Raw genomic sequence first — 115,343 nt, forward strand, 5'->3', positions numbered from 1 at the left:
GATATTCAGAGGGCATCCCCTGGGACGCAACATTCTGGGCAATCCCGGGCAGCTGAAGCTGTTCCGCAGTGAGGATGCCGCTGCATTCACTTCCCGTTTCTACCATCCCGGCAATATGGTCTTTTTTGTTCTGGGCAATCTGGACTTCAGGCAGGTGGTGCGCTGGGCGGAAAAGCTCCTCGCGGATTTACCTGCCGTGGCAGTGGACAACCGCCGTACTCCGCCGCCCCTCTATGTGCCCGAGCATCTTGTAGTGCATAAGGATACCCATCAGGCACACGTCATGATTGGCAGCCGGGGATATAATGCGTACGATGACAAGCGCACCGCACTTTACCTGCTGAACAATATCCTGGGTGGCCCGGGCATGAACAGCCGCCTGAACGTTTCTCTCCGCGAGCGTCGCGGACTGGTCTATAACGTGGAATCCAACCTGACCTCCTATACCGATACGGGCACCTTCTGCATCTACTTCGGTTGCGACCCTGCAGATTTGGACTACTGCACCCGCCTGGTATATAAGGAATTGAAACGCCTGCGTGATGCCCGGATGACTTCCTCGCAGCTTGCGGCCGCCAAGAAGCAGCTTATCGGGCAAATCGGTGTAGCTTCGGACAACAATGAGAACAATGCGCTGGGCATGGGCAAGACTTTCCTGCATTATGATAAATGCGAAACTTCCGAAGCCGTGTTCCATCGCATTGAACAGCTCACTTCGGAAGTGCTGTTAGAGGTGGCGAACGAGATGTTTGCCGAGGACTATCTTTCGACGCTCATTTATCGGTGATTGATTCTTGCTTTGCATCCAGCCGTTGCATGCTGAATTGGCATCCGCAATACTGCTGGTTATAGAAATCGTACTCTTTCAGCAGTTGGTTGCGCCGGTCTTGAAGTCCGCCTTTCCGCCAATTCTGTTCCCAGAAGAGGGTGCCCGGATAGAGCGCGGCGGCACGGCGTCCGGCTTCATTGATTTGTTCCAGGCTTTTCCAGCGCGAAGAGGCGAGGGTAGTGGTGAATACGGAGAAACCGTGTTCGGAGGCGTAGCGGGCTGTCTCTGTCAGGCGCAGGGTGAAGCACTTCAGGCAACGGCTGCCGCGTTCCGGTTCGTGCTCCAGGCCTTGCATGGTGTGCAGCCAGTGTGCATAATCGTAGTCTGCATCGATGAAATCGATGTTTTTGGAGGTTACGAAACGGATAGCCTCGTTTTTCCTTATCTCATATTCCGCCTGCGGATAGATGTTGGGATTGCAGTAGAATACGGTGGGGCGTATGCCGTTCTCCAGCATGCACTCGATGATGGCAGAGGAGCAAGGTGCGCAGCACGAATGCAGCAGCACCTTGCGGTCACCGTTGGGTGTTTGGACTTTCAACATTATACTTTCAGTTTAATCTTGCCTTTCACCAGCAGGCCGGTCAGCCCCACAATGACAAGCGAGAAGACGAGGGACTTGAGCAGCCCCGGTACACCGCTTCCCAATGCTTCGGGATAGTGCAGATGCAGCAGTTGCTGGACAGCATACCAGATGTAAGGGATAATATAGCAGGTCAGCGTTGCCGTGCCTGCGGGTTTGATAATATCGAACCAGTTGGTCTTGCCTTTCACGTCCGTCAGCCAGTAGAAGAAGCCGAACAAGGGGAAGAACATGGCGAGGCAGTAGAACAGCCATGTCGGTGTGGCTTGTATTTTGGATATAATCCAGAACGGGTGTGAGACGAGGGCAAGGACAAGCATTCCTATGCCGAGGGCACAGAGCATGCCGATGAACCGTCCCGGCCGTTCCCGGTCGGCATAGCGCTGCATGAGCAGGGAGGTCAGTACGCCGGACATACCAAGGGCATGCAGCGTCCAGTCGCTCGGGATAAAGGGAAGCAGGACAATCCGGCTGCCGTACTCTCCCGGTATCAAGTCGGAATGGCTGACTACGGCAAGCAATACGACCACGAACCAGGCAATGGCATTCTTCCGCAGGTTCTCCCGAGTGAATAGATAGATGCCTGCACATACCGCATACGTCCAGCCGATAAGTCCGAGGATGCCCCACCAGCTTATCTGGAACGGTTTCCCGTTCATGTCCTTGTAGATGACGAGGAAGGCAAGCAGAAGCACGCCTGCTGTTTTCATTGCGGTGAAAAGGACCTTTTTCGTTCCTACCGCTTTGGGATATACCCCCCAGGTGAGGAAGAAACCGATGACCATCAGGATGGAGAACCATTGGTGCGATAGACCGCCTTCGATGCCTCCGCTGTTCAGTGAAAACAGTCCCATGGCAATCAGCGCCACTGTCCGCCAGAAGATATGGGCCACGACTTGCAGGGTATTGTCTCCTTTTTTGTACCGGTTTTGTATGGCAAAGGATACGGACATGCCCATACAGAAAAGGAAAGCGGGGAAGATGGTGTCGGAGAATCCCATCATGTCTTCGTCCATCCTGGCATGCATCAGCCAGTGGGGGACGTTTTTCAGTCCGGGAATGTCGTTGACAAAGAGCATGAGGAACATGGTGAGTGCGCGGAATACGTCTACCGCGGCAATCCGTTGGGGTGTTAAGCTTTTCATGATAGATAATTTGTTTGGGGGTTTAGAACGCAAATATAGGAAACTATTCTTTCTGATGCTACTGCTTTGCAGGATTTCTTGCTATATTTGCATGAACTTTATGGTCATGGAAAGGAGATTGTTCACTTTTTGTTTTCTTGCCGTCGTGGTATGGCAAAGTGTGGTTTTTGCTGCCGGCACGCCCTCTTTTACTGCGCTGACATCCTCTTTGGATGAGGCTATCGAGGCGCACCGGCACTATGTCGCCGTGCGTGAAGGACGCATTGCCCGGCTGAAGCGCCAAGTGCTGGATACCGATACCGCCAATATTTCTTTTTTTCGATGGAATGGGGAAATCTATAAGGAGTACAAGGCATATATCTGCGATTCGGCCATCCATTATCTTCGTGTCAATCTGGATTGGGCAGAGCGCTATGGCCGGCAGGATGCAGCACTCGAAACAAGGCTGGAGCTTGCCCACCTGATGGCTTCGGCAGGCATGTACGAGGAAGCTGCCGAACTCTTGAGGCAGACGGACAAAGCCTCCCTTCCCTCCCATCTGCTGCCGGACTATTACAATGCCTGTCATAAACTTTACACAGAACTGAGTTTCTATACGCTGGACGATTCTTTCAAGAAGCATTATCAGGCTTTGGCTACCCATTATGACGATTCTTTGATGCAGGTACTTCTGCCTTCATCCCCCCTCTACCTGGAACGAAGAGAGACGCGGGAGGCCGCTGCAGGCCATCCGGACGAAGCCTTGAGCATCAATGATACGCGTCTGGCACATGCCAAGCCCAATACTCCCGAATATGCGCTGGTGACCTATCAGCGCTCATTGCTCTACCGCCGGCTCGGGAACCGGGAGGAGGAGAAGCGCTATCTGGCTTTGTCTGCACTGACCGATATTCGCCTGAGCATCACAGACCATGCCTCACTCTGGAACCTGGCGGAACTTCTTTATGAGGAAGGGGATATGGAGCATGCCTACCGTTACATCCGTTTCTCGTGGGACGAAACCAACCGATACAACGCCCGTAGCCGCAGCCTCCAGACTGCCGGCATCCTTTCACTGATAGACCTCACTTATCAGGCCATGCGTGAGAAGCAGAATGACCGGCTCCGGCTGTACCTCTGGCTCATCAGCGCTTTGATTGTGCTGTTGGTGGTGGCAGTGGGCTTTATCTACCGGCAGATGCAGCGACTCTCTGCCGCACGGAACAAGCTGGAGCATGCCAACGAGCAACTGCAACTCTCAAACAACATCAAGGAGGAGTATGTGGGCCGTTTCATGAATCTCTGCTCCGTTTATATCAACCGGCTGGATACCTACCGGCGGATGGTCAACAAGAAAATCTCTGCCGGGCAGATGGAAGAGCTGCTGAAGATGGTGCGTTCCCGCGAGGTGCTGGACACCGGACTGAAGGAACTCTATGATAACTTTGATACTGCCTTCTTGCACCTTTTCCCCGATTTTGTCGATAAATTCAATGACTTGCTGCAGCCCGAAGAACGCATCGTGCTCCGTAAAGGCGAGTTGCTGAATACGGAACTCCGCATTTTCGCCTTGATTCGTCTGGGCATCGACGACAGTTCGCAGATTGCAGAATTCCTCCGTTATTCCGTAAACACCATCTATAATTACCGTGCCAAAGTGAAGAACAAGGCTCGCATTTCGCGCGAGGACTTTGAAATACGGCTGATGCAGATACGCTGACAATACGTCAAACCGGCTTTTTGAATCCACTTTCTGCCTTTCTCTTCTTTTGCTTATATTTCTGATTATTAGTTGTTTGTTTGTTCATGCTTCTTCACTCCTTCCACCTATTCCCGATTCGCCGGTACGAGGTGTTCTTATCTTTCCTAACTTTGGGGAAGCAAAAGCGAATATCGCAACTAATACTATAACCAAAATTATTGCCATGAAACATTTATTAGCGACAAGCATTACCATCGCCCTGCTCTCTTTGGGCCTTGCGGGATGCGGTGAGAAACAAGCGACAAAAGAAGTAACTTCGGATGCATTCGTAACCATTCAGGGTCAGGACTTGATAAAGCCCGACGGTACCAAACTCTTCATCATGGGTACCAACCTGGGCAACTGGCTGAATCCGGAAGGATACATGTTCAAGTTCAACAAGACCAATTCCGGCCGTTTCATCAATGAGATGTTCTGCCAGTTGGTGGGACCGGACTTTACGGCCGACTTCTGGAAAGCATTCAAGGACAATTATGTAACGCGCGAGGACATCCGCTTCATCAAGGAGCAGGGTGCCAACACCATCCGCCTGCCTTTCCACTACAAGCTGTTTACCGACGAGGACTATATGGGGCTGACCGCCGCCCAGGACGGATTTGCCCGCGTGGACAGCCTGGTAGAGTGGTGCCGCGAATCGGACTTGTACCTCATCCTCGACATGCACGACGCTCCCGGCGGACAGACAGGCGACAACATCGACGACAGCTACGGCTATCCCTGGCTGTTCGACAGCGAAGCTAGCCAGCAACTCTACTGTGACATCTGGCGCCGGATAGCCGACCGCTACAAGGACGAACCGGTCATCCTCGGCTACGAACTCTTCAACGAGCCCATTGCCCCTTACTTCGAGAACATGGAGGAACTCAACGGCAAGCTGGAAGATGTATATAAGAAAGGTGTAGCCGCCATCCGCGAGGTGGACAGCAACCACATCATTCTGCTGGGCGGTGCGCAATGGAACGGTAATTTCAAGCCTTTCAAGGACTCCAAGTTCGACGACAAGATAATGTACACTTGCCACCGTTACGGAGGCGAACCTACCCAAGCTGCCATCCAGACGATTATCAACTTCCGCGACAGTGTGAACCTGCCCATGTACATGGGTGAGATAGGCCACAATACGGACGAATGGCAGGCCGCTTTCTGCCAGACGATGCGCGAGAACAACATCGGCTATACCTTCTGGCCCTACAAGAAGATGGACGGTTCTTCTTTCGTCGGCATCACTCCGCCGGAGAACTGGGCAAACATCGTGTATTTCTCCGAAGCACCGCGTGCCACGTACAAGGAAATCCGTGAGGCACGTCCCGCGCAGGCCATGTCCCGCAAGGCGATGATGGACTTTATCGAGGCATGCAAACTGAAGAATTGTGTGGTTCAGGAGGGTTATATCCGGTCATTGGGAATGAAGTAGCGGGTGCTGCCTCGCTGCAAACAGTACGTATCAAGTCCCAGAGGATGAGATGCCGGGACTTAGTATGAAAGAGGTAGGGACTGAGCTGTACACACCATAGGACTGAGCATCCAAAACATCCGGATGTTTTAGGGCAAAACATGGGGATGTATTGGGATAAAACATCCGGGTGTTTTGGGGTAAAACATGGGGATGTTTTGGACAACAACATCCGGATGTTATGGGTACTCACTATACGGGTGTAAGGACTTCAGTTCCTATGTAGGTAGGGCTAAGTCATATTCCCTTGTATGTTGGGGATTATCAATGGTACGGACTGATTATGATTGCTTATTTATATAACAACTTAATTATACAACAATGAAAAAAGTATTATTCGGTTTGGTTCTGGCCGCTGTCGCGCTGCCTCTTTCGGCCCAGCAGAAGCCCGTCTATCTGGACGCAAGCAAACCTATTGAAGAAAGAGTGGAAGACGCCTTGAGCCGTCTGACCCTGGAAGAGAAAGTGAAGTTGACTCATGCGCAAAGCAAGTTCAGCAGTGCGGGTGTGCCCCGTCTGGGCATTCCCGATGTATGGACGGACGACGGCCCCCACGGCATACGTCCCGATGTGTTGTGGGACGAGTGGGAACAAGCCGGATGCACCAACGACTCCTGCGTGGCTTTCCCTGCCCTGACCTGTCTGGCGGCAACCTGGAACCCCGAAATGTCTCTCCTTTACGGACAGAGCATCGGTGAAGAGGCACGCTACCGCAACAAGTCCGTCCTGCTGGGCCCCGGTGTCAATATCTACCGCACACCGCTCAACGGACGCAACTTCGAGTATATGGGTGAGGACCCTTATCTGGCCGGAAAGATGGTGTCGCCCTATATCCGGGGCGTGCAGCAGAACGGCGTGGCTGCCTGCGTGAAACACTTCGCCTTGAACAACCACGAAGTGAACCGCCACACCACCAACGTCATCGTGGACGACCGTGCTCTTTATGAAATCTATCTGCCTGCTTTCAAGATGGCCGTGCAGGAAGGCGGAGCGTGGAGCATCATGGGTGCCTACAACCTATACAAAGGCCAACATCTTTGTCACAACCAATACACATTGAACGATATATTGAAGGGCGAATGGGGATTCGACGGCGTAGTCATTTCCGACTGGGGCGGCACGCACGATACCTGGCAAGCCATCACCAACGGGCTGGATATGGAATTTGGCAGTTGGACCAACGGGCTCTCGAACGGTGCCAGCAACGCATACGATAACTATTATCTGGCAAATCCCTATCTGAACCTCATCCGCGAAGGTAAGGTAGGTACCACGGAACTGGACGACAAGGTACGCCGCATTCTGCGCCTTATCTTCCGTACGGTGATGAACCCCGACCGTCCGTGGGGAAGCATGCTCTCTCCGGAACATTACGAGGCTGCCCGCCGCATCGGTGAGGAGGGCATCGTACTGTTGCAGAACAAGGGCAATGTGCTCCCGATAGACCTGAACCGGGCTAAAAAGATTCTTGTAGTGGGCGAGAATGCCATCAAGATGATGACCGTAGGCGGTGGTAGTTCTTCCCTGAAGGTACAGCGCGAACTCTCTCCGTTGGACGGCATCAAGCAGCGTGTGGCCGGCAAGGCCGAGGTGGTCTATGCCCGTGGCTACGTGGGCGATGCAAGCGGTGAATACAACGGGGTGGTGACCGGACAGAATCTGAAGGATGACCGTACTCCCGAAGAGCTGATAGCTGAAGCCGTGAAAGAGGCCCGGGATGCCGATTATGTCATCTTCATCGGCGGCCTGAACAAGAGCAACGGCCAGGACTGCGAGGACTCCGACCGTAAGGGTCTGGGCTTGTCCTACGGTCAGGATGCCGTTATCTCCGCACTGGCCGAGGCGAACAAGAATCTGATTGTCGTCAACATCTCCGGCAACGCCATTGCCATGCCGTGGGTGAACGAGGTGCCTGCCATCGTGCAGGACTGGTATCTGGGTTCCGAAGCCGGCAGTTCCCTTGCCGCCATCCTCATGGGTGATGTCAATCCCAGCGGCAAGCTTCCGTTCACCTTCCCCGTGAAGCTGGAGGACTGCCCGGCCCACAGCTTGGGCGAATATACCGGCAAACGGAGCAAGGACATCATCGACATCAAGTATAATGAAAGCATCTTCGTGGGCTACCGTTGGGCCGATAAGCAGAAGAAGGTGAAACCGTTGTTCCCCTTCGGCCACGGTTTGAGCTATACCACTTTCGAATATGGCAAGCCGACGGCCGACAGCAAGACCATGCAGGCCGACGGTACGCTGACCGTGAAGGTTTCTGTAAAGAATACCGGAGCGCGCGAAGGGCAGGAAGTTGTCCAACTGTACATCAGTGACAAGAAGTCCTCTCTGCCTCGTCCCGTCAAGGAACTGAAAGGTTTCCAAAAGGTGAAACTGGCTCCGGGCGAAACAAAGGAAGTCACATTTACCATTGATAAGGAGGCTCTTAGCTTCTTCGATGACACCCAGCACGCTTGGGTGACCGAGCCGGGCAAGTTCGAGGCTGTCATAGCAGCTTCGGCAGCCGATGTGAAGGGAACGGTTCCTTTTGAATTGAAATGATGTAGGAAAATAAAGTTTCCTTTTAGGTTATTATCAAAGATAGTGTAGATGGAGGGTGTGGCCGTGAGGTTGCACCCTTTCTTTGTACTCTTTACAAGCCAATATGTTTTCTTATATTTCTGAGTTTCTTCGGGTTGGCTAAGGAAGATGCAGATATGCTGGATGTTAGAGTCAAAGCAGTGATGTTTTGTAGTAATGGGTGAGTTTTTACCGCCGTGTTTGGGCAGATTTTCATCTTTTATATTTATTTTTACAGAAATGATCGGGACAATGGTTCTTGTCCTGATGGGATGTGGTAGTGCTGTCTTTGCCGGAAGTGCGGCGGGGGCGGTTAGTGCAGGTGTCGGAACGCTGGGAGTGGCTTTTGCTTTCGGCTTGTCCGTTGTGGCGATGGCATACGCTATCGGAGGAATCTCGGGCTGTCATATTAATCCTGCCATTACCCTGGGCGTTCTGTTGTCCGGCAGGATGAGCGGGAAAGATGCAGCCATGTATATGGTGTTTCAGGTTATCGGGGCGGTTATCGGTTCTGCCATTCTTTATGCATTGGTGTCTACGGGCGCTCATGGTGGTCCTACGGCTACCGGTTCCAATGGGTTTGCTGACGGAATGATGTTGCAGGCATTCATTGCAGAGGCTGTGTTCACGTTTATCTTTGTGCTGGTTGTCTTAGGTTCTACGGATTCCGAGAAGGGGGCGGGTAATCTTGCAGGATTGGCCATTGGTCTTACGTTGGTATTAGTGCACATTGTTTGTATTCCTGTTACGGGAACTTCTGTCAATCCTGCCCGTAGCATCGGTCCGGCACTGTTCCAGGGTGGCGAGGCTCTCTCTCAGTTGTGGCTGTTCATTGTAGCTCCGTTTGTGGGTGCTGCGCTGAGTGCCGTTGTATGGAAAGTGCTTGCTGCAAAAGAAGGTAAATAAATGTCGGCAGACAGTGCCTTAAGAAGAGGCGGCTGATGGCAGAAAACTTATAAAGGGAAGCCCTCCGTCCGAAACTTCAAAGTTTCGGACGGAGGGCTTCCTGTTCTTTCCTTATGCTTGCTATATCTTGTGCCTTATTCGTACAGCGATTTGGCTATACCCATTTCCAGTCCACGAAGCTCTGCCAGTCCGCGCAGACGGCCGATACAGGAATAGCCGGGATTGGTTTTCTTCTTCAAGTCGTCTACCATCTGGTGTCCGTGGTCGGGTCGCATCGGGATAGAGACACCACGGCGTTGTTGCAGTTCAAGGAAGGCTTTCATCACGTGATACATGTCCACGTCTCCTTCCAGGTGGTTGGCTTCGTAGAAATTGCCTTCGGCGTCGCGTTGTGTACTGCGCAGATGGACAAAGTTGATGCGGTCGGCAAATTGCTGCATGATGACTGCACAATCGTTGGCGCTGCTTACACCGAGCGAACCGGTGCAGAGGCAAAGACCGTTGCTCTTGTTGGGAACAGCGTCAATCAGTGCCTGGAAATCGGCAGCACAGCTCATGATGCGTGGCAGGCCGAGGATGGAGCACGGTGGGTCGTCCGGATGGATAACGAGCATGACACCTGCTTCGTCGGCTACCGGAGTGATTTCTTGCAGGAAATAGATCAGGTTGGCACGCAGGCGTTCCGGAGTGATGCCCTTGTAGCGGTCCAGTTCCTGTTGGAACTGTTCCAGGGTGAAGCTTTCTTCTGAGCCGGGAAGTCCGGCAATCATGTTGCGTACAAGCAGTTGTTTGTCTGCCTCTGTCATCTGTTCGAAGCGGGCACGGGCTTTGGCCTTTTCTTCATCGGTGTATTCGCCTTCTGCACCGGGACGACGTAGCAGGAAGAGGTCGAAGGCGATGAAAGCGGCACGTTCAAAGCGGAGGGCACGACTGCCGTCGGGTAGTTCGTAGGCGAGGTCGGTACGTGTCCAGTCCAGTACGGGCATAAAGTTGTAGGTGACAATGTGAATGCCGCATTTGCCCAGGTTACGCAAGCTCTCTTTATAGTTGTCGATATACTTCTGGAAGTCTCCGGTTTGGGTCTTGATATGTTCGTGTACGGGTACACTTTCTACTACAGACCAGCGCAGACCGACGGCTTCAATCATTTCTTTCCGTTTCTTGATTTCCTCTACTGTCCATATTTCCCCGTTTGGAATATGATGCAAGGCGTTTACAATGCCGGTAGCCCCGGCTTGTTTGATGTCCCAAAGGCTTACCGGGTCGTTGGGACCGTACCAGCGCCAGGTTTGTTCACAAAGAATCATGTTATTTATTGTTTGATGATTTGCAATTTACTATTTACATGGCGAATGCGTTGAACCCTCCGTCCACTACAGCCACCGTACCGGTGACAAAGCTGGAAGCATCGCTGATGAGGTATTGGATGGTTCCGCAAAGCTCTTCTGCACGGCCCATACGTCCGAAGGGAGTTTGGCGAATCACATCTTGCCCACGTTCCGTGTAGCTTCCATCCGGGTTCGTCAGCAGGGCACGGTTCTGCTCTGTGAGGAAAAATCCGGGTGCGATGGCATTTACACGAATACCTTCACCAAACTTCTTGGCAACTTCCGTAGCCATGAAGGCTGTGAAATTGGAGATACCGGCTTTTGCGGCAGCATATCCGGCTACACGCGTCATGGGGCGGAAAGCAGCCATGCTGGAGAAGTTGACAATAGCACCTGCCTTCTGCTCCACCATCGGTTTGAGGAAGACTTGTGTAGGCAGTACGGTACCGGTCAGGTTTAATTCCAGCACCCGTTGGAACTCTTCTATCTTCAAATCGAAGAAAGTGCCCGTGGGCGCGATGGTGGCACCCGGCATATTTCCGCCGGCTGCATTCAGCAGGGCATCTATGCGGCCATAGGCTTTCAGGATGTCAGCCAAGTTCTGTTCCAGCAGTTCACGGTTCATCACGTCGGTTGTCAGGAACATGGCTTCTCCACCGTTTGCCTTGATTTCTCCGGCAATGGCGTCCCCTATTTCTGCCTTGCGTCCCAAAATGACGACCTTTGCACCTTCTTCTGCCAGATGAAAGGCGATGGCTTTCCCCAATACTCCTGTTCCGCCGGTTATGACCACTACTTTGTCTTTAATGTTAAATAAGTTTTTCATGATTCGTTCATTTAAAAATTACGTTGTGTTTTATTTGATTAGCGTTGCAAAAATACGGAATAATCTGTTGCACTGACTAACAATCATACAAAAAAGATGCATTTGTTGTCCGGAAGAAAGTGCTATTTCCTTATCGGGTTGTCCAATGCCGTGGCTTGTATATACAGTAGATTGAAGTTGTCATGCGGTTTTAGGATACGGTGGGCATAATAAAGATTCAGGTAGTCTTTGCGTGCAGGATTCAGGTAGACGGCAGTACGGTAGAGGTCTTTGCAGAAATTCTGTATCGAGCTTTCCCAGCCGCTTATCTGCTGGTAGGGCCATTCACTGAGGCCCTTTCCGACGTAGGAAGCCAGGAAATCCATGGCTTTGTAGAAGTTACGTCCATCGGTAGAGGTGATGTCATCCAGCTTGATTCCAAGATTTTTTGCCATCAGCATGATGTCAATAAAGTGGGTCAGGTTGTACTGTGAGTAGTGGAAGGCAAGGGTACGTTGCAGTTCGTGCGGTTGTCGTCCGTCAGGAGCTATCTGGGGGAAGATACGTTTTTGGGGGAAGTCATTGATGATTTCCTGCGCCAGTTTCTTGTTACCGGTATAGAGGGCGAAAGCTATGATTTGGGCATCGTAGGCTACGCTGTGGTTGTTGGCACTGGCTGCTTCTTCCTTACCTTGCGGACTGGCGAGCATCCAGTCGGTCAGTTTGGAAAACCATTTCTTCAGTTGTTTGCTGTCCTGGGTAGTAAATGCTTTTGACTGTTCTAGCAGTGCCACAGCATCCAGCATTTCTATGAAGGAGTAGGTGTCTATCAGCCCATAGCAGCGACCTTTGTCGTTATTGTGTCCCGGCATCATTTGTGCATATTCCAGGTTGGGGTTCATTCGGGTGTCTTTGTTCAGAAACCATACGCGGATAAGTTCTGTGGCTTTCCGGGCATACTGCTCTTCTCCGCTGAAGTACCAGACCAGAGCCAGGGTAGTGATGCGGCCGGCTGTTGTTCCCAACCGATTACGGTCTAGTTTGTTCAGTTCAGGATTGGATACGCCGTCGCGGTTGATGTAAGGCAGGCCGTTTGGCTTTGTCGGGTCGGGCCAATAGTATCGGGCTTGGCTCATATAGTCATGCTTGTCACCGCTGGCAGGTGTTTTTTCTTTCATCATGACAGAAAGGGGCTGGGCGTCCAATAACCTGTCCGCTTCCGCTTTCAATATCTCGTAAGTTGTGGCATAGAAAGGCTCGTGAATAGAGTGTTTTACATTTGCGAGGTGTGCTGTGTTCCAAATGGATTGTGCTTGCATACAAGATGCCAGGAGCAGGAAGGCAAGCGTCCATTGTATTGTTGCTTTCGGTTTCATGTCTTATTTTAGAGTGATGGACTTCTGTAATACCAATAAGCTCTCCGGTCCCATATTGAACAGCAGGTCTATGATGCTCAAGTTGGGCAGAAACCCGAGTCTCTCTTGAAACACTTGATAATAAGGTTGTGGTGAGAATTCTGTATCTTCCAGAGAAAAATCCTTTTTCGGATGAATGCGTTCGCGGAAATCCGCTTCATTCGGAGTGAATTCAGTCCGGTATTCGGTGGTGCGTGCCATATCGGGCTGTATGTCTATCAGAGAACAGATAAGATGGCAAAGTTCTTCGTTGAAATCGACTAAAAACTCATACTTCTTTTCATAGAAAGGGCGGAAGTCGTCTTTATAATATTCAAAGAAAGGAGTGTGGTTGTAGGCAGATTCTATGGCATTCCAGTGCAGATGCCTCCAGTTCCCGTGGTCTGAAATGCGTATATCGCGCATCGGGCATTTTAGGGTATTCGGTTTGACGGTGGGGATGGAAAGGGCCAGTTCACCGTCCGGTACGGCAATGGTACAACGGTTCCGGTAAGTCTGCTTCATATAGTGGTCATGCTGTTCGATGAATACTTTATCGTATGCCAGCAATTTGGTATAATATTCTATGGGAGCCAAATAGGCGGAAGAAAGAAAAACTGTTTTCATCAGTATATTTACGATTAGATGATTTGCGATTTACGATTGAAGCTACTGTGCATTGTTTGTATTTTCATTTTTATTCTTTCATTTGTTTGTCATTCCACTCTTTTCCATATCCTGCCCCATCGGTAACCGCTGAAAGGTCCTGTTCCCTTTTCTTTGGAGAACCAGATGATAGATGCCTTGCCTATGATGTGGTCTTTGGGGACGAAACCGAAAAGACGGGAGTCCGAAAGATTGATGGCATTGTTGGCACCTACCCAGTAGTAGTCTTTGGTAAAATGGCAGTGTTGCACGGGTTTGCCTTCCACATAAAGGGTGTCGTTTTTGATTTCGGCTTGTTTCTTTTCGTGAAGTACCAGGGTATTTCGCAACAAAGTCTTGTTCCACGGATATACGCGCACGGCTTTGCCTTTGCTGGGGATTATCAGAGGTTTCAGTATCTCCATAGAATCTTCCTTGACAATAGGTTCTATCCAGCAGTTCCCGTTCATGGCTTGTTCCAGCAAGTAGTGTTCATAACGGCTGAAACTGCGTATATTCTTTGTTGAGTCCTGCCCCAATAGTTTGTTGGGAGCGATGGAAAGTATGGAAAGCAATGAATCCAACTGTCGTTCCCGTTGTCTGGGGTAAGAATAAAGAAACTTCTGGTCGGGCGCATTCTTTTCGGAAGGAATCACTGAAAAAAGCGAATCTATCAGCAAGGTATCTCCGGGAATACCGATGCAACGGCTGATGAAGACTTCCCGTCGGTCAATCACGGGTTCTGAAAGATTGGCAGGATTGTTGAATACAAGAATATCCTCTTTCTGCACCGGACTGTCCGCCCAGCGATGATACCCCCATAACTTCATGAAAGGAAGCCGCAGACCGTAGCTCCACTTGTTTACAAGAATACGCTCACTTTGGTACAGTGAATTTTCCATGCCGGAAGAGGGGATAAGATAGGAAGTTGCCACACAACCCCGAAGCAGCACCACGACGAGTGCCACTCCAACTATTGTGATTGCTATCTTACACCCTTTTTTCATTTAATGCCGTCCACCCACTTGAATATCCGGTTCCAGCGTATCTTACCGTCAAACCAGCCCCGGTCTTTGTCCAGTGACAACCATACTACGATAGGCTTTCCTACGACATGGTCTTCCGGCACAAAACCCCAGTATCGGGAGTCGGCGGACTTGTCGCGGTTGTCGCCCATCATCCAGTAGTAGTCCATATTGAAGGTATAAGAGTCGGTCTTTTCACCATTGATGTAGATGCCGTCTTCCTTGACTTCCAGTTTGTTGCCTTCATAGGCAACGATGCAGCGTTCGTAGATAGGCAGGTTGTCCTCGGTCAGCTTGATGGTGGCGCCTTTGGCAGGAATCCATATCGGGCCGTAGTTGTTGCGGTCCCATTTAGTGTAAAGGTTCAGCGGATACATCTGTCCCGAGAATTCTCCCGGTTCAATGATAATATTACTGATGAGTTTCTTGTTGCCCGAAAGGGTCTCGTACATCTTTTTGGTGAGCGGAAGATGATAGACCGGTGCCAGCCTGCCTTGGGCATCCCGGCGGTCCAATCCCATTTCAATCAGATTCTCTTCCCAGCCCAGACCGTCGGTCATCAGTGTCTGGTCTTCTTTGCTGATGCCCAGTTCACGGAACATATCATCGGTGATATAAGGACCTGTAGTCTGTACAAAGTAGTTGAACTGCATTTCTGTAGGGTTCTCGATGGCTTTACCGTCGATGTATACCTGTCCTTTCTTGATTTGCAACGTATCGCCGGGCAGGCCTACGCAACGTTTTACATAGTTTTCACGACGGTCAACGGGGCGTATGACAATGTCACCGTACATTCTCGGATTGGAACGGATAAGATTACGTCCGGCATTGTAGTACAGGTCGTAGACAGTACGTTGCTGCTTGCGTGTCAGGCTGTCCATATTCACCTTGTTGGGATACACGCGTTTTCCTTCTTCGTAAGCAAGGGTATAGAAGTCTGTCTGCTGGAAATTGGTGGCTACCGTGTCGCCTGCCGGGAAGTTGAACACCACAATGTCATTCAGTTTCACTTTGCCGAAGCCTGGTACACGCTTGTATTCCCATTGGGGCCATTCGATGTACGATTTGGTGTTGAATACCGGTAGTGTATGTTGTGCCAGCGGCATGGAAAGCGGCGTATTCGGTACGCGCGGACCATAACTCATCTTGCTGACGTAAAGGAAATCGCCTACCAACAAGGATTTCTCCAATGAGGAAGACGGTATCTGATAATTCTGGAACACATAGATATTTACGAAGTAGACGGCTACCAGCGCAAATACGATGGCATCCACCCAACTCATGATGCTGCGTACGGCAGGATTCTCCGATTTCTTCCAGAATCCCCAGGGTATCTTCTTACTGATGTAGATGTCAAAAATGAAGGGTAGTACAATCAGTCCCAGCCAGCTTTTTACCCAAACCAGAAAGGCAAGGTAGAGCAGGGTGACTATACTGAATTTAATCCATTGGGTGCGTGTTGCTTTTCTCATGATGTTTTAGTCTTTTAAAAATGGAAACAAGTCACTCATTCCCAAAGCACCTTCGTGCTTGGCGGTATATTCGGCAGCAAGGACAGCTCCCAAGGCAAATCCCCTGCGATTCTTGGCATCGTGGGTGATAGTGATACTGTCGGCTTCGGAGTCGTAGCGGATGCTGTGGATGCCCGGTACTTCTCCTTCGCGGATAGAACTTATGGATAGCTCATTGGCTGCACATTCCGTAGAGCCCGAAACGGTTCCGTCGGGAGCTTGGAAAGTCCCTTCTACCCATTTGTCCTTACGGTCGAGATTCTCCAGAATACCTTCGGCAAGCGTGATGGCCGTTCCGCTCGGAGCGTCCATCTTGTGGATGTGGTGCGTTTCGCTCATTGTCACATCATAGGCAGGGAATTGGTTCATTATCTTTGCGAGGTACTTGTTGACGGCAGAGAAGATGCTTACTCCCAAGCTGAAGTTGGAAGACCAGAACAGTGTCTTGCCGCCTTCGGTACAAAGTCTCTTTACTTCGTCTCCATGTTCTGCCATCCATCCCGTACTGCCGGATACCAGTTTGACCCCGGCGCGGAATGCCTTCATATAGTTATTGTATGCAACCATGGGGTTGGTGAACTCTATGGCAACGTCGGCGCTCTTGAAGGCTGCCGATTCAAAGTCTTCCTGATTGTCGACATCGATGATGCTTACAATTTCGTGTCCGCGGCCAAGGGCTATTTTCTCGATTTCCTTGCCCATTTTTCCGTAGCCGATTAATGCGATTTTCATTGTTTCTATCTGTTTTTATTTAGTTTATCAACAAACTATAGGTCGCAAAGATAATCTTTTTCTTACATTTGTGCTCAACATTAACGTCTTGTTAACATGGAACAACTACTGCATTATGTTTGGAAGCACAAAATATTTCCTTTGTCATTGCTCCAGACAACCTCCGGCCGGCCGGTAGAAGTGATAGATCCCGGTTTGCCGAACATGAATGCAGGCCCCGATTTTTTTAATGCCAAACTGAAAATAGACGGTACGCTCTGGGTGGGCAACGTCGAAGTGCATACGCAGGCATCAGACTGGCTGCTCCATAGGCACGACCGTGACAAGGCGTATGATACCGTCATCCTGCACGTGGTGGGCGAATCGAATTGTGATGTGTACCGCACGAACGGTGAGCTGGTTCCCCAGATGGTGCTCACTTGCCCCGACACTGTCCGCTTGCGCTATGAAGAGCTTCGGCAGACAGAGATTTATCCTCCCTGCTATTCCATCCTTGCCTCCCTCCCAAAGCTGACCGTCCATTCCTGGCTGTCCGCTTTGCAGGTAGAGCGTTTTGAGCAGAAAGCATGCGTCATATCCCAGCGGCTCGAACGCTGCAATCATCATTGGGAAGATGTTTTCTTCATTACTCTTGCTCGTAACTTCGGCTTCGGGCTGAATGGGGATGCTTTCGAGGCATGGGCAAACCGCCTTCCATTCCGCGCCGTAGACAAGCATCGGGACAGTCTGTTTCAAGTGGAGGCTTTCTTCCTGGGGCAGGCAGGCCTGCTGGAGGAGGTCTCGGCAGAGGCAGATGATTATTATTTGATACTTCAGAAAGAGTTCCGCTACCTGCAACACAAGTTCGAGCTGCCAGCTCCCATGTCTGTTGAGCAGTGGCGGTTTCTGCGTCTTCGTCCCGATAACTTTCCACATGTACGCCTCGCCCAGCTTGCCTGTCTGTATCACAAGGAGCAGTCGCTCTTCTCGCGTGTTATGGAGGCTGAAACGCTGGAGGCGGTGAAGAAGATACTGGCTGCCAAGACTTCCGCGTATTGGGAGGAGCACTTCAATTTCAGAAAGGTTTCACCCCGGAGGGAAAAGCGGGTAGGGGACGGTGCCTTGAATCTGATTGCCATCAATACGGTCATCCCGTTTCTTTATGCTTATGGCCTGCACAAGGCCGATGACGTTTTGTGTGACCGTGCCACCCGTTTCCTTGAATCCTTGAAGGCCGAAAACAATCACGTAACCCGACTTTGGGATGGTGCCGGTTTGCCGGTATCTACCGCTGCCGATTCGCAGGCTCTGCTTCAACTTCAAAAGGAATATTGTGACAAGAAAGACTGCTTGCGTTGCCGGTTTGGTTACGAGTATCTGAAACATAGATGATAATAATTATCGCCCCATAGCCTTAGCATTTTATTACTTTTATATTATCTTTGCGCATTGAAAAATAATCCGAGTATATGAAGGCTATCCGCTTTGTTTTTTGTCTGTTTGCGGCACTCATGCTGACGACTCTCAATGGTCTGGCTGCCGAAGAGGAGGATTTCAAGACATTTCTCCAGAAATTCACGTCCAGTGCTTCATTCCAGTATTCCCGAATCAAGTTTCCTTTGAAGTCTCCCATCGCCCTCTTGAAGGATGACGGTGAGACGGAACAGACTTTTCCCTTCACCCGCGAGAAGTGGGCATTGCTAGACGAAGAAACGCTGAAGGAAGGACGTACTACCGAAGAGGAGGGAGGTACCTATATTTCTCACTTCACTGTCAATGAGCCTGCCCATAAAGAGTTCGAAGCAGGCTATGATGAATCAGAACCTTCCCTTCGTGTGGTCTTTGAACTGACGGATGGCAAGTGGTATGTCACCGACTGCTATAACGACTGGTACAACTTCGATCTCCCTATCAATGAACTGGAAGAAACTATTCAGGCGGTACAAGAGGAAAACAAGGCTTTCGAAGAACTTCATCCTTGATGAAGTGGGGGCAGAAATCCGCCTCAATCATTATTTTATCCTTCTTCTGTACGATTTATGCCCCTCTTTTTCCAAAAAGAGGGGTTTCTTTGTACCGTACTAATACATTGAAATATGCGGTTACAACTTCTTTTGATGCAACTTCTCTTATGTGTCCTCCCCGGTATGGAGATGGGCGCTTCCTGCCGGCTTACCGCCTGGGTCGTGGAGGATTCTTCCGGAAAAGTGGAAATTACATGTATCGGCGATACGATGGATATTGTATCTCCGGACGGGCTGTCCCTTTGGTATAAGGAACGGTTGACGGGAAACTATGAGATTACCTACCGGGTACAAGTGGTGGTTGAGAATGGTAGCTACGACCGTCTCAGTGACTTGAATTGTTTTTGGGGGGCCGATGACCCCCGGCATCCGGATGACTTCTTTGCCCGCAGTGCATGGCGCAACGGCGAGTTCAAGAATTACAATACGCTGGACCTTTACTATGTGGGCTACGGCGGTAATGATAATGGAACTACGCGTTTCCGTGAATACCATGGAGAGTATTATGGAGTGGACGATGCAAAGATTAAACCCATCTTGAAAGAGTATACCGATGCCGCCCACCTTTTGAAGCCCAACCATTGGTATGAAGTTAAAATCCGTGTGGAGAATGGAGCCACCACTTATGCCATGGATGGTGAAGAGCTTTTCAGCTTACCGGTTGCCGATGGCAAAGGAGACGGCTATTTCGCCTTACGGTTGTGGCAGAACCACGTACGTTTTGCAGATTTCCAAGTAGCAAATATCGATAACCTTAAATAAACAGACATGATGCAATTCAGTAAATGGAAAATAGGAGCGGTAGCGCTCGTTTGCATGTTGCTGCCGGGCAGTGTACACGCACAAATCGTGAAGAATGAGCGCTTGCTTTCTTTTGAGGAGAAGCAGGTTCCGGCGTTTGTCACTACGGCAGCCGGTTCGCAGTTGGGCATTAGCGACGAACATTATAGGGACGGCGACCACAGTTTGAGCTGGACTTTCGAGCCGGGTGCCGCACTGTCTATCAAAAAAGACTTGAAATTTGAGAAGAAAGACCCGACGGGGAAAGACACCTATCTTTCGGCTTTCATCGTATGGGTGTACAATGAGCAGGCCCAGGACAAGCAGATTCTGTTTGAGTTCCTGAAGGATGGCAAGGTATGCACCTCTTTTCCTTTTGGCATCAACTTTACCGGTTGGCGCGGAGCATGGGTATGTTATGAACGCGATATGCAAGGTACCCCGGAAGAAGGGATGGACGAAATCCGAATTGTAGCCCCCGACGTGAAGGGGAAACTCTTTTTCGACCATCTGATTACTGCCAGCAAGGTGGATGCCCGCCAGCAGACTGCCGACTTGCAGGTACCGTTTGTAAATAAGGGAACCACCAACCACTGGCTGGTTATCTACGAACACTCCTTGTGGAAACCGGACATCCCTCTGACAGACGTGACCGAGGCGCAGAAGCAGGATATACGGATTATGGAGAAGCGTTTCCGCGGCATGCTCTACACACCTTCCGCGCTTTCGGACAAGGAGATGCAGTCCATCCGTGAGAAGTATGATTTTTATCGGATTACCTACAAGAACGGCAAGGTAGCAGGACGTCCTATCTATTTCGTACGTCACTCCGAGGCATACGAACGTATGGTACCCGATTGGGACAAAGATATGTTCTCCAGACTGGGGATAGAGATAAGCGACTATTTCAACCTGATGAAACGCGTCGCCATCGCCTACAACAATGCGGAAGATGCGGCGCTGAAACACGAGTTGAAGCAGAAATTCATCGCCATGTACGATAACGCCACCGACCAGGGTATTGCCTACGGCAGTTGCTGGGGGAATATCCACCATTACGGATATAGTATGCGCGGTCTGTTTGTGGCTTATTTCTTGATGAAGGACGTGTTGCGTGAGGTAGGTAAGCTGGAAGAGGCGGTACGTACGCTCAACTGGTATGCCATCACCAATGAGGTATATCCCGAACCTGCCGTCAACGGTATTGATATAGATACGTTCAACACCAAGTTGCAAGGCCGCATAGCCAGCATTCTGATTATGGAGGATACACCGGAGAAACTGCAATACCTGCGTTCCTTCTCCCGTTGGCTGGACAAAGGCTGTCTTCCTGCGCCGGGATTGGCCGGTTCTTTCAAGCCGGACGGTGCCTGCTTCCATCATTGCAACAATTATCCTGCTTATGCAGTGGGCGGTCTGGACGGTGCCACTAATATGATTTACTTGCTGAGTGGTACCGAGTTCCGCCTGTCCGAGCAGGCACACGAGACGGTGAAGAAAGTGCTTCTCACCATGCGTTTCTATTGCAACCTGAAGCAATGGTCTCTCTCCATGTCCGGACGCCATCCCAACGGGGGAGGAAGTCTGATACCTATCCAATATGCCACGATGGCCATTGCCGGTACGCCGGATGGCAAGCAGAAGTATGACCCCGAAATGGCCGCTGCCTATTTGCGCCTGGTTGCCTATACAGAAGCTCCGGACAAGAATGCGCCCGACTATCTGCCGAAGGCTTCCACTCGCCACGAATTGGAGATGAAGAAGTTGCTTGAAGCCCAAGGCTTCCGTCCGGAACCCGACCCGCAAGGCAATCTGGCTTTGGGTTACGGTTGTGTATCCGTACAGCGTCGCAGCAACTGGGCTGCCGTAGTACGCGGACATTCCCGTTACCTCTGGGCTGCCGAGCACTATCTCCCCGCCAATTTCTATGGCCGTTATCTGGCACATGGCAGCATGCAGATTCTTACCGGAAAAACCGATGAAATGGTTACTTTTGCCACCAGTGGCTGGCAGGAGGCCGGTTTCGACTGGAATCGTATTCCGGGTGTCACGAGCATTCATTTGCCTTTCGACCAGCTGCGTGCCCGGGTATTGAATGTCGATACCTTCTCCGGCATGGAGGAGATGCTCTATTCCGACGAAGCTTTTGCCGGCGGTTTGTCCCAAGCACATCTGAACGGTAACTTCGGTATGGTGCTGCATGAACATGATAAGTATAACGGTTCTCACCGTGCCCGCAAGTCGTTCCATTTCTTCGACGGCACCATTGTATGCCTCGGTACGGACATCGAAAACCTAAATACCGAATATCCAACGGAAACCACCGTGTTCCAGCTTGCCGCCACCACTCCCGAAACCCGCCGGTACTGGGAGTCCTGTCAGAGTGACGGGCAGACTTATATAGATCCCAACGGCGTAGGTTATTACATTTCCAAAGCCTCCCGCCCTGATGCCCGCTACGAGAAGAACTTCCCGCAAGTGACCGTGGGCGAGCGTAGCACCAAGCCCACTTCCGGCGACTGGGTGTCCTTGACATTACAGCATGGCAAAGCCCCGAAAGGCGCTTCCTACGAATATGCCGTGCTACCCCACACGGATGCCGCCGCTTTGGAGGCATTCGCCAAGAAACCCACTTACAAGATTCTCCAACAAGACCGCAACGCCCACATTGTGCGTTCTCCGGCAGACGGTCTTACTTCTTACGTCTTGTTTGAGACTCCGCAAGCTCTGCCCGACGGCGGATTGTTGCAGAAAGCCGATACATCGTGCCTTGTCATGATACGCGAATATAAGGACAAGCTTCTGCTGACTGTTTCCCAGCCCGACTTGGCCTTGTATCGTGGTCCGAGTGACGAGGCTTTCGATAAAGACGGAAAACGTATTGAGCGCAGTATCTATTCACGCCCGTGGACTGACAATGAGAGTCAGGAGATTCCCGTAACCGTTACTTTGAAGGGACAGTGGAAGGTTGCCGAGACGCCCTATTGCAAGGTGTTGTCGGCAGACAAGAATCAGACTGTGCTGCGCTTTACTTGCCGGGATGCTGCAAGCTTAGAGGTAGAGCTAAAGAGGTAGGGAGAGTATAGGTTAGACATTGATACTGAATACCCACAACACCCGGATGTTTTACCCCATAACATCCGGGTGTTGTGCTATAAAACATGGGGATGTTTTGGGGTAATACATCCCCATGTTTTGGGTGAATACATCCGGGTGTTGTGGGTATTCGGTATAGGAGTCTTAGCCTTTCTCTCCTATAGAGAAAGATACTGGAAACGGTTGTTTAATATGTTCCGAGCAGATTGCTTACTGCTGACTGATAGTTTGCCAGTTTGCTGGTCTTATGAATGGTCTTTCTCGCTTTGCGGTCTCCGTCCGGCAATAGGTACTCCCAGAAACTTTTCATTTTCATTAATAGCTGTGCCTCACCGCCTTGCAGTAGCTCTTGATAGGCGTTGAAGACCTCGGTGTGTAGTTGTCCCACTTTTTTCGCCATTTCATCGGAAGAAATCGGGGTTCCTTGCTTGTATTCCAGCGCCAGGGCAGGATTGGCGAGTAGCCCGCGGCCGATGACGATACCTGCCAATCGGGGGAACCGTGTGGTGATAGAACGGATATCATTCGCGGTATGCAGGTCTCCGTTGTAGAACAGAGGGTGGGTGCACTCTTTGTAGAAAGCTTCAAATCCCTCCAGGTCTACCTCTCCTTTGTATTGCTGCTTGCCCAGACGCGGGTGCAGGATGATGTGTGCGAGGGGGAGTTCGTTGAACAGCGGTAGCAGGGCAAGACACTCCTCTGCCTGCTCCCAGCCCAGACGCAGCTTCACGGAGAAACGGATGTCGGGATGTCGGTCGATGGCTTCGGAGAGCAGCGCCTTCACTTCTTCGGGATAGGGCAGCATGCCGCAGCCATTGTGGCGCCGGGCCAGCATCGGAAAAGGACAACCCAGATTGATGTCCGCTTCCTGGTATCCTTTTTCGATGAAAAGGGACATTATGTGCTCCAGCTTGTCCGCATCCGGAGCAATGAGCTGGGGGATGAGGTGCAGGTCCGGGTTGTTGTCCGGCTCAATGTCACGGGCATCTTTCCGCCGGATTTCTCCGTGCTCCATGCGTACGAAAGGAGAGTAATAGGTCTCTATGCCGCCGAATATGCGTGCATGCGCCCGCCGGTAGACGGCATCGGTGTAGCCTTGCAGCGGGGCGAAGTGGATGGGTAATATGTTCTCGTTCATGGCTGCAAAGATACACATTTTTACTTCCGATCTTTGATGGGAATCACCATATTCCAAGAACGGGATGCATTTTCGAATCCTCCGGGCCCGTCCATCGTGGCAAAGAAGATGTAGGCAGGCTTTCCGTCCTCGAAGAGGATGAAGGGGCGTTCCAGTTGTCCTTGCTTCTCCACGCTGCCGTCTTCCCACTCCACAGTGAGCGAGTAGGCTTTCGGGTCTTTGTCCACCGTCCATTGGATGCCGTCTTTGGAATGTGCCATGACGCCTCCGCCCCGTTCGCCAGTAAACTTGGCTACATGGTCTTTGAAGATGGCATGATAACCGTTTGCATCTTTCCAGAGGAAAGGGTCTTCCGCTTCGCCCTGACCGTCTACTTCAAAGATGGGACAGTCATTGTTCAGCACTCGATAAGGGCCTTCTATGGTAGGAGCATAAGCCATTCCGAGGCTCATGGCCGAGTGCAGGTAACCGTTCGTGTAATGTCGCCCCTTGAATATCATCATCACCGAACCGTCTTCTTGAATGATAGGCGAGGGATTTGAGGTCAGAAAACTGTAGAAAGTATTGGGCTTGGTCTTCAAGATGGGCTCGTCCAAGCGTTTCCACGGACCGTAGGGCGAGTCGGCAACGGCCAGTCCCACGCGTTTGTTGGCGCGGGCAACGGTACACCAGGGGCTTTTCAGGGTGAGTTGTTCGTAAGTAGGGTCGGCAAAGGGGTGGGTGGAACCCATATAGATAAGGTAGTATTTCCCGTTCTGCCTCAAAATGCGTGGATTGTGTGTGGAGCGTCCGTCCCAGTATTGCGCACCACGGGCAGGGAGGGCCACTTCGCTGAACCGATAAGGTCCCTGCGGTATCTCGGATACGGCATGTACAATCTCCGAGGCTACCATCCATCCCGGATGGAACGGCAAGCTTTTGGGAAAGCGGGAAACGAACATATGGTACTTGCCGTCATCTCCTTTCACTACCGAACTTCCCCAGGCCCAATAGCCTTCGCACTCGAAAGCTGGTGTACGTGGAGCTTTGTCCAAGTGATGAAACAGTGGGTTTTCCGACTTCTGTTTCAGTTCTACCAGATTGTCCAGCTTCTGGGCAGAAGACGTTATAGCTATGAAAGCGGCAAAGAGAAAAAGCAGATGATGTCTTTTCATGGGGAGTGTTGTTAATAAGGTTATTATGATGAAACAAAGATAGCCAATCTTTTTATGCCTGTTGCCGCACTCAGCCAGTTCCGTACGAAAACTGCATCTGTTTTGTATGATTGCCGTCATTTCTTCCCTCTGCCTTTCATTATATTTGCTGAAAATATAATCGGACATTATACAATAACCAATACGATTCTAATATGCAGAGAAACCTTATTCTGACCATTCTCGGCCTTTGCTTGGCCGCAACCGCTTTTCCGCAGGAGAAGGAAACGCAGTTTGCTTTCAATAATTATCACCGTTACTACAACGAAGCCCGGCAGCGGGGGGATGCAGAGAAGGAGAAGTCCATCAAGGCTTTCCGCGCTTCCTTTGCGCAGCATCCTTACCGTTATCATTCCCTGGACACCCGGTTGAGTGCGCAGGAGTGTCTGGCACAACTCACTGCCGACGGTATCTTTTCTGGTTTAAGGGAGCAGGAAGAGCAATTCCGCAAAGAGAATGCCTTTCAGAAGCCTTACTCCAACCCGCAGGCCGAAATAGGCTTGTTCGTGGCGGATGCCTTCAACCGTATCTGGAAAGTAGCGGATGCCTATCGTAAAGGTGAACTGACAGAAGAGCAGGCCTTGTCCGGTAAAGTGCTGAAGGCAATCTTGCATTACGGCGGTATCGAGGCAGGACGCCCCAATGACGGTCCCCGTTTCCATGCATCTTGCTTTGCCATACCTACGGCAGCGGTCAATACTTATTTCTGCTATCTGAAACAGATGGACGATGCTGAAGGTGGGAAAGGCGGCACATTGCTGCAAGAGGCGTGCGATATGTTGAAAACCATTGCCTTACAAGCTTGGACCCAACCTCTCCGCCACGACGAAACCGATGAGAATGTAGTTTCCATTTCCCGTTTCCGCAACCATGTGTGGTGGGTGGGCGGCAATGCATTGGCCTATCGTTCCCTATTGCCCGTGGCCGCCATGTACCGTTCCATTCCTATGATAGACTTGCTGGCGGAAGTTTGCCAGCGCGGTATCAGTATGACCTCCCAAACTACGTATTCCGATGCTTTCTGGACTGAGGGATTCACTGCCGACGGGGCAGGTTGGGGACATGGAAAGCAATGCCTGATTTGGGGCTATCCCATTGACGGGACTTCCAATGCACTTAAAATGCTGAATATGCTGAAAGGCTCTCCCTGGGCCAAGAATCTGGGCCGGGATAATGTGCAGGCACTTCTTAATTTCCTGCGTGGTGGTGCCTGGTATTATTATAAGGGATATCGCCTTCCTTGCCTGGACCGTGGCTCGTATGTATATAATCCCACAGAGCTTTCCATCCCTTATGCCGGAATGCTGGATAACCTTATCGGCAACTGGATGGACTCTTTCACCCCCGAAGAGCAGCGGGAACTGTTGCAATTGCAGCAAGAGGTGAAGAAGAATCGCATCACGATGGAGACGTATGCTCCGGGCGTCTATTCCGGTACCCGTTGGTTCTTCAACAACGACGACTTGATAAAGAAGACTCCCGACTATCATATCACGATTAATATGGCCTCTGTCCGCTGTGACGGACTGGAGAGTGCAGCCAGCTTTGCTGATGCCTACAATTTCTATCCGACGGATGGAATGACGTTGTTCCAGCGCAGCGGCGATGAGTATTTCCGGATTATGGGCGGTTGGGATGTCACCGCTTCCCCAGGTGTGACTGCACGCGAAGGCATGGACAAACTGGTTCCCGTAGAGAATTGGCGTGGTTATTGCAGCAGGAGTAATTTTGCTGCCGGTGCTACGGATGGCGGGAGTAATGCCGTTGCAGGATATATCTTCGAAAAGATGAACGCTTCTGCGAAAGAGGGTGTGAACGACAAGGGGAACAGTGAGGGTTTGAACGAGGTTCTTTATGGCTTCAAGGCATATAAGTCTTATTTCATTCTGGGAGATTACATGGTAGCTTTGGGTGCGGGCGTAACCAATAAGCGTCTTGAACTGGATGGGGAGATTCGCACCACTATCGACCAGACGGCTTGGACGGATGAAGTTTTCTCGATGAAAAGGGAAAAAATGGAGCTTGTCGCTTCCGGCACTCACTCGCTTTTGTCGGCAGATGGTACTCCCCTCTGGCTGGTGCAGAAAGGTAAGTTTGCCTATCGGATACTTCCTGAGTATACCCGTGAAGCATTTGTTACTTGCGAGACTCGTCCCACAGATTGGGTGAAGCGGAACAAGGTGAATGAAAAGAAACAAGGCTTGCCCTCAGAAGTCAGAATCCTCCGTCTGTGGGCAAATCATGGACAGCGTCCGGTTGATGATACCTATGGCTATGTGGTTTATGCAGGCCGGCAGATACCATCGGATGAACTGCCGTTCCGGGTATTGCAGAACGATACCCTGGTGCAGGCGGTCTGCTCTATGGATGGAAAGGTGGTGGAAGCTGTCTTGTATCCCGGCAATAAAGGTTTGCAGGCAGAAGGTTTGTCTCTTTCCGCTTCTGCCCCATGTGCGGTGCTGATAAGGGAAGAAGCAGGGGAGATTGTGGTTTCTGTCACCGATGCTTGCATGAATGCGGCTCTGAAAGGGATTCGGATTGTTCTCAATGGAAGGGAAATCAAAGTACCTATGCCGCAGGGGATGCTTTGTGGAAAACCGGCGGTAATACGTGTGGATAGAATGACAAATCAATGATATAGATTATGAAAAAGATTCTTTTATTAATTATTTTCTGGGCTTGCATCGGTGTACTGCAAGCACAAGAACACTTTTCTGCTGCCAGTTTTTATCCGGTGCCCAATTCCGGCCGCGAGGTATTGGACTTTAATCCCGGATGGCGTTTTCATCGGGGGGATATTCCTTTAAAAGCTGATCCTTTGCAACTGGATGACAGCAAGTGGGAGCTGGTAAACCTACCGCATACCGTACAGCTGGTTCCTTCCGAGGCGAGCGGTTCTCGCAATTATCAGGGGCCGGCCTGGTATTCCAAGCGTTTCACTGTCGATACTCGGTATCAAGGTAAGCGGTTGTCCCTCTATTTTGAGGCGGTTATGGGTAAAAGCAGCTTTTATATCAATGGTTACAAGGTAAAGGAGCACTTCGGTGGTTTTCTCCCGGTGAGTATAGATTTGACTGCTGTTGGTGTGCGTCCAGGTGATGAGGTAACCGTTGCCGTATGTGCTGATAACAGTGATGACCCTTCTTTCCCGCCGGGGCGCAAACAGTATACGATGGATTTTTGTGTATTTGGTGGCATCTACCGTGATTGTTATCTTATCTGTACCGGTGACGTGCATGTAAGCGATGCCAATGAGGCTGGCCAGGTGGCTGGGGGAGGCGTGTTTGTCAGCTATGAGGATGTGTCGGACCAAAAGGCTCGGGTGAATGTCAAGACTCATATCGTCAATGATAGAGAGAGTGGTTGCCGGGTGGTAGTGGAGTCAACCCTGCTGGATGCTGTTGGCAAGCAGGTGGCCAGTACAAGGAAAAGTCTCAGCTTGTCTGCCGGAAGTGATGGACACGTCATGCAGCAGCTCACTGTCAGAAATCCGTCTTTGTGGCATCCCGATACTCCGAATCTGTATCGGCTCCGCACCTCTGTCTATCTTAACGGCAAGCTGTGCGACGCTGTTGTTTCCCGTATCGGTATCCGAAGCATTGAGTTTCGCGGTGCCGACGGTCTCTATATCAACGGTAAGCCGTTCGGAGACAAGCTGATGGGGGTAAACCGCCATCAGGACTATGCTTATATCGGGAATGCCGTACCCAACAACCTGCATTGGCTGGACGTGAAGAAAATGCGTGATGCTGGTTTCCGGATTATACGCTCGGCACACTATCCCCAAGACCCTGCATTTATGGATGCCTGCGATGAACTGGGCATGTTCATTATTGTAGCCACTCCCGGCTGGCAGTACTGGAATCCGGAACCGGTGTTTGAAGAACGTATCCTTTCCGACATCCGTAATATGGTCCGTCGAGACCGTAATCATCCGTCTGTCCTTCTGTGGGAACCGGTACTTAATGAGACGGCTTTTCCGGAGTCTTTTGCACAGAATGCCTATCGGGCTACTCATGAAGAGTATCCGGCTCCGGGTTGCTATGCTGCCATTGATGACAAGAGCAAAGGAGCAATGGGATATGATGTAGTTTATACAGCCCCCAAGAACGAGGCGTTTTACCGGAATGCAGGCAAATCCTGCTTTACCCGGGAGTATGGTGACTGTGTGGATGACTGGAATTCCCACAATTCTTACAGCCGTGTGGCACGTGAATGGGGTGAAGAGCCACAGATTCGCCAGGCCCAGCACTATGCCCGCAAGGATTATGGCGGCTCTCTTACGGTTGATCAGTTCTACAAATCTCCTCGGGGGCATATAGGAGGTGCCTTGTGGCATTCGTTTGACCACCAGCGTGGTTATCATCCTGACCCTTTCTGGGGAGGACTGATGGATATGTTCCGTCAGCCAAAGTATTCCTATTACATGATGATGAGCCAGCGTGATCCGCACCTGCACTTGGAGCAGGCTGATAGTGGGCCGATGGTGTATATAGCTAATGCCATGACTCCTTTTTCCCCCGAGGATATAGTGGTTTATACCAACTGTGATAGTGTACGTGTCATTGTGAACGAAAAAGACACCCTTGTGCAAGTGCCGTTGCTGGAGGAGAAGGGGATTCGTCATCCTCCCGTTGTTTTTAAGGGTGCTTATAGCTTTGTGGATGTCCGGGCACTTCATCGGGCCGGGAAACCGGAACAATGTAGTATTGTGGCTGAGGGATTCCTGGATGGCAAGATTGTTGCTAGGACCAAGAATATGCCTTCCAAACGTAATGAACAGCTTGTACTGACTGTTGATTCTGGACTGCCCCTGCGTGCCAATGGTTCGGATATGGTCACGGTGATTGCTTCCATTACCGATAAGGATGGCTATGTAAAGCGCCTTTCTCAAGAAACCGTTATTTTTGAGGTGGAAGGAGAAGGAGAGTTGGTCGGTGGAAGAGAGGTAGAAGCCAATCCCCGTGTCAGTCGTTGGGGGACTGCACCTGCACTGATCCGTACAACAACGAAAGCAGGTACTATCAAAATAAAAGCACGTCTTTTGCATCCAGGTATACAGTTCCATCCCCAGGCAGTGATTGAAATAGCTACTTTGCCTGCGGAACGTGTAGCCTTGTATAGAGAGCTTCCGGTTCCGCAAAAGACGGAAATCTTTGGAAAAACTGAAGTCGGAGAGATTGACTTCAATGAAATAGAGCGCCTTGCCAGGGAAGAGCAGGAACGTATCAATGAAATGAAGCAGGTGGAACAGCAGCAACGCCACTTTGAAAGTACGGAAAAGAAATAGCATTTACTGGTATTTTTGTTTCTACACAAAAAAATAAAAACATCTGTCACGCTATCACGCAAAGGAGTATATATGTGATTATAAATTTATTAGGGTGTGATAGGTGTTTTTTCATACCTATCTATCACGCTCTAATGAGAGTATTGGAAATAGAGTGATATCGTTGTTTTATCTATTAGGGATAGTCTTATATTGTTAGTTTTCAGCATGAAGCTTTTAGTTTCCAGCTGGATGTCTTTTCCCTGATTTAGTTGGATGTTGTTTGGGTAGTATTACATTGTATTGATAAATAAAAGGGAGGAACCTCACGGCCCCTCCCTTTCGTACATATCAAATTGATTAAGGTCTATTTGATTTCTTGATAAATAAGGTTAGAAGTTTTGTGTTATTACGTTTTTATCAGTATTAGTAGCCTGCATTATTAGTCCACTGTGTCAGACGGATTTGCTGATAAGGTATGGGGAAGTAATAATGGTTGTTGCTTTGGAAAAGCGAACCATTCCAAGTCTCGGCTCTAACTTCACTTACCTTTTCCAGACGAACAAGTTCGAACCAACGTTTCATTTCTGCAAAGAATTCCCAACCGCGTTCGTTGAATACAGCTGTTGTGAAAGCTGTAGGATCAGTAGTTGTGGTCAGCTGGTCTTGTGCATAACCGGCACGTTTCTGTACTTTCTGAATGGCATCCAAAGCTTGTGCGTTTACACTGTTTGTGGCACGGGTGGAAGCTTCTGCGTACATCAGCAGGACATCGGCGTAACGGTAGATACAAGTGATACCATTAGCTTGGGCACTCTTACCGGGTGCGCCGTTGTCATAGTCATAATACTTGGAAATGGCGGGAAGCTTATCGGCACTTTCTTTATAAGTGACATGACCGTTTTTAGTTTCCCATTCTGTCATATAATTCCACTCTTTACGTGCATCATCCGGATAATTTAGAAAGAAGCTTTCGTTTGCATAGTAGTCAGACCAACCGGCATTGGGGGCAAAATCGCTGGGGTAGTAAGACTTTCCATAGTTACTTGCCGTCTTCATCTTCGCATTATGGTGGATGGCAAACATTACTTCATTGGGTTGTGCTTTATTGGCTTCTTTCCACAATTCTGCATATTCTTCGGTCAGGTACAAACCAGAGTTGTCTATGATGTCTTTAGCTGCAGCCGCTGCCAGTGAGTAATACTCTTGTCCTCTTTTCAAAGGCCAACCGGCCATTGTCATGTAAGCGTCTGCCAGACAAGCTTCGGCTGCCCATTTGGAAGGAGTAGAGCTGAAGCCGCTGCGACTTTTTGCCGGTAATATTTCTACTGCTTTTTTCAAGCTAGGAATAATCGCTTGATCATAGATTTCTGCAACAGCAGTTCTCGGCATGTACGTTGAAGCGTCTGTTTCTGCTAGAATTAGGGGTACATCACCATACATGCGTACCAAATAAAAATAAGAAAGTCCACGGAGGAAGTAAGCTTCTCCTAATACTTCTTCAAACTTCTTGGCTTGGTCTGCATTTTCCGGTAATACCGTCTTATTAATAAGTGTATTGGAGTGGTTGATAACGGCAAAAAATAGTGACCAAGTAGTATCGAAATCTGCAGTGTTGGCTGTGATATTGGGAGATAGTCTATAGTAATTGGCCAATTCATTATTTGCTTTTGCCGCACGATAAGTAATATCATCTGCACATACATTTATGCGTTGTAAACGGCAGTTAAAACCATAGTTCCCATTCCATAAATCGTTATAAAGTCCTGTTGCAGCTTGTTGAAGACCTGTTAGGTCCATGCTGGCAATGTAATCTTCATCAGTAATGAAAGACTGTGGCTCTTGGGTCAGGTCTACACAAGAAGTTGTCAGGAACATACTGCAGGCTATTGTTGCTATATATGCTAATTTTTTCATATTATTCTTGTTTAAAAGGTAAATCATTAGAATGCAAAATTTAAACCAATCAGATAATTACGGCTGTTAGGATATGAGCCCCAATCAACACCTTGTATCAGTGGGCTTCCCATTGTTGCTTCAGGATCCAGACCGGAATAGTTGGTGATATGGAACGGATTCTGGATGGAAACATAAAGTCGGAGATTGCTGATACCAAGTGATTTGCAGGCTAATTCGGGCAAAGTGTAACCCAAGGTGATACTTTTCATCTTGATAAAGCTTCCATTTTCTACAAAACGACTGCTGAATACTTTGTTTTCTGTGCCTCCTTGTACGAAACCCGGTACATCTGTATTTGTATTGGTTGGCGTCCAACGGTTCAAGAAGTCACGCATTGGAGTTACTGCAGCCATGTTCTGACCGGAAACTGTATTGAATCCCATTTGATGAGTTGCATTGTATATATCAAAGCCATGGAAACCTACCATAAAGAATGAGAAATCAAAATTCTTGTAATTGAAGCTATTGTTCCAACCCCAGTTAAATGTCGGTTGACCACAGCCGATGATACCTTGGTCTGCATCATTCAGTACTCCGTCTTTATTGGTATCTACATATTTAGAGTTACCAGCTACGACTTTATAGACTTCACCGTTTGTTTTGCCATTTGTTTGACCGTTGGCGTCTACGAATGGAGCGTTCACTTCATCTTCCTGCCAGATACCTCCGAAAGTATATCCCCAGAATGTACCTAATTTTTCACCTTCAATCATCTGGAATAATTGATTTTGGAAACTTCCGGCTTGCTGTTGGCGATGGTTAGCTGTAGGTATGCTGTTGAAAGTTCCTTTATTATGCGATAAAGTAACGTCGGTATGCCAGCTGAAGCCTTTACCGGTAAATGGGTCTGCACTGATTGTGAACTCTATACCAGTATTCTTGATTTCGCCAGAGTTCATCAACAATGAGGGAAATCCCATGTGTGTTGGTTGTGCCAGATCCAACAAAATATCTTTGGATAATTTGCTATACCAATCGGCAGTCAAGCGTATGCGACCGTTGAGTATACCAAAATCAACACCTGCATTGAACTGGTCGTTACGTTCCCATTTTAGGTAAGGAGCAGCAGGGCGGTCTACTTTATAAGAGGTGGAGCCATCACTATTTCTTATTGGAGTACGTTTGGAATAGGGGCGGTAAGCTTCTACAGCTTGGTTACCTACAGAACCATAACCGAGGCGAAGTTTCAATTGGTCGATAAAGCTGTTGTCTTTCAAAAAACTTTCTTGTTTCAAGTCCCAAGCCAAAGCTGCAGATGGGAAATAGCTCCATTTATCAACAAGACGTGAAGAACCATCTGCGCGAATAGATGCAGTAACCATGTAACGGTTCATAAATACGTAGTTTACACGTAACATACCTGACATTAATGTATTGATAACACGGTCGGAGCTATTGGTAGCAAGCTCTGCATTTGACCATGCCAAGTTGTTTATACCGATCCTATCAATATAATCCAAACCATAAGCAGTACCGGTATGATTGAAATTATTATCATAAGACTGTTCGAAAACAGCAGTTGCGTTGACACGATGATTAGCATTAAATTCTTTTACATAACTTAATGTGTTGGTGTTTAACCAGGAAGTGTTCCAGTAACTACGTGCTTGACCTTGCGATAAATTGCTATTCTTGAAAGCATAGTAACTTTTGTCATTTTGTACGGAAGTGTTTAGTCTATTGTCAAGCAGAACTCCCAGTTGTGAGCGGAAGCTCAAACCGTCCATGATGTCAAACTGGACATAACCTTGTATACGATTATTTATTGTCTTGTTGGCATTGTCTGCTTCCCAAATATGCCCCATTGGATTGTAAGTTGAACTACCCTCAAAAAATGAATTATTGTAGTTTCCATCTTCATCTTGCGGTTCAATAGTACTGGGAAAGTACATTGCTTGTTGGATTAAACCATCATATTCATTGACACGTGGAGTACTTGTTTCTCTGTAGTGACCATAGATGTTCATACCAGCTTTCAGCCACTTCTTGATTTTGGTATCTACTTTCAAACGCCAGCTGTAGATTTGGCTACTTGACTCCTTGATGATACCTTCATCGTTTTGATAGCGGAGAGATGCCAGGAAAGTAGTCTTTTCGCCACCACCTGCAATAGACATTTCATAGTTCTGTGTAACGGCAGGGCTGCGGAAGATTTCTCTTGAGTAATCATAACCTGCTTTGCCAGACTTGAAGGCTGCTAATTGCTCTGCACTATAATAGTGATTGTCGCCGTATCCAAAATATTCCTTACCATAGTCATTAACCAGGTTGGCATATTCATAGGTAGAAAGATTATCAGCATACTTGGCTACAGTCTTGATGTTGGCAAATGCATTAAAAGATACGGTCAATTTGTCTTGGGATGGGTTTTTGGTAGTAACCAAGATTACACCGTTTGCACCGCGAGAACCGTAAACAGCTGTTGCAGATGCGTCTTTCAATACTTCGATAGATTGAATATCGGAAGGATTCAACGACTGAAGGGAACCACCGATGAAACCGTCGATAACAACCAAAGGACCGGTTTCTGCTGTGATAGAGTTGATACCACGTACACGGATGGTATTGTCTTCAGTAGGATTACCGGAACCAGAGAGAACTGATACACCGGCCATACGTCCCTGCAATGCATCGGATACATTACCGGTCGGGGTATTCTTCAATGCATCTGCTGCTTTTACAGAAGCAACTGCACCGGTCAGGTCACTCTTACGTTGAACGCCGTAACCCACTACGACAACTTCCTGCAGCAATTGGCTGTCTTCTGCCAGTTTTACGTCGATTTTGGTCTTTCCGCCTACGGCAATCTTTTGTGTCTGATATCCGATATAGGAGAATACGAGAGTTGCGTTTGCCGGAACATTGGGAAGGGTGTAGTTTCCGTCAATGTCTGTGATACATCCGTTACTTGTTCCTTCCACCTGGATAGAAGCACCAATCACCGGACCTAAGTTGTCAGTCACTGTACCTGTTACTGTGAGATTCTGTGCATTGGCCTGCGTGGCAAATAGGACAGAAAGCAACATAATACCTAATGCTTTAAAGAAGCTGGATTTCTGTTTCATAAATATTAATTTAATTAGTTATTAATAAAGGTTGTTTCTTTGTTTTGTACTCACTTCAGAGTTGAATCACATCGCAAATGTAGGGGATGGAATATACAAATGCATTAGTTAATAGTTCGCAAAAAGTACGAATTCGTACAAAACTTGCGAACTATACCACTCTTGTACTTTTATTCCCTTTCACTTTGGTTCTTTGCTTCCTTCACCTCTTCCAGTAGGGCAGAGAGCGTTTTTACCTTGTCCGGATGGGCTTCTGCCACATTGTCTTTTTCGGACGGATCAATGGAAAGATTGTACAGTTGGGGCTGCGGGGCGTTGCCCATTTCTATTTTCGTCCAATACTCCAGTGCCGGCTTGTCGCTGGGCTCTATGTATTTCCAGTCTCCTTGGATAATGGAGAGTGTATTGTCCAGATTCTGTTGTACAATATAGTCACATCCGGCAGTGTCGGTTCCCAGAAAGTTGTTGAGCTGGTCGCGGCTGTCGGGAGCGATGCCTGCTTCCAGCGGATGGTCCAGCAGGGCGGCGAGTGAAGCGTATACATCAATCATGGAGAAGGGGGCTTGTTGTTTGCCGGGCTTGATGCCATTGGGCCAGCGTACAATGAAGGGAATGCGGGTACCGGCATCGAAAGCGCTGTACTTCCCGCCGCGGTAGTGCTTCATGGGAGTATGGCCGTTCAGCAGTTCGCGTGCCTGGTCCTGATAGCCGTCGTCTATGACGGGACCGTTGTCACTGCAGAATACAAAAATGGTGTTGTCGGCAATGCCGAGGCTGTCCAAAGTGTGCATGATTTCACCCACGGTCCAGTCCAGCTGGAGGATGACGTCGCCACGTACGCCCAAACCACTCTTGCCGGCGAAACGCGGATGTGGCACGCGGGGAACATGTACATCTTGCGTACCCATATAAAGGAAGAAAGGTTCGTCTTTATGGGCTGTGATGAAGTTCTTAGCTTTGTCTGTAATCACGTCGGCAATGTCTTCGTCTGTCCAAAGGGCGGATTTGCCGCCGGTCATCCAGCCGATGCGGGGGATGCCGTTGATGATGGTGTTATTGTGCCCCTGGCTGGGTTTCATCTTGACGAGTTCGGGGTTTTCGAGACCGGTGGGCCAGTCACCGACCTTGTGGTCGTAGCTCACAGTGATAGGGTCGTTGGGGTCGAGACCCACTACATGTCCGTTCTCTACAAAGACGCAGGGAACGCGGTCGACGGTAGCGGGGATGATGTATTCATAGTCAAAGCCGATGTCTTGGGTGTTCGGTTTGATGGAGTGGTTGAAGTCTGTACCGCCTTTAGGACCCAGGCCGAGGTGCCACTTGCCCACTGCTGCAGTGGCGTAGCCTTCTTCCTTGAACATATCGGCCATAGTGACGCAGGCGGTATCGATGATGAGTTCGGAATTGCCCGGAGCAATGCCGGTATTCTTCTGTCGCCAGGGATACATGCCTGTCAGCAGGCCGAAGCGGGAAGGGGTGCTGGTGGAAGAAGTGGCATAAGCGTTGGTAAACTGCATGCCTTGTCCGGCAAGGCGGTCAATGTTGGGAGTGCTTACTTTGGTGGCACCGTAACAGCTCAGGTCGCCGATACCCAGGTCATCAGCAATCAGATATACTACATTGGGCTTCTGCGGCGAGTGCTCCGAAGTCTTGTCTTTAGGTTGGCTTCCGCATCCCGCTATCAGGGCTGCACCGGGAATCAGAGACCACAAGGGGGAAAAATGCTTCATAGTTCTTTGACTTTAGATTGTAATTCTGAGGTCAAAGGTAAGAGGTTTTATGGAATCGGGTGTATAAGGAAGTACAAGGGAAGGGAGAAAAAGTACAAACCGTATCATGCGATGGCTTGATGTACAATATTAAGATGTCTCTTCACTGTCTTCCGTACTTTCCTCTCCTCCATTCTCTCCTTTGCGGTAGGCCAGTGGGCTGACATGGTAAATGTCCTTGAAGCATTTGGAGAAATAGCGTGAAGAACTGAAACCGATCCGGTCCGCAATTTCAGTGATATTCAGCTCCGGATTGTTGCGCAGCATCAGAGCGCCTTTCTTCAGGCGGATGGTCAGGATAAAGTCGTTCGGAGTTTGTCCGGTGATAGCCTTCAGCTTGGTGAACAGATTGGTGCGTGCCATTGCCATTTCACGGGCAAAGACGTTGACGTTGAATTCCGTATCGTCCAGATGTTGCTCGATGACTGCCATGGCACGGTCCAGAATCTCCTTGTCTATGGGGTTGGTGGCAAGCATCTGTACAAAGGCTTGCGGCTGCTTGCTGAACTTCTCCTGCAGGAGGATGCGCGAGTTCACGAGGTTGTTGCAGCGCGAAATCAATAGATTGGTGTTGAACGGCTTGGTGATATAGTCATCCGCACCGATGCGCAGTCCCTCGATATTCTGTTCGATGGCAGTACGTGCCGTGAGCAGTACCACGGGAATATGGCAGGTGTTGAAGTCGCTCTTTATCTGTTTGCACAGTTCCGTTCCCGACATGTTGGGCATCACCACGTCGCTGACTACGATATTGGGCATTTCGCTGCGCACCAGTGCAAGTCCTTCCGCTCCGTCGGCCGCAGTCAGCACTTCGTAGAAGGGCTTGAAGATACCTGCCAGCATGTCGCGGATGGAGTCGTTGTCTTCCACTATCAGGATTTTTGCATCCGGGAGTCGTTTGATGGGAGCACTCTCTTCCAGCTCCGCCTTGAGCAGGGCATCGTTTTCCGGTTTGGGAATTTCTATTTGTTGCACACTGTCTGCATTCTTATTTATTTGCTCTTCGTCAAACTGTGCGTTCCCCAATTGCAGGTTTACGATGAAGCTGCTACCTTTGCCCAGTTCGCTTTCCACACGGATGGTGCCGTGATGGAGCTCCACGATACCCTTCGTCAATGCCAGGCCGATACCCGTACCCGTCTTGCTTGCATCCGTAGAGTCCATTTGGTCTATCTGGTAGAAGCGGTCGAATATCTTGTCCACTTCCCGGGCATCTATGCCGCTGCCGGTATCGGTTACGCGGATGACGGCATTGCTGCCTTCGGTCTTGATGCTGAGGGTGATGCTGTCTTCCGCCTTGGTATGCTTGACGGCGTTGGACAGCAGGTTGTTTATCACTTTCTGCATCTGTTTTTGGTCATACCATACTTCGAGGCTGTCTGTTTCCTTCTCGAAGTAGAGGCTGATTTGTTTGGCGCTGGCATATTCCAGGAAAAGCAGATAGTTTTCGTATAGGAAGTTCACGATGTTGTGTGGACTTACCTTTATCTTCATGTGCCCTTGTTCCTGCTTGCGGAAGTCGAGCAGCTCGGTGATGAGTTCCCGTAGCTGTATGCTGTTCTTGTAGATGCCCAGTACCTTGTTATATATGGCAGGCGTGAAGTTCTGGAGTTGCATCAGCGTTTCCACTTGGGCCACGATGAGTGTCAGCGGGGTGCGGAATTCATGGGAAATGTTGGTGAAGAAACGTAGCTTTGACTGGTTCAGGGCCTCTACGTCACGGATGTGCTTCTGTTCGTACTTCAGTGATTCACGCAACTTGATTCTGGACTTGTAGGTACGCACCAGATACCAGAGCAGGATTCCCGTCACTATCAGGTAGATAAGATAGGCAAGGGGAGTCTTGTAGTAGGGAGGCAACACGTGTATGGTCAGGTGGACTTGCGGACAAAGGCTCTCGTCTTTTCCGTTGGGCTTTATAATCAAGTTATAGGTTCCGGCGTTCAGGTTGGTATAGGTGATGTTGTGCAGTCCACGGGCACTGTTCCAGTCGTTGGAGAAGCCTTCCAGCTTATAGATGATGTCGTCTTTGTTGGCGGCTACATAGTTTGAAGTGGCAAACTCTATGCTGAACATGGACTGGTCAGCGTTGAGCGTAATCTCGGGGGTGCAGTACAAGGCTTGCTGCAGGATACCGGTCTCATCTCCCACTTGTATTTCCGTTCCGTTCACAATGAGGCGGGAGAGGATGATTTTGTAGGGTTTCGGCGTGAAGTTCAACTCCATTTCATGGAAGGAAATCATTCCCTGCGTGCCTCCCAGGAATATCTCTCCGTCACGGGTCACGCAAAGGGCATTCTCGTTGACGGCAGTCATCGGGAAACCGTTTTCGGCGCTGTAGTTCAGGAATGCCTTTTGCCGGTAGTCGAAGATGGAGAAGCCCTCGTTGGTGATGAGCAGCAGTTTGCCGCTGGTGGGGGATTCCTCCGTCTCATAGATACAGTCGCTGGAAAGGCCGTTCTTCGCTTGGTCAAAGTTCTCGAAGTCGTTGCTGGCAGGGCGGTATAAATCCAGTCCGCTGCCCGAAGTGGCGAACCACAGATTGCCTTTGCTGTCTTGGGTAATGTTGTTTACATTGTTGTTGCTGATGCTGTGTGGGTCGGCAGTATCATGGCGGTAGTTGGTCAGTTTGCCGGTATCGAAACGGTAGCTGAACACACCTTCGCCCGTGGCTGCAATCCAGAGCGTACCGTTGCTGTCGAAAGTGACATCTGCCACCATCTTGATTTTTTTGCCTTCTTTGCTGTCCTGGAACAGTTGTTGGCATTTCCCGTTGGCAGGGTCGAAGAGGCAGATTCCGTTTTGGGTGGCTATCACCAGGTGGTCTTGGTAAGGCGCGATATCGCGGATGATGTCGGAAGGCAAGGTCTCCGGATTACCTGCTTCCATGCGGTAGTGTGTGAATCGCCCCGAGCGTATGTCCAGTCTGTTCAGTCCGCCCAGATGGGTTCCTATCCAGATGATGTCTTTGGAGGCATCATAATAGAGAGCCTTGATGTTGTTATGGGAAATACTGTTGGGACCGATTTCCGGGCGGAACCATTTGAACTCACGGGTACGGCGGTTGTAATAGTTCAGTCCGCCCCCTTCGGTGCCAATCCACAGATTGCCGTCCTTGTCTTCGATGGTGCGGCCTACAACCGGATTGCTCAGCCCCTTCTTTTCGATGGGCGAATACATATAGCGGCTGTATATCTCGTACTCGGGGTTGAAGTAGTTGACGCCGCCAAAGTAGGTCCCCAGCCACAGCGTTCCTTGGTTGTCCTTTACGATGCACCAGATGGAAGAGTGTGTCAGTCCGTCGCTCTGGGCATCACTGGCAGTGTGGTTCTGGAAGAGTCCCGTACTTTTGTCATACCGGTTCAATCCGTTGAATGTCCCAATCCAGATGTTTCCCAGATTGTCTTCACAGCAGGCTCGCACGAAGTTGGAAGAGATGCTGTAAGGGTTCTTTGCGTCGTATTCAAAGATTTCGATGGTTCCGTCGGTCTTTACATGGTGCAGCCCTTCTTCCCAGCTGCCAATCCATAACTCGCCTTCGCTGTCTTGGTATATGCTGGTGATGTTGCCTTTCAGGATGGGGTGGGTCAGCTCGTTCTTGTCCAGTTGCAGGCGGTATGCTCCGTCGGTGGTCGTTCCAATCCACATTTGTCCTTTGTCCAGATGCATACAGCAGATTTCCAGACTTTTTCCGGGAAGCTGGTAATAGAGGTCAAAGTTCCCGGTCTGCTCGTTATAGCGGTAGATTTCATTCTGTTTTCCGATGAAAAGGGCCTCTTTGTAATATATGCTGTGTACATTTCCTTGCAGCAGGGTGGTGAATCTTTGGGTGGCAAGATTGAACTCGGCTACTCCTTCCGTACAGAGCAGGTAGATTTTTCCGTTACGGTTGCCGGCCATGCGCAGCACGGTGTTGCAGAAAAGGCTGTAAGGGTCGTTCTTCTGCAGCTTGTAAGTTTGTATGTCTTCTCCGTCATAACGGTTCAAGCCTTCTCGGGTTCCAATCCATAAGACACCGTTTTCATCGATGTAAAGGCTGTTCACGGAGAATTGTGACAGACCGTCGTCGGTTGTCAGATGGTTGAAGGTGATGTTCTGCGCCTGCAGGGTTGCAGCAATCATGCTTACTGAAACAAGAAGCAGCCGGATGATAAACGTTCGCACTTTTCGGGTAGTTTTTAAGGTTTCAGTTACAAATATAGGTATATTTTGTACAAGACTTCTTATTTATTAGGCAGTTTTTGCGGCTATGTTTGGATAAATGTATAATTTTGGAAGCGCGCCGAACGATACTTGTCTTTTGATAGATGGCAATCGGCGTATCTTTGTAAACAAATTAATTCATTTATTATCATGAAAGACCTTTTATCTATTGTATCTCATTTTCAAATGCAGGGTACGGTTCGTGAAATCAAGCCTTTAGGCTCAGGCCTGATTAACGATACGTACAAAGTGACCACCGTTGAGGCCGATGCGCCGGACTATGTTCTGCAACGTATCAATCATGCCATTTTCCAGAATGTAGAGATGTTACAGTCTAATATCGAGGCTGTGACCGGGCATATCCGTAAGAAGCTGGAAGAGAAAGGAGAGGCCGATGTCGAGCGTAAAGTGCTTCATTTCATCCCCACGGCCGAAGGGAAAACCTATTGGTATGACGGTGAGAACTACTGGCGTATCATGACTTTTATTCCCCGTGCCAAGACTTACGAGACGGTGAACCCCGAATATTCCTATTATGCGGGAACTGCCTTCGGTAATTTCCAGGCTATGCTTGCCGACATTCCAGATACATTGGGCGAGACAATTCCCGATTTCCACAACATGGAGTTCCGCCTGAAGCAACTCCGTGACGCTGTGGCTGCCGATGCTGCGGGACGTGTGCAGGAGGTGCGGTATTTTCTGGATGAGATAGAAAAACGCGCTGATGAAATGTGTAAGGCAGAACGTCTGTACCGTGAAGGCAAACTGCCCAAACGGGTATGCCACTGTGATACGAAAGTAAACAACATGATGTTCGACGAAGACGGTACGGTGCTTTGTGTCATTGACCTGGATACGGTGATGCCCAGCTTCATCTTCTCCGATTATGGCGATTTCCTTCGCTCAGGTGCCAACACGGGGTTGGAAGACGACAAGAATCTGGATAATGTGAACTTCAATATGGAAATATTCCAGGCATTTACCAAGGGTTATCTGGAATCGGGCAAATCCTTCTTGTTGCCGATAGAGATTGAGAATCTGCCTTATGCGGCTGCCTTGTTCCCATACATGCAGTGCGTACGCTTCCTGGCAGATTATATCAACGGTGATACTTATTATAAAATCCTGTATCCGGAGCACAATCTTGTGCGTACCAAGGCTCAGTTCAAACTGTTGCAGAGCGTGGAGGAGCATACACCGGAGATGAAAAAATTCATTGACTCATGTATCTGAAAAAGTTTTTAATGACGATAGCGGCAGCTCTTTGCATGTTGCCGCTATCTGCAATTAATCCCCAAAATAGTAAAATGAAAGAATTGAATGTAAAGAAAGTAAGTGCGGCCAATATACCGGTAGAGTCGGTTCCGGCTCTTCTGGATGAAGAGAAGGTGGCGTTTCAGCCCGTAAACACAGTGAATTGGGCTGCTTTTCCTTATACTCCCGATGTGGAATTCCGCATAGCGCATACGGAAGATGCCATTCTGCTGCATTTCAAGGTAAGGGAAGCGAGTGTACGCGCAGTTGCAGGCCACGATAACGGTCCGGTTTGGGAAGATGCGTGTGTAGAGTTCTTCTCTGTGCCTGCCGATGACGGAGTGTACTACAATATGGAGTGTAATTGTGCCGGGACTCTGCTTATTGGGGCAGGTGCCGGACGTGGAAACCGCCAGCATGCCCCGCAAGAGGTGCTCGATAAAGTACAGCGTTGGGCTTCTTTGGGACGTGAGGCTTTCGACGAAAGAGTAGGTGAGTGTGCCTGGGAAGTGGCCCTGGTCATCCCTTATTCCGCTTTCTTCCTGCATGACATCACTTCGTTGGATGGAAAGACGCTCCGTGCCAATTTTTATAAATGCGGTGACAAGCTCCAGACTCCCCATTTCCTTTCCTGGAATCCGATAGGTCTGGAGAAGCCGAACTTCCATTGCCCGGAGTTCTTCGGTACCCTGCATTTCGAGTAGTAGTAGAACAAAAAATTACTCAACCTGCCCTCACCACTATCACCGCTTTTCTGAAACTCCCTATTCATCGCCCTTTCAAGGGTGAGTGAGAGCAAATAAAAAGGGTGAGGGCAAATTCTACCCTCACCCTTCCGAGCGTACCCGGTTGCTTCCTGCTTCTTTCCCCGTCTTTTATAGGACAAGACAGACCATTGTCTACAGAAACAGTATAATAAATACCCTTTATATACTTAATCCGTTAGTTCACAACACTGAACACTTTGTTCCAGCATTAGAGAACACTTTGTTTCAGTATAGAAAAACACTTTGTTTTCATATAATGGAACGAACTGTTTTGTTAAGGGAAACAAAGTGTTTTCTATAAGGAAACAAAATGTTTAGTTAAAGGAAACAGTTTGTTTAGCATACTGCCTGGAATGAATATGCATCAAAAAATAGTAAAAGACAATGCAGGAACTATTGTAGAGGAATATAGAAAAAGGCACGAACTACGCAGACTTACAGAAAAGAATTTATTCATCCGTATTGTCTGCGTGATTCGTGCCCGAAGAAGGGTGTTTACTTCACGATTCCTTTGGAATTCTTGATGAAGTTGATGATATTGTGTATCTCGTCACTCATCGGTACTTGGTCTTCAATCTTCTGCAAGGCATCCTGCACGCTGAAGTTTCCCTGGTATACCAGACGGTAGGCATTTACGATATGGCGCAATACACGTTCGCTCACCTGGTGTTTGTGTTGAAGCACAGCAGCGTTGATACCGTGGTATTCCGCCGGATTACCGTTCATGATGATATAGGGCGGCACATCCTTTGATATGCGGCAGCCAGCTTGAATCAGTACCCAACTTCCAATGTGGCAGTATTGGTGCAGAATGACGTTGCTACTCAGAATGGTGCAGTCGTCTATCTGACATTCTCCGGCTACGGTAGTCTTGATACCCAGTACACAATGGTTGCCTATCTGCACGTCGTGGCAGAGGTGTACACCATCCATCAGGTAGTTTTCATTGCCGATGCGGGTGGCGCTTCCTGCATGGGTAGCACGGCTGACAACCACGTTCTCGCGGATGTCGTTATTATCACCGATAATCAGCATGCTGTTCTCTCCCGTATAATGGAAGTCTTGCGGTTCGGCACCCAGAACGGCATTGTGATGCACCTTGTTCCCTTTTCCCATGCGGGTACCGTGCAGAATTTTTGCCCCCGACATAATAATACAGTCATCACCGATTTCCACGTTCCCTTCGATAAATGCAAAGGGCTGGATGGTTACATTCTTGCCGATTTTTGCGGTAGAATCTACATAAGCTAACGGACTTATCATAGTAATTAGCGATTAATGATTAATGATTAGTGATAAATGGTTAGTGATTAGGATTTACTATTTCATTAATCGCTAATCACTAATCACTTATCGCTCATTTTATTCTCTTCCTCCTCCAAGCGCTTGATACAGACTGATGACTGCCTGCATGCTGCTGAAGGTGTCGGATACTTCTGCAAGCTGTGCGCTGAGGTAAGACTGCTCGGCAGACAAGACTTCCAGATAGGTCGACGTGCCTAAGTTAAACAATTCTTTTGTATCTGAGGCAGCTTGGCGGGCAGAATTTACTTGAATAGTGCGTGAAACGGCTTTGTCCTTCTCCATTTGATACAGGTGCAGGGCGTTGCTCACTTCATTTCCGGCATTCAGCAGGGCGGTTTGGAACTGAATCTTAGCCTGCTCCTCTTGTGCCTTGGCTTGTTTCAGACGGGCAATGTTGGCACCGCGATAGAACAAGGGTTGCGTCAGCGAACCGATGGCGGAAGCCAGCAGTTTACCCGGGTTGACGATACCTGCACCGGAGTTATTGGTCCAGCCTCCCGAACCGCTCAATGTAATCTGCGGGTAGAAAGCGGCACGGGCGCTGTTGGTATTATAGTAGCTGGCAGCCAGTGACATCTCGGCAGCTTTCACGTCCGGACGGTTGGATAGCAACTGCAAGGGGATACCTACTGAAAATTCCGTAGGAAGCTGTTGCTCTTCCAGTACACCGCGTGCGATGCTCTGTGCCGGTTGGTGCAACATCAGGCAGAGGGCGTTTTCGGTTTCGCGTATGCTCTGGCGTATGTCGGGCAGTGATGCCATGACTTGAGCGTAGGCAGTGCGGCTCTGCTCTACGGCAGCAGAAGTGGTTCCGTAGATGCCTGCATCTTTCATGGCTTGCACGGTCTCCAGGTTCTTTTTCAGAATCTCGACGGTGCCTTCGGTGATTTGCAGTTGGCGGTCCAGCATCAGCAGGGTGTAGTACATGTTGGCTACGCCGGCGATGACTTGCGTCTGAACGGCTTGTTCGTAGAATTGCGTCTGCTTCAAGCTAACCTTTGCTTGTCGCTTCGGGTTCAGCAGTTGACCGAAGAGGTCGACTTGCCAGCTTGCGGTGACGGGCAGGGAGTAGATTTGTGTAGCCTTTCCCTTGTCCCAGCTGCTGACGGTTCCTTGAGGAGACAAGGCAAGCATCGGAGCATAGGCAAGGCGGGCAGACATCAGTGCGGCTTGTGCTTGTTTCACGTTCAAGGCGGCACTGCGCAGGTCACCGTTGTTGGTGAGTGCTTGCTCGATAAGTGTCTGCAGCTGTGGGTCTGTGAACACTTCTCTCCAAGGCAGATTACCGAAGTTGGCCGTATCTGCGGCTAATGTATCGTTCACGGACGCCGTGTCGCGATACAGTCCGGCAGTTGTCATGTCTTCGGGTCTGTCGTATGATTTGTAGATGTGGCAACTGCTCAATAAAGCAGTTGCGCACATCAGGCATATTATTTTCTTCATAATCGCTAATCGTTAATCACTATTTTGTATATTGTTCAATCTCCGGTTCTGCATCCGAGTTGTCCACATCTTCCCATTCCATCGGCTTGAATTTCTCCTGCAGGTACTGGAATGCCACGAACAGTGCGGGCACTATGAAGATTTGCAGAATCATACCGATTAACATACCGCCGATGGCAGACGTACCCAGCGTACGGTTACCGTTGGCACCCGCACCGGAAGCAAACATCAGCGGGAGCAGACCGACAATCATTGCCAACGACGTCATCAAGATAGGACGCAGACGGGCTGCGGCACCCAATACGGCTGCCCAGGTGATACTCATACCCATTCTGCGGCGTTCGAGGGCAAACTCTACAATCAAGATGGCATTCTTGGCCAACAGACCCATCAACATGATGAGGGCAATCTGCATATAGATGTCATTGGACATCGTACCCAGAATCATTTTCAGTGCCGGGATGCTGCCCAATGCGCCTATACCGCCTACAAAGAGGAAGCTACCCAGCAGACCGAACGGCACGGACAGCAATACGGATAAAGGCAGGATGTAGCTTTCGTACTGGGCACTCAGCAACAGATAAACGAATACGAAGCACAATATGAAGATGAGTCCCGTAGTGCTGCCACTCGTTTCGGCCTCTTCACGCGCCATACCTCCCAACTCATAACCGAAACCGGCAGGCAGGTTTTCCTGCGCCACTTCGGCAATGGCTTGCAGAGCCTGACCGGAAGTGTAGCCTGATGCGGGAGCCACCATCACCTTCATGGAGGTGTAGAGGTTGAAACGGCTGATGACGTCAGGACCATATACTTTCTTGATGGAGATGAACTGCGTGATAGGTGCCATCTCGTTGCCGTTGCGCACCTTGATGCTTTGCAGTGTTTCCATATTCTTGGTAGCATCAGGTTCGGCTTGTACCATTACGCGGTACATCTTACCGAAGCTGTTGAAGTTGGAAGCATACAAACCACCGTAATATCCCTGCAAGGTAGTCAAGATATCATTGGGGCTGATGCCTGCTTTCTTACAAGCGGCAGCATCAATGTCCAGCTGGTATTGCGGGAAGTGGGGGTTGAAGGAGGTCTTGGCGGAGTTGATTTCCGGACGCGCTTCCAGGGCAGCAGTATAGTTGTTCACCACGTCGAAGAAGTGGTTCAAATCACCACCCGTCTTGTCCTGCATGTTCAACTCGATGTCGCTTGAAGCCGAGTAACCCGGAATCATAGGTGGCGCGAAGAACAATACCTGCGCTTCCTTGATAATCTTTTGGGCGCGCATGTACAAGGTGGCGTACACAATCGTGGAGTTCTGCATCGTGGAACGTTCTTCCCAGTTCTTCAGCTTGATGATGAGTGAACCGTAGGAGGGGCCTTGACCGCCCAAGAAGCTATAACCTGAGATAACGGTACGTGACTGTACGGCAGGGTCTGCAGCAACCAAGCTGTCCACACGGTTCAAAATCTCTTGTGCGCGTTCTTGTGAAGTGCCCGGAGGCAGTGTCACAGCGCCCATGATGGTACCGGTGTCTTCGTTGGGCACCATACCGGTCGGGGTTATCTGCATGAATACGCCCAACAGTACAATAGAGCCGATAACCAGTCCTGCCGATATCCAGCGTTTCTGGATGAAGAACAGCACTTGTTTCTTATACTTGCCCAGGATACCGTTGTATGAGTCATTGAAGGATTGTTTGAACTTGTCGGTAGTCATACCTGCCAACGCCAGCACACTGATGATAATCATCAAGCTACACAGAATGGGGTGTTCGCTGAAGCTGAACAGACCGAAAATCATGCCCAGGATAGCTACCGTCACGAAGAGCAGTGTAATGCCGGGACGCATCAACCGGCCTATAGAGTCGGCATAACGTGCAATCATAATTTTGCGCGCTTCCTTGGCGGCAACGCCTACACGCTCTTTCAGACTTTCGTGTCCTCCATTATGAGGTTTCAAGAAGATGGCACACAGCGCAGGACTCAAGGTCAGGGCGTTCAGAGCCGAGAAACCGATGGCAATCGCCATGGTCAAACCGAACTGACGGTAGAAAGTACCTGCCGTACCTCCCATGAAGCTCACGGGAACGAATACGGACATCATCACCAACGTAATGGAGACGATGGCACCACCCAGTTCACTCATGGCGTCGATGGAAGCTGTACGGGCCGATTTGTAGCCCTGGTCCAGCTTGGCATGGACGCCCTCGACGACGACGATGGCATCATCGACCACAATCGCAATGGCAAGCACCATGGCCGAAAGGGTCAGCAAGTTGATACTGAAGCCAATCAGTTTCAATACGAAGAAGGTGGCAATCAACGCCACGGGAATGGCGATGGCGGGAATCAACGTGGAGCGCATATCCTGCAGGAAGATATACACTACGATGAACACCAGGATAAAGGCCTCGATCAATGTCTTGATTACCTCATGTATGGAAGCGAAGAGGAAGTCGTTGGCACTCTGTGCAATGTTTATCTTCAAGCCGGCGGGCAGTTTGCTGGAATAGTCGTCCAGTAGGGCCTCGATATCCGAGATGGTCTGCGTGGCATTACTGCCTGCCATCTGGAAAATGATACAACTCACGGCTTTATGTCCGTTTACCATATTGTTGAATCCGTATGACAGACGGCCCAGTTCCACATTTGCTACATCCTTCAGACGGAGTATTTCACCGTTCTCCAAGGCCTTGATGACAATGTTCTCGAACTCCGTAGTCTGTTGCAGACGTCCTTTGTAGCGCAGGGTATACTGGTAGGTTTGGTTACCGCGCTCACCCAACTGGCCGGGAGCCGCTTCGATGTTCTGTTCGCTCAAGGCGGCAACCACATCGTTGGGGATAAGTTTGTATTGGGCCATTACATCAGGTTTCAGCCAGATACGCATGGAGTAGTCTTGTCCCAATACCATGGCATCGCCCACACCGTTGACACGTTTCACCTCAGGGATAAGGTTGATGTTGGCGTAGTTTTCCAGGAACTCGATGTTGTACTGGTCTTTTTCATCATAGATGGAGAATACCATCAACATGGAAGTCTGGCGTTTACGGGTGGTTACACCGATTTTGGTAACTTCGGCAGGCAGCAAGCCTTGCGCCATGGAAACGCGGTTCTGTACGTTCACCGCTGCCATATCGGGGTCGGTACCTTGCTTGAAGTAGATGGAGATGTCGCCCGAACCGCTGTTGGTGGCGCTCGAACTCATATACATCATATTTTCCACACCGTTAATCTGGTCCTCCAGCGGAGCGATAACGGAGTTAAGCACCGTTTGGGCATTGGCACCTTGGTAAGTCGCACTTACCGATACGGTGGGAGGTGCAATGTCCGGGTATTGGGTGATAGGCAAGGTAGCCAGACCAATAACTCCTAAGATTACTATCAGGATGGAAATTACCGTTGATAGTACCGGACGGTTAATAAATCTATCTAATTTCATTTCATGAACAATTAAGGAATTAAAAATTGAAGAATTTTTTTATTTTTCATTCTTTCATTGAAACGCAGTCTGAATATTGCCTTCTTTCTGGTCTTTTAGGGCCTTCTGGTATTCGGCTTCCTTTTCAGCAGGCGTGATGGGCGTGATGGACTGTCCGTCCTTCAGGTTCTGTACCCCTTCGATAACGATTTTTTCGCCTGCTTTCAAACCTTCCGTCACGTAATAATACTTGCCGTCGTCTAAGCTGAACACTTTAACTTCGGTATTTTTCAGCGTGTTGTCCGGTTGCAGTACGAATACGAACTGCTTGTCCTGGATTTCGGTAGTGGCAGACTGTGGAATCATGATGACATCATGCAGCGGGTTGGGGAATACCACATTGCCGGTGCTTCCACTACGCAGCACGTTGTGCTTGTTGGGGAAGAGGGCACGCATGGTTACCGAACCGGTAGTCTGGTCAATGACTCCGCTGATTGTCTCCACGCGGCCACTGTCGGCATACATGGTTCCGTCGATGAGCTGCAACTGTACATCCGGCATCTTTTCCAGAATTTCCTTGGTGCTACCGCCTTCACGAATCTGTGACAAGAGTTGGCGTTCGGTCATGGAGAAGTAGGCGTACATTTCGGAGATGTCGGCAACGGTAGTCAGCGGGCTGGCTACGGAAGGACTAACCAAGCTACCTACGCGGTAGGGAATGCTACCTACTACACCGTCACTGGGGCTGGTTACACTGGTGTATGACAAGTTGTTCTTGGCATTGACCAATTGGGCATTGGCTTGTGCTAGTTGTGCCTTTGTCTGTGCCAGCTGGTTTTCGGCCATTTGCAAATCGTAGTCACTGATGATGTTTTTCTTGTTCAGTTCACGTTTGTTGTTTACAGTCAGTTCTTGTGTGTTTACGGCAGCTTTGGCTGTTTCAACAGCAGCTTTGGCCGAATTTACGGCTGCCTGATACTGTTGTACGGGGTCGATGCTGAACAACACTTGTCCTTTGCGCACTGTTGCGCCTTCATCCACGTGCAATTTTGTGATGAACCCACTCACCATCGGGCGGATTTCTACATCTTGTTTACCCTTGATAGTAGCAGGGTAGCTGTTTGTCAAGTTGGCAGTGGTGGTCTTTGCCTCAATCACTGCAAATTCGGGAGCTTTACCCGTTCCTTTGTCGCCTTGTCCGCAACTGCTGAGCAGTGCCAGGCAACATGCCAATAATACTAATCTACTCTTCATACTCTTTTTTGTTCTCTGTATAATTTTATATTCTTCTTTTTTTCGATTCTTGAAAGGCGTTTTTGTGTGTAATTCATGATTTAGAAATAAGGCAGGAAAAAGAAAACTGAATACTCCTATTCAGTTTTCGTCTGCAAAAATATTCTTTTCTTAGTATATAAGGTGTGAAACACTTCCTTTTTTAACTATGTTTCATACATAGATGAGAACGAAAGGACATTTTTTGATTAAAATACTGTAAAGCATACCGCTAATTGGCAGATAACCTTTATTTTTGCAGCATGTTAGAACGTAAACGCCATACTAAAATGAAGCCGCTTTTCCGCAGGTTGTTGGGGGGTGTTGCCATAGCTGCCGCACTGTATTCTTGTGCCAGTGTAGGCCGCATTGAAGGAGGACCTTATGATGAGACTCCTCCGCGTTTTATTTCCGGTACTCCCACGCCCGGCGCACTCCATCACAATAAAAATAAACTTTCCATTGAGTTCGACGAATTTATCAAGCTTGACAAGCCGAATGAGAAGATTGTAATATCCCCTCCGCAGGTGCAGCAGCCCGAAATTAAGTCTAATGGGAAGAAGGTGGTCATCACCCTGCAGGATACATTGAAACCCAATACCACTTATACATTCGATTTTGGTGATGCCATCCAGGATAATAATGAGGGGAATCCCTTGGAGAATTTCTTCTATTCTTTCTCTACGGGCGACCGTCTCGACTCTATGGCTGTGGCCGGTACAGTACTGAATGCGGCCAATCTTGAACCGGTGAAAGGAATGCTGGTCGGTCTGCATGCCAATCTGGCCGACTCCGCTTTTACCAAACTTCCTTTTGAGCGGGTGGGGCGTACGGACAGTCGCGGACGCTTCTCTATCCGTGGAGTGGCTCCCGGCAAGTATCGCATTTATGCCTTGCAGGATGCCGACCAGAATTTTGCCTATTCCCAGCCGACGGAAGTGATAGCTTTTAATGACTCTATCATCATTCCTTCCATGGAAGAGCGCATGCGCCAGGATACGACCTGGATAGACTCGCTGACAGTAGATACGATTGTAGAACGTCAATATACCCACTACCTTCCGGATGATGTTCTGCTGCGTGCTTTCAAGGAGCTTTCCTTCTCGCAACGTTTTTTGAAGGCCGAACGGTTGACTCCGGAGAAGTTTTCGCTCTATTTCACTGCTCCGGCAGACACGTTGCCTTTATTGAAAGGATTGAACTTTAATGAGGAAGATGCGTTTGTTATAGAACAGCCTACCGGCCGGAACGATACGATTCATTATTGGATAAAGGATTCTCTGCTCTATAAGCAGGATTCCCTGAAAATGAGTATCACCTATTTGTATACGGATAGCCTGAAACGATTGGTACCCCGTACCGATACTTTGAATGTGCTGGCGAAGTTGACATACGACAAGCAGCAGAAGCAGAAGCAGGAAGCGAAGGAAAAGGAACAGAAAGAGCGTGAGAAGAAAAAGAAGAAGTTGAAGGAAGGTGAGGTGGAAGAGCCCGAGCCGACGGAATTCCTGGCTGTAGATGTGTATGCCCCTTCTGCAATCGATGTATATGATTATCTTACTCTGTCGTTTACGGAGCCGGTGGCAAGCATAGATACCACCGCTTTCCATCTGAAACTGAAAGTGGACTCGTTGTGGCAGGATATCCCGTTCGACTTTATGCGCGACTCTTTGGACTTGAAGCGTTATAATCTGTTTGCCGAATGGGCACCCGGCGAAAGCTATACATTTGAAGTGGATTCTGCTGCCATACGCGGGTTGTACGGGTTGTTCTCCGACAAGATAAAGAAGGACTTCAAGGCCAAGAAGCTGGAAGAGTACGGGCAGATATTCTTTAATGTGCATGGAGCGGACTCTCTGGCTTTTGTGGAACTACTGGACGGTCAGGACAAAGTGCTGCGCACGGTGCCGGTGGTGGATGGGAAAGCCGATTTCTATTTCCTCAATCCGGGCAAATATGGAGCGCGGCTGATAAATGATACGAATGGGAATGGCGTCTGGGATACGGGAAACTATGCCGAGAAGCGCCAGCCTGAAATGGTTTACTATTATCCGATGGTTCTGGAGCTTAAAGCGAACTTTGATTTGACCCAGGAATGGGATATTAAGGCCAAGTCCCTGGATAGGCAGAAGCCGGACGAACTAAAAAAACAAAAACCAGATGAAGACAAGAAAAAGCAAAACAGGAACAAAAATAACCGCAGTGGCAATAGCAGCCGCAACAGTGGTAGAGGCCATAGCTATTAGGCGGAAGCAATTGTTCATTCTATTAATGGTGGGAGCGGTCTGTTTGGGAACCTCCCAGTCTGTTCAGGCCCAATGTACTGCAAAGAATGAAGCTTTCCAGTCGGGCGAGCATGTCATGTACGATTTATATTTCAATTGGAAGTTCATTTGGAAGAAGGTGGGTCTGGCAAGCCTCACTACCAATGCCACGACTTACCATTCCGAGCCTGCATTTCGCTTTAACTTGCTTTGTGTAGGCAGTAAAAAGACCGATTTTTTCTTCAAGATGCGTGATACGTTGACTTGTTATGTCAGCGATAGGTTGGAGCCGCTCTACTTCCGTAAAGCGGCAGAGGAGGGAAGCCGCCATACGGTGGACGAGGCTTGGTTCTCCTACTCGGACGGACTGGCGAATGTAAAGCAGAGACGCACCTGGCACAATCCCGTGCGTGAGGCTCAGGAGATGGAATACAGTGATAGTCGCTGTATCTTCGATATGTTGAGCATTTTGGCGCAGGCGCGCTCTTATGACCCTAAAGACTACAAGGTAGGGCAGAAGATACTCTTTCCCATGGCCACAGGACGCAGGGTGGAAGAGCAGACGTTGATTTACCGCGGCAAGGAGGAGGTCAAGGCGAATAACGACACCGTTTACCGCTGCTTGGTATTCTCTTTCGTAGAGTACAAGAAAGGTAAGGAGAAGGAGGTCATCACCTTCTTCGTATCCGATGATAAGAACCACCTTCCCATTCGCTTGGACATGTATTTGAATTTCGGTTCGGCCAAGGCATTCTTCAAGAGTGTCCGGGGCAACCGCTATCCGATGACGTCTGTGGTAAGGAAAAAGTGATGTTATCCCCTTTTCTAAATACACTGGATTCGAAAGTGGCAATCAGTTTTCCCTCCTGGTTGGTGACGTCGATCTGGTAATATCCGGTGGTGCGGCCGATGTAGCGTTCGCGTGCTTCGGCATACAGTACATCGCCCGGTCCGCTGCTGCGCAGGAAGGTGATATTGGACGAAAGAGAGAAGGCCAATGTTCCGTGGGAGTTGGCTGCTGCTGCCAGTGCCAGGTCGGCAAGGGTGAAGATGGCACCCCCTTGCGTACGGCCTCCCGCATTGAGATGCTCTGCCGTGATAACCAGGCGTGCCTTGCTGTATCCTTCCTTTATTTCTATCAGTTCTACACCTGCATTCGTGGCGAAGCGGTCGTTCTTAAAAAACTCTTGTGCGGTCATGGGGAGTAATGATTAATGTTTAGTGATTAATGATTAATGGGTGGAAAATATGTGCTTCCGGACGCAAAAGTAACGATTTTAGCCATTAATTGAATTATTTAGGCGGGTCAAATCTGTACACTTGCTCTACTTTTGCAGCAGGAAAAATCATAAACTCTTAATAAATAAATCCCTTATTATGAAAACAGTCCTCACTACATTGGGAATCTCCCTCCTTGTATTGGCAGGTTGCGCAGGGCAAAAGCAGGCTGAAAGCAACTTTATCCAAGAAAACATTGATAATGCTGTGGCTCAGGAGACAATTCAGACAGACATTATCGAAAAATCCGGTAAAATCCTTAATCCCCGTACCATTGATAAGGATGGGAACATTGTCTATGTACCTATCGACGATTGGTGTTCCGGCTTCTTCCCCGGTAATATCTGGCATATGTACGAGTTGACCGGTGACCAGAAGTGGCTGCCGCTGGCAGAGAAGTATACCGAGGATTTGGATTCGGTACAATACCTTACCTGGCACCATGATGTGGGCTTTATGATTGGCAGCAGCTACCTGAACGGATACCGTTTTGCGGGTAAGGAGGAGTACAAGCCGGTCATCATACAGACAGCCAAATCATTGTCTACCCGTTTCCGCCCTGCAGCAGGCGTACTTCAGTCATGGGATGCAGACAAGGGGTGGCAGGCTGAACGTGGCTGGAAATGTCCCGTTATCATTGATAATATGATGAACCTCGAACTGCTGTTCGAAGCTTCCAAGCTGTCCGGCGACTCCACTTTCTATAACATAGCCCGGAAGCACGCCGATACGACTATGGCTAACCATTTCCGTGAGGACAACAGCTGCTATCATGTGGTGGATTATGACCCCGAAACCGGTGAAGTCCGTAAGAGACAGACTGCACAAGGCTATGCCGACGAGTCTGCTTGGGCACGTGGACAAGCGTGGGCCTTGTACGGCTATACCATGTGCTATCGCTATACACACGATGCCAAATACCTGGAACAGGCTGAAAAGGTCTACAACTTTATCTTCAACAACAAGAATCTTCCGGAAGACTTGGTTCCCTACTGGGATTTCGATGCTCCCAATATCCCGAATGAACCTCGCGATGCTTCGGCAGCTGCCTGCACGGCGTCCGCCCTTTACGAGCTGAGTACTTATCTGCCGGATAAGGGATACAAGGAAACCGCCGACCGGATTATGGAAAGCCTCGCTTCTCCTTCCTACCGTGCCAAGGTGGGTACCAACGGCAACTTCATCCTGATGCACTCTGTGGGCAGTATTCCTCACGGTGCGGAGATTGATGTACCGCTGAATTATGCCGACTATTACTTCCTGGAAGGATTGATGCGTAAAAGAGACTTGGAAAAATGAAAACTCAATTAAATATTTTGTTAGGTGGTTTAGGTTTGTTCGCCTTGCAGGGCTGTAAAGCCCCGCAGGCGGAACAATCCGTCCAGCCGAATGTCATTTACGTTTTTCCCGACCAATACCGTAATCAGGCGATGGAGTTCTGGGGCCAGGAAGGTTTTCGCGAGAAAGTGAACTTTCGGAATGACCCGGTGCATACCCCACGCTTGAATGATTTTGCCCGGGAGTCGGTGGTATTGACATCTGCCATGAGCAACTGCCCGTTGAGCAGTCCCCACCGTGGTTCTCTGTTGACGGGAATGTATCCTAATAAGAGTGGTATTCCATTGAATTGCAATTCGAGCCGTCCCATCAGCTCCCTGCGTGAGGATGCTGTGTGTGTGAGTGATGTTTTCTGCAATGCCGGATATGACTGTGCCTACTTTGGCAAACTGCATGCCGACTTTCCTACCCCCAACGACCCCGAACGTCCCGGACAGTATGTGGAAGACCGTGTACCTGCATGGGATGCCTATACGCCGAAAGAACGTCGTCATGGGTTCAATTACTGGTATTCTTACGGTACCTTTGACGAACACAAGAATCCGCATTACTGGGATACGGAAGGCCGTCGCCACGACCCGCGCGAGTGGTCACCGTTACACGAATCGGGCAAGGTGGTGTCTTATCTGAAGAACGAGGGGAATGTACGCGACCCGAAGAAACCTTTCTTCATTATGGTAGGCATGAATCCTCCCCATAGTCCGTACCGTTCTTTGGACGACTGTATGGAGGAAGATTTCAATCTCTATAAAAACCAGCCTCTGGACAGCTTGCTCGTCCGTCCGAATGCCGACTCCAAGATGCTCAAGGCAGAGAGTGCACGCTACTACTTTGCTTCTGTGACGGGTGTCGACCGTGCTTTCGGTCAGATACTTGATGCCTTGAAGGAACTCGGGCTGGACAAGAATACCATTGTCGTGTTTGCCTCCGACCATGGAGAGACCATGTGTAGCCAGCATACGGAAGACCCGAAGAATTCCCCGTACTCCGAGTCCATGAACGTTCCTTTCTTGGTGCGTTTTCCCGATAAGATTAAGCCTCGCGTGGACGACTTGATGCTTTCCTCGCCGGACATCATGCCTACCTTGTTGGGGCTTGCCGGTCTTGCCGACTCCATTCCGGCCGAGGTGCAGGGGCGCAACTATGCACCGCTTTTCTTCGATGAAAAGGCGGATATTGTACGTCCCACCGGCGCTCTCTACATCCAGAACCTGGACGGTGAGAAGGATGCGGAAGGCATGGTCCGTTCCTACTTCCCTTCGTCGCGCGGCTTTAAATCGGCGCGCTACACGCTGGCGCTCTACATTGACCGCGAAAACCATAAGCTGGTCAAAAGTTTGTTGTTTGACGATGAAAAGGACCCGTATCAGATGAATAACCTTTCTTTGGAAGAAAACCAAGAAGTCGTAAAAGACCTTTGCGCAGAGATGGGCAAAGTGTTGAAAGAGATTGATGATCCTTGGTATAAGGAAGGTATCTTGAAGGATATGATACCTTATTGATTGGAAATGGGTTATAGATAATCCTCCATAAATTGCTTGAACGTTTTTTGCGACCCGCTTCGACTGATAGTGAACTATTTGTCGGAGCGGGTTGTTTGATTCAGAGTGGAATAAATTACCAATACGTATTAAGTAAATGATGGAGATGAAGTATAGACTATGGGCTTGTTTGTTGTTTTTGCCGATGGTCCTTTGGGCGTCCGGGCGTCCGAAAGTGGCTGTCGTACTCAGTGGGGGTGGCGCCAAAGGGACGGCGCATATCGGTGCTCTGAAAGTAATTGAAGAAGCGGGTATCCCTATAGATTATGTGGTGGGCACTAGTATGGGGGCCATTGTGGGCGGTTTGTATTCTATCGGATATACCCCGCAGCAATTGGACAGTATGGTGAATGCCCAGAACTGGAAATTCTTGCTCTCGGATGCCCCCAATCCTAAGGATGTGTTGCTGGATGACCGGTTGAAGTCGGAGCGCTATGTACTCTCCATTCCGTTTTCTTTGAAATCTGCCGCTGTTTCGGATGCGGGTATCATAAAAGGGAAGAACCTGGCACGTTTGTTCTCCACGTTGACAGAAGGTTACCAGGATTCTGTGGATTTTAGCCGTCTTCCTATTCCATTTGCCTGCGTGTCGGAAAATCTGGTGAATGGCAGCGAAGTAGTGTTCCATGAGGGAATACTGGCCACTGCCATGCGTTCCAGCATGTCCATTCCCGGTGTGTTTGCTCCGGTAGACCTGGATGGAATGGTGTTGGTGGACGGTGGAATGGTGAATAACTATCCGGTAGATGTGGCGCTTGCCATGGGGGCCGACTACATTATCGGGGTGGATGTGCAGAGTCCGCTGCTTAAGGCTTCCGAGCTGAAATCGGTGAAAGACATCTTCGGGCAAATCATCAATCTGCAAGGAGAGAAGAAATACCGTGAGAATCTGCGTAATACCGACGTGTTGATAAAGGTGGATGTCACCGGCTATTCGGCTGCAAGTTTCACCAAAGAGGCCATCGACACTTTGATGGTGCGGGGAGAGCGTGCTGCCATGGACAGTTGGGACGGACTGCTTGCCCTGAAACGGAAGCTGGGACTTGCAGAAGATTATCAGCCTCGCCGCCCGGGACCTTTCCGCTTGCCCGGCGCGGCTGTTGATAGGGAGATTCCCGTTGATTCCCAAATAGCCGCCCCTGCTGTACGGGAGAACAAGCTGAATGTCGGTTTTCGTTTTGATACGGAAGAACTGGCGGCGTTGCAGGCAAATACGGACTTCTATTTCGGCCGGCAGCGGGAGTCGCTGGCCAGCCTCACCGCCCGTCTGGGCAAGCGTACTCTGGCACGACTCGGATATAGTTATCAGTGGGACGGTGGATGGCAGGCAGGACTTGCCTATCAGTTCGACTATAAAGATATGAATATTTATAATGAAGGCAAACGGGCGCTGGATTTGACTTTTACACATCAGCTGGTCCGTATGGGGGCGGCGAAGGACTGGAACAATATCCAGGTCAGTTTGGGCATTGACTTTGATTACTACCACTATCATGATTTGCTGTCGCTCGACCCGTTGGCTTCGGCACTGTTTGAGAATTCGTCCTTATTCAGTTACTTTGCCGGACTTGTGTTCAACAACTTGAATGAGAGGAGCGCCCCTACAAAAGGCATGTCGTGGGCGGTATCCTACCATCTCTATACGGATAACCTCTTCCAGTATAAAGACAACAATCCTATTTCTGTTTTCGATGTCCGTTGGCAGGGATGTTTCTCTCCGTCGAGTAAGCTCACTGTCACTCCTTCGTTTTATGGACGCGTATTGTCCGGAAGCGATAATTATCCTTTTGCCATCATCAATATGGTGGGGGGGACCATACCGGGGCGCTATATGCCACAGCAGATACCGTTTACGGGCATCAACCGTGCGGAACTGTCACAAGCCGCATTGCTGGTTGCAGGGCTGAACCTCAGACAGCGTATCTTGAAAAACCAGTATATATCAGTGATGGGCAGTTATGGGCGAAACTCCGGGAAGTTTCATCAGATTCTTGACTCTTCCGAATCGGTTGATATGGCAGGGGTAGGCATCGGCTATATGTACAAGAGTTTTCTGGGACCAGTGGAGATACAATTGAATTGGTCCAACCAGACGAAGAAAGTAGGGTGGTATGCCGGGTTCGGATTCGTATTCTAACAGGGATGTATCAAAATACACAATCACCATAGGATTATACAGATTTTATTTTTCAGTTAAAAGAACAGAAGAACAAGAGAGAGAAATATGTTCTTTTGTTCTTCTGTCTAAAACTTACCCCAATCTGTATGATTCTGTGGTGAGTTATGATACCTTCGTTATTTATTCAGCTTCCATTCGCTTCCGTCCTTACCGTCCTTAATCTCGAAACCGAGCGCGGTGAGTTCATTGCGGATTTTGTCGGATGTAGCCCAATCTTTGTTGGCTTTTGCCTTTGAACGCTCTTCCAATAGCATGTCCACTACTTTGCCGAAGGCGGCTTCACGCTCTTCGTTGGAGGCGTTGTCTTCTTGTAATCCTAAGATGTCGAAGCAGAAGAGGTGGAAGGTTTCCTTCAATTCTTTCAGGTCTTCGGCTGTGATGGAATCGTTTCCAGCTAGGATATTGTTTACCATCTTGGCGCCGTCGAAGAGGTGGGCGATGACAATCGGTGAGTTCAAGTCATCATTCATGGCTTCGTAACACTTGGCACGCAGGGTTTTCACGTCTATGGTGGAGGTTGCAGCAGGGGTAATCTTGTCCAGTCCATGTACAGCATCCATCAGTCTTGCCAATCCCTTTTCGGCGGCTTGCAGAGCTTCGTTGCTGAAGTCTACCGTACTGCGGTAGTGGGCTTGCAGGGTGAAGAAGCGGATGGTCATTGGGCTGTAGGCTTGCTCCAGCATGGGGTGTGTGCCTTTGAAGAGCTCTTCCAATGTGATGAAGTTACCGTAAGACTTACCCATTTTCTGTCCGTTCACGGTCAGCATGTTGTTGTGCATCCAATAATGTACCATATCTTCCCCTTGGGAAGCTACGGATTGTGCAATCTCGCATTCGTGATGCGGGAAGATAAGGTCCATACCGCCACCATGAATGTCGAAGTGCTCGCCCAAGTATTTCTTTCCCATGGCTGTACATTCGGCGTGCCAGCCGGGGAAGCCGTCGCTCCACGGGGAAGGCCAACGCATGATGTGTTCCGGTTGCGCACATTTCCAGAGGGCAAAGTCTGCGGGGTTGTGCTTCTCGCTCTGTCCGTCCAGTTCGCGGGTGGTGTTGAGAACATCATCCAGGTTGCGTCCGGAGAGCTTGCCGTAGTGATGGTCCTTATTGTATTTTTCTACATCGAAATAAACGGAACCTTCACTTTCGTAGGCATATCCGTTCTTCAATATCTCCTTTACAAGTTCTATCTGTTCGATGATGTGGCCGCTGGCATGTGGCTCGATACTGGGAGACAGCACATTCAATGCATCCATCGCCTTATGATAGCGGTTGATGTAGTACTGTGCCACTTCCATTGGTTCCAGTTGTTCCAGACGGGCTTTTTTCGCAATCTTGTCTTCACCTTCGTCGGCATCGTGCTCCAGATGGCCCACGTCGGTAATGTTGCGGACATAGCGCACCTTGTAGCCGATGTGCGTCAGGTAGCGGAACAGCAGGTCGAAAGTGATGGCAGGGCGTGCATGTCCCAAGTGCGGGTCACCGTACACGGTCGGTCCGCAGACATACATGCCTACATGCGGTGCATGCAGCGGTACGAACAGCTCTTTTTTTCTATTTAAAGTGTTGTAAATGGTCAGTTGATGTTCCATAACAGTTGATTATTAGTTCTTTTAGGAGTACAAAGGTATAATAAATCTGTGAAAATCTATAATGATATTCTGTTTTATAAGAGTAAATGCAACGGATTTCACCTTCGTTTATTACTTTTGTATCCATGAAGTCAGATAAACGTGTATTGCTTGGCATGAGTGGCGGCACGGATAGTTCCGTGGCCGCCATGAGGTTGCAGGAAGCCGGTTATGAGGTGACTGGCGTGACTTTCCGTTTCTATGAGGCAGGAGATGAGACCGGGTATTTGGAAGATGCACGGGCTCTGGCCCTGAAGCTGGGGATGAAACACATTACCTATGATGCACGCGAGCTTTTCCGTTCGCGTATTATCCGCTATTTTGTGGAAGAGTATCTAAGGGGGCGTACTCCCGTTCCTTGCACGGTCTGTAATAATGAGCTGAAGTGGGCGTTGTTGGCTAAAATAGCCGATGAAAAGGGGATTTATTGGATTTCTACCGGACATTATGTGCGTAAAGTCTTGTCCGGAGGAAAGTATTATATAGCTCCTGCTGCAGATAAGGACAAAGACCAGACTTTCTTTCTGTGGGGATTGAAGCAGGACATCCTGCAGCGTATGTTGCTTCCGATGGGAGATATTACGAAAAATGAGGCGCGCTCGTATGCGGCGGAGCGTGGTTTCGGGCAGGTGGCTGCGAAGAAAGACAGTATAGGTGTGTGCTTTTGCCCTTTGGATTACCGTTCCTTTTTGAAGCGTGAGGTTCCTGAAACACTATTACCCGGTAAAGGTAGATTCGTCGATGAAAAGGGGGATTTCTTGGGATGGCATGAGGGCTATCCGTTTTATACCGTAGGGCAACGTAGGGGCTTGGGTATCCATCTGAACAAGGCTGTTTTTGTGAAAGAGACAAGAGTGGAAAGCAATGAAGTCGTTTTAGCTCCGCTCTCTTCCCTCTACAAGCAGGAAATGTGGCTGGGAGAGTGGAACCTGGTGGAGAATAGTCGTGTGCTGGGTGCAAACGAGGTTATTGTGAAGATACGCTACCGTAAGCAGGCAAACCGGTGCAGGGTGACTCTTACGGTGGAAGGTCTGTTACGTGTCCGTCTGATAGAGCCGCTGGAATCCATTGCACCCGGGCAGGCAGCGGCTTTCTATGATAAGGACGGATACTTGTTGGGCGGTGGCATTATTCTTTGAACCTTACATTCGTTTTATAGCTTCTCGAACAAAAGATAGTAAATGTTGTTAATTTTATGAGACGTCTTTTTATGAGAAACTTTTAAAACGAACTGTAATATGAAAAGGATATATATTGTAATGTTGTTTGCTGCTTTAGCAACTATAACTTATGCCCAGACGGATGATAAGGGTTATCAGGAGGGAGCTTGGGTATTGAAAGGAGTGACTGGTCTTAATATGTCACAGACTGCCATGGCCAACTGGTCGGCAGGAGGTGAGAATTCCATTGCTGGAAATGCCTACTTGAATGCATCACTGACACACAAGAAAGGAAACTGGCTCTGGGTCACCAACATGGTGCTGGACTATGGCTTGTCGAAAACCAAATCTCAGGGGATGAGGAAAAGTAGTGATAAAATAGGGCTTTCCACTCAGTTGGGATATTCTACAGACAACGTCTGGTTCTATACACTGATGGGTGATTTGAATACCCAGTTTGCCAAAGGATATGACTATCCCGACAAAGAGCACCAGATTTCCAATTTCTTTGCTCCTGCCTATTCGAATATCGCCCTGGGTATGGAATGGAGGCCTAAGAGTAACTATTCTCTACTGCTTTCACCCGTTTCCACCAAGATGACTTTCGTGACTGATGACTATCTTTCCGATTTGGGCGCTTTTGGTGTAGACCCGGGTGACCACTTCAAGATAGAGGGTGGCGCTTTTGTGAAAGCCCGTGCTGAATTGCCCGTGATGGAGAATGTGAATCTGATTACTACGGCTGATTTCTTTACTCCTTACAGCAAAGATTTTGGAAACATAGATGTGAATTGGGATGTACTTATCAGCATGAAAATCAATAAAGTATTGTCGGCTACCATCAATACAACTCTGAAGTATGACAATGATGTGAAAACGTTTGATGACAATGGAGTGAAGAAGGGCGCCAAGGTGCAGTTTAAGGAAGTGCTGGGAATTGGGCTGGCATATAATTTCTAATCCTTGAGGCTGATTGTTGAAATGAAAAAGTAAAGTCAAAACGTACTGACTGATTTGTAAAACGCGGATTACGCAGATTACATGGATTTATTAATTTATCCGCGTAATTTGCGTAATCCGCGCTTGATTTTTATGATATAGTAATTTACCGGTTCAGTTCCAGCATTTCCTCTATATACTCCCTCGTGTTGCTGAGCCGGGGCACCTTATGCTGTCCGCCGAGTTTCCCCTTGCTATCCAGCCAGTTATGGAAGAGGTTGGGACGGGCGACGATGATTTCCAGCGGTTGCAGCGCCAGGTTATTCTGCCTTTTAGCTTCATAGTCGGAGTTCACCTCTTTCAGGGTGTCGTCCAATACTTTGGCGAACTTCTCCAGGCTGTCCGGCATTTGTGCAAACTCTATCAGCCACTGGTGGCGGCATTTGGCATGCTTGTCCATAAACACGGGAGCAGCAGAGTAATCTACTACTTGTGCACCGGTCTCGGCACATGCCCTGGCAAGTCCTCTTTCCGCGTTATCCACAATCAGTTCTTCGCCGAACGCGTTGATAAAGTGCTTGGTACGTCCGGTGATGACGAACTTATAGGGGTTCTTCGATGTGAACTTCACCGTATCTCCAATCATATATCGCCACAAACCGGCAGAAGTGGAGATTACCATGGCGTAGTTTTTGTTCAGCTCCACCTCCTCGAGGCAGAAGGTACGCGGATTCTCCTTGCCTACATCTTCAAGCGGGATGAACTCGTAGAAGATACCGTAGTCAATCATCAGCAACATGGCAGGGTCGGCAGGGTCGTTCTGCGTGCCGAAGTAGCCTTCGGAGGCGTTATAAGTCTCTACATAATGCATCTTGCTGCTGCGGATCACGTCTTTGTATTGCTCGCGGTAGGGAGTGAAGGCAACGCCGCCGTGGAAGAATACCTCCAGGTTGGGCCATATCTCCTCAAGGCTCTGCTTTCCCGTCTTTTCCAGTATATGTTTGATGAGTACAAGCATCCAGGACGGTACACCGGAAAGGTTGCTTACATTTGCATGGATGGTTTCGCGGGCAATGGCCTCCATTTTGGGCTCGAAGTGCTCCATCAAGGCTGTCTGCTTGCTGGGTACGCGGACAAAGTTTACCAGCGGGTTGATATTTTCTATGAGGATGGCGGAGAGGTCGCCTACAAGACTGTGGTTGGTGTTCAGGTTGGGAGCGTGGCTGCCTCCAAGGATAAGCCCTTTACCGGAAAAGAAACGGCTTTCGGGATTCTGTCCCAGATAGATGGCAACGGCATCCCGGCCTCCCTTGTAATGCGTGTCGTGCAAGGACTCCCGGCTGACGGGCAGGAACTTGCTCTTGTCGTTGGTGGTACCCGATGATTTGGCAAACCAACGTATTTCCGAAGGCCAAAGCAGATTTTGCTCACCGGCACGCAGGCGGGTTACATAAGGTTTTACTTCTTCATAAGTTTGTATGGGAAGGCGCTTCTTGAAATCTTCATAAGTACGGATAGAGGCATAGTCATGCTTCTTTCCCCATTCCGTGTTTGCCGCTGTCCGGACGAGGCGCTGCAGTACAAGCTGTTGCAATTCACCGGCATGGCTGGTGTATTGTTCGATTTCTTTCAGACGGGGAGCAAAATATACCTTATTCAGAAACTTTGTAATATTCATCGTTCTTTGTGAAATCTTATTTTAAACCGCAAAAATAATCTTATTTATCGGCATCTCTATCTTTTTTCTCTTTTTTTTCTATCTTTACGGACCTATAGAACAATAATTCAAACAAAAATATCATGAGAATAGGTATTTTGACTTCAGGAGGCGACTGTCCCGGCATCAACGCTACCATTCGCGGTGTATGTAAAACAGCTATCAACCATTATGGAATGGAAGTAATTGGCATTCACAGCGGTTTTCAGGGGCTGCTGACCAAGGATGTGGAGTCGTTTACCGAAAAATCCTTATCCGGTTTGCTGAACTTGGGAGGTACGATGCTCGGTACTTCGCGCGAGAAGCCCTTTAAGAAGAACGGCGTGATGTCCGGCGTGGACAAACCGGCACTGATAGCGCGGAATATCGAAGAGATGGGGCTTGATTGTGTAGTCTGTATCGGCGGGAACGGTACGCAGAAGACAGCCGCCAAACTCTCTGCTATGGGGCTGAACATTGTGTCTGTACCTAAAACCATAGACAACGATATTTGGGGAACTGATTTCTCCTTCGGATTCGATTCTGCCGTCAGCATTGCTACGGATGCCATCGACCGGTTGCACAGCACGGCCAGCTCGCACAAGCGGGTGATGGTGATTGAGGTGATGGGGCACAAGGCAGGTTGGATAGCCTTATACTCCGGTATGGCAGGCGGTGGTGACGTGATTCTGATTCCGGAGATTCCCTATAATATCCACCGTATCGGAGAAACGATTCTGAATCGGCTGAAGAAAGGAAAGCCTTACTCCATCGTGGTGGTAGCCGAAGGTATACAGACGGACGGGCGGAAGCGTGCCGCCGAGTATATAGCTCAGGAGATAGAGTATGAGACGGGTATCGAGACCCGTGAGACTGTGTTGGGTTATATTCAGCGGGGCGGCTCACCCACACCTTTTGACCGTAACCTTTCCACACGTATGGGTGGACATGCCACGGAACTGATTGCCAACGGGCAGTTCGGGCGGATGATTACCTTGAAGGGGAATGAAATAGCTTCTGCACCGCTGGAGGAGATTGCGGGCAAGTTGAAGCTGGTGACGGAAGACAATGACTTAGTTGTCCAGGGACGTCGGATGGGAATCTGTTTCGGCTAATTTTTCTTGTGGGGATTCTTCAACAGCTTCTGCCATGGGATTTTCTTCTGTGGAGGTTTCTGTTGCATGGTTTCGCTCCTTGGCTGCCTGGACTTCCTCCTTGAAAGCGGCATCCTTAATTTTTTTCAATGCCATCTGTGCCGCATTTTGTTGCGACTCCTTCTTGGAATAACCGGTGCCGGTACCTGCCGATATCCCTTCGATGCGGACTTCGGTGTGGAACATCGGATTGTATTCTTCGTCGAGAAACTGCTCGATAAGCTCGAATGACACCTCCATTTTGTTCTTCTGGCTCCATTCGATGAGTTTTGACTTGAAGTTGACCTCTTTGCGAGACATCTTGTCGAGGTCGATATAGTTTTTGAAAATCTTCTCTTCCATGAACTGCTTGCAGCGGTCGTAGCCCTGGTCCAGATAAATGGCGCCGATGAAGGCTTCGAATGCATTGCCGTACATGTAGCTGTTGTGGGATGAGGAGCGGGTGGAGTATTTCACCAGTTTGTCCAGTCCGATTTCCACGGCCAGTTTGTTGAGTGTTTCCCGCTGTACAATTTTGGAACGGGTATTGGTAAGGAAACCTTCGCGGCGTCCTTCGAAATGGCGGTAGACAATATCTCCTACAATGGCGTCGAGGATAGCATCGCCCAAGAATTCCAGCCGTTCGTTGTTGATGGGACGTCCTTTTTCGGAGCGCATGGAGATGGATTTATGCAGCAAAGCCTGCTGATAGACCTTGATGTCACGTGGAAAGAAGCCGAGAATTCTGTAAAAACAAAAATAAGACTCTCTATCCTTGCGGAACAAGAGCCTTATTTTATCTATTTGGTTACGTAACACGACCTTATTATTCTGCGTATTTCTTGAAAATGACACACGCATTATGACCACCGAATCCAAAAGTATTGGACAAAGCTACGTTCACTTCGCGCTTTTGTGCTTTGTTGAACGTGAAGTTCAGGTCATAGTCGATGTTTTCGTCGTTATCACCCTCTTCGTGGTTGATGGTCGGAGGAACAATGCCATTCTTGATGGCGAGGATGCTTGCAATGGATTCTACCGCACCGGCAGCGCCCAGCAAGTGGCCGGTCATGGATTTTGTCGAACTGATGTTCAACTCATACGCATGCTGTCCGAATACCTCTTTGATTGCTTTTGCTTCCGAAATATCACCTACGGGAGTAGATGTACCGTGAACATTGATATAATCTACTTCTTCGGGTTTCATTTCTGCATCTTCCAACGCATTCAGCATCACTAACTTGGCTCCCAAACCTTCGGGGTGAGAGGCTGTCAGGTGATGAGCGTCGGCAGACATTCCTACGCCGGCAACTTCCGCATAGATTTTGGCACCGCGTGCCTTGGCGTGTTCCAGTTCCTCGAGAACGAGACAACCGCCACCTTCACCCATGATGAATCCGTCACGGCTTGCGCTGAACGGACGGGATGCAGTTTCGGGAGAATCATTGCGGGTTGACAATGCATGCATGGCATTGAAACCACCTACACCGCAAGCGGCGATGGCAGCTTCCGAACCACCGGACACGATAACATTTGCCTTACCCAAACGGATGAGGTTAAACGCATCGGCAATAGCATTTGTGGAAGTGGCACATGCAGAACAAGTTGCGTAGTTGGGACCATGGAAACCATACATGATGGAAATTTGTCCGGCAGCAATGTCCGAAATCATCTTGGGGATGAAGAACGGATTGAATTTGGGGCCGTTTTCCTTACCGGTCAGGGCATAGTTGCCCGCCTCTTCTTCGAATGTACGGATGCCACCGATACCGGCGCCGAAGATGACACCGATTCTGTTTAAATCCTCATTTTCGACGTCAAGCCCAGAGTCACCTACCGCTTCTTTGGCTACTGCAATGGCATATTGTGTGTACAAGTCCATCTTGCGGGCCTCTTTGCGGTCTATATATTTGGTAGCATCGAAGCCTTTTACTTCGCATGCAAACTGAGTCTTGAAAAGCGATGCATCGAAATGAGTAATAGGTCCTGCTCCACTAACCCCATTCACAAGATTTTCCCAGAATTCGGGAACACTGTTGCCAATGGGAGTAATGGCGCCGAGACCTGTTACTACAACTCTTTTTAATTCCATGTTATAAACGAATGGATAAGATTACTTAGCGTGTTCTTCGATGTAAGATACAGCATCACCTACAGTACCAATCTTTTCAGCCTGGTCATCGGGAATAGAGATACCGAATTCCTTTTCGAATTCCATGATAAGTTCTACAGTGTCAAGAGAATCAGCTCCCAGGTCGTTAGTGAAGCTAGCTTCGTTAGTAACTTCTGATTCTTCTACGCCTAATTTATCGACGATAATCGCTTTCACTCTTGATGCAATTTCAGACATAACTTTAAGTTTTTAATTAATAATTAGTTTTATTTCTTTAAATTTGCGGTGCAAAGGAATGAATATTTATCATTCCTCGCAAATATTTGATGAATTAAATGCACCTTTTTGCACATTTTTCACGGTTTTGTGCAGTAATTGGAGGGATTATGGGAAAAAATATCGCAGTTTTAGCGTCGGGAAGTGGTACGAATGCCGAGAATATCATCCGTTATTTCCGGGAAAAAGGTTCGGCATGTGTGGCTCTGGTTTTGACTAACCGGCAGAATGCGTTTGTTTTAGAGCGTGCCAAGGGGCTGGGAGTGCCTTGTGTCTGGTTTGCCAAGAGCGATTGGGAAAGTGGAGAGCTTGTTTTGTCGACGCTTCGAGAGCATGATATTGATTTTGTGGTATTGGCAGGATTCCTGGCACGTGTGCCGGACAATATTCTGCATGCTTATCCCAATAAAATGATAAATATACATCCTTCGTTGCTGCCCAAGTTCGGTGGAAAGGGAATGTACGGCGACCGTGTGCACGAGGCAGTGATTGCTTCCGGCGAAAAGGAAAGCGGTATTACCATCCATTATACGAATGAGCATTATGACGAAGGCGGCATTATCTGCCAGCAGAAATGCCCCGTATTGCCGGGCGATACGCCGGAGGAGCTGGCGCAACGCATCCACCGGCTGGAGTATGAATACTATCCGAAGGTGATAGAGGAGTTGGTGGAAGGCCTCTCTCCCAGTTATTTATAGAATCGGTTAAGGGAGAGGATGGCCTCGTTCAGCTTACGGTTGTCTATCTTGTAGTTTTCCAGGGGATTCAATGCACTGTCGCTGATTTCTATATATCCGGAAGGGTGTTTTTCCAGAATAGTATGATTTTCTACGATAAAGGCATAATTGAGATTGTCGCCCACGATATGCCAGTTCCGTGGACAAGTATCGGTTATTAAATGCCCCATACTGTAATCGGAAGGCGGATTGGTTACACCCAGCACTTTATTCATTAGGGTTGGTGCAAAATCATAGTGCGTGGTACGGTGATGGTAGGTATGTGGCTGTTCTCCCGGTTCATATAATAGGAAGGGGATATGTGTTTGTACCGGTGAATAATTACTGCCGTGGCCCCAATAATTTTTATGATTCTCATTGAATTCTTGTCCATGGTCTCCGGTAATGATGACCAGGGTATTGTCTAGCAGTTTCTTTTCCTCAAGTTTGTGGAGGACGCATCCCACCAGTGAGTCGGCTTCCGCCACGCAGTTGTAGTAGAGGTTCAGGAAAGGAGTAGGGTCTATGTCGTTGTTCAGTTTCATATAGTCGGCGAACTCCCAGGACGGTTGGAAACGATAAAGCTTGTCCTTCGGCACTTCATATCCGTGTGCCAAATCATAGAAGAGAAAGGAAAAGAAAGGTTTTGTACCGCTGCCCAGCGTATCGAGTGCTTGCAGATAATCTGCTGTAATACGGCAGTCGCGGTCATAAACGGTTTTTCCTTCGGTATGGGTACGCAAGTCGGGTACCTTTGAGAAAAGTATTTTGGCAAATGGCGGGTTGACGATTGTAGCACTGGGATAAATACCTATCTGATAATTCTGCTTCAATAGTTCTTCTATGAGCAGGGGCTGTATGCCCGATACCTCAAAATCAGTCCAGTAGATGGATGAGAGACTGAAGAAAAGCCCGAAGATACTTCCACGTGTGCCATTGCTGCTGCTTAGATGGGAGGTGAATCTGCTGCAACTGTCGGCAAAGTGGCTGATATGAGGTGTAATGTCCTGGTTAAAGGCGCGGTAGTTCCATGAGTCTATGGCTATCAGCACTACATTCTTGGGGTTGGAATGGACTTCGTATTTCAAAGAATCTATCGGATAGTTGAGGTCAGCAGACTGCTTTTTGTTGTTGAAGTTCATTTTAATGACATCCTTGGATGAGACCACTCCTAACTTCATCATCAGGCGGGTTGCCGTAAGCGGGAAGTAATAGGGCAGGCAGGGGGCGCTGCGAATCACTGAAGTCTTTTGCGCTACAGCGGCATAGGCATGATAAAAGTTAGAGAATAGTGCAAACAAAATCAGAGTGGCAAGTACAGGACGGAAGCCACAGCGGTGAAAGCGGGTATAACAATGGCCTGCAAGTATTCTTAGCAAAGTATTGGCGGCAAATATACCCACTAATACTCCTGCAATCTTCAGATAAAGCCAGAAGCTGAATGTGAAAATCTCACTGTTGCCCTCTCCAACCAGGAGATTCAGTACAAAACCATTGATATGGAACTTGTAAAGACTGTACACACTGCCGTCTATGTAAGCAAGTATATTGAGTAATGATACAAGAATAATGTGTGTGATGGCGGCGGCTTGATGGCGCCGGACGGTAATGGCTACGATTAAGGATATGATGTAAGGAATAAGTGCCCACAAGGCGGCATGTGAGCAAGCGGCCGTTATATAAAACATCCAGCCTCCCACGTCCATCATGGCGAGCCGGGGACTGTGAATCAGATAAAACAGAAATTGTATGGCAATCGTCAGAGTTGAAATTGCATAAAAAATAAATCCTTCACTGAGTGATTTCTCTAACTGTATTTTTTGCATTGATATTGTAATGTTTTGCCTATAGTTTCCTCTGATTCGGCATTGATAGTAAAGGCGTGAGGAGCTTATATAGTGACGTCTTTTGTATTATCGGGCTGTATCTCTAAATGTATGTGCTACTTTGGGATATAAGTGTAAGCATCTTTTTCTCTTCGTAGCGGGTAGTCTCCCCGCAATTTTTCAAATTGTTCGGGATGTGTTTTCAGTGTTTCGCTGTCCCTTCTCGGGTCATACATTTGCAGATATGCTTCTGCCAGGCTGTCGGCGGTAATAATCGGGTTCCGGGGTTGGGGGGGAGCGATGCGGTAGTCGGCTTTGATGTGAAAGAAACGGCAAAGGGCATCCAGGGACATACGGGTGGCATTGGCTTTTCCGTCGGCTGAATAACCGGCTATATGGGGAGTTCCAAGGAACACTCTATTTAATAAGGTAAGATTGATATCAGGCTCGTTCTCCCATACATCAATGATGGCATCGGAAATCAGTCCGTCTTCTAAGGCATTCAGGAGCGCATTGGTTTCAATCACCTCTCCACGTGAGGTATTGATAATGACGGGACAGCGTTTTAATGACCGGAAGAAAGTATGGTCTGCCAAATGGAATGTTTTGTATGGCCCTTCCTTATATAAAGGTACGTGGAAGGTGAGGATATCACATTCTGCTGCGAGTGCTTGCAAGGAACTGAAATCTCTCTCTCCTTCCTTGTCTTGCCGGGGCAGGTCATTCTTCAGGACACGCATGCCTAGTTCTTGCCCTACTTGGGCTATTTTGCTACCCACATTGCCTACGCCGATGATGCCTAATGTCAATTCGGACAGTTGTACTCCTTTGAGTTGTTGCAATAATAGTAAGGCTGATTGCACGTATTGGGCTACGGATGCTGAATTGCATCCGGGGGCATTGGTCCAAGCGATGCCTGCTTCACGGCAATATTCCGTATCTATATGGTCGAAGCCTATGGTGGCGGTAGCAATGAAGCGGACTTTACTGCCTTCCAGCAATTCCTTGTTGCAGCGGGTGCGGGTACGTATAATCAGTGCATCGGCATCTTTTACCAACTCCGGAGTGAAGTCTCTGCCGGGAGTATAAATCACGCTGTCGGCTATTTTTTCGATGGCTTCTTTAATGAAAGGTATTTTGTTGTCAACAATGACTCTCATAATGCTGCTGTTCTTTTCGACGATTTTCCATCGTGCGAAGATACGACTAATCCGTCAAAGTGGCTAAGTAATGCCCGGAAAATAATTTGACTCTTTCCGTTTTTAAGTTTGCATTTCTGCCCTCACCGCTCTCACTCTTTTCTTCAACTTCCCTATTCAACGGCATTGCAGGGGTGGGTGAGAGCAATCGAAAAGGGTGAGGGTAAATTTTGCTCTCACCCGTGTTTTCTTCCGTTCCGCATCCTTCTTTCTTCTGTTGCATCCTTTTCATTCTTTCGTTTTACTTTTGGATTCTTCAGCAGCCCACGTTAGTGAGCCGTGATGTTCACTTGAGTGAACTAAACAGCTCACTAGTGTGGTTGAATTGGTTCATAACAGTGGGCCGATGATGAATAAAGTAGTTTTCGGGAAGGAGATAAGGTGTTTGAAGGATAAAACAATGGGCCAGTACGGATTGAACAATGGGGATGTGCCCGATTCCGTACTTGGTTTTTGTAACAGACAGCAAGTGATTGCTCATCTCTATCTTATGTTTTATAGGTGAATTTGTGTTTTTGTCAAAAAAGGAAAGCGAAATAGACTGCTATATGAGGATTATCTTGTACATTTGCAGCTGAAACTTTTTAGAGATGAGAATAGGATACGACGGAAAACGGGCTGTGCAGAATTTTACGGGATTGGGCAATTACAGCCGGTATGTGGTGCAGTCATTGTCAGCCTTTGCTCCGGAAAACGAGTATTGGTTGTATGCTCCGGTACACCGTGAAAATCAGCAACTCTCGTCGATGGTGGCCGAAAGCCGGGGAACGGTATCGGTACATTATCCATCTTATTGGCTCTGGAGAGGAATGACTTCGTTGTGGCGCGTGGGAGGTATACGCAGGACTTTGAAACGGGACAACATACGGCTGTTCCACGGATTGAGTAACGAACTTCCCCTGACCATCCATCGGGTACGGGAAGTAAAGAGTGTGGTGACTGTTCACGACCTTATTTTCCTGAGACTTTCACATTGTTTTTCGTTGGTCGACCGCTTGATTTATAACTACAAATGCCGCTATGCATGCAAGCATGCAGACCACATCATTGCTGTGAGTGAGTGTACCAAGCGTGACATCATACATTATTATGGAATTCCTGCGGATAAAATTTCCGTTATTTACCAAGGGTGTAGTTCTCTGTATGCCTGTCGTGTCGGTAAGGATAAGCGCAAGGAGGTGATGCGGAGTTATCGGTTGCCCGAACGCTATATCTTGTCGGTGGGCACCATTGAGGAGCGTAAAAATGCGCTGGCCATTGTGAAGGCTTTGGAGTATCTGCCCGATGAACTGCATTTTGTTCTGGTAGGGAGACCCACAGCCTATATCCATCAGCTGAAAGAGTTTATGACAAAAGCCGGATTGCAAGACAGAGTACATTTTCTGCATGGTATCCCTTCGGACGATTTACCTGCCATTTATCAGTCGGCCGAGACTTTTGTATACCCATCCGTTTACGAAGGTTTTGGCATCCCTATTCTTGAGGCTTTGCATTCCGGCATTCCGGTGGTAGCAGCAACCGGCTCTTGTCTTGAAGAAGCGGGGGGGGAGCATTCATTGTATGTGCGTCCCTATGATGTGGAGGGATTGGCGGCAGCGATTGCCCGTACACAAGAGCCTTCTTTGCGTGCCACCATGATTGAGGAGGGGCTGAAGTGGGCACAGCGTTTCACGGAGGAGCAGATGGCGCGTGAGACGATGGAGTGTTATCGGAAAGTATTAACAAAAGAAACCTAAGATATGAATTATTTGGACCGCAATGAGTTTAACTACGCACCTTCGCAAGAGGTGGTGGAGGCTCTGAAGAATTTTGATATAAACAAACTCTGTTTCTATACCCGTATCTACGACGAAGGCAAGAAGAGTATTCTGTCTGTTTATCTATCTGAATCTTACGGAATTGATGAACCGCAGGTACTGTTGGGTTATGGTGGAGAAGATATATTGAAACAAGCAGTCCACTATTTCCTGACCCAAGAGGATGGGAACAAGACGATGCTCATTCCTAAATTCTCGTGGTGGTACTATAAATCCATTGCTGATGAAGTGGACGGGCATACGTTGCAGTATCCATTGTATGAGGATGGCAATACCTTTAAATATGATTTCGCTGCCATGAAAGAGATGGTACAGCGTGAGAATCCCAAGGTCTTATTAATCGCTTCGCCCAATAATCCCACCGGTAACGGTCTGACCCCCGCAGAATTGGACGCTTTGTTGGCTGAGTTGCCCGTAACAACCATCGTTTTGGTGGACGAAGCCTATGCCTCTTTCGTATCTACTGATACGGACTATATTAAAATGCTGGTTGATAAATATCCCAACCTGATTATTTCACGCACGCTTTCCAAGTTCTACGGATTGCCCGGATTGCGCATGGGGTTTGGGTTTATGAGTAAGGAGTTGGCCAGCTTTGGCAAATACAGCAACAAATATCTGGGTTATAACCGTATCTCTGAGGATATTGCTATTGCCGCACTGAAATCGGATGCGCATTACCGGAATATAGCACGGCTGATGAATGAGAGTCGCGCCTGCTTTGAAGCGGAGATAGGGACGTTGCCTGGTTTCAAGGTATATGAGTCGGTGGCGAACTTTGTCCTTATAAAATATCCGATTGTCTTGAAAGAACGCTTACAGAAAGCTTTTGCCGACGAGGATTATAAGGTGAAGTTCATGAATGAACCAGACATCAATACCCATTTGCGTATTACCTTGGGGCGTCCTGAACAGAACCGTATTGTCATTGACACCATTAAAAAAATTGCATTACAATGAAAGCGGTTATATTGGCTGCAGGGATAGCTTCGCGTTTGCGTCCGTTGACTGATACCACTCCAAAATGTCTGTTGAAAGTTGGAGAGCGTTGTTTGCTGCAAAGAGCCTTTGATGCATTGCTGCAGAATGGCTTTCGGGAGTTTGTCATTGTCACCGGTTATAGACAGCAGCAGATTGTGAACTTTCTGGAAGCTCATTATCCGGCATTGGAGGTTACGTTTATCTATAATGAGAAATATGCTTCTACCAATAATATCTACTCTTTATGGCTTACACGGCCTTATGTAGATAAAGAGGACATTCTGTTGCTGGACAGCGATATCCTTTTTGACCCGCAGATTGTAGCCAAGTTGCTTGGATATGGTCAAGCGGATGCGTTGGCTCTGAACCATCATACATTGGGGGAAGAGGAAATCAAGGTAATAGCGGACAATGATGGCAAGGTGTTGGAAATCAGTAAGACGTGCTCCATATCCCGAGCTATTGGCGAGTCTATTGGCATCGAGAAGATGTCTGCCGCTTATACAGAAGCGCTTTTCCGGGAATTGGAGGTTATGATTACCAAAGAAGGTTTGGATAATATCTTCTATGAACGTGCTTTTGAGCGTCTCATACCGCAAGGACACTCTTTCTATGCGCTTGACACTACCGAATATTTTTCTGTGGAGCTTGATACGGTGAATGACTTTGAACAAGCACAGCGGTTGATTCCTTCACAACTTTATTAATTAATGGGCTGATTTTTATGGCAGATTATGATATACGTCCTTTGCAGCTTCGTATTTTGAAGATATTGCTTGCTGTGGATAAAGTTTGTAAAGAACATGGTTTGCGCTATTATATAATGGCCGGTACTATGCTTGGTGCAGTCCGTCATAAGGGATTTATCCCTTGGGACGATGATTTGGATATCGGTATGCCGAGGGCTGATTATGATTTGTTGATGTCTCATTCCAAGGAGTGGCTTCCCCAGCCTTATGAGGCTGTCTGCGCAGAAAATGATCCGAATTATCCATTACCTTTTGCCAAGATACAAGATGCGGATACGACTCTTATCGAGCGTATGCATTTGAAATACTTGGGAGGTATCTACTTGGACGTATTTCCATTGGACGGTGTACCGCAAAGCAACCTGAAACAGAGGATTCATTTTGCCCGGTATGAATTTTACAAGCGGGTGCTCTATTTTATCTACCGCGACCCTTATAAGCATGGGAAAGGTCCCGGCTCATGGTTGCCGCTGCTGTGCCGGAGACTTTTTACTACTGCCGGCGTACAGAGGAGTATCAGAAATGTGATGACCACCTATGACTTTGACAAGTCTTCTTTAGTCTGTGATTATGACGACGGTATGCGCGGTATTATGCCCAAGGCAGAGCTGGGAGCTCCGACTCCCGTTTCGTTTGAGGGCGAAACAGTGTGGGGAGTACAAGATTATGACGCCTATCTGACCCGAAAATATGGAGACTACATGGTTATACCGAAACAAAGCGGGCAGAGACAGCATAATTTCCACTATTTGGATTTGGATAAGCCCTATTCTTCACAAGAAAGTTCCAATTCTATTTTATAATTTTGCTCTTTTAGGGAAATGTTAGACAAATGTTTTTTTCCAAAATTTCCATAAGGGACCGAAATCTTTGGTTAATAAATAAAATATGGCTTTTAGGCGGCCGCGTATTAGGCTTATTTTGAATCTATTTCCTGTTTTGAAAGTTCCTATCTTTTGGGATTTGAAATCTTTTCCTTTGTAAGTGAAAACTTTGCGGAATGTGGATGAAGTCATGCCCCATTTTAATAGAAATTGCATTTGACCACAATTCTTGCGTATGCGGGTAGTTGATTTTGTTTCAAAATGATAGATGCGACTGGCTTGTAGCCCTTTCATGAATCTGACTCCACACATATATAATTTTGCGGTGAAATCTGGGTCGCTGTACATTCCGGGTGAGTATTCTATACTATAACCGCCTACTAAATCCCAAATGTCCCGGTGTACGATATTGGGAGGAATGGTAGCTCCCATCCAGTCGTTTATTTTGTAGTTCATGTATTCTTTCAGTAATTTATCTTCTTGAAAAGTTTCGATACTGTCTCCATAATTGGCTAAGATGGTTGATGCGCTTTGTGTATGTGGTTGTATTGATGTAGCTGAAAGAAAGAAATAATTGTCAGACAGTTTTTCTATTTCGTCATAGAGAACCTTGTCCCAAAAAGGGAGTACATACATATCATCATTCAAAAATAGAATATAATCAGTTTTGACTTTAGTGCGCATCATATTCATAGCAAAACATACTCCGATATTCTGCTCAGAATGTGTGTAATCAATACCTGCTTTTTTTATCCACTCTAAGGTTCCGTCACTTCCATCGTTTACGTGTACAATGATTTGGTGATTGTAGTAAGAGTTTCTTTGGATACTTTGTATGCATAGTTTTAGGAAAGCAAGGTTATTCCATGTAGGTATAACGATTGAAAATAATCTGTTTTGAGATTTTATAGCTGTCATCTTTTGCTAATTGAGAAAATAAGTACAAAGATATTTATATAAATGGAGTTTTTGATTATAATTACTTGAAAACATTTATATTTTATAATATGCAAAAACAATATTGGTGTGAAATATACTGTTTTATGAGTGATATATAATACCTCTAGATTTCTTGTAGACAATAGTTTGGACTTGGATTGAATTTTTATGTTTGTGTTTTGTGTAGGCTGATGTTCTATATTGTATGATTAGCCTATATCGCTATTTGCGAAACTTGAATTAAGTTATTACTTTTGTGCCGAATCAGCAATTCTAATAAATTTGTTATGACCAAATTCTTAATTATCCGTTTCAGTTCGATAGGGGATATTATCCAGTGTATGGGAATTATCGGTGGAATACGTGAACGGTTTGCAGATGTGGAAATTCATTGGATTACCCGGAAGGATATGGTGGGGACCTTGTCGATGGATGGCAGGATTGATAAAATCTGGGCGTTTGACAAGGGAACCGGGCTTGCCGGGTTGTTGAAAATGGCGGCTGATTTGAGAAAAGAGCATTTCGACTACATTTATGATGCCCACAGTAATATCCGTTCCAACATATTGAAGCTGATAGTGGCTCCACTGCCTTTTGCGAAACCTTACGTTGCTCTGCGGAGCAAGGAGAGAGGCAAGCGCTTTTTGTTGTTCAAACTGGGAATCAATCATTTCGACAAGCCCTTCAGAGGCATGGTCTCTTTTCAGAAACCATTGAAGAAGTGGGGGATTACGCATTTCCCGGATACCTATCGCGACTGGCATTTCCCGGATGAGATACGCAGCAGGTATGAGGATTTCATAACCAAAGATATGGTTACGCTCGTGCCGTCTGCCAACTGGGAAATGAAACGCTGGCCCGTTGCCTATTGGAAAGCGTTGGTCGCCCTTCTTCCTGAGTATAGATTTGTCATTCTGGCCGGTCCGAAAGATACTTTCTGTGAGGAAATCAGGAGTGCCGCACCGGAACGGGTAATCAATCTTGCAGGGAAAACCTCCCTGATGGAATCTTCCTACATCGTGCTGCGCTCCAATCTGGTAATCAGTGCCGATACGGGATTCATGCATGCCGCTGATTTGTTCCGTGTTCCTGCTTTTGCCTTGATGGGACCTACGGCCTTCGGTTTCCCTACGGGACCTACGGTGGAAATACTCGAAACAGCCCTGCCTTGCCGTCCGTGCACCAAAGACGGACGGGGTAAATGCAAGCTGGCTGTTTATCAGAAGTGTATGGTGGATATTACCCCCCAACAAGTCGCTGAAAAGATTATTGCTTCTCTTGGTTGATGGCGCCTATCGTCTTTGTAGTGGAATAACCGTCTACGAAAGGGATAGTTACTGTTTCTTGGGCATACTCCCTGCCTACAATGTTTTCTATGGCATAGTCGCCACCTTTTACCAACACGTCCGGTGCAACTGTCTTGATGAGATTCAGAGGGGTGTCTTCCGTAAAAATCACTACGTAGTCCACTGCTTCCAAGGCTGCCAGGACTGTGGAGCGGGCGTTTTCATCATTGATGGGGCGCGATTCCCCTTTCAGACGTTTTACTGAGCTGTCCGAATTCAATCCTACGATAAGTACGTCCCCCAGTCTTTTGGCCTTTTCCAGATAGCACACGTGTCCTTTGTGCAGAATGTCGAAGCAGCCGTTTGTGAATACGATTTTGCGCTCCTGTGCACGCAGTTGTTTTATAGTATCTGCAAGTTGGGGAATAGGAATAAGTTTGCTGGCCGGTTTCCCGATTTGTAACTCGTCCTGCAACTCTTTGAACAGAATGGGGCTGGTGCCTATTTTCCCGACTACAATGCCGGCCGCTTTATTGGCAAGATAAATGGCATCTGCAATAGGGATACCGGCTGCCAGCGCAGCTGCTAAAGTTGCCACGACAGTATCGCCTGCACCTGAAACGTCATATACTTCCCTTGCTTCGGTAGGAATGTCCTGCGAGGCATCGGGAGCTATGTATGACATGCCTTTTTCGGAACGTGTCACTAATAGAGAAGTAAGGTTATACTCCTTCAGTATCCGGTCTGCTGCGCTATGGATTTCTTTATCCTCATTTCTCACATCCACTCCCGAAACAGCCGAAAGCTCTTTCAGGTTGGGGGTGATGATGGTTGCGGAACGGTATTTCTCCCAATTTGTCCCTTTGGGGTCTATAATGACCTTCTTCCCTTGCCCGGCAGAGGCGGATATAACCTGCTGGCATACTGTATCATTGCATACTCCCTTGCCATAATCCGAAATCACGACAATGTCCACTTCGGGGAGTGCACGCTTCACGGCATCCAGCAGTTTCTGCTCAGTCTCTTCGTTCAGGCATTCATTTTCTGTTTCAAAGTCCAGCCGTACTACTTGCTGGCTGTTGCCTATTACGCGGGTTTTGGTGATGGTTGGGTGTTCTGTATGAAACAGTTCGTTTCTGATACCCAAATCAGCGAACATCTCCTGCATTGTGTTTCCGTTGTGGTCGTTGCCAAGCAGGCTGACGACATACGGCGAGCACCCCAGTCCCAGCAAATTTCTTGCAACATTGGCCGCTCCTCCCAATACATTGTAGGTACGGGTGACACGGACCACTGGTACGGGGGCTTCGGGAGAAATCCTTTTCACGTCCCCTATATGGTAAGTATCCAGCATCACGTCTCCGATAACGAGTACCTTCTTTCCCTTTATACTGTTTAATTCTGTATTCATAATAGGTTGTTTTTTAATTGGTTGGCCCAATATAGAAGTGAATGCTCAGAGGTGACCCGGAAGGACTTGACACCACTTCTTTCGCCGCATTCCGTATCCGATTTCCTATCTCCGAACATATAGGATTGGGATGGGTCGATTTCATATTTCTTCATCGCTTCCGTCACCATGAAAGGAGAAGGCTTACGGCATTCGCAATGTTCTTCCGGAGCGTGAGGGCAAGTATAGAAATCGTTCAGTATAACTCCATGTTTTTCCAGCTCTTGGGCGAGTGCCCGGTTGAACTGTTCGGCGTCCTCCAGTGTAAAGTAGCCACGTCCAATACCGGATTGGTTCGTGATGACAATCAGCAGATAACCCAATTCCTGAAAAATGCGGAGTGCTTCGGCTACACCGGGCAATAATTCAAGCTCTTGGGTCTTGTAAACGTAGCCGAAATCAACATTGATGGTACCGTCCCGATCAAGGAAAATCGCTTTATTCATGGGAGAACAGTTTATTGTCAACGATGCCGCACAAGATATGTCCGATGGTAATGTGCACTTCTTGAATCCTGGCAGATTCGGCGTGCTGTATAATCAGCGGGTAATTGCAAAGTTCCTTGCACCTTCCTCCATCCCTTCCCAGGAGCCCTATGGTGGTGATGCCCATAGATTGTGCCTTCTGCAAGGCATGCTCTACGTTGGGAGAGTTGCCGCTGGTAGAAAGGCCTATCAGAATATCACCTTTCGTTCCCAAGGCTGCCGTCTGCCGTTCGAAAACGCGTTCGAAGCCATAATCATTGCTGACTGCGGTCAGGATGGAAGTGTCGGTTGTCATGGCGATGGCGGGCAGGCCTTCCCGTTCGGTCACGAAACGTCCGACGAGTTCGGCAGCGATATGCTGGGCATCGGCTGCACTGCCGCCGTTACCGCAAAGCAAGACTTTGTGCCCTTGTCGAAGGGCTTGTACTATCAGATTGCCGACGGTTTCGATGTCGGTAAGCATTTGCCGGTTGTTCAGGATATTTTCTTTGAGCCTGATACCTTCTTGGATGGACTGGGTGATATAATCTTGCATAATTTTCTAATCTCGTTGGTACAAAGATACGACATTTCAGAAATGAAGCTTGCTTTTGACGAAATTTTTAAATTGTCTTTGCTTTCTCCATTTCAGTCTGCTGAAGAGAGTGAAGAATATGCATTCTTCAATATCGAATCCTCTTTGCTCGGCATATAGAGGTATTATTTTCATGAAGTCATCGGCGGGAATACCCAGTTGGCTGAAGGCATTCATGGACATTCTGATACCGGGCACTTTACCGAGCTTCAGGCGGTTGATGTCAATGAGGGCGAAGTGATATTTGCCGTTTGTCTTCCGGTAAAATATATTCTTGGGATTATAGTCCAGTGGCAAGACCTTGTTCAGATGTAATTGGAGAGTGAAGTCTACGAGGTCATGTCTTAGCCGTTTTTTCTCTTCTTCCTCCATTTCCGTACCGAACATATCCGTAACAAGCGGGTAGGGGAGGTATTCGGAAATAAAGTATCCGGTGTGGAAGAAACCATTCTTTTTGATTTCTATATAAGCTACCGGAGGGGCGGTCTCTATTCCCCGTTGCAGAAAAAGTTCTGCATATTCAAAGGCGCGCTGCGCTTTGCTTTTGCGGAACCAAGTGTAAATGAGGCAGTTTATGAGGGCAGGTCTTTTGTATTTCTTGATTACGAAGTCCTTATCTCCGAACCGCACTCTTTCGACTGTGTTCCTTCGGTTACAATAAACCTCTTCCCGTTCATATTCTTCCGATGGGATGGCTCGGATATAACTCTCGTAGGCGGCATAGTGCGGATGAATATGTACCTTCATTGCTTTTATTTACATTTTACTTCTTTTGAACGGTGCAAAGATAGTGCAAACCGAAAGCAGAACAAAATGAACTTGTTCATTTTTTATTTTGAGGTGCCGCCTATCTTCGCTTTTGAGCAAAGATAATCAAAATGTATCATCTGGTCGGAAATATCGTATGCTTTTTTAGCGAACTCGGCTTCTGCCGGGGTGGGCTCTTCACCTACCACCTCCATTTGGGGGCTGATGGCGAATCCTTTCTTGCATGGGTCGAGGATGCTTTGGCCCAATCCGCTCCAGTAGTAATCATCCAGTTGGAGCAGGTTCAGTAAGGTGGGGTACATGTCGATTTGTCCCATCACTTTATCATAACGCATGCCTACCGGAGAGTTCACTATGATGAAAGGGGTGAATGTCTTGTCGGATACGATACCCTTGCCACCGGGGGCGTTACACAATTCTTCACGGTAGGTAGCCAGTCCTTCGTGGTCACCGGTGATGACGATAAGGGTCTCGTCGTATTGTGGGAGTGTTTTCAAGTACTCCACGAATTTTCCTATCGCCTTGTCCGTATAGCGTGCAGTGGTCATATAGTCATTCATTTTCTGTGGAATGGCCGGAGAGAAATGAATCTCTTTCAATTCTTCAGGCAATTTGAAGGGAGCATGGCCGGAGTAGGTCACCAGCTGCATGTAAACATTCTCCCCCTTCTTCCAGATTTCCCCCTTCTCTATTTTTTGGCTGCATTGCGCCAGGAAGGAGCCGTCTCCGGTACGTTTGTGCGTGCCAAAGGCCTCTGTCAGTTCAAAGTCATGATAAGCAATGATGGTGTCGGTCCCGAAACTGTAGGCTATGACGCCTTGGTTCCAGGTCGATACTTTATCAATGGTCAGGAGGTAGTTGCGCGAGTTCTTCTGCTGATGCATGGCTTTTTGCAGGGTTCCGTAGGTGTGGTCAGGATATTGGCTGCTGTATGTGCCGCTGTTGATAGGCAGCATACCGGCGCAAAGCAACAGCTGTGCATCAATGGAACGTCCTCCTTTCACTTGCGTCAGTACGTGGGGAGCGTATAAGGTGGTGGAGTCTTGCAGCAGTTTGTTGAGATATGGAGTAATCTCTTGCCTTTCCACTTCCCTTTCGAGTACCCAGCTTTCCAAAGATTCTGCCAGGATGACGATGCAGTTGTTGCGGATTCCGATACGTCCGGCCAAAGGGTGATGTCCGGGTTTCTGGCTCAGCCACTCCTTTATCTCTTGCTGTATCTGTGGGGTGGCCTCCTGCTTCTGGTTGATGAGGTCATAGCATAGGCTTCCGAAGACGGTATACATGGAAGTGGTGCTTGCACACAGATAGGCTTTCTGGCGGACGGTGTTGTATGCTTCCTTGAATCCTCCTTTGGCCAGGGTGGTGATGGCAAACAGCAGGATACCGATTCCCAAAGCTCCTCCGTAATACTTGTATGATGTTCTTCCGGCGGTATTTCTTTTGTAATGCCAATAAAGGGGGATACTGGCAATGGTAGATAGAGGGAAGAAGATGTCGTACCAGCGGAAGGAGTCGTAAACGCTTCCGGTGAAATCGGCGAGGTTTCCAGAAAGTCCATAGCTGTTAAGTGGGATGGCAGTATAGTAGGTGCGGAAATACATTAGGTTGACAATCAGTAGTATATCCAGTAAAAGCATGATGACTATCTCTGTTTTCCAGAGCCGGAAGAACTTATAGGGGACGAGAAGTACGAGGGTGGCTATTATTTTGGTCGCATAAAATTCGATGGTAGAGAATGAAGCGAATGTAGTGGGGATGCTCCAGATGAAATCGAATAGCAGGAATTTGAAAAAAATGGTGATTCCGAACAAAAGAGTCACTTTATCTGTTGCCCCTTGTTGGCTGTTGGAGCAATGAAAAAGATTTCTTCTCATAAAATAGTATTTTTAAAATATTGGGGTGCAAAGATAGATATTTTAGAGAAGAAAAAGCTTCATAAACAGCAACTTTTGGAGAAAAGTTGATAAAAGTCATTTTTTTTTCTGGATTGATGCAGTATATGCAGAATTCTTGTATTTACTTTGCAGACGTTTAAAGCAAAGAAAGCAAAACTGTTACAAACTAAGGGCTGGATTTTATTGTTCTATTGGTAATTTGAGGTGGCGATTGTGTCGTTGCCGTGATATTTTGAGTGTATGAAGAAGCATTATTTATTTTTCGTTTCGGTAGCCTATTCCTATCCTATACTTCGCCCGCTTCAGGACGAAATCAGGCGTAGAGGGGATGAGGTCGCATGGTTTGTTGAACCAGACTGCCCGGTTCTGTTGGATCAAGATGAGAGGTGGCTTCAATCTGTTCAGGAAGTGATGGATTATCAGCCTATTGCCGTGTTTGCGCCGGGCAACTATATTTATGATTTCTTCCCGGGAGTGAAAGTTTCCCTTTTTCATGGCTACCCCATCAATAAGCGTGGCGATGAAAAGGACGACCATTTTTCTGTCCGCGGATGGTTCGATGTCTATTGCACGCAAGGAGAAACGAGCACTCTTCCTTTCAAGGAGCTTGAGAGGAAATACGGCTTCTTTAAGGTATACGAAACTGGCTGGTGCAAGGCGGATACTTTCGTGAAGGAACGTGCACATACTCCTCATAATGCACGTCCGGTAGTTTTGTACTCTTCTACGTTTACAAAAAATATAACTTCTGCTCCTCATCTGTTTGATACCATCAAGAGACTGGTGCGCGAGAAGAACTGGGATTGGATTATTTCGTTCCATCCGAAATTCTCGGATATGGAAGTCCTCAAGAAATACAAGGAACTGGCCGCTTCCTGTCCCAACATTACTTTCCACGAGGGTGGACTTGTTGATGCCAAGCTGCTAAACAGTGCAGATGTGTTGTTGTCCGATGCTTCGTCTGTGATTGTTGAGGCGATGATGTTGGACAAGCCGGTTGTGACCTATTGTAACACCATGCCAGGGGATCATTTGCTGAATGTCACTGAGACGGATGCTGTAGAAGGAGCTATTGAAAAGGCCATTTCCCGTCCGGCAGAACTGATGGAGCGGATGCGTGCTTATGTGCACAAGCATGAAGCCCATCTGGACGGTGAGTCCTCTTCACGGGTACTGGATGCCGTAAACAACTACATCTGGTATTTTCAGGGTAAGACCAGAACCAAGCCCTGGAATCTGGTGCGTAAGTTTAAATTGCGATGGCGGGTGGGCTATCCGTTGATGGCCACTTTGCGGTTGTGGTAATTGTCATAGCTTATGGAGAACACTGAGACACTACCTCTGATAAGTATTATTGTACCGGTCTATAATGTAAAGAATTACTTGGAGAAATGCCTGCAATCCATTTGCGGGCAGACTTATAAGAATCTGGAAATAATATTGATTGACGACGGCTCTTCCGATGGTTCGGGAGAGCTTTGTGATTTATTTGCCCAAAGGGATGGGCGGATAAAGGTTATCCACCAGACGAATGCAGGTCAGAGTGCAGCCAGAAACAGAGGTTTGGCGGTAGCTCAAGGTGAACTCCTTGGTTTCGTGGATAGCGACGACTGGATTGAACCGGATATGTACGAATTCTTGTATCACTTACTGAAAGAGAATGGGGCGGATATATCCATTTGCTCGCATTATATAGAAACTGCCGTAAAGACCAGAGTGAAGCACTCTTCTGGGCAATTCTCCAGCTTTTCTCGTGAAGAAGCTATCCGAACATTGGTAGAAGATAAGCGTATAAGAAATTATATGTGGGATAAGTTGTATAAGCGTCAATTATTTGCTGGAATATATTTTCCGGTAAATAGAGTTTTTGAAGATATTGCAGTTTCTTATCAGATATTTTATAAAACGCAGAAAGTCGTTATGCAAGACTGTCCTAAATATCATTATTTGAAACGTGAAGGAAGTACTACTCAAGGTAAATTGTATAATTACGAAAAGGAATATCTGCTCTTTCAAACTGTCTATGAACAAGTGAAATTTGTGCGAGAAAAAGAAATATGGGATAAAGCTCCTTATTGTGTACATGAACGGGGAATTCATTTGATTGACCATTTGATGATGCTTCCTCAATCTTCTTTGATAGATGATGTTATCAATGATGTATTAGCCAGAATGCAGGAGTTTGATAATGTGTCGTGGCCGCAATTGGATGTTATGCATATATTTAAGCGCCGTATGATGTATTGTCATCTAAAGGTTTATAGATGTATTTACCGTTTAGTGAGGACATTCTTCAAATCTAAACGGTATAAATTCCAAACATTATAACTTTAATTGAATCTCAATAATGAATAAAGCAAGGGTTATAGCTTTTTATCTACCTCAATTTCATCCAATACCAGAAAACGACAGATGGTGGATGAAAGGTTTTACGGAATGGACTAATGTAGGAAAAGCACGTCCATTGTTTCCAGGACATTATCAGCCTAAGGTGCCGGCAGATTTGGGATATTATGATTTGCGAGTGCCGGAAACACGTAAGGCGCAAGCTGACATGGCAAAAGAATATGGTATCGAAGGCTTTTGTTACTGGCATTATTGGTTTGGAAATGGAAAGAGACTCTTAGAGCGCCCGTTTAATGAAGTATTGTCTTCTGATGAACCGGATTTTCCTTTTTGTCTGGCTTGGGCTAATGAGTCATGGAGGGGCTTTTATCACGGCATAAAGAGCAAAGATACTTTGATAAATCAGCTTTATCCGGGAGAACAAGATTATATAGCTCATTTCCACGAGGTATTACCTGCTTTTAAAGACCATCGCTATATTACAGTGGATGAGAAACCGTTGTTTATGGTTTATCATCCTTTGGATCATCCGGAGATGAAAGAGTTCATTGAACTCTGGCGTACTTTAGCTGTGCAGAATGGCTTGAAGGGGGTTTATTTCATAGGACAAACCTATCATTTGAAAGAAGAAAAAGAGAGACTTATGAAAATGGGGTTTGATGCTATTAATGTTGTACGCTTGTTTGACTTTGAGAAGAAAGCTGCTCTGACTTATAAATATGCGAAATGGAAACATAAAATATTTCGTATTCCTAAGGTTGTGGAGTATAAGAAGGCCAGTTCTTTCTTTGTGGGTGATGAAGAATATGAAGAGAATATTATACCTACCATTATTCCTAACTGGGATCATTCTCCACGTTCCCGTGGTAAATCGTTGGTCTTGAATCACGCTGAACCTTCTTATTTTGCCCGACATATGAAAGAAGCGATAAAGCGTATTGAGAATAAGCCTTTAGACCATCGGCTTGCATTTGTAAAATCATGGAATGAATGGGCTGAAGGGAACTATCTGGAACCGGATTTACATTATGGAAAACGTTATCTGGAAGTGATAAAAAAGAATGTTGTAGAGGGATGATTTCTATGGAAGAAAAGATAGCAATTGTTATTCCGGCATATAAGTGCCGCTTCCTCCGACAGACATTGGATTCTATTGTCGTACAGACTTGTCGGAGTTTTACTGTTTACATAGGTGATGATGCAAGTCCTCAGAATCTGAAGGAAATTGTTTCTGATTATGCGGATAAAATGAATATTGTCTATCGACGTTTTGATACTAATCTGGGTGGAGTGGATTTGCCGGGGCATTGGGACCGTTGTATAGCACTTGCAAAAGAACCGGTTGTTTGGTTCTTTTCAGATGATGATTTGATGCCGCAGGACGGGGTAGAGCGTATTATAAAAGCATTAGAATGCTATGGTACGAGGCATGGGATGTTCCGTTTTCCCCTTGCTGTGATAGATGAAAATGGCAAGATAATACATAAAAATCCTTCATTGCAGGAATATCCGGTTTCGGGCTATCAGTTTTTGTTGGATAAATTGGAAGGAAGAATTTATTCGGCTGCTTGTGAATATGTTTTTACTCGTGATATATATGAACGGATAGGCGGTTTTGTGAAGTTTCCATTGGCGTGGTGTTCAGACGATGCAACGTGGACAAGCATAGGTGAAAATGCAGGTGGAATGATTCCTTTGCCGGGTAAGCCGGTTTGTTGGCGAAATGTGATGGGCGAGAATATAAGTTGTTCCTTCAATTATGATGAAGAGAAGATAGTAGCTACAAGGCAATTTATAAAATGGGTTTCAGTTTTTTACTCGGACAGACTTCAAGATAGAAAACTACAGCATGCGATAAAGAAATATGCCCATACGATATTGCATTATAGTTTGCAAGATCGTTATAAATTACATGATCTTATGGGTATTTGTCGTAGTTTATGGTATATTTGCCCTTCTGTATCATTAAGTGTGGCATTCCGCATGTGTAAGTTGAAACTTAGAAATCGAAAGAGATAATGAAGAAAATTCTTTTTATACTTCCTTGTGTGCCTTATCCGTTGACTGCTGGAGGTAATCAGGCCTTTTTCAATATGGTGGAATATATCCGGCACAAAATGTCTGTGTCTTTGTTGCTTTCTCCGGAAAATAAGGAGATGAATGATGTCGAAAGTTTAAGGGCTTTATGGACAAATGTTGATTTCTATCTTTTTAGGGAAGAAGATGCAGAACCTAAGACTCGTTGCCCCCGATATTACCGTTGGTTAAAAAAGATGTCTGAATCCATTTCCCGCAAGATGCAACGGCAACTGTATTCTTTTCAGCAAGAGCGTCCGTATAAGAATATGACGTTGAAGAATTCTTGTTTTAAACCTTTTCCCAAGGCATACGTAGAGTATGTGTCTGACATCTCACGTCGTGGATTTGATATTATTCAGGTTGAGTTCTATCCATTGATAACATTGGGGTATCTATTGCCAAAAGATGTACAAACAGTGTTTGTGCATCATGAACTGAGGTATATACGTAATGAAAATGAAATGGAATGCCTTACTCATGTAACAGATGAAGACAAGATGCTCTATGGCATTGCTAAGGATATGGAGAAAGCCGCTTTACGTCAATATAAGCATGTAATTGCATTGACGGATATTGACCGTTTATTGTTGGCAGACTTGGTTGGACAAGAATGCAAAATTTATGTTTCTCCGGCAGTGGTACAGATAGAGTCTGCTTATGACAGAATTGTGAAGCCGGCCTCTGTTCGTCTGACATTTGTTGGAAGTGAAAATCATTACCCGAACCAGGATGCAGTAGATTGGTTTTGTCATGAAGTAGCCCCTTGTTTGCGTGTTCAGGGTTTTAAATTTGTTTTTCAAGTGATTGGGACATGGAAGAGCCGTTACGTGAAAAGTCTTCAGGCAGTATGTCCGGAAATGGAGTTAGTGGGTTATGTGGAGGATTTGCGGGAATACTTGAATGGGAGTATCGTTCTGGTGCCAATTCGTATTGGTAGTGGTATGAGGATGAAAATATTGGATGCGGTTTCCTCTATGGCTTCTTTTGTAACTACGACAAAAGGAGTTGAGGGAATTGACCTACGTCACAATGAAGAGTGTTTGATTGCTGATAGCGCAACTGATTTTGCAGCAGCAGTCATTCGTTTGGAAGCGGATAAAAAATTGCAAGTCAGGCTGGCGACGCAAGCATTGAAGCGTTTGCGTGAACTTTATAATCCTCAGGAAATGTTGGAGAGAAGACTGGCTGTTTATGATGAGATATTGCAAAATAATACAAACTAATAGCATCAGATTATGCTTTCAATCATAATTTGTTCGGTATCTCCCGAACGTTTGGAGCAAGTAACCCGGAATATTCATGATACTATTGGTGTTGATTATGAAATCATTGCTATTGATAATCGTGAAAAACAATGGCCGATAGCGCGTGCGTATAATGAGGGAGCTTCTCGGGCACATTATCCCTTTCTGTTTTTTGTCCATGAGGATGTAAAGTTTCATTCGGTAGGCTGGGGAAAGTGCATTGAGAAGAAACTTAAGGAACCGGATTGTGGGGTGATAGGTTTTGCCGGTAGTAAGGTGAAATTGAAATGCTATTCGGGATGGGGAGATGTGTATAAGTGGGATGTTATATTCTATTATCAGAGCGTTGGAACTGAAACCCAATTTCGTGTAGCATCGGTTACTATGGAGCATCCTTTTAAGGAAGTGCTGGTATTGGATGGCTTTGCCATGTTTGTGCGTAAGGATGTATGGGCTAAATATCCTTTTGATGAGGAATTGTTGACGGGTTTCCATTGTTATGACTTGGATTTTACATTGCAAATAGCTGCGGATCGTTGTTATAAAAATTATGTATGTTGTTCTTCTGAGGTCTTGATAGAGCATTCTTCACAAGGGAATTTTAATCAAAGTTGGTATCAAGATACGATTAAAATGCACAAATTGAAGTGGAATAAGATGCTTCCAATGAAAATAGAGGGATTTGAATTGGGAGAAAAAGAAATGAGGAAGCAGGAAGAATATACCTTCAGTGTCTTTTTGCGTAAGTTATTGAAAGCGGGATATCCTGAGGCGAAGGTGGTGCTGAAGGACTTTTTAGCTTACCCTTATTCATGGAAACATTTACAGCACTGTATTAAATATGTGTACAAATATCTTGTAAGCTAATTGTGGTTGCTATGAAATTGGTTTTTTTATCACATGTTAGTGATTGTGCCGGAGGAGCACAAAGATGTTTATTGGATCTATTGCGGGGGCTTAAGCATATTCACCCTGATTGGCAACTCTATATGGTTCTTCCTGGTCCGGGAGATTTGCTTGATGCCTGCTCCCCTTATATTGATGGCTATAGGTTCTTACAAATGGAATGGTGGCTTGTAGGTAAGGACATGGATATCGGCACGAGAGAGAAGCTTTCTTATATTCGTAAACTATCGAAGTATTCCATTAAATTAACCCGTTACTTGAGAAGGATAAAGCCGGACTATGGAATGACAAATACTGTGGTTTTTCCTCATTTGGCAATATCATGTAAGATGTTAGGGATAAAGCACTGTTGGTTTATCCATGAGATACCTGATGTGACTTGGCTGAATCTTAATCCTGTTTTTGAATTTCGTTTTATCTTTAGAGCGATTGATAAATTATCAAATAAGATATTGGTAACTTCCAGATATGCAGAGTTTCATTATCAAAAGGTGATGACAAGCGCAAAAATAAGCAGCATCACCCAAGCTGTAGAATTGCCGATGACGGTTGGAGTGGATGTGAAATGTGATAGACATACGCGGTATACTATCTTGTTGGTCGGCGCTTTTGACTCTAATAAGGGACAGATGGAACTTTTGCAGGCGGTAAAGAGAATAGTGGCTGAAGGGAAGGATATTCTTTGTTATCTGGTTGGCCCGGATGTTGGCTTTATGCCCAAATGCCAAAAATATATTCAAGATAATGGTCTGGATAACAATGTAAAAATTGTCTCTTACACGCAACAGGTGGTTTCTTATTATGCTTTGGCTGACGTTGTGTTGGTTTGTTCCACTTTTGAAACTTTTGGTAGGGTTGCTGTAGAAGCTCAGAAATGCGGGTTGCCATTAATCCTTTCTGATGTGGGGGCAAATCCGGAACGCATTGAGGATGGAGTGAATGGGCTCCTTTACCAGAAAGGAAATATTGCGGAATTAGCAGAAAAGATAGAAATATTGCGGGATGAAAACGTTAGAAAAATGCTCTCCAAAAACATCGATTCCATTGCAATAGAGGAAAAGTATGGTATTGATAACTTTGCATCAAGTTTCTGTACTTTGTTGGGCTTGTAGAATGTAATTGTAAATATGATGAACGATACCCTTTCTCCCTTAGTCTCTATTATAATTTGTGTCTATAATGGTGAGAAATATTTAGAGAGATGCCTTCAAAGTGCTATGTCCCAATCCTACAAGAATATAGAGATCATCGTGGTCAATGATGGAAGTATGGATAATACTCCGGTCATTATAGAAAATTATGTAAAGTTGGATTGTCGTATTATTGTTATAAGCAAACAGAATGGAGGAATATCCGAAGCGAGAAGAATAGGTGTGAATCGGGCACGGGGGAAATATATACAGTATTTGGATTGTGATGATGTTTTGATGAGCAATGCGATAGGATGTTTGGTGAACCGTGCTGAGGAGACTCAAGCCGATGTTGTTGTTGCTCCTTTCTTTTTTTGTGAAGATGGCGGAAGAAAGGAATCGGACAGCATGGAGTTTGAACAAATGTCCGGGATTGAATATTTAAAATGTATCCTCTGTTCAAGGGCATATTGGGCTATGTGGACCAAGTTTCATTTACGTTCTTTATATGATGAGGGGATTGAAAGGCTCGGCATCTCGTTTGGAGAAGATGTTGCTTTGTCTACGCAGATTTTAGTTCGTTCGGGAAAAGTTGTTTCTATAAATACTCCGATTCTTGATTATTATGTTTATTCCTCTTCGGTATCTCACGATTTGGGAGAGAGAGCATATCTTGATTTCAATGTTTATGTGCGCTGGTTTGATGACTATATAGAACGGAACGGATTGCATGAGGAATTTGCAAGAGAATTAGCTTTGTTCCATATAAAGAATACTCAAGCGCGGCTCCATTGGAAAAAGGTAAAGGATGTTAATAAAGAAATGAATCGGTTGATGATAGGGCTTGGGGATTATCCGGAATTTTGGAAATTACTGTCACGCCGTGAGAAGAAGATAGTTACTACTTATAGGTTATCATCGTTGTTGGGATATTGGAGACTGTATTATTATAATTGGAAAAATAAATTATAGAGAAATGAAAATCATAGAAAGGTGGAAGAAAAGCCTGTATAGAAAGGCTGTAAAACATAGACTGATAGCCCCTCAAGTGATAGTACTTATGGATGGCGGAGTTTGTTCTCAGATGCACCAATATCTGCTGGGTAGAATTTTTGAAAATGGAGGACATAAAGTGCTCTATGATTTGTCTTTCTATGAAGAGTGGGGAACAGATATGGATTACCAGTTTGTACGTAACTTCGATTTGTTGAAGGCTTTTCCTTACTTAAAAGTGAAGTCCGCTTCTAAACTGGCTTTGTCTGTCTATAAGAAGAAATATTTTAATTTGGGTAATAATACTTATGGTAGGCAGGATGACTTCTCTTTTCTACAAAAGAAGCCTCCGGTCTATTTAGGTGGTTATTATCATGTTCCGGCTGATATTTGGCTTCCGGTATTCCGGTCGCTTTTTAGAGTAATGCCCGAGGTGCTGGTTGCACAGAATAAATTGCTGTATTCAGAGATTGATTCACGTCCTTGTTCCGTAGCTGTTCACGTAAGGCGTGGGGACTTGAAAGTAGAAATTCCGGCTTACGGCAAACCTGCTTCATTGGAGTATTTCAAGTCGGCAGTGACTTATATGCAGGATAGGGATATGTCTTCTTTCTTCTATTTCTTTTCAGATGAGCCGGATTGGGTGAGGGATGAACTTATTCCGCAACTTTATCTTACGGAAGGTAATTGTAAGATTGTTGATATAAACGGTTCTGATAAGGGGTATATGGACTTGTTTCTGATAGCTCGTTGCAAGCATCAGATTACCAGTAAAGGGACTTTAGGTAAATATGGTGCTCTTTTAGGAGATAATTCAGAGAAAATGGTGGTGCTTTGTAATGATGAAGTGGAATATCCATGGAAAGAATTACTTCAAAATGCCATATTTTTATAGATTCGGCTCAGTGGTTGTCTCTGTTTTCGTAAGTAGTGATTTTATTTCTATGTTGAACAGTTTGTTTCTTGTATATCGGCAATAAAAAGTGTGGAGAGGGTTTTCGTGCCCTTTTCCACACTATTAAATCTTAGAAGAAATACCCCACGGAGAGCATCAAGTTGCGGTTTTTGTTTCCGCTATCTTCTATATTGTCCAGTAATCCCCAGTCATATCCGATAGAGACTTGATATTTTTGAAAGAATTCGACTCCTGCTTTGAGTCCGAGACCAAAGTCGAAACGTTTCATGGCATTGCTTCCGAATACTTTGGCAGAATCATGAATGCTTGTCAATCCTTCCACTTCATCAATCAAATATCCCGTTGCCTTCATTTTACCGAAGAGACCGACTGCAAAGTAAGGACCGAAATTGCCAAAGATGGCAAAATTGTCATTGATGGCATATTTGTAGCCCATGTGTATAGGTATTTCTAAATAGTAGGGATTGAATTTCAGAGATGCATCATTCCCATTTATTTGTGTACCTTTTAAGGACAGCAGTGCAGCCATGTCGAGATAAACACCTTGGGCTATCTGGGGCAAGTCTTTCTCGGCCTTGATGCCGACATGGAAACCTACCTTGCTGTCAAAACCATCGGTGGAGAACTTGCTGGAATTCATACCTGCCATCGCTCCCCATTTGAGTCCTTCTTGCGCGTGGATGCCCATAACGCCGGTCATCAGTAATGCGAATAAAACTAAAATCTTTTTCATGTTGTTTTAATTTATATTGATATAAACATAATATATAGACCTGACATACTTCAATGCTTTTGAATAAATTGCATGCAGAGAGTGGGTAATATAAACTCATATACAATAATTGGGTATTAAGTTATCTCTAACACATTGGTACACCTTGTTTATTCAAATTATGTCCTGTTACATATTTCCATGAGTTACTTTTCCCTTTAATATTTTCAATAGCAACAAAAATGGCATCTAAGAAACCATTATTGTCTAAATCATAAAGACAACATGCTGCTCCTTGTCCAGTGTCACACGGTGATAAAGAGTCAGGGAAACGAGGGGTATATATAGGTTTTGCATAAGAGTTACCATACTTATCTATATCAGGTAGTATTTCATATACGAATTTATCTTTACCAGAGGGAGCATCTAATGCCATAAATAGGATATCCAATGTACCATTATTGTCAATATCACCAACTGCAACTCCTGCTCCATCTCCATCATGACCTAATCCTGGAACTTCATATACGGGTGATAGACTCAAATAGTTGCCATTTGATTGTAGGTCGAAAGCAATTTGATATCGAAATGAATTTTCTCCTTCTGGGGCATCATAGACCATCATTAATAAATCAGGAGTTCCATTTTTATTTATGTCACATATATCAATACCTGCTCCATCGTAAAAAAATCCGAGTTCATCTAATGTATTTAGCGAAGATAATGAGTTATAGTGGCCATCAGGTTTGAGGTCATAAGCTACGTAATACCATCGGTAGGCACGACCTGCTGTAGTGGGCTTGTCTGTGCATAAAAGAACCATATCTAATATTCCATTATTATTCAAATCACAGAGGGCGATATCACCTCCAGAATTTTCCCAACCCTCAGCAGAAATTGAAAGAATAGATGATTCTTTTGAATAGTATCCATTTTCATCAATATCATATAAGACTTTATACCAAAAATTATTCTTTCCTTTAGGATTATCTATTCCCATCAATATCATATCAGGCCTTCCATTTTTATCAATATCACCGATAGCAACTCCTGCCCCTTGATTAATATGTCCTAGTCCGCTGACTTGACGTGTACCAGTAGTTGATGGATATAGGCTTATAGAATATACTTCTTTACTCTTTATGTAGTTGTCTATATATGCTTTGAGAGTTTGCTTTTTTGTGGGGTCTGTAACTAATTCATAAATGGGGATAAATGATTGTGAATTATTGTCGACATCAATAAATTTCGGTGTGGAAGATTTTACTGATGCCATCCATTTACCTATATCTATTGATGGTGAATTTTCTGGATTTAAAGAACCTTGCACTCCTACGGCGGGGTCACCTCCTATTGTGAAATAATATAAGGACTGCTCTTTATTAGTTATAGCTAAAGATTCATCATATTGGAATTTTCCATCCATCTTGAAAAGGCTAAAGAGTGAAGCGCCTAACCCAGCGTTTATACTTTCTTTTTTTGATGATGAGGTTGATTTAGCCATATAATACACTTCGAATTTTGCTCCTAAATATATATCCTTTAACACATGAGTTCCATACTCTTCAACAATTTGTTCTGGTGTATATGTAGAGAGTCTTTCAATAAACTGTTTTGTGAGACATGTCTTTAAAACATTAATGTCAGCTTCTGAAATTCGATATCTGCTATCTATATATTGCTGAGTACAGTATGCAAAAGAGTAGTCAGAATTATAATGAGAATTACCTCCGAATGCTATATTTAAAGAGGCGCCACCTATGACTTTTAGGATGCCGGGGGTGCTCATTTGTAATGAAGATGACATGTTGGTGGTAAAATCAATGACATCTTTCCCTGAAGAGTAACGGAACCGAGATTCTTCTAGTTTGTAGGGGGTAATCAGTCCTTTTTCTAATAGTTTATTAGTATCAAATACTATTGCACGACTGGACTTAGTATCTAAATATGGCCCAGTTATATCATAGCCGTACCCTAAAATATCATATACACCATCTCCTGCAGATCGGGTATTTACACTTTGTGGAAATGACGGGGAATTACGTTCGATGATATCTTCATCGGCACAACCGGATAATATAAGCATTACCCAACTCATAAATAGGAATAACTTTTTCATGGCTCTCTATCTTTTTAAATAATGTATTGTTTGTTGTATGATTGTTATAATGAGAAATAACCATATAAAAGAACTTCATCAGACTCTATTTTAATCAAATAGTTACCACTACTGTATCCTTCATCCAAAGTGATGTCAATGTTTGTGGGTTCATTGTATGCTTCTGAATGAATGAGTTTACTAGTTGATTCATTGATGAGGGTTATGGTGACGTTAGGTAATACCTCGTTGAAGTCGACACATACTGTGTTATTATATAAGTAGGCGTTGGCGGTTTGAATGATACTACGAGATATAGGGGTATCTCCTTTACTAATCGGATCTTTTCTTTTTGCTTGGGTTAGGGCAATTTCTGTAAAAGGATTGTTCTCTTTTTGTGCGTATGTCACAATATTGCTTAAAAAGAATGTCGCAATTAAGATAGACAATAGTTTTTTCATCATTATACACTTTTTTGATTATTGATGCCGCAAAGGTCGGTTTAATACGGCAGGATAAGTGTATAATATTGTATAATTTCGGTGTATAATGGCGTATAATATTGTATAATTGTTGTACTTGCTAATGATTGTTATGATTGGCTAGATGATTGGAGATTCTTTTTTAAAGCTTCCTTAAGAGATATCTCTTTGTGTGCAAAGCCCATTTTGTTTTCTAATATGCGGTCTGCCTTTTTGTAAATAGTATCCCGTTCGCAGCTCAATATATGGCAAAAGTGGCTTATCGGGAGGTTTGTCAGGTACAGACAACATAAGTAGATTTCGTCTTCTGTCAGGTGATATTTTGATTGTAGTTCCCGGGCAATATTATTCCAACATTTGTTGGTTTCTGCAATTAGTTGTAGCCAGTCACCTTGATGCATTATTTCTGATTCTGCCTTTTCTTTATGAGAGCGGATGATTAGAGTCATCTTGTTGTATACCTCAGATTGTTCGAACAGAACAAGTCCTGCCTTATACAGCATTTCTTTTTCGGTTCGGTTATTGGGCTTTTGCTTTCTTTTCTTATAGGATAGGATGATTACAGCTACAATGAGGGTTAATGTGATTATTGATATACTTATGATAGAGTAATGGGTGTGTTTGCTGATTATGTTTTGCTTGTTGCTTGGCATCCCTTGTTCTGCGCAGACAATGGCATCGGGCTGTCTGGACTTCTGCATGCTGTCCAAATAGGCAGAGTAGTTGCGTTCCATCTCTAAGGAAGTAGCTAAGTCTCCTTGCTCTTTGGCTATGTCTGCTAGATACATGTAAGCCCCGGCTTTGGTGGCATAGTCTGTTGTGAAAAGGGATTTTTGTAGGTAGTGGCGGGCAGAATCATATTGCAATATTAGGTAATATGCGCTTCCAAGTAGTTCGAAAGCTTTGTAGCATGTTGTGCGGTCTTTCTGTACGCCAAGATTCTGTTTGGCGAATTCTATAGCTTTCTCTCCGTTTTCCATCCAGTTGTATAGTTGGCATAGTGAGGAGAACACATTTTCTTTTAATTGTATGTTGGACTGTTTTTGGACGATAGCGAGTGCCTTCAACATCATTTTTTCGGCTTCGGGATAGAATTCCTCTCCTTTTTCCATTCGGATGAGTCCTCGTCGTGACAGAACTTCTGCTTGAAGAACAGAGTCCTTTAGCTGAATACCTATTTGTTGTGCCAATTGATAGCTGGAATCGGCTTGTGTATTTAGGTTTTGTGAATAGTATAGATAACCTATATTCAGGTAGATAAGACTTAATAGACGTCTTTCTCCTGCTTTTTCAGCCAAGGGCTTTGCTATGAGGTATTGAGTCATAGATTCTGTTCTTCTCTGTGAATCCCGGTAGACGCAGCCGGAATAGTAATGGGCCCTTGCCCGCTTTTCTATGTCGTTTGTGCCGTTGTAGTAGGTCAGGGCCGATTGTATCAGGGAATCATTGGTTTGGATAATGTAGTTCTTATCTCTTGCTTCTGTCATTAATAGGCCATAATAAGCACTGTCAGCTTGGGTCTGCAGGCTGTTTGTCGGGAATGCTTCGAGCATAGATAGGGCAGTGTCCGGTTGCTGAACGATGAGCGAGTCAATTGCAATTAGGTACTTATTATAGTTCACTCGGGTATTGCAAGCAATGAACAGAAGTACGATTAGGACAGATAGGGTTGCGATAATAGCTTTTCTCATGTGGTGAACAAAGTTCTCAGTTAAGTCGGGTGCAAAGGTACATCTTTTTCATTATTTACTCATATAATTGCTTGGGCATATTGAAGTTTGAAGAAAATTGTGTGGAAGTTAGGAGTAAAGATGGAAAATAAATGAGCCGGCTATTATTAAGATGACAATGTATGAGTGTACATGGTGCTGGAGAAGTATGCAAGGACACAAAAGAAAGTAGAGAATGTGGGCATTTAGGCAGAAATAACCTGAAACCCTTTTCCATTCCCTCGTTTTCTTGTATCTTTGCGACCTCATAATTCACTTAACTACAAGCAATGAAGGAATTCCTACAACTGATGCGGCGCTTTGTGTCGCCTTACAAGAGATATATCGGTTGGGCAATCGTGCTCAATGTGCTGTCCGCTATATTCAATGTCTTTTCATTCACACTGCTCATTCCTATTCTCAATATCCTTTTCAAGACGGGGGAGAACACCCAAGTGTATCACTTCATGGAGTGGGGAAGCGGTAGCTTGAAGGAAGTGGCGGTGAACAATTTCTATTATTACGTCACTCAGATGATTGAGACACACGGGCCACAGATGACATTGCTGTTCATGGGGCTCTTCCTTGCTTTCATGACCATGCTGAAGACCTCCTGCTATTTCGGCTCTTCTGCCATTATGATTCCCCTTCGTACGGGAGTGGTACGCGATATCCGCGTGATGGTCTATTCCAAAGTGATGCACTTGCCGCTCGGCTTTTTCTCTGAAGAAAGGAAAGGGGACATCATTGCACGTATGAGCGGTGACGTAGGCGAAATTGAGAACTCCATTACCAGTTCACTGGATATGCTGCTCAAGAATCCGATCTTGATTCTGCTTTATTTTTCCACTCTGATTGTAACCAGCTGGCAGCTGACTCTGTTTACTGTCCTGGTATTGCCGGGTATGGGCTGGCTGATGGGAAAAGTTGGCAAGAAACTGAAGCGTAAGTCGTTGGAAGCCCAAGGGAAATGGAGTGATACCATGTCGCAATTGGAAGAGACGCTTGGTGGACTGCGTATAATCAAGGCTTTTATAGCAGAAGACAAGATGGTGGACCGTTTTAAGCAATGCAGCGACGAGCTGCGTGATGCAACCAACAAGGTAGCCATCCGTCAGTCGTTGGCACATCCGATGAGTGAATTCCTCGGTACGCTGCTCATTGTATTGGTACTGTGGTTCGGTGGTCTGCTTATTCTGGGCGACGGCACTTCCATGGAAGCATCAACGTTCATCTTCTATATGGTGATTCTGTACAGTATCATCAATCCGTTGAAAGACTTTGCAAAGGCAGGATACAACATTCCAAAGGGTCTGGCATCCATGGAACGTGTGGACAAAATACTGAAAGCCGAGAACCCCATTAAGGAACCGGTAAACCCGTTGCCGCTGCACGGGATGAATGACCGGATTGAATTTAAGGACCTCTCCTTCAGTTACGACGGCAAGCGCGAAGTGTTGAAGCACGTCAATCTGATGGTGCCCAAAGGACAAACCATTGCACTTGTCGGCCAGTCCGGCTCCGGCAAATCTACATTGGTGGATTTGCTGCCGCGCTATCACGATGTGCAGTTAGGTGAGATTACAATTGACGGTGTGAATATTAAGAATTTTCGCATCCACGACCTGCGTGCGTTGATAGGAAACGTGAACCAAGAGGCCATTCTGTTCAATGACACCTTCTTCAACAACATTGCCTTCGGTGTGGAAAATGCAACTATGGAGCAGGTGGTCGAAGCGGCAAAGATTGCCAATGCCCACGACTTCATCATGGAGACCGAACTCGGTTATCAGACCAACATTGGCGACCGTGGCGGCAAGCTTTCCGGCGGACAGCGCCAGCGTATCAGTATTGCCCGTGCCATCTTGAAGAATCCGCCTATCCTGATACTCGATGAGGCCACTTCAGCACTCGATACCGAAAGCGAACGACTGGTGCAGGAGGCTCTGGAACGGCTAATGAAGACCCGTACCACGATTGCCATCGCCCACCGCCTTTCCACCATCAAGAATGCGGATGAGATTTGTGTACTCTATGAAGGTGAAATCGTGGAACGTGGTAAGCACGAGGAACTTCTCGAGAAGAACGGCTATTATAAGAGACTGAATGATATGCAGTCTCTCTCATAGCAATAAAATTCTGCGTACTTTGCTTCCACCCGCTTGTGCTAGGCTGTTATGACTAAATAGGAAGTTAATTTCCTGCAAACAGCCTATTAATTCTTCTTTCTCTTCTATATTTCTTACGCAGAATCTATGATGCAGGTGGGTGTTGACGGCTGCCGGCAGAGTGTTTCACGGCTGTTAGGCGATGATGAATAAAGGGCGTTCTTTTGCCTTTTACGCTTTTTTAATATCTGCTTGCTTCCATTCTATCACTAATTATCCTATTTTTGCAAAGAACACATACATAAACATTGCAAATATCATGAAAAAATTATATCCAACGTTTACGACGACAGCTACTATGACTATCAGTCCAAGTACTCTTAATCATGTAATTCAATCGACCCCGATAATACTATAACTGTAAATATTTAATATTCGCCTACCATGAAAATAAAAGTTGGTTTGATAGGGTTCGGCAGAATGGGGCAAATGTATTGGGAGGAAATGCAGAAAAGCGGTCGATGGGACATCGCATATATCTGCGATACCGATCCGGCCTCCCGAGAATTGGCAAGAAACCTTTCCCCTTCATCCAGAATCATATCCGATGAACAAGAAATCTTTGATGACCAGAGTGTAGAAGCTGTTGGTCTTTTTGCATTGGCAAATTCCAGAAAAGAACAAATAGAGAAAGCTGTCCGGAGCAATAAGCATATCCTGACGGAGAAACCCATTGCCGATACCATTGATAAGGAATGGGAAATTGTGGACCTGATTGAAAAGTATGATCGCATTGCCGCTGTCAACCTTTATCTGCGGAACTCCTGGTATCACCAGGCTATGAAGCAGTTTATCGATGAAGGCGAGATTGGCGAACTGGCTATCTTGCGCATCTGCCACATGACTCCGGGATTGGCGCCGGGCGAGGGACACGAATATGAGGGTCCCGCCTACCACGACTGCGGCATGCACTACATAGACATTGCCCGCTGGTATGCCGACAGTGAATACAAGACCTGGCATGCCCAAGGCATGCGGATGTGGGACTACAAGGACCCTTGGTGGGTACAGTGCCACGGTACGTTCGAGAACGGCATCGCCTTCGATGTCACACAAGGCTTCGTCTACGGACAACTCTCCAGAAACCAGACTCATAATGCATATACGGACATTATCGGTACAAAAGGTATCGTGCGCATGACGCATGATTTCCGGACTGCCGTAGTGGAACTTCACGGCGTGAACCGTACGCTTCGCCTGGAGAAACCGTTTGGCGGAAAGAACCTGGACAAGCTCTGCAACATTATGGCAGACTCCATCGAGAGCGGGAAACGCGATCCGAGATTGCCGCAGATGCGAGACTCGGCCATTGCTTCCCAATACGGATGGACCTTCCTGGAGGATGCGCACCGCCACGACCTGCCCGGCATAGGCGACTTGCAGACGCTGGAGGAAATCAGGGAGCGCCGGAGGCATATGAAAGAAGGTTACGGACTGCTCCGTCCGAAGAAGACGGTAGTCTGATGCCTACTGTAATTAAGGATTGTTTTAAAACTCATTATATTAACCGATTTTAAAATCTAAAGAACCATGTCGAAATTTACAAGAAGAGAATTTCTTAAGACCGGAGGTTTAGCTTTGGCGGGTCTTACCATTGCTCCAAGCAGCATTTTGGGTAAGAGCCACGGACACGTGCCTCCCAGTGACCGTTTGAACATTGCTGCCGTAGGTATCGGCGGTATGGGACACACCAACATCAACCATGTGAAGGCTACGGAAAATATCGTGGCGCTTTGTGACGTAGACTGGCGCTACGCGAAAGGTGTGTTCGATGAGCTTCCCAATGCGAAGAAGTATTGGGACTATCGTAAGATGTACGATGAGATGGGTAAGGACATCGATGCCGTTATCATCGCTACTGCCGACCATACACATGCCATCATTACTGCTGATGCCATGACGATGGGCAAACATGTATATTGCCAGAAACCGTTGACGCACTCCGTATATGAGTCCCGTCTGCTTACCCGCCTGGCCGCTTCTACGGGAGTAGTTACCCAGATGGGTAACCAGGGTTCTTCGGACGAGGGTACCGACTTGGTATGCGAGTGGATATGGAACGGCGAAATCGGTGACGTGACGAAGGTGGAATGTGCTACCGACCGTCCCATCTGGCCGCAAGGATTGAATGTTCCCGAAAAGGAAGACCGCATTCCCAAAACCCTGAACTGGGATTTGTTTACCGGTCCTGCCAAGATGAATCCATATAACGAAATCTATCATCCCTGGAACTGGCGCGGATGGTGGGATTATGGTACGGGTGCTTTGGGCGATATGGCTTGCCACATCCTGCACCAGCCGTTCAGAGCTTTGAAGCTGCTGTATCCTACTAAAGTAGAAGGTTCGTCTACATTATTGCTCAATGCCTGCGCTCCGCAAGCACAGCACGTGAAGCTGACTTTCCCCGCACGCGAGAATATGCCGAAGGTGGCTATGCCCGAAGTGGAAGTTCACTGGTATGATGGTGGCATGATGCCCGACCGTCCGAAAGGCTTCCCCGAAGGAAAGCAACTGATGCAGAGCGGTGGCGGTCTGACTATCTTCCACGGAACGAAGGATACGCTGATTTGTGGTTGCTACGGACAGAACCCGTGGTTGCTCTCCGGCCGCGTGCCCAATGCGCCGAAGGTTTGCCGCCGTGTGCCGAAGGCAATGAATGGCGGTCATGAGATGGACTGGGTACGTGCTTGTAAGGAAAGTCCTTCCAGCCGCGTGATGCCTAAGTCTGACTTCTCCGAAGCCGGACCAATGAACGAAATGGTGGCAATGGGTGTATTGGCCATCCGTCTGCAGGGCCTGAACAAGACACTGGAATGGGACGGAGCCAACATGCGCTTCACCAATATCGGCGACGACGAGACATTGCGTACAGTCATCAAGGACGGCTTCAAGATACACAACGGCCATCCGAGCTTCGACAAGACATGGACAGATCCGGTAAATGCCAAGGCTTTTGCAGAAGAGCTCATCAAGCATAACTACCGTGAAGGCTGGAAGTTGCCCGATATGCCCAGATAAACATTAAAAAGAGTATCGGAACCAGGTTCCGATGCTCATAAACGAATACTAATCATTTAATTTTTCAGATTATGAAGAAAATATATTATTCTTTGGCTTGTTGCCTTATCGGAGGTATGCTCGCCTCTTGCGGTGGCGGTGCAAAGAAATCGAACGCTACGGAGGAAGCTGCAGCTCCTACTACTACTGCGGTGTCTTATTCCAAGTCTCTGAAAGCGCCTGAAACGGACAGCTTGAACCTGCCGATTGATGCGGACGGTTATATCACTATCTTTGATGGAAAGAGCCTGGACGGATGGCGTGGATACGGTAAGGACAAAGTGCCTTCCAGATGGATTATTGAGGATGGTTGCCTCAAATTCTGTGGAACCGGTACCGGCGAAGGACAGACCGGTGAGGGCGGTGACTTGATTTTCGCCCATAAGTTCAAGAACTTTGAGCTGGAACTGGAATGGAAGATTTCCAAAGGTGGTAACTCCGGTATCTTCTATCTGGCTCAGGAAGTTACTTCAAAGGACAAGGACGGCAACGAAGTGTTGGAACCCATCTATATCTCTGCTCCCGAGTTCCAGGTGCTGGATAACGCCAATCATCCGGATGCCAAACTGGGTAAGGACAACAACCGTCAGGCTGCTTCCTTGTACGACATGATACCGGCTGTTCCGCAGAACGCCAAACCTTTCGGCGAATGGAACAAGGCAAAGATTATGGTATACAAAGGTACTGTAGTTCACGGACAGAACGATGAAAACGTACTGGAATATCACTTGTGGACTAAGCAATGGACTGAAATGTTGCAGGCAAGCAAGTTCAGCGAAGAGAAGTGGCCCTTGGCTTTCGAACTGTTGAATAACTGTGGCGGCGAAAACCACGAAGGCTTTATCGGTGTGCAGGATCATGGCGACGATGTTTGGTACCGCAACATCCGTGTAAAGGTTCTCGACTAATTCCTTCTAAAAAGATAGTACTATGAGAATCAAACATATGATGATTTTGTCAGCACTGTGCTTATCCATGATGGCCACAAGCTGCAGCAGCCACAGCACGGAAACGGCGCCGGAAACGACGAAAAAGGAAGTAGCCATCCAGCTCTATTCTGTAAGAGACTTGGTGAAGGACGGCAGTAACCTCGACCAGATTCTGAAGGATTTGGCTGATATGGGCTATACCAGTGTGGAGGCCGCCAACTACAATGACGGTAAGTTCTACGGCAAGACTCCCCAGGAGTTCAAACAGATGGTGGAAAAGAGCGGTATGACCGTGCTTTCTTCGCACACTACCCACGGGTTGTCGGACGAGGAACTGGCTTCGGGCGACTTTACGGAAGCCTTGAAATGGTGGGATCAGTGCATTGCTGCCCATAAGGAGGCCGGTATGGAGTATATCGTGACTCCGTATCTCTCCGTTCCCAAGACATTGAAAGACTTGCAGACCTACTGCGACTATTACAATGAAGTGGGCAAGCGCTGCCAGGCTGCCGGTTTGAAATACGGTTACCACAATCATGCCCATGAATTCCAGAAAGTGGAAGACAAGGAGCTGATGCTGGACTACATGCTGCAACACACCAATCCCGAATATGTATTCTTCCAGATGGACGTTTACTGGGTAGTGCGCGGCCAGAACAGCCCGGTGGATTACTTCAACAAGTATCCCGGACGCTTCACCATGCTCCATATCAAGGATCACCGCGAGATTGGGCAGAGTGGTATGGTAGGTTATGATGCTATCTTCAAGAATACGGATACTGCTGGCGTGCGCCACATCGTAGCTGAGATTGAGAAATACAGCTGCCCCGTAGAAGAGAGTGTGAAGCAGAGTCTTGACTACTTGCTTGATGCTCCTTTCGTGAAGGCATCGTATAGCAAATAAAACATGATGGCGGCTATTCATTCATAAGCTCGGCCGCATCATTTTCTTGACGCGGGCACAACCGGATGAAGAATCCGGGGTGCCCGCGTTTTTTTACTTCCTTCCGAAGTCGGCCGGAATTTCCCCCCATTGCTTTGTCTCCCATTTTAGGATGCGGGTGGTGTAGGTGTTTTCGCGCAACCACTTCTCCGCACGTTCTATTAGGTGGAAAAGCTCTTCGGTCTTGGCGTCGCGCGGCAGTTTGGTCTTGCATTTTTTCTGTTTTATCCAGTTGATGGCGTTCACGCTGTCACTGTAGATGGGCATGTCGAAACCTTTCTGTTTCAACAAGGCAAGTCCGTGGACAATGGCGAGGAATTCGCCGATATTGTTGGTTCCATACATCGGCCCGAAGTGAAAGATTTCCTGACGGCTGGCGACGTGTACTCCCCGGTACTCCATGGCACCGGGATTTCCGCTGCAGGCGGCGTCTACGGCAAGGCTGTTTTCTGCGACGGCGGCAGGAAGGGGAGCGTCGGCGCCGGGAATAGTCTTGGCAGGAGAAGGGGCCGACCGCTTGATGTACGCGTACGGCGAAGAGGCAAAGGCTTTTTCCGCTTCCTCGCGTGATTCGAACGACTTGTATTTTGCTCCTTCGTAGCCTTTGGTCTGTAGTTGGCAGTCTGTCCAGGAAGTGTAGATACCCGGGCTGACTCCCGCCCATACGACGTAATATTTTTCTTTCTTCATAACTGCGGACAAAGGTAAAAAAGAAAATCCGAACAACTTAACTCTTTTATTTGTTTCTTTGTATAGCGGATATAAAATAAATAAGAGAAAACTCAATAAAAAAAGGGTAACTATATACCACTTTGCACTAAATATTAAATTCAATAAAGAATAGAAAGTTATGGAAATGAACGAGGAAAGTATTAAAAATTTATGGGTAATAGTAGAAAAGACCCATAAGCAAGTTTTAGCGATGAAGTTTTTAGGCGAATTTAAAGCTTATGTAGTAAGTGGGTTTTCAACGAAGACAAGGGATAACCCTTTTAATGAAGCTTACAATGCGATTGATATTACAGATATATCGGTTAACTTGCCTATTTTACCGTCGGAATTAAACCCTCAATCTTTTGAAGAAAAGCTACGAGGACGTTCTGTAAAGAATTTCAAATTTGGTGGTGATGATTATTTTTGGTTGATTAAATCTGGTAAAACAGAATATTTATAAGAAAAATATACTGTTTTAGTTGGATTTATGAAAAAATATTTGTATATTTAGATGTAAAAGGAGGAATATATTATGATAGACGTCAATTCGTTTAATTCATTGTTTGAACTGTTAGAAGCATTTCCTACTGAACAGTCTTGTATCGAATATTTAAAGAAAGTACGATGGGGTGAAAAGGTGAAATCTCCTTTTAGCCCTGGCTCTAAAGTGTATGTATGTGGAAATAATACATATTTATGTAAGGACACCGGGAGAAGGTTTAATGTAAAAACGGGAACCATTTTTGAGAATACTAAAATGTCGTTGCGAAAGTGGTTTATGGCCGTATGGATGGTTCTTTCAAACAAGAAAGGAATATCATCTTTACAATTAGCAAGGGATATAAAAGTGACCCAGAAAACAGCCTGGTATGTGTTACAACGGATAAGAATATGTTTGGTATGTGAAAATCAAGGAAAATTGCATAATGAAGTAGAAGCCGACGAAACCTTTGTCGGAGGCAAAAATAAGAATCGGCATAATGACAAGAAAGTTAAGGCTTGCCAGGGACGTTCATTCAAGGATAAGACCCCGGTTCTTGGAATGGTAGAAAGAAAAGGAAAGGTTATCGGGATAGTTATCAAGAATACGTCCAAAGAGGAACTCACTCCTAAAATATTGGAGTTTGTTGATAGAAACGCTATATTGTACACTGACGAATGGTACGGATATAATGAGATAGACAAAATGTATTATCACTATTCCATAGACCACAGCAAGAAACAATATGGGTACGGAAGAATCAACACTAATACCATTGAGGGTTTTTGGACTTTATTAAAAAGAGGATATGTAGGAATATACCACTATATGAGTTCTAAGCATCTTCAAAGATATGTTAATGAATTTGTGTTCCGCTATAATACACGAAAAATCAGCGAGAATTCAAGATTTAATTTGTTACTTTGCAATATGAATTATCATATTACATATAAGAAATTGACAGCATGAGTAAAAAGGAAATGACAATAGGAGAAGAATTTGAAAACTTTATGAGTTTTGCAATGCGATATAATTTTAAGAAAAAAAAGAAAGTAAAATTATATAAACCAACTGAAATTGCAAAAATATATCGTGAAAATGGAATGACGGAAGAAATGCTGTATAAGCGTTGTATAGGATTGGGATGTACAGAAGAGGAAGCAAAGATGTTGGTACAAAAATGCTTCCACCCTACAGAAAAAGATTTAGAACTTGAAAGATTATAATAAAAGAATACCTTTATTTAGATTCTTTTTCTTTATTCTCGTTTTTCAAATCTTCCTCATAATCTTTTAAATAAGAATCTTCATACATAATTCCGGGAGTGCCAATAATCTCTTCTTTGATTTTTAATTCACCACAGTGAATACATTTAAAGTAAGCATTATGCTCTTCCCAAACATGGTTGCATTTTTTGTTCTCCATAATATTTTCTTATTTGTTTGACATTGCAAATGTAGCAAATATCACTATATTTGCAAATGTTCTATAGAACAAACGTTTTAGAGAAAATATTCGGGAGTGCCTTACTTCGTTAAAATCGCCAGTTTTAACACGCACACAAGGCACAAGCCCTCACTGTACCAAGTGGGTTGCTTGTCTGCGTGTGCATAGGTCTCTGGCGATACCTTACGAAGTTGTGGACTGTGACCCACTTCCTTTTAGGTACAGCCTTTATAGGTCACGTGAAGGCAGAAATACGAATAGTTATGAAAAAGTTTGTATTATTGATTTTGTTTGTTTTTTCTTGTACGTTATCATCTTATGCACAATTCGATAACGGATTACAATTTAGGGATTCTCTTGCAGGATGGACTGCAAGACATGCAAAAATTAGTGAGATAGAACCAATTCTAAAAAAATACAATATTGATTCTTCTGGAAAGCGAATGATTATAAAAATAGATGAGAATAATATTTTTAGAATTAGATGTAACGTTGATTCACAAGATGAAATAGAGTGGATAAGTATGACAACTTTATATGATTCAACGGATTCCGGAATGAAAGCTGATATTATGGTAATGACTACACTTTTAGAAAATTCTAAATATTTAGGATTGAAATTTAAAGAAGAAGCTTATTTTCAAATGAGTAGTGAAAACAACATGTTTTTTGTTTCAGAAAAATTGGGGATTACTGTTGTTCTTACTACATGCTCAATGTCTCGAAGATATGGATGTCCTACTTTGGAAATATCATTTATAAAAGGAACTGATTATAAAAAATGGATTAAACAATAAATAATAAAGGTAACTATATGCCCAAGCATTTTTAGTGCAAAATGGTATATAGTTACCAAAAAAAGAAAGGACAAAAAATGAAGAGAACATTTGCAGAAGCCATGGCGCATCGCCGTAGTTATTACTCTATCGGCAGCGATTCGTCGGTGCTGGATGAAGAAATAGTACACATTATTCGTGAAGCCGTAAAGAATGTGCCGTCAGCTTTCAATTCACAGTCTACAAGAATTGTATTGCTGCTGGGCGACGAACATAAGAAATTGTGGAACATTGTGAAGGAAACCCTGAAAGCACGCATCTCTGCCGAGGCTTTTGCCAAGACGGAAGCCAAGATTGACGGCTGCTTTGCCAGCGGACACGGTACTGTGCTCTACTTTGAGGACACTTCTGTAGTCAAAAAGCTGCAGGAAGCATTCCCTTCCTATAAGGATAATTTCCCTACTTGGTCGCAGCATACCTCCGCCATGCACCAGTTTGCCATCTGGACTATGCTGGAAGATATGGGGTTGGGAGCCTCCCTGCAACACTATAACCCCTTGATTGACGACGAGGTACGCCGCACTTGGAACCTGCCCGGCGACTGGATGCTGATTGCACAGATGCCCTTCGGTACACCCACCGGCGAACCGGGAGAAAAGGAATTTGAAGATTTAAGCAAACGTATCAAAATTTTTCTCTGATACAGAGGCGTTTTCAGCTTGGAATTGCTACCTTTGCAGGAAATGAGTTACAAGCTTGTAACTCGTAGCTCGTATAGCTCGTAACTGAAAACTCATTATGATACGTATTTTCTTGACCGGCTACATGGGAGCCGGTAAAACTACTTTAGGAAAGGCTTTTGCCCGCGAAATGAATGTGCCGTTCATTGATTTGGACTGGTACATCGAAGAACGTTTTCACAAATCAATCCGTGAATTGTTCACCGAGCGGGGAGAAGCCTCTTTTCGTGAATTGGAGCGAAACATGCTGCATGAAGTAGGGGAATTTGAGGATGTCGTGGTCTCTACCGGTGGCGGTACTCCTTGTTTTTTTGACAATATGGAGTATATGAACGGTTGCGGGCAGACGGTGTTTCTGGATGTACACCCCGATATTCTGTTCCGCCGGCTCCGGGTGGCGAAGCAGCAACGCCCCATCCTGCAAGGCAAGACGGACGAAGATTTGCGCACCTTCATTGTGGAGGCGCTGGATAAGCGTGAGCCTTTCTACTCGCAGGCCCGTTATCGCTTTGATGCCGGTTATCTGGAAAGCCGCAGCCAGATTAGCGAATCCGTGCAACGGTTACGCCAACTTTTAGGACTTTAATCCCTTGTAAATGTGTATTTTTCAGTCCGAGGAGCTGGATATATTAGATTTATGTGTATTTTTGTCGCCCCCTTTATAAGACACACTATAGTGGGAAAATAGTAAATTGTAAATAGTCTAATAGTAAATGTACTGATGAGAAAATGGCGTATTGAAGATTCAGAAGAGCTGTACAACGTAACTGGTTGGGGCACTTCGTACTTTGGTATCAATGACAAAGGTCATGTTGTGGTGACACCGCGTAAGGATGGGGTTGCCGTCGATTTAAAAGAGTTGGTGGACGAGTTGCAGTTGCGCGATGTAGCGGCTCCGGTATTGGTGCGTTTTCCCGATATTCTGGACAACCGCATCGAGAAGGTGTCCTGCTGCTTCAGACAGGCAGCCGACGAGTACGGGTATAAAGGAGAGAACTTTATTATCTATCCCATTAAAGTGAATCAGATGCGTCCCGTGGTAGAAGAGATGATTAACCATGGGAAGAAGTTCAATCTGGGGCTGGAAGCGGGTTCAAAGCCGGAGTTGCATGCTGTGATAGGGGTCAATACAGACCCGGGTTCCCTCGTGGTTTGTAACGGATATAAGGACGAGAGCTTCATTGAACTGGCACTGTTGGCACAGAAAATGGGCAAACGCATTTTTCTTGTTGTAGAGAAACTTAATGAGTTGAATCTTATTGCCAAGATGGCGAAGCAATTGAAGGTGAAACCTAATATCGGTATTCGCATTAAATTGGCTTCCAGTGGAAGTGGCAAATGGGAAGAAAGCGGAGGAGATGCCAGCAAGTTCGGACTGACATCCAGTGAACTGCTCGAAGCGCTGGACTTCTTGGAGAAAAAAGATATGAAGGACTGTCTGAAGCTGATACATTTCCATATCGGCAGTCAGATAACCAAGATACGCCGCATCAAGAATGCTTTGCGTGAAGCTTCGCAATTCTTTGTGCAGCTGAACAAGATGGGCTTCAACATCGAATTCGTGGATACTGGTGGCGGTATGGGAGTTGATTATGACGGTACACGCTCTTCAAGTAGCGAAAGCTCCGTCAACTATTCCATCCAGGAATATGTCAACGATGTGGTGTCGACTTTCGTCGATGTTGCCGACAAACACGGGTTCCCTCATCCCAATATCATTACCGAGACGGGACGCAGCCTGACTGCCCATCACTCCGTGCTTATCTTCGAAGTGCTGGAAACGGCTTCCCTGCCCGAAATGGACGACGACTGGGAACCGGGAGAGGATGCTCACGAACTGGTGAAGGAACTGTATGACATCTGGGATAATCTGAGCCAGCGCAGTATGCTGGAACCTTGGCACGATGCGCAGCAGATACGCGAAGAGGCACTCGACCTTTTCAGCCATGGCATCGTCGACCTGAATACGCGTGCACAAATAGAGAAACTCTACTGGAGTATCTGCCGCGAAATCAACTCCATTGCCAGCGGCATGAAGCACTGCCCCGAGGAATTCCGCAAGTTGAGCAAGCTGCTTGCCGACAAGTATTTCTGTAACTTCTCGCTGTTCCAGTCATTGCCCGATTCCTGGGCTATCGACCAGATGTTCCCCATCATGCCCATACAACGGCTGGATGAAAGACCCGACCGCGAGGCTACCTTGCAGGATATGACATGCGACTCGGACGGCAAAATTGCCAATTTCGTCAGCTCGCGTGCCGATACGACCACCCTGCCGCTGCACTCGTTGCGCGACAAGGAACACTACTATCTGGCGGTTTTTCTGGTCGGAGCTTATCAAGAGATTCTGGGAGATATGCACAATCTGTTTGGTGATACGAATGCCGTGCATGTGTCTGTCAATTCCAAAGGCTACACCATCGACCAACTGATTGACGGCGAGACGGTGGCTGAGGTGTTGGACTACGTGCAATATAATCCTAAAAAACTGGTACGTACGCTGGAAACTTGGGTGACGCAGTCCGTCAAGGAAGGGCGTATCTCTGTGGAAGAAGGGAAGGAATTCTTGTCTAATTACCGTTCCGGACTGTACGGATATACTTATTTGGAATAAAATGGAGAAACTGACTGTAATAAAGGTGGGTGGCAAGATTGTAGAAGAGGAAGCCACCCTCTATAAGTTATTGGATGACTTTGCAGCCATCGAAGGCTACAAGGTCTTGGTACACGGAGGCGGACGCTCGGCCACGAAGCTCGCTGCCCAACTGGGTATTGAAAGTAAAATGGTGAATGGCCGCCGCATCACTGATACCGAAACGCTGAAGGTGGTGACCATGGTGTATGGCGGACTGGTGAATAAGAATATCGTTGCCGGCTTGCAGGCGCGTGGTGTCAATGCACTGGGCTTGACGGGAGCCGATATGGATGTAATCCGTTCGGTAAAGCGTCCCGTGAAGGAGGTGGATTATGGGTTTGTGGGCGATGTGAAGCAGGTGAATGATGCTTTCTTGGCAGACCTCATTCATAAGGGTGTGGTTCCCGTGATGGCTCCGTTGACACACGATGGAGACGGGCACATGCTGAATACGAATGCCGACACCATTGCCGGAGAGACCGCCAAGGCTTTGGCGGGCTTGTTCGATGTTACTTTGGTATTCTGCTTTGAGAAGAAAGGGGTGCTGCGTGACGAGAACGACGATGATAGCGTGATTCCACAGATAACGCCGGAGGAATTCAAGCAATATGTGGCAGATGGTGTGATTCAAGGTGGCATGATTCCAAAATTGGAGAACTCTTTCGAGGCGTTGAATGCGGGTGTGTCCGAAGTCGTAATCACTTTAGCATCAGCCATCAACGGGAACAGTGGAACCCGTATCCGAAAATAATTCAAAAAAAACGGCAATAGGCTGTAACTTTCTGAATACTTAACCGTCAATTTATTAGAGATGCAAGAACTCAGCTTTCGCAATGACATTCTCCCGCTGAAGGATAAGCTTTTTCGGTTAGCCCTGAGAATTACGTTCGATAGGGCAGAGGCAGAGGATGTCGTGCAGGAAACGCTGATAAGGGTCTGGAACAAGCGTGACGAGTGGTCGCAATTCGGCTCTATCGAAGCCTATTGCCTGACAGTGGCAAGAAATCTGGCGATAGACCGTAGCGAGCGAAAAGACTCCCGTACCGTGGAGCTGACCCCCGAAATGGAGCAGGCCTCCGATGCATCGGGCCCTTACGAGAAGCTGGTGAACAAGGAACGGATGGCGTTGATACATCGGCTGATGAACAAGCTTCCCGAAAAACAGCGGCTGATTATGCAGCTTAGGGATGTGGAAGGTAAGAGCTATAAAGAAATAGCAGCAGTCCTGAACTTGACCGAGGAGCAGGTAAAAGTGAACCTCTTCAGGGCGCGGCAAAAAGTGAAACAAACGTTTATTGATATAGAAGGTTATGGACTCTAAATATATAGAACAACTCTTGGAGCGCTACTGGCAGTGCGAAACTTCTTTGGAAGATGAGGCTGAATTGCGTGCTTTCTTTAGCGGAAGCGATGTGCCCAAGCACTTGCTTCGCTACAAGGATTTGTTCGTATATCAGCAGCTTCAGCAGGAAGTGCATCTGGGTGAGGATTTTGACGCCCGGGTGCTTGCCGAAGTGGAAGTTCCGGTGGTCAAGGCAAAGCGCCTGACACTGGCCGCACGCTTCATGCCGCTGTTCAAAGCCGCCGCAGTAGTGGCAGTGGTTCTTTCGCTGGGAAATGTGATGCAGCATTCATTCTTTTCGGATGTAGAGGAAGTAGCCGCAACCGATACTATCGGTAAACAGATTTCCGCACCGTCGGTAGCTCTTTCGGGAGATGTGTCCGTGTCTCATGAGAAGCAGGTGATGGACAGCCTGCGCCGGGTGAACAAGGAGCTGGAAATCAAGGAATAGATATTTTCATTTGCTTTTAAAATAACATTTTCATTTGCTTTAAACATAATAATAGTTAGTGTGCTTTATTAAAACAACTTGAGGCTGTGAAGTTTCAATTCTCTCAAAATCTTATAAAAACTAACTAAAATAGAAGGGACGCCGCGTGATGCAGCGTCCCTTTGTTGTTCTTGCCTGTGGGTTACAAGGCTTTTTATTTAAGGGAGTTATTATTTACAGTATATATAGTTTGGAGTCTGCCGTTTTTTTTCTCAACTTTACTCACTGCAAATATATACAATGGAGAAGATGAGAAACATACTATACATCTGTATTATGCTTTTAGGCATTATGTGCTTTGTAGGCTGTAATGACTGTCATGACAACAAAAAACTTTTGGCGCAGACCGACTCTTTGTTGCAGAGCCGTCCGGACAGTGCGCTGAAGTTGCTTAATTCCATAGAAAAGGATGTCGGGTTTTCAGAAGCGGAGTGGATGCAGTTCGTTTGGAACTGTGCGCAGGCCCGCTACCGTATGGGTATGTCATTGGCGGAAGATTCGCTGCTTCCTGAAGCGATACACTACTATCGTGAACGGAAAGACTCTTCCCGTATGCTTGATGGCTACCTGCTTGAAGCCTCCTATTATAAATGGATGAAGCAGGAGGAACGCATGGATGAAGCGATTGAGAATGGCTTGGACTATGCCATAGCCCGAAAAGACACCTTCTGGCTTCTTCTTTTTTATCGGGGAAAGGCAGAGATAGCTTATCTGAGAAATGACCACTCCCAGGCGATAGAGTTGATGGAAAAGATATTGCAATATGCTGATAAGCTATCTGTCCGGGAACATTGCTCCATACTCTATGACCTGGGACTCAATATGGCGCTTGCCAACCACCCTTCTTCTTCGGATTACCTGGAACAGAGTATTGACATGGCATTGGCGGCAGCCGATACAGCTTCGGCCTGTCACTATCTGAGGAATTATGCCGCTTTTCTTGCCAACAGCCATGAATATACCAAGTCCAATGAACTGCTTCACCGGGTTAGACGGCTGATGCCTATGACCGACAACTATCCCATTCTGCAAGTAATCTTTGCTGAAAACTTCCTGAACCTTCATCAGTTGGATTCTGCCCGTTACTATTGGGAGCAAGCGTGGAACAATGAATTGAAGCAGGAAGAAAAGAGAGCCGAGGGCTTTTCTGTACGCAGTGCGCTGGCACAGTTGAAAACAATTCTGGACTATACTTCCGGGGCACCTTTGGACATTGTCACTTTCGGTAGGTTTGCTGATTCTGTCAGGAATGAGATGAGGGACCAGAATAGCGTGATAGAGCAACAGCTGGTGACCAGGAACAAGCTTCAACAGTTGAACTATGAGTTGATAATCAAACGGCAGAAGACAC

The 115,343-nt window shown here is 46.9% G+C and carries 91 protein-coding genes and 1 pseudogene (2 of these 92 running past the window's edge); 52 read left to right on the plus strand and 40 right to left on the minus strand.

Features of this window, described 5'->3' with window-relative positions; all coding sequences use genetic code 11:
- On the plus strand, positions 1–787 hold the 3' portion of the coding sequence (locus tag NQ510_RS05355; RefSeq protein ID WP_005826079.1) for a M16 family metallopeptidase. It extends 461 nt beyond the left edge of the window; the window shows 787 of its 1,248 coding nt (coding positions 462–1,248); its start codon lies beyond the left edge, outside the window; it ends in the stop codon at positions 785–787.
- Here the strand turns inward: NQ510_RS05355 and NQ510_RS05360 are convergent.
- Both NQ510_RS05360 and NQ510_RS05365 read right to left on the minus strand, forming a co-directional pair.
- The gene (locus tag NQ510_RS05360; protein ID WP_005826077.1) at positions 774–1,373 is read right to left on the minus strand and encodes an epoxyqueuosine reductase QueH; all 600 of its coding nucleotides are present in this window, start codon (positions 1,371–1,373) and stop codon (positions 774–776) included. The two genes, NQ510_RS05355 and NQ510_RS05360, sit on opposite strands and share 14 nt — an antisense overlap.
- Positions 1,373–2,557, minus strand: a complete 1,185-nt coding sequence (locus NQ510_RS05365) for a DUF5009 domain-containing protein (RefSeq protein ID WP_034525478.1) — start codon at positions 2,555–2,557, stop codon at positions 1,373–1,375. Before NQ510_RS05365 ends, NQ510_RS05360 begins: the two co-directional genes overlap by 1 nt.
- Before the next feature lie 106 nt (positions 2,558–2,663).
- Here NQ510_RS05365 and NQ510_RS05370 point away from each other — a divergent pair, with 106 nt between their 5' ends.
- The 4 genes from NQ510_RS05370 to NQ510_RS05385 all read left to right on the plus strand — a co-directional run bounded on the left by NQ510_RS05370 (position 2,664) and on the right by NQ510_RS05385 (position 9,222).
- Entirely contained in the window at positions 2,664–4,256 is a 1,593-nt protein-coding gene (locus tag NQ510_RS05370) for a DUF6377 domain-containing protein (protein ID WP_034525487.1), read from the plus strand.
- A gap of 205 nt (positions 4,257–4,461) precedes the next feature.
- Positions 4,462–5,712 carry a glycoside hydrolase family 5 protein gene (locus NQ510_RS05375; protein WP_034525477.1) on the plus strand — a complete coding sequence of 417 codons (1,251 nt, stop codon included), beginning with the start codon at positions 4,462–4,464 and terminating at the stop codon, positions 5,710–5,712.
- A gap of 360 nt (positions 5,713–6,072) precedes the next feature.
- Positions 6,073–8,298, plus strand: coding sequence for a glycoside hydrolase family 3 C-terminal domain-containing protein (locus tag NQ510_RS05380; RefSeq protein WP_005826070.1), 2,226 nt, complete (start codon positions 6,073–6,075; stop codon positions 8,296–8,298).
- 258 nt (positions 8,299–8,556) lie between these two features.
- A complete protein-coding gene (locus NQ510_RS05385; RefSeq protein WP_085931073.1) occupies positions 8,557–9,222 on the plus strand; it encodes an MIP family channel protein in 666 nt (221 codons plus the stop codon).
- 134 nt (positions 9,223–9,356) lie between these two features.
- Here NQ510_RS05385 and uxuA read toward each other — a convergent pair whose 3' ends face one another.
- The 7 genes and pseudogenes from uxuA to dapB all read right to left on the minus strand — a co-directional run bounded on the left by uxuA (position 9,357) and on the right by dapB (position 16,662).
- The gene (uxuA, locus tag NQ510_RS05390; protein ID WP_005826068.1) at positions 9,357–10,529 is read right to left on the minus strand and encodes a mannonate dehydratase; all 1,173 of its coding nucleotides are present in this window, start codon (positions 10,527–10,529) and stop codon (positions 9,357–9,359) included.
- A gap of 34 nt (positions 10,530–10,563) precedes the next feature.
- On the minus strand, positions 10,564–11,376 hold the full coding sequence (locus tag NQ510_RS05395; protein ID WP_005826063.1) for an SDR family oxidoreductase: 813 nt from the start codon (positions 11,374–11,376) through the stop codon (positions 10,564–10,566).
- A gap of 137 nt (positions 11,377–11,513) precedes the next feature.
- A pseudogene (locus tag NQ510_RS05400) lies at positions 11,514–12,731 on the minus strand (alginate lyase family protein); the annotation flags it as partial.
- A gap of 3 nt (positions 12,732–12,734) precedes the next feature.
- Entirely contained in the window at positions 12,735–13,376 is a 642-nt protein-coding gene (locus NQ510_RS05405; RefSeq protein WP_005826060.1) for a WbqC family protein, read from the minus strand.
- Between the two features lie 89 nt (positions 13,377–13,465).
- Positions 13,466–14,401, minus strand: coding sequence for a signal peptidase I (gene lepB / locus NQ510_RS05410; RefSeq protein WP_005826058.1), 936 nt, complete (start codon positions 14,399–14,401; stop codon positions 13,466–13,468).
- Positions 14,398–15,891, minus strand: coding sequence for a signal peptidase I (gene lepB, locus NQ510_RS05415; RefSeq protein WP_005826057.1), 1,494 nt, complete (start codon positions 15,889–15,891; stop codon positions 14,398–14,400). The genes lepB (NQ510_RS05410) and lepB (NQ510_RS05415) overlap by 4 nt, the downstream gene beginning before the upstream one ends.
- Positions 15,892–15,897: 6 nt before the next feature.
- Entirely contained in the window at positions 15,898–16,662 is a 765-nt protein-coding gene (dapB, locus tag NQ510_RS05420; protein WP_005826055.1) for a 4-hydroxy-tetrahydrodipicolinate reductase, read from the minus strand.
- Positions 16,663–16,758: 96 nt separating this feature from the next.
- Between dapB and NQ510_RS05425 the strand changes: the two genes are divergently transcribed.
- The 4 genes from NQ510_RS05425 (at position 16,759) to NQ510_RS05440 (ending at position 22,520) form a co-directional block, all read left to right on the plus strand.
- Positions 16,759–18,033 (plus strand): DUF2851 family protein, encoded by a 1,275-nt coding sequence (locus NQ510_RS05425; protein ID WP_005826054.1) that lies wholly within the window; start codon positions 16,759–16,761, stop codon positions 18,031–18,033.
- A gap of 77 nt (positions 18,034–18,110) precedes the next feature.
- Positions 18,111–18,623, plus strand: a complete 513-nt coding sequence (locus NQ510_RS05430) for a hypothetical protein (RefSeq protein WP_005826053.1) — start codon at positions 18,111–18,113, stop codon at positions 18,621–18,623.
- A 114-nt stretch (positions 18,624–18,737) separates the two neighbouring features.
- Positions 18,738–19,427, plus strand: coding sequence for a DUF6250 domain-containing protein (locus NQ510_RS05435; protein WP_005826049.1), 690 nt, complete (start codon positions 18,738–18,740; stop codon positions 19,425–19,427).
- 6 nt (positions 19,428–19,433) lie between these two features.
- On the plus strand, positions 19,434–22,520 hold the full coding sequence (locus NQ510_RS05440; RefSeq protein ID WP_005826047.1) for a chondroitinase family polysaccharide lyase: 3,087 nt from the start codon (positions 19,434–19,436) through the stop codon (positions 22,518–22,520).
- A 208-nt stretch (positions 22,521–22,728) separates the two neighbouring features.
- Here NQ510_RS05440 and NQ510_RS05445 read toward each other — a convergent pair whose 3' ends face one another.
- Together NQ510_RS05445 and NQ510_RS05450 are read right to left on the minus strand one after the other, a co-directional pair.
- Entirely contained in the window at positions 22,729–23,697 is a 969-nt protein-coding gene (locus NQ510_RS05445) for a tRNA-dihydrouridine synthase family protein (RefSeq protein WP_005826046.1), read from the minus strand.
- A 2-nt stretch (positions 23,698–23,699) separates the two neighbouring features.
- Positions 23,700–24,833, minus strand: a complete 1,134-nt coding sequence (locus NQ510_RS05450; protein ID WP_008662105.1) for a glycoside hydrolase family protein — start codon at positions 24,831–24,833, stop codon at positions 23,700–23,702.
- A gap of 194 nt (positions 24,834–25,027) precedes the next feature.
- On the opposite strand from NQ510_RS05450, the gene NQ510_RS05455 reads away from it, so the two are divergent.
- Entirely contained in the window at positions 25,028–27,508 is a 2,481-nt protein-coding gene (locus NQ510_RS05455) for a polysaccharide lyase family 8 super-sandwich domain-containing protein (protein WP_005826043.1), read from the plus strand.
- An 8-nt stretch (positions 27,509–27,516) separates the two neighbouring features.
- Entirely contained in the window at positions 27,517–30,162 is a 2,646-nt protein-coding gene (locus NQ510_RS05460; protein ID WP_005826042.1) for a glycoside hydrolase family 2, read from the plus strand.
- Positions 30,163–30,567: 405 nt separating this feature from the next.
- On the opposite strand, the gene NQ510_RS05465 is transcribed toward NQ510_RS05460, so the two are convergent.
- The 4 genes from NQ510_RS05465 to NQ510_RS05480 form a co-directional block, all read right to left on the minus strand.
- A complete protein-coding gene (locus NQ510_RS05465) occupies positions 30,568–32,058 on the minus strand; it encodes a RagB/SusD family nutrient uptake outer membrane protein (protein ID WP_034522898.1) in 1,491 nt (496 codons plus the stop codon).
- Between the two features lie 26 nt (positions 32,059–32,084).
- Positions 32,085–35,165, minus strand: coding sequence for a SusC/RagA family TonB-linked outer membrane protein (locus NQ510_RS05470; protein ID WP_005826038.1), 3,081 nt, complete (start codon positions 35,163–35,165; stop codon positions 32,085–32,087).
- Between the two features lie 170 nt (positions 35,166–35,335).
- The gene (locus NQ510_RS05475; protein WP_034525476.1) at positions 35,336–36,895 is read right to left on the minus strand and encodes a sulfatase family protein; all 1,560 of its coding nucleotides are present in this window, start codon (positions 36,893–36,895) and stop codon (positions 35,336–35,338) included.
- 129 nt (positions 36,896–37,024) lie between these two features.
- A complete protein-coding gene (locus tag NQ510_RS05480) occupies positions 37,025–41,098 on the minus strand; it encodes a hybrid sensor histidine kinase/response regulator transcription factor (RefSeq protein WP_009037414.1) in 4,074 nt (1,357 codons plus the stop codon).
- A gap of 189 nt (positions 41,099–41,287) precedes the next feature.
- Between NQ510_RS05480 and NQ510_RS05485 the strand changes: the two genes are divergently transcribed.
- Both NQ510_RS05485 and NQ510_RS05490 read left to right on the plus strand, forming a co-directional pair.
- A complete protein-coding gene (locus NQ510_RS05485; RefSeq protein ID WP_005826031.1) occupies positions 41,288–42,370 on the plus strand; it encodes a phosphotransferase enzyme family protein in 1,083 nt (360 codons plus the stop codon).
- Positions 42,361–43,095 (plus strand): carbohydrate-binding family 9-like protein, encoded by a 735-nt coding sequence (locus NQ510_RS05490; RefSeq protein WP_005826029.1) that lies wholly within the window; start codon positions 42,361–42,363, stop codon positions 43,093–43,095. Before NQ510_RS05485 ends, NQ510_RS05490 begins: the two co-directional genes overlap by 10 nt.
- A 558-nt stretch (positions 43,096–43,653) precedes the next feature.
- Here NQ510_RS05490 and lpxA read toward each other — a convergent pair.
- The 4 genes from lpxA to NQ510_RS05510 form a co-directional block, all read right to left on the minus strand.
- A complete protein-coding gene (gene lpxA / locus NQ510_RS05495; protein ID WP_005826023.1) occupies positions 43,654–44,421 on the minus strand; it encodes an acyl-ACP--UDP-N-acetylglucosamine O-acyltransferase in 768 nt (255 codons plus the stop codon).
- Between the two features lie 99 nt (positions 44,422–44,520).
- Positions 44,521–45,906 (minus strand): TolC family protein, encoded by a 1,386-nt coding sequence (locus NQ510_RS05500; protein WP_005826021.1) that lies wholly within the window; start codon positions 45,904–45,906, stop codon positions 44,521–44,523.
- Between the two features lie 19 nt (positions 45,907–45,925).
- Entirely contained in the window at positions 45,926–49,345 is a 3,420-nt protein-coding gene (locus NQ510_RS05505) for an efflux RND transporter permease subunit (protein WP_005826019.1), read from the minus strand.
- Between the two features lie 54 nt (positions 49,346–49,399).
- On the minus strand, positions 49,400–50,578 hold the full coding sequence (locus tag NQ510_RS05510; protein ID WP_005826017.1) for an efflux RND transporter periplasmic adaptor subunit: 1,179 nt from the start codon (positions 50,576–50,578) through the stop codon (positions 49,400–49,402).
- Between the two features lie 281 nt (positions 50,579–50,859).
- Here NQ510_RS05510 and NQ510_RS05515 point away from each other — a divergent pair, with 281 nt between their 5' ends.
- Both NQ510_RS05515 and NQ510_RS05520 read left to right on the plus strand, forming a co-directional pair.
- On the plus strand, positions 50,860–52,842 hold the full coding sequence (locus NQ510_RS05515; protein WP_005826015.1) for an Ig-like domain-containing domain: 1,983 nt from the start codon (positions 50,860–50,862) through the stop codon (positions 52,840–52,842).
- The gene (locus tag NQ510_RS05520) at positions 52,757–53,671 is read left to right on the plus strand and encodes a DUF3108 domain-containing protein (RefSeq protein WP_080545834.1); all 915 of its coding nucleotides are present in this window, start codon (positions 52,757–52,759) and stop codon (positions 53,669–53,671) included. The genes NQ510_RS05515 and NQ510_RS05520 overlap by 86 nt, the downstream gene beginning before the upstream one ends.
- Here NQ510_RS05520 and NQ510_RS05525 read toward each other — a convergent pair.
- The gene (locus NQ510_RS05525; RefSeq protein WP_005826009.1) at positions 53,616–54,059 is read right to left on the minus strand and encodes a PaaI family thioesterase; all 444 of its coding nucleotides are present in this window, start codon (positions 54,057–54,059) and stop codon (positions 53,616–53,618) included. The two genes, NQ510_RS05520 and NQ510_RS05525, sit on opposite strands and share 56 nt — an antisense overlap.
- Before the next feature lie 178 nt (positions 54,060–54,237).
- Between NQ510_RS05525 and NQ510_RS05530 the strand changes: the two genes are divergently transcribed.
- From NQ510_RS05530 to NQ510_RS05540, 3 genes are all read left to right on the plus strand, one after another.
- Positions 54,238–55,437: a glycoside hydrolase family 88 protein gene (locus NQ510_RS05530; RefSeq protein ID WP_005826007.1), complete on the plus strand. Its 1,200-nt coding sequence runs from the start codon at positions 54,238–54,240 to the stop codon at positions 55,435–55,437.
- A complete protein-coding gene (locus NQ510_RS05535) occupies positions 55,434–56,978 on the plus strand; it encodes a sulfatase family protein (protein ID WP_016272089.1) in 1,545 nt (514 codons plus the stop codon). Before NQ510_RS05530 ends, NQ510_RS05535 begins: the two co-directional genes overlap by 4 nt.
- Before the next feature lie 145 nt (positions 56,979–57,123).
- Complete coding sequence (locus tag NQ510_RS05540; RefSeq protein WP_016272088.1) at positions 57,124–59,154, plus strand: patatin-like phospholipase family protein; 2,031 nt, start codon at positions 57,124–57,126, stop codon at positions 59,152–59,154.
- A 158-nt stretch (positions 59,155–59,312) separates the two neighbouring features.
- On the opposite strand, the gene cysS is transcribed toward NQ510_RS05540, so the two are convergent.
- Positions 59,313–60,788 (minus strand): cysteine--tRNA ligase, encoded by a 1,476-nt coding sequence (gene cysS / locus NQ510_RS05545; protein WP_005825999.1) that lies wholly within the window; start codon positions 60,786–60,788, stop codon positions 59,313–59,315.
- Positions 60,789–60,913: 125 nt separating this feature from the next.
- Here cysS and mnmA point away from each other — a divergent pair, with 125 nt between their 5' ends.
- A complete protein-coding gene (gene mnmA, locus NQ510_RS05550) occupies positions 60,914–61,966 on the plus strand; it encodes a tRNA 2-thiouridine(34) synthase MnmA (protein ID WP_005825997.1) in 1,053 nt (350 codons plus the stop codon).
- 99 nt (positions 61,967–62,065) lie between these two features.
- Positions 62,066–62,947, plus strand: a complete 882-nt coding sequence (locus NQ510_RS05555; RefSeq protein ID WP_005825995.1) for a DUF3078 domain-containing protein — start codon at positions 62,066–62,068, stop codon at positions 62,945–62,947.
- A 145-nt stretch (positions 62,948–63,092) separates the two neighbouring features.
- Here NQ510_RS05555 and NQ510_RS05560 read toward each other — a convergent pair whose 3' ends face one another.
- Positions 63,093–64,604, minus strand: a complete 1,512-nt coding sequence (locus NQ510_RS05560; protein ID WP_005825993.1) for a GH3 auxin-responsive promoter family protein — start codon at positions 64,602–64,604, stop codon at positions 63,093–63,095.
- A 122-nt stretch (positions 64,605–64,726) separates the two neighbouring features.
- Between NQ510_RS05560 and NQ510_RS05565 the strand changes: the two genes are divergently transcribed.
- Positions 64,727–65,737 carry an ATP-dependent 6-phosphofructokinase gene (locus NQ510_RS05565; RefSeq protein ID WP_005833813.1) on the plus strand — a complete coding sequence of 337 codons (1,011 nt, stop codon included), beginning with the start codon at positions 64,727–64,729 and terminating at the stop codon, positions 65,735–65,737.
- Here NQ510_RS05565 and rnc read toward each other — a convergent pair.
- The 3 genes from rnc to NQ510_RS05580 are packed head-to-tail and all read right to left on the minus strand — an operon-like array spanning position 65,696 to position 68,105.
- Positions 65,696–66,574: a ribonuclease III gene (gene rnc, locus NQ510_RS05570; protein WP_172679983.1), complete on the minus strand. Its 879-nt coding sequence runs from the start codon at positions 66,572–66,574 to the stop codon at positions 65,696–65,698. The two genes, NQ510_RS05565 and rnc, sit on opposite strands and share 42 nt — an antisense overlap.
- A gap of 7 nt (positions 66,575–66,581) precedes the next feature.
- The gene (fabF, locus tag NQ510_RS05575; protein ID WP_005825984.1) at positions 66,582–67,847 is read right to left on the minus strand and encodes a beta-ketoacyl-ACP synthase II; all 1,266 of its coding nucleotides are present in this window, start codon (positions 67,845–67,847) and stop codon (positions 66,582–66,584) included.
- Positions 67,848–67,868: 21 nt separating this feature from the next.
- Positions 67,869–68,105 carry an acyl carrier protein gene (locus NQ510_RS05580; protein WP_004291965.1) on the minus strand — a complete coding sequence of 79 codons (237 nt, stop codon included), beginning with the start codon at positions 68,103–68,105 and terminating at the stop codon, positions 67,869–67,871.
- Between the two features lie 149 nt (positions 68,106–68,254).
- Between NQ510_RS05580 and purN the strand changes: the two genes are divergently transcribed.
- Positions 68,255–68,842, plus strand: a complete 588-nt coding sequence (gene purN, locus NQ510_RS05585) for a phosphoribosylglycinamide formyltransferase (RefSeq protein ID WP_008662068.1) — start codon at positions 68,255–68,257, stop codon at positions 68,840–68,842.
- Here purN and NQ510_RS05590 read toward each other — a convergent pair.
- The 3 genes from NQ510_RS05590 to NQ510_RS05600 form a co-directional block, all read right to left on the minus strand.
- A complete protein-coding gene (locus NQ510_RS05590; RefSeq protein ID WP_005825980.1) occupies positions 68,833–70,686 on the minus strand; it encodes a sulfatase-like hydrolase/transferase in 1,854 nt (617 codons plus the stop codon). The two genes, purN and NQ510_RS05590, sit on opposite strands and share 10 nt — an antisense overlap.
- Positions 70,687–70,802: 116 nt before the next feature.
- Positions 70,803–71,846: a 4-phosphoerythronate dehydrogenase PdxB gene (pdxB, locus tag NQ510_RS05595; RefSeq protein ID WP_005825977.1), complete on the minus strand. Its 1,044-nt coding sequence runs from the start codon at positions 71,844–71,846 to the stop codon at positions 70,803–70,805.
- A 46-nt stretch (positions 71,847–71,892) separates the two neighbouring features.
- Positions 71,893–72,108, minus strand: coding sequence for a hypothetical protein (locus NQ510_RS05600; RefSeq protein ID WP_227201678.1), 216 nt, complete (start codon positions 72,106–72,108; stop codon positions 71,893–71,895).
- A 367-nt stretch (positions 72,109–72,475) separates the two neighbouring features.
- Here NQ510_RS05600 and NQ510_RS05605 point away from each other — a divergent pair, with 367 nt between their 5' ends.
- From NQ510_RS05605 to NQ510_RS05620, 4 genes are read left to right on the plus strand one after another with little or no spacing between them, the layout of a single operon-like run.
- Positions 72,476–73,621: a glycosyltransferase family 4 protein gene (locus NQ510_RS05605; RefSeq protein WP_005825968.1), complete on the plus strand. Its 1,146-nt coding sequence runs from the start codon at positions 72,476–72,478 to the stop codon at positions 73,619–73,621.
- 3 nt (positions 73,622–73,624) lie between these two features.
- Positions 73,625–74,662, plus strand: a complete 1,038-nt coding sequence (locus NQ510_RS05610; RefSeq protein WP_005825966.1) for a pyridoxal phosphate-dependent aminotransferase — start codon at positions 73,625–73,627, stop codon at positions 74,660–74,662.
- Positions 74,659–75,390, plus strand: a complete 732-nt coding sequence (locus NQ510_RS05615) for a phosphocholine cytidylyltransferase family protein (RefSeq protein WP_005825963.1) — start codon at positions 74,659–74,661, stop codon at positions 75,388–75,390. The genes NQ510_RS05610 and NQ510_RS05615 overlap by 4 nt, the downstream gene beginning before the upstream one ends.
- Before the next feature lie 17 nt (positions 75,391–75,407).
- Positions 75,408–76,235, plus strand: a complete 828-nt coding sequence (locus tag NQ510_RS05620) for a LicD family protein (protein WP_005825961.1) — start codon at positions 75,408–75,410, stop codon at positions 76,233–76,235.
- Between the two features lie 21 nt (positions 76,236–76,256).
- Here the strand turns inward: NQ510_RS05620 and NQ510_RS05625 are convergent, their stop codons facing one another.
- On the minus strand, positions 76,257–77,174 hold the full coding sequence (locus tag NQ510_RS05625; protein WP_005825959.1) for a glycosyltransferase family 2 protein: 918 nt from the start codon (positions 77,172–77,174) through the stop codon (positions 76,257–76,259).
- A 308-nt stretch (positions 77,175–77,482) separates the two neighbouring features.
- Here NQ510_RS05625 and NQ510_RS05630 point away from each other — a divergent pair, with 308 nt between their 5' ends.
- Positions 77,483–78,481 carry a glycosyltransferase family 9 protein gene (locus NQ510_RS05630; protein WP_005825955.1) on the plus strand — a complete coding sequence of 333 codons (999 nt, stop codon included), beginning with the start codon at positions 77,483–77,485 and terminating at the stop codon, positions 78,479–78,481.
- On the opposite strand, the gene hldE is transcribed toward NQ510_RS05630, so the two are convergent.
- The 5 genes from hldE to NQ510_RS05655 form a co-directional block, all read right to left on the minus strand.
- Positions 78,462–79,892, minus strand: a complete 1,431-nt coding sequence (gene hldE, locus NQ510_RS05635; RefSeq protein ID WP_005825953.1) for a bifunctional D-glycero-beta-D-manno-heptose-7-phosphate kinase/D-glycero-beta-D-manno-heptose 1-phosphate adenylyltransferase HldE — start codon at positions 79,890–79,892, stop codon at positions 78,462–78,464. The two genes, NQ510_RS05630 and hldE, sit on opposite strands and share 20 nt — an antisense overlap.
- A complete protein-coding gene (locus NQ510_RS05640; protein WP_005825952.1) occupies positions 79,889–80,377 on the minus strand; it encodes a D-glycero-alpha-D-manno-heptose-1,7-bisphosphate 7-phosphatase in 489 nt (162 codons plus the stop codon). The genes hldE and NQ510_RS05640 overlap by 4 nt, the downstream gene beginning before the upstream one ends.
- Positions 80,370–80,951: a D-sedoheptulose 7-phosphate isomerase gene (gmhA, locus tag NQ510_RS05645; protein WP_005825951.1), complete on the minus strand. Its 582-nt coding sequence runs from the start codon at positions 80,949–80,951 to the stop codon at positions 80,370–80,372. The genes NQ510_RS05640 and gmhA overlap by 8 nt, the downstream gene beginning before the upstream one ends.
- A gap of 36 nt (positions 80,952–80,987) precedes the next feature.
- The gene (locus tag NQ510_RS05650; protein ID WP_005825949.1) at positions 80,988–81,737 is read right to left on the minus strand and encodes a lipopolysaccharide kinase InaA family protein; all 750 of its coding nucleotides are present in this window, start codon (positions 81,735–81,737) and stop codon (positions 80,988–80,990) included.
- Between the two features lie 83 nt (positions 81,738–81,820).
- Entirely contained in the window at positions 81,821–83,635 is a 1,815-nt protein-coding gene (locus NQ510_RS05655) for an LTA synthase family protein (RefSeq protein ID WP_005825948.1), read from the minus strand.
- 261 nt (positions 83,636–83,896) lie between these two features.
- Here NQ510_RS05655 and NQ510_RS05660 point away from each other — a divergent pair, with 261 nt between their 5' ends.
- From NQ510_RS05660 to NQ510_RS05700, 9 genes are read left to right on the plus strand one after another with little or no spacing between them, the layout of a single operon-like run.
- A complete protein-coding gene (locus NQ510_RS05660; RefSeq protein ID WP_005825943.1) occupies positions 83,897–84,961 on the plus strand; it encodes a CDP-glycerol glycerophosphotransferase family protein in 1,065 nt (354 codons plus the stop codon).
- Positions 84,962–84,973: 12 nt separating this feature from the next.
- Complete coding sequence (locus NQ510_RS05665) at positions 84,974–85,984, plus strand: glycosyltransferase family 2 protein (RefSeq protein ID WP_005825941.1); 1,011 nt, start codon at positions 84,974–84,976, stop codon at positions 85,982–85,984.
- Positions 85,985–86,003: 19 nt separating this feature from the next.
- Complete coding sequence (locus tag NQ510_RS05670) at positions 86,004–87,080, plus strand: glycosyltransferase WbsX family protein (protein WP_005825939.1); 1,077 nt, start codon at positions 86,004–86,006, stop codon at positions 87,078–87,080.
- Complete coding sequence (locus NQ510_RS05675; protein ID WP_005825937.1) at positions 87,077–88,021, plus strand: glycosyltransferase family 2 protein; 945 nt, start codon at positions 87,077–87,079, stop codon at positions 88,019–88,021. Before NQ510_RS05670 ends, NQ510_RS05675 begins: the two co-directional genes overlap by 4 nt.
- The gene (locus tag NQ510_RS05680) at positions 88,021–89,304 is read left to right on the plus strand and encodes a glycosyltransferase (RefSeq protein ID WP_005825933.1); all 1,284 of its coding nucleotides are present in this window, start codon (positions 88,021–88,023) and stop codon (positions 89,302–89,304) included. The genes NQ510_RS05675 and NQ510_RS05680 overlap by 1 nt, the downstream gene beginning before the upstream one ends.
- A 12-nt stretch (positions 89,305–89,316) precedes the next feature.
- Positions 89,317–90,192, plus strand: coding sequence for a glycosyltransferase (locus NQ510_RS05685; RefSeq protein ID WP_005825931.1), 876 nt, complete (start codon positions 89,317–89,319; stop codon positions 90,190–90,192).
- Between the two features lie 11 nt (positions 90,193–90,203).
- A complete protein-coding gene (locus NQ510_RS05690) occupies positions 90,204–91,343 on the plus strand; it encodes a glycosyltransferase (RefSeq protein ID WP_005825928.1) in 1,140 nt (379 codons plus the stop codon).
- A 15-nt stretch (positions 91,344–91,358) separates the two neighbouring features.
- Positions 91,359–92,333, plus strand: a complete 975-nt coding sequence (locus tag NQ510_RS05695; RefSeq protein WP_005825925.1) for a glycosyltransferase family 2 protein — start codon at positions 91,359–91,361, stop codon at positions 92,331–92,333.
- A gap of 4 nt (positions 92,334–92,337) precedes the next feature.
- On the plus strand, positions 92,338–93,249 hold the full coding sequence (locus NQ510_RS05700) for an alpha-1,2-fucosyltransferase (RefSeq protein WP_005825921.1): 912 nt from the start codon (positions 92,338–92,340) through the stop codon (positions 93,247–93,249).
- Positions 93,250–93,379: 130 nt separating this feature from the next.
- Here the strand turns inward: NQ510_RS05700 and NQ510_RS05705 are convergent, their stop codons facing one another.
- From NQ510_RS05705 to NQ510_RS05720, 4 genes are all read right to left on the minus strand, one after another.
- Positions 93,380–94,003, minus strand: coding sequence for a porin family protein (locus NQ510_RS05705; protein WP_005825917.1), 624 nt, complete (start codon positions 94,001–94,003; stop codon positions 93,380–93,382).
- Positions 94,004–94,130: 127 nt separating this feature from the next.
- Positions 94,131–96,101 (minus strand): MAC/perforin domain-containing protein, encoded by a 1,971-nt coding sequence (locus tag NQ510_RS05710; RefSeq protein WP_005825915.1) that lies wholly within the window; start codon positions 96,099–96,101, stop codon positions 94,131–94,133.
- A gap of 44 nt (positions 96,102–96,145) precedes the next feature.
- Positions 96,146–96,544 (minus strand): DUF3244 domain-containing protein, encoded by a 399-nt coding sequence (locus NQ510_RS05715; RefSeq protein ID WP_005825909.1) that lies wholly within the window; start codon positions 96,542–96,544, stop codon positions 96,146–96,148.
- 128 nt (positions 96,545–96,672) lie between these two features.
- The gene (locus NQ510_RS05720; RefSeq protein WP_005825907.1) at positions 96,673–98,253 is read right to left on the minus strand and encodes a tetratricopeptide repeat protein; all 1,581 of its coding nucleotides are present in this window, start codon (positions 98,251–98,253) and stop codon (positions 96,673–96,675) included.
- A 308-nt stretch (positions 98,254–98,561) separates the two neighbouring features.
- Between NQ510_RS05720 and NQ510_RS05725 the strand changes: the two genes are divergently transcribed.
- From NQ510_RS05725 to NQ510_RS05745, 5 genes are all read left to right on the plus strand, one after another.
- Positions 98,562–100,400 (plus strand): ABC transporter ATP-binding protein, encoded by a 1,839-nt coding sequence (locus NQ510_RS05725; RefSeq protein WP_005825904.1) that lies wholly within the window; start codon positions 98,562–98,564, stop codon positions 100,398–100,400.
- Between the two features lie 423 nt (positions 100,401–100,823).
- Positions 100,824–101,903, plus strand: coding sequence for a Gfo/Idh/MocA family protein (locus NQ510_RS05730; RefSeq protein ID WP_005825902.1), 1,080 nt, complete (start codon positions 100,824–100,826; stop codon positions 101,901–101,903).
- A 66-nt stretch (positions 101,904–101,969) separates the two neighbouring features.
- Positions 101,970–103,457, plus strand: coding sequence for a Gfo/Idh/MocA family protein (locus tag NQ510_RS05735; protein WP_005825899.1), 1,488 nt, complete (start codon positions 101,970–101,972; stop codon positions 103,455–103,457).
- Between the two features lie 71 nt (positions 103,458–103,528).
- Positions 103,529–104,404, plus strand: a complete 876-nt coding sequence (locus tag NQ510_RS05740) for a 3-keto-disaccharide hydrolase (protein ID WP_005825897.1) — start codon at positions 103,529–103,531, stop codon at positions 104,402–104,404.
- A gap of 22 nt (positions 104,405–104,426) precedes the next feature.
- Complete coding sequence (locus NQ510_RS05745) at positions 104,427–105,329, plus strand: sugar phosphate isomerase/epimerase family protein (protein WP_005825894.1); 903 nt, start codon at positions 104,427–104,429, stop codon at positions 105,327–105,329.
- A 93-nt stretch (positions 105,330–105,422) separates the two neighbouring features.
- Here NQ510_RS05745 and NQ510_RS05750 read toward each other — a convergent pair whose 3' ends face one another.
- Complete coding sequence (locus tag NQ510_RS05750; RefSeq protein WP_034525485.1) at positions 105,423–106,058, minus strand: ribonuclease H1 domain-containing protein; 636 nt, start codon at positions 106,056–106,058, stop codon at positions 105,423–105,425.
- A 160-nt stretch (positions 106,059–106,218) separates the two neighbouring features.
- Between NQ510_RS05750 and NQ510_RS05755 the strand changes: the two genes are divergently transcribed.
- From NQ510_RS05755 to NQ510_RS05765, 3 genes are all read left to right on the plus strand, one after another.
- Positions 106,219–106,542, plus strand: coding sequence for a hypothetical protein (locus NQ510_RS05755; protein WP_005825891.1), 324 nt, complete (start codon positions 106,219–106,221; stop codon positions 106,540–106,542).
- A 72-nt stretch (positions 106,543–106,614) separates the two neighbouring features.
- Entirely contained in the window at positions 106,615–107,532 is a 918-nt protein-coding gene (locus NQ510_RS05760) for an IS1595-like element ISBun1 family transposase (protein WP_005825889.1), read from the plus strand.
- Positions 107,529–107,789 (plus strand): hypothetical protein, encoded by a 261-nt coding sequence (locus NQ510_RS05765; RefSeq protein WP_005825887.1) that lies wholly within the window; start codon positions 107,529–107,531, stop codon positions 107,787–107,789. The genes NQ510_RS05760 and NQ510_RS05765 overlap by 4 nt, the downstream gene beginning before the upstream one ends.
- 13 nt (positions 107,790–107,802) lie before the next feature.
- Here NQ510_RS05765 and NQ510_RS05770 read toward each other — a convergent pair whose 3' ends face one another.
- Positions 107,803–107,988 carry a hypothetical protein gene (locus tag NQ510_RS05770; RefSeq protein WP_005825886.1) on the minus strand — a complete coding sequence of 62 codons (186 nt, stop codon included), beginning with the start codon at positions 107,986–107,988 and terminating at the stop codon, positions 107,803–107,805.
- A gap of 284 nt (positions 107,989–108,272) precedes the next feature.
- Between NQ510_RS05770 and NQ510_RS05775 the strand changes: the two genes are divergently transcribed.
- From NQ510_RS05775 to NQ510_RS05810, 8 genes are all read left to right on the plus strand, one after another.
- A complete protein-coding gene (locus NQ510_RS05775) occupies positions 108,273–108,806 on the plus strand; it encodes a hypothetical protein (protein WP_034525474.1) in 534 nt (177 codons plus the stop codon).
- A gap of 77 nt (positions 108,807–108,883) precedes the next feature.
- Positions 108,884–109,486, plus strand: coding sequence for a nitroreductase family protein (locus NQ510_RS05780; protein WP_034525484.1), 603 nt, complete (start codon positions 108,884–108,886; stop codon positions 109,484–109,486).
- A 97-nt stretch (positions 109,487–109,583) separates the two neighbouring features.
- The gene (locus NQ510_RS05785) at positions 109,584–110,111 is read left to right on the plus strand and encodes a shikimate kinase (RefSeq protein WP_005825881.1); all 528 of its coding nucleotides are present in this window, start codon (positions 109,584–109,586) and stop codon (positions 110,109–110,111) included.
- Between the two features lie 135 nt (positions 110,112–110,246).
- On the plus strand, positions 110,247–112,139 hold the full coding sequence (speA, locus tag NQ510_RS05790) for a biosynthetic arginine decarboxylase (protein ID WP_005825878.1): 1,893 nt from the start codon (positions 110,247–110,249) through the stop codon (positions 112,137–112,139).
- Between the two features lies 1 nt (position 112,140).
- Entirely contained in the window at positions 112,141–112,911 is a 771-nt protein-coding gene (argB, locus tag NQ510_RS05795) for an acetylglutamate kinase (protein WP_005825877.1), read from the plus strand.
- Between the two features lie 60 nt (positions 112,912–112,971).
- Positions 112,972–113,481 (plus strand): RNA polymerase sigma factor, encoded by a 510-nt coding sequence (locus NQ510_RS05800; RefSeq protein WP_005825876.1) that lies wholly within the window; start codon positions 112,972–112,974, stop codon positions 113,479–113,481.
- The gene (locus NQ510_RS05805) at positions 113,471–113,953 is read left to right on the plus strand and encodes a hypothetical protein (protein WP_005825875.1); all 483 of its coding nucleotides are present in this window, start codon (positions 113,471–113,473) and stop codon (positions 113,951–113,953) included. Before NQ510_RS05800 ends, NQ510_RS05805 begins: the two co-directional genes overlap by 11 nt.
- Before the next feature lie 288 nt (positions 113,954–114,241).
- Positions 114,242–115,343 carry the 5' portion of a LuxR C-terminal-related transcriptional regulator gene (locus tag NQ510_RS05810; RefSeq protein ID WP_229031883.1) on the plus strand. It continues 569 nt past the right edge of the window, so 1,102 of the gene's 1,671 nt are visible here — the first part of the coding sequence; its start codon is at positions 114,242–114,244; its stop codon lies beyond the right edge, outside the window.

The sequence above is a fragment of the Bacteroides uniformis genome (genome assembly GCF_025147485.1).
Classification (GTDB): Bacteria; Bacteroidota; Bacteroidia; order Bacteroidales; family Bacteroidaceae; genus Bacteroides; species Bacteroides uniformis.

Coding starts and splice junctions, on each gene's coding strand:
- NQ510_RS05660 (WP_005825943.1), top strand. CDS start 83,897: ATGAAGAAGCATTATTTATTTTTCGTTTCGGTAGCCTATTCCTATCCT.
- NQ510_RS05620 (WP_005825961.1), top strand. CDS start 75,408: ATGGCAGATTATGATATACGTCCTTTGCAGCTTCGTATTTTGAAGATA.
- NQ510_RS05475 (WP_034525476.1), bottom strand. CDS start 36,895: ATGAAGCATTTTTCCCCCTTGTGGTCTCTGATTCCCGGTGCAGCCCTG.
- NQ510_RS05455 (WP_005826043.1), top strand. CDS start 25,028: ATGCAGAGAAACCTTATTCTGACCATTCTCGGCCTTTGCTTGGCCGCA.
- NQ510_RS05775 (WP_034525474.1), top strand. CDS start 108,273: ATGAAAAAGTTTGTATTATTGATTTTGTTTGTTTTTTCTTGTACGTTA.
- NQ510_RS05535 (WP_016272089.1), top strand. CDS start 55,434: ATGAAAACTCAATTAAATATTTTGTTAGGTGGTTTAGGTTTGTTCGCC.
- NQ510_RS05470 (WP_005826038.1), bottom strand. CDS start 35,165: ATGAAACAGAAATCCAGCTTCTTTAAAGCATTAGGTATTATGTTGCTT.
- hldE (WP_005825953.1), bottom strand. CDS start 79,892: ATGAATACAGAATTAAACAGTATAAAGGGAAAGAAGGTACTCGTTATC.
- NQ510_RS05745 (WP_005825894.1), top strand. CDS start 104,427: ATGAGAATCAAACATATGATGATTTTGTCAGCACTGTGCTTATCCATG.
- NQ510_RS05760 (WP_005825889.1), top strand. CDS start 106,615: ATGATAGACGTCAATTCGTTTAATTCATTGTTTGAACTGTTAGAAGCA.
- NQ510_RS05500 (WP_005826021.1), bottom strand. CDS start 45,906: ATGAAGAAAATAATATGCCTGATGTGCGCAACTGCTTTATTGAGCAGT.
- NQ510_RS05670 (WP_005825939.1), top strand. CDS start 86,004: ATGAATAAAGCAAGGGTTATAGCTTTTTATCTACCTCAATTTCATCCA.
- NQ510_RS05510 (WP_005826017.1), bottom strand. CDS start 50,578: ATGAAGAGTAGATTAGTATTATTGGCATGTTGCCTGGCACTGCTCAGC.
- argB (WP_005825877.1), top strand. CDS start 112,141: ATGGAGAAACTGACTGTAATAAAGGTGGGTGGCAAGATTGTAGAAGAG.
- NQ510_RS05780 (WP_034525484.1), top strand. CDS start 108,884: ATGAAGAGAACATTTGCAGAAGCCATGGCGCATCGCCGTAGTTATTAC.
- NQ510_RS05505 (WP_005826019.1), bottom strand. CDS start 49,345: ATGAAATTAGATAGATTTATTAACCGTCCGGTACTATCAACGGTAATT.
- NQ510_RS05680 (WP_005825933.1), top strand. CDS start 88,021: ATGAAGAAAATTCTTTTTATACTTCCTTGTGTGCCTTATCCGTTGACT.
- lpxA (WP_005826023.1), bottom strand. CDS start 44,421: ATGATAAGTCCGTTAGCTTATGTAGATTCTACCGCAAAAATCGGCAAG.
- NQ510_RS05435 (WP_005826049.1), top strand. CDS start 18,738: ATGCGGTTACAACTTCTTTTGATGCAACTTCTCTTATGTGTCCTCCCC.
- NQ510_RS05655 (WP_005825948.1), bottom strand. CDS start 83,635: ATGAGAAGAAATCTTTTTCATTGCTCCAACAGCCAACAAGGGGCAACA.
- NQ510_RS05560 (WP_005825993.1), bottom strand. CDS start 64,604: ATGAATATTACAAAGTTTCTGAATAAGGTATATTTTGCTCCCCGTCTG.
- NQ510_RS05770 (WP_005825886.1), bottom strand. CDS start 107,988: ATGGAGAACAAAAAATGCAACCATGTTTGGGAAGAGCATAATGCTTAC.
- NQ510_RS05630 (WP_005825955.1), top strand. CDS start 77,483: ATGACCAAATTCTTAATTATCCGTTTCAGTTCGATAGGGGATATTATC.
- lepB (WP_005826057.1), bottom strand. CDS start 15,891: ATGAGAAAAGCAACACGCACCCAATGGATTAAATTCAGTATAGTCACC.
- NQ510_RS05765 (WP_005825887.1), top strand. CDS start 107,529: ATGAGTAAAAAGGAAATGACAATAGGAGAAGAATTTGAAAACTTTATG.
- NQ510_RS05640 (WP_005825952.1), bottom strand. CDS start 80,377: ATGAATAAAGCGATTTTCCTTGATCGGGACGGTACCATCAATGTTGAT.
- gmhA (WP_005825951.1), bottom strand. CDS start 80,951: ATGCAAGATTATATCACCCAGTCCATCCAAGAAGGTATCAGGCTCAAA.
- NQ510_RS05370 (WP_034525487.1), top strand. CDS start 2,664: ATGGAAAGGAGATTGTTCACTTTTTGTTTTCTTGCCGTCGTGGTATGG.
- NQ510_RS05715 (WP_005825909.1), bottom strand. CDS start 96,544: ATGATGAAAAAACTATTGTCTATCTTAATTGCGACATTCTTTTTAAGC.
- NQ510_RS05750 (WP_034525485.1), bottom strand. CDS start 106,058: ATGAAGAAAGAAAAATATTACGTCGTATGGGCGGGAGTCAGCCCGGGT.
- NQ510_RS05385 (WP_085931073.1), top strand. CDS start 8,557: ATGATCGGGACAATGGTTCTTGTCCTGATGGGATGTGGTAGTGCTGTC.
- NQ510_RS05695 (WP_005825925.1), top strand. CDS start 91,359: ATGATGAACGATACCCTTTCTCCCTTAGTCTCTATTATAATTTGTGTC.
- NQ510_RS05360 (WP_005826077.1), bottom strand. CDS start 1,373: ATGTTGAAAGTCCAAACACCCAACGGTGACCGCAAGGTGCTGCTGCAT.
- NQ510_RS05665 (WP_005825941.1), top strand. CDS start 84,974: ATGGAGAACACTGAGACACTACCTCTGATAAGTATTATTGTACCGGTC.
- NQ510_RS05530 (WP_005826007.1), top strand. CDS start 54,238: ATGAAAACAGTCCTCACTACATTGGGAATCTCCCTCCTTGTATTGGCA.
- NQ510_RS05450 (WP_008662105.1), bottom strand. CDS start 24,833: ATGAAAAGACATCATCTGCTTTTTCTCTTTGCCGCTTTCATAGCTATA.
- NQ510_RS05615 (WP_005825963.1), top strand. CDS start 74,659: ATGAAAGCGGTTATATTGGCTGCAGGGATAGCTTCGCGTTTGCGTCCG.
- NQ510_RS05515 (WP_005826015.1), top strand. CDS start 50,860: ATGTTAGAACGTAAACGCCATACTAAAATGAAGCCGCTTTTCCGCAGG.
- NQ510_RS05490 (WP_005826029.1), top strand. CDS start 42,361: ATGTATCTGAAAAAGTTTTTAATGACGATAGCGGCAGCTCTTTGCATG.
- NQ510_RS05580 (WP_004291965.1), bottom strand. CDS start 68,105: ATGTCTGAAATTGCATCAAGAGTGAAAGCGATTATCGTCGATAAATTA.
- NQ510_RS05380 (WP_005826070.1), top strand. CDS start 6,073: ATGAAAAAAGTATTATTCGGTTTGGTTCTGGCCGCTGTCGCGCTGCCT.
- pdxB (WP_005825977.1), bottom strand. CDS start 71,846: ATGAGAGTCATTGTTGACAACAAAATACCTTTCATTAAAGAAGCCATC.
- NQ510_RS05395 (WP_005826063.1), bottom strand. CDS start 11,376: ATGAAAAACTTATTTAACATTAAAGACAAAGTAGTGGTCATAACCGGC.
- NQ510_RS05740 (WP_005825897.1), top strand. CDS start 103,529: ATGAAGAAAATATATTATTCTTTGGCTTGTTGCCTTATCGGAGGTATG.
- NQ510_RS05465 (WP_034522898.1), bottom strand. CDS start 32,058: ATGAAAAAATTAGCATATATAGCAACAATAGCCTGCAGTATGTTCCTG.
- NQ510_RS05375 (WP_034525477.1), top strand. CDS start 4,462: ATGAAACATTTATTAGCGACAAGCATTACCATCGCCCTGCTCTCTTTG.
- NQ510_RS05540 (WP_016272088.1), top strand. CDS start 57,124: ATGAAGTATAGACTATGGGCTTGTTTGTTGTTTTTGCCGATGGTCCTT.
- NQ510_RS05365 (WP_034525478.1), bottom strand. CDS start 2,557: ATGAAAAGCTTAACACCCCAACGGATTGCCGCGGTAGACGTATTCCGC.
- NQ510_RS05555 (WP_005825995.1), top strand. CDS start 62,066: ATGAAAAGGATATATATTGTAATGTTGTTTGCTGCTTTAGCAACTATA.
- mnmA (WP_005825997.1), top strand. CDS start 60,914: ATGAAGTCAGATAAACGTGTATTGCTTGGCATGAGTGGCGGCACGGAT.
- NQ510_RS05445 (WP_005826046.1), bottom strand. CDS start 23,697: ATGTGTATCTTTGCAGCCATGAACGAGAACATATTACCCATCCACTTC.
- NQ510_RS05685 (WP_005825931.1), top strand. CDS start 89,317: ATGCTTTCAATCATAATTTGTTCGGTATCTCCCGAACGTTTGGAGCAA.
- speA (WP_005825878.1), top strand. CDS start 110,247: ATGAGAAAATGGCGTATTGAAGATTCAGAAGAGCTGTACAACGTAACT.
- NQ510_RS05730 (WP_005825902.1), top strand. CDS start 100,824: ATGAAAATAAAAGTTGGTTTGATAGGGTTCGGCAGAATGGGGCAAATG.
- NQ510_RS05755 (WP_005825891.1), top strand. CDS start 106,219: ATGGAAATGAACGAGGAAAGTATTAAAAATTTATGGGTAATAGTAGAA.
- NQ510_RS05785 (WP_005825881.1), top strand. CDS start 109,584: ATGATACGTATTTTCTTGACCGGCTACATGGGAGCCGGTAAAACTACT.
- NQ510_RS05720 (WP_005825907.1), bottom strand. CDS start 98,253: ATGAGAAAAGCTATTATCGCAACCCTATCTGTCCTAATCGTACTTCTG.
- dapB (WP_005826055.1), bottom strand. CDS start 16,662: ATGAAAATCGCATTAATCGGCTACGGAAAAATGGGCAAGGAAATCGAG.
- NQ510_RS05675 (WP_005825937.1), top strand. CDS start 87,077: ATGATTTCTATGGAAGAAAAGATAGCAATTGTTATTCCGGCATATAAG.
- NQ510_RS05430 (WP_005826053.1), top strand. CDS start 18,111: ATGAAGGCTATCCGCTTTGTTTTTTGTCTGTTTGCGGCACTCATGCTG.
- uxuA (WP_005826068.1), bottom strand. CDS start 10,529: ATGATTCTTTGTGAACAAACCTGGCGCTGGTACGGTCCCAACGACCCG.
- NQ510_RS05610 (WP_005825966.1), top strand. CDS start 73,625: ATGAATTATTTGGACCGCAATGAGTTTAACTACGCACCTTCGCAAGAG.
- NQ510_RS05710 (WP_005825915.1), bottom strand. CDS start 96,101: ATGAAAAAGTTATTCCTATTTATGAGTTGGGTAATGCTTATATTATCC.
- NQ510_RS05800 (WP_005825876.1), top strand. CDS start 112,972: ATGCAAGAACTCAGCTTTCGCAATGACATTCTCCCGCTGAAGGATAAG.
- NQ510_RS05525 (WP_005826009.1), bottom strand. CDS start 54,059: ATGACCGCACAAGAGTTTTTTAAGAACGACCGCTTCGCCACGAATGCA.
- lepB (WP_005826058.1), bottom strand. CDS start 14,401: ATGAAAAAAGGGTGTAAGATAGCAATCACAATAGTTGGAGTGGCACTC.
- cysS (WP_005825999.1), bottom strand. CDS start 60,788: ATGGAACATCAACTGACCATTTACAACACTTTAAATAGAAAAAAAGAG.
- NQ510_RS05650 (WP_005825949.1), bottom strand. CDS start 81,737: ATGAAGGTACATATTCATCCGCACTATGCCGCCTACGAGAGTTATATC.
- NQ510_RS05425 (WP_005826054.1), top strand. CDS start 16,759: ATGGAACAACTACTGCATTATGTTTGGAAGCACAAAATATTTCCTTTG.
- fabF (WP_005825984.1), bottom strand. CDS start 67,847: ATGGAATTAAAAAGAGTTGTAGTAACAGGTCTCGGCGCCATTACTCCC.
- purN (WP_008662068.1), top strand. CDS start 68,255: ATGGGAAAAAATATCGCAGTTTTAGCGTCGGGAAGTGGTACGAATGCC.
- NQ510_RS05440 (WP_005826047.1), top strand. CDS start 19,434: ATGATGCAATTCAGTAAATGGAAAATAGGAGCGGTAGCGCTCGTTTGC.
- NQ510_RS05590 (WP_005825980.1), bottom strand. CDS start 70,686: ATGCAAAAAATACAGTTAGAGAAATCACTCAGTGAAGGATTTATTTTT.
- NQ510_RS05520 (WP_080545834.1), top strand. CDS start 52,757: ATGAAGACAAGAAAAAGCAAAACAGGAACAAAAATAACCGCAGTGGCA.
- NQ510_RS05690 (WP_005825928.1), top strand. CDS start 90,204: ATGAAATTGGTTTTTTTATCACATGTTAGTGATTGTGCCGGAGGAGCA.
- NQ510_RS05705 (WP_005825917.1), bottom strand. CDS start 94,003: ATGAAAAAGATTTTAGTTTTATTCGCATTACTGATGACCGGCGTTATG.
- NQ510_RS05565 (WP_005833813.1), top strand. CDS start 64,727: ATGAGAATAGGTATTTTGACTTCAGGAGGCGACTGTCCCGGCATCAAC.
- NQ510_RS05405 (WP_005826060.1), bottom strand. CDS start 13,376: ATGAAAACAGTTTTTCTTTCTTCCGCCTATTTGGCTCCCATAGAATAT.
- NQ510_RS05700 (WP_005825921.1), top strand. CDS start 92,338: ATGAAAATCATAGAAAGGTGGAAGAAAAGCCTGTATAGAAAGGCTGTA.
- NQ510_RS05725 (WP_005825904.1), top strand. CDS start 98,562: ATGAAGGAATTCCTACAACTGATGCGGCGCTTTGTGTCGCCTTACAAG.
- NQ510_RS05485 (WP_005826031.1), top strand. CDS start 41,288: ATGAAAGACCTTTTATCTATTGTATCTCATTTTCAAATGCAGGGTACG.
- NQ510_RS05600 (WP_227201678.1), bottom strand. CDS start 72,108: ATGCAACAGAAGAAAGAAGGATGCGGAACGGAAGAAAACACGGGTGAG.
- NQ510_RS05735 (WP_005825899.1), top strand. CDS start 101,970: ATGTCGAAATTTACAAGAAGAGAATTTCTTAAGACCGGAGGTTTAGCT.
- NQ510_RS05625 (WP_005825959.1), bottom strand. CDS start 77,174: ATGACAGCTATAAAATCTCAAAACAGATTATTTTCAATCGTTATACCT.
- NQ510_RS05460 (WP_005826042.1), top strand. CDS start 27,517: ATGAAAAAGATTCTTTTATTAATTATTTTCTGGGCTTGCATCGGTGTA.
- NQ510_RS05805 (WP_005825875.1), top strand. CDS start 113,471: ATGGACTCTAAATATATAGAACAACTCTTGGAGCGCTACTGGCAGTGC.
- NQ510_RS05605 (WP_005825968.1), top strand. CDS start 72,476: ATGAGAATAGGATACGACGGAAAACGGGCTGTGCAGAATTTTACGGGA.